Source organism: Pseudomonas sp. GW821-FHT01E05, from assembly GCF_059422425.1.
The window spans coordinates 461,374-574,792 of the sequence record NZ_JBWKWW010000003.1; the positions used below are offsets into that span (position 1 = coordinate 461,374).

General features: G+C 58.8%; 106 protein-coding genes, 1 tRNA gene and 6 pseudogenes (1 of these 113 cut by a window edge). 30 read left to right on the plus strand and 83 right to left on the minus strand.

Annotated elements, in window-relative coordinates; genetic code table 11:
- Positions 1-233 carry the 3' portion of a hypothetical protein gene (locus AC07W5_RS08680; protein ID WP_494993940.1) on the plus strand. 124 nt of this gene lie to the left of the window's left edge, so only the last 233 of its 357 coding nucleotides appear in the window; its start codon lies beyond the left edge, outside the window; the stop codon is at positions 231-233.
- Between the two features lie 84 nt (positions 234-317).
- Here the strand turns inward: AC07W5_RS08680 and AC07W5_RS08685 are convergent, their stop codons facing one another.
- Positions 318-1,292 (minus strand): hypothetical protein, encoded by a 975-nt coding sequence (locus AC07W5_RS08685; protein ID WP_495023179.1) that lies wholly within the window; start codon positions 1,290-1,292, stop codon positions 318-320.
- 19 nt (positions 1,293-1,311) lie between these two features.
- Here AC07W5_RS08685 and AC07W5_RS08690 point away from each other — a divergent pair, with 19 nt between their 5' ends.
- Together AC07W5_RS08690 and AC07W5_RS08695 are read left to right on the plus strand one after the other, a co-directional pair.
- On the plus strand, positions 1,312-1,809 hold the full coding sequence (locus tag AC07W5_RS08690) for a hypothetical protein (protein ID WP_495023180.1): 498 nt from the start codon (positions 1,312-1,314) through the stop codon (positions 1,807-1,809).
- A 214-nt stretch (positions 1,810-2,023) separates the two neighbouring features.
- A complete protein-coding gene (locus tag AC07W5_RS08695; protein WP_494993943.1) occupies positions 2,024-2,410 on the plus strand; it encodes an Arm DNA-binding domain-containing protein in 387 nt (128 codons plus the stop codon).
- Here the strand turns inward: AC07W5_RS08695 and AC07W5_RS08700 are convergent.
- From AC07W5_RS08700 to AC07W5_RS08730, 7 genes and pseudogenes are all read right to left on the minus strand, one after another.
- Positions 2,344-2,598 (minus strand): annotated as a pseudogene (locus tag AC07W5_RS08700) (OprD family outer membrane porin); the annotation flags it as partial. The gene AC07W5_RS08695 and the pseudogene AC07W5_RS08700 sit on opposite strands and share 67 nt — an antisense overlap.
- 322 nt (positions 2,599-2,920) lie before the next feature.
- On the minus strand, positions 2,921-4,234 hold the full coding sequence (locus tag AC07W5_RS08705; protein ID WP_495010692.1) for an MFS transporter: 1,314 nt from the start codon (positions 4,232-4,234) through the stop codon (positions 2,921-2,923).
- Positions 4,235-4,281: 47 nt separating this feature from the next.
- Positions 4,282-5,439 (minus strand): tricarballylate utilization 4Fe-4S protein TcuB, encoded by a 1,158-nt coding sequence (gene tcuB, locus AC07W5_RS08710; RefSeq protein WP_494993945.1) that lies wholly within the window; start codon positions 5,437-5,439, stop codon positions 4,282-4,284.
- Positions 5,426-6,880, minus strand: a complete 1,455-nt coding sequence (gene tcuA, locus AC07W5_RS08715) for an FAD-dependent tricarballylate dehydrogenase TcuA (protein ID WP_495010693.1) — start codon at positions 6,878-6,880, stop codon at positions 5,426-5,428. The genes tcuB and tcuA overlap by 14 nt, the downstream gene beginning before the upstream one ends.
- A gap of 244 nt (positions 6,881-7,124) precedes the next feature.
- Entirely contained in the window at positions 7,125-8,054 is a 930-nt protein-coding gene (locus AC07W5_RS08720) for a LysR family transcriptional regulator (RefSeq protein WP_494993947.1), read from the minus strand.
- Between the two features lie 172 nt (positions 8,055-8,226).
- A pseudogene (locus AC07W5_RS08725) lies at positions 8,227-8,488 on the minus strand (DUF4113 domain-containing protein); the annotation flags it as partial.
- Between the two features lie 388 nt (positions 8,489-8,876).
- A tRNA-Ser gene (locus AC07W5_RS08730) sits at positions 8,877-8,966 on the minus strand.
- A 318-nt stretch (positions 8,967-9,284) separates the two neighbouring features.
- Here AC07W5_RS08730 and AC07W5_RS08735 point away from each other — a divergent pair.
- The 3 genes from AC07W5_RS08735 to AC07W5_RS08745 all read left to right on the plus strand — a co-directional run bounded on the left by AC07W5_RS08735 (position 9,285) and on the right by AC07W5_RS08745 (position 12,018).
- On the plus strand, positions 9,285-9,974 hold the full coding sequence (locus tag AC07W5_RS08735) for a crotonase/enoyl-CoA hydratase family protein (RefSeq protein WP_494993948.1): 690 nt from the start codon (positions 9,285-9,287) through the stop codon (positions 9,972-9,974).
- Between the two features lie 215 nt (positions 9,975-10,189).
- On the plus strand, positions 10,190-10,912 hold the full coding sequence (locus tag AC07W5_RS08740; RefSeq protein ID WP_495023181.1) for a lysophospholipid acyltransferase family protein: 723 nt from the start codon (positions 10,190-10,192) through the stop codon (positions 10,910-10,912).
- A gap of 134 nt (positions 10,913-11,046) precedes the next feature.
- Entirely contained in the window at positions 11,047-12,018 is a 972-nt protein-coding gene (locus tag AC07W5_RS08745; protein ID WP_494993950.1) for a magnesium and cobalt transport protein CorA, read from the plus strand.
- Positions 12,019-12,133: 115 nt separating this feature from the next.
- Here AC07W5_RS08745 and AC07W5_RS08750 read toward each other — a convergent pair whose 3' ends face one another.
- The 3 genes from AC07W5_RS08750 to AC07W5_RS08760 form a co-directional block, all read right to left on the minus strand.
- Positions 12,134-12,862 carry an amidotransferase gene (locus AC07W5_RS08750; protein ID WP_494993951.1) on the minus strand — a complete coding sequence of 243 codons (729 nt, stop codon included), beginning with the start codon at positions 12,860-12,862 and terminating at the stop codon, positions 12,134-12,136.
- 108 nt (positions 12,863-12,970) lie between these two features.
- Positions 12,971-15,115 carry a 3-hydroxyacyl-CoA dehydrogenase NAD-binding domain-containing protein gene (locus AC07W5_RS08755; protein WP_495023182.1) on the minus strand — a complete coding sequence of 715 codons (2,145 nt, stop codon included), beginning with the start codon at positions 15,113-15,115 and terminating at the stop codon, positions 12,971-12,973.
- A 25-nt stretch (positions 15,116-15,140) separates the two neighbouring features.
- Positions 15,141-16,346 carry an acetyl-CoA C-acetyltransferase gene (locus AC07W5_RS08760; protein ID WP_494993953.1) on the minus strand — a complete coding sequence of 402 codons (1,206 nt, stop codon included), beginning with the start codon at positions 16,344-16,346 and terminating at the stop codon, positions 15,141-15,143.
- A 728-nt stretch (positions 16,347-17,074) separates the two neighbouring features.
- Between AC07W5_RS08760 and AC07W5_RS08765 the strand changes: the two genes are divergently transcribed.
- Positions 17,075-17,881, plus strand: coding sequence for a c-type cytochrome (locus AC07W5_RS08765; protein WP_494993954.1), 807 nt, complete (start codon positions 17,075-17,077; stop codon positions 17,879-17,881).
- 105 nt (positions 17,882-17,986) lie between these two features.
- On the opposite strand, the gene AC07W5_RS08770 is transcribed toward AC07W5_RS08765, so the two are convergent.
- The 14 genes from AC07W5_RS08770 to AC07W5_RS08835 form a co-directional block, all read right to left on the minus strand.
- Positions 17,987-18,790, minus strand: coding sequence for a transglutaminase family protein (locus tag AC07W5_RS08770; protein WP_495023183.1), 804 nt, complete (start codon positions 18,788-18,790; stop codon positions 17,987-17,989).
- A complete protein-coding gene (locus AC07W5_RS08775) occupies positions 18,787-19,737 on the minus strand; it encodes an alpha-E domain-containing protein (protein WP_494993956.1) in 951 nt (316 codons plus the stop codon). Before AC07W5_RS08775 ends, AC07W5_RS08770 begins: the two co-directional genes overlap by 4 nt.
- Before the next feature lie 12 nt (positions 19,738-19,749).
- Positions 19,750-21,159 (minus strand): circularly permuted type 2 ATP-grasp protein, encoded by a 1,410-nt coding sequence (locus AC07W5_RS08780; protein WP_494993957.1) that lies wholly within the window; start codon positions 21,157-21,159, stop codon positions 19,750-19,752.
- Positions 21,160-21,472: 313 nt separating this feature from the next.
- Complete coding sequence (locus AC07W5_RS08785; protein ID WP_493061445.1) at positions 21,473-21,814, minus strand: ribonuclease E inhibitor RraB; 342 nt, start codon at positions 21,812-21,814, stop codon at positions 21,473-21,475.
- A gap of 191 nt (positions 21,815-22,005) precedes the next feature.
- On the minus strand, positions 22,006-22,266 hold the full coding sequence (locus AC07W5_RS08790) for a hypothetical protein (RefSeq protein ID WP_494994080.1): 261 nt from the start codon (positions 22,264-22,266) through the stop codon (positions 22,006-22,008).
- 305 nt (positions 22,267-22,571) lie between these two features.
- Complete coding sequence (locus AC07W5_RS08795) at positions 22,572-23,180, minus strand: START domain-containing protein (protein ID WP_494993959.1); 609 nt, start codon at positions 23,178-23,180, stop codon at positions 22,572-22,574.
- A gap of 41 nt (positions 23,181-23,221) precedes the next feature.
- Entirely contained in the window at positions 23,222-23,476 is a 255-nt protein-coding gene (locus tag AC07W5_RS08800; RefSeq protein WP_495010697.1) for a YkgJ family cysteine cluster protein, read from the minus strand.
- A 169-nt stretch (positions 23,477-23,645) separates the two neighbouring features.
- Entirely contained in the window at positions 23,646-24,113 is a 468-nt protein-coding gene (locus AC07W5_RS08805) for a translation initiation factor 2 (protein ID WP_495023231.1), read from the minus strand.
- 101 nt (positions 24,114-24,214) lie between these two features.
- Positions 24,215-25,654 (minus strand): aminotransferase-like domain-containing protein, encoded by a 1,440-nt coding sequence (locus AC07W5_RS08810; protein ID WP_494993962.1) that lies wholly within the window; start codon positions 25,652-25,654, stop codon positions 24,215-24,217.
- Positions 25,655-25,852: 198 nt separating this feature from the next.
- Positions 25,853-26,665, minus strand: coding sequence for an OmpA family protein (locus tag AC07W5_RS08815; RefSeq protein ID WP_494993963.1), 813 nt, complete (start codon positions 26,663-26,665; stop codon positions 25,853-25,855).
- Positions 26,662-27,018 (minus strand): DUF4398 domain-containing protein, encoded by a 357-nt coding sequence (locus AC07W5_RS08820; RefSeq protein ID WP_494993964.1) that lies wholly within the window; start codon positions 27,016-27,018, stop codon positions 26,662-26,664. The genes AC07W5_RS08815 and AC07W5_RS08820 overlap by 4 nt, the downstream gene beginning before the upstream one ends.
- 230 nt (positions 27,019-27,248) lie before the next feature.
- Positions 27,249-28,070 carry a substrate-binding periplasmic protein gene (locus tag AC07W5_RS08825; RefSeq protein ID WP_495023184.1) on the minus strand — a complete coding sequence of 274 codons (822 nt, stop codon included), beginning with the start codon at positions 28,068-28,070 and terminating at the stop codon, positions 27,249-27,251.
- A gap of 80 nt (positions 28,071-28,150) precedes the next feature.
- Positions 28,151-29,080, minus strand: a complete 930-nt coding sequence (locus tag AC07W5_RS08830) for an electron transfer flavoprotein subunit alpha/FixB family protein (protein ID WP_477768316.1) — start codon at positions 29,078-29,080, stop codon at positions 28,151-28,153.
- 2 nt (positions 29,081-29,082) lie between these two features.
- On the minus strand, positions 29,083-29,832 hold the full coding sequence (locus tag AC07W5_RS08835; protein WP_477768317.1) for an electron transfer flavoprotein subunit beta/FixA family protein: 750 nt from the start codon (positions 29,830-29,832) through the stop codon (positions 29,083-29,085).
- Positions 29,833-30,378: 546 nt separating this feature from the next.
- On the opposite strand from AC07W5_RS08835, the gene AC07W5_RS08840 reads away from it, so the two are divergent.
- The gene (locus tag AC07W5_RS08840) at positions 30,379-32,043 is read left to right on the plus strand and encodes an electron transfer flavoprotein-ubiquinone oxidoreductase (RefSeq protein ID WP_495023185.1); all 1,665 of its coding nucleotides are present in this window, start codon (positions 30,379-30,381) and stop codon (positions 32,041-32,043) included.
- Between the two features lie 240 nt (positions 32,044-32,283).
- On the opposite strand, the gene AC07W5_RS08845 is transcribed toward AC07W5_RS08840, so the two are convergent.
- Positions 32,284-33,174 (minus strand): AraC family transcriptional regulator, encoded by an 891-nt coding sequence (locus AC07W5_RS08845; RefSeq protein ID WP_495023186.1) that lies wholly within the window; start codon positions 33,172-33,174, stop codon positions 32,284-32,286.
- Between the two features lie 180 nt (positions 33,175-33,354).
- On the opposite strand from AC07W5_RS08845, the gene AC07W5_RS08850 reads away from it, so the two are divergent.
- Positions 33,355-34,407, plus strand: coding sequence for an NAD(P)-dependent alcohol dehydrogenase (locus AC07W5_RS08850; RefSeq protein WP_495023187.1), 1,053 nt, complete (start codon positions 33,355-33,357; stop codon positions 34,405-34,407).
- Between the two features lie 15 nt (positions 34,408-34,422).
- Here AC07W5_RS08850 and AC07W5_RS08855 read toward each other — a convergent pair.
- Positions 34,423-34,536, minus strand: a pseudogene (locus AC07W5_RS08855) (IclR family transcriptional regulator); the annotation flags it as partial.
- Positions 34,537-34,682: 146 nt separating this feature from the next.
- Positions 34,683-35,465, minus strand: coding sequence for an SDR family NAD(P)-dependent oxidoreductase (locus tag AC07W5_RS08860; protein ID WP_494993969.1), 783 nt, complete (start codon positions 35,463-35,465; stop codon positions 34,683-34,685).
- 210 nt (positions 35,466-35,675) lie between these two features.
- Between AC07W5_RS08860 and AC07W5_RS08865 the strand changes: the two genes are divergently transcribed.
- Positions 35,676-36,824: an aldose epimerase family protein gene (locus AC07W5_RS08865; protein WP_495023188.1), complete on the plus strand. Its 1,149-nt coding sequence runs from the start codon at positions 35,676-35,678 to the stop codon at positions 36,822-36,824.
- Between the two features lie 198 nt (positions 36,825-37,022).
- Here the strand turns inward: AC07W5_RS08865 and araH are convergent, their stop codons facing one another.
- From araH to araD1, 6 genes are all read right to left on the minus strand, one after another.
- Positions 37,023-37,991 carry an L-arabinose ABC transporter permease AraH gene (araH, locus tag AC07W5_RS08870; RefSeq protein ID WP_123583067.1) on the minus strand — a complete coding sequence of 323 codons (969 nt, stop codon included), beginning with the start codon at positions 37,989-37,991 and terminating at the stop codon, positions 37,023-37,025.
- Positions 37,992-38,000: 9 nt separating this feature from the next.
- Complete coding sequence (araG, locus tag AC07W5_RS08875) at positions 38,001-39,545, minus strand: L-arabinose ABC transporter ATP-binding protein AraG (RefSeq protein ID WP_495023189.1); 1,545 nt, start codon at positions 39,543-39,545, stop codon at positions 38,001-38,003.
- A 63-nt stretch (positions 39,546-39,608) separates the two neighbouring features.
- Complete coding sequence (locus AC07W5_RS08880) at positions 39,609-40,616, minus strand: substrate-binding domain-containing protein (RefSeq protein ID WP_495023190.1); 1,008 nt, start codon at positions 40,614-40,616, stop codon at positions 39,609-39,611.
- 64 nt (positions 40,617-40,680) lie between these two features.
- Complete coding sequence (locus tag AC07W5_RS08885; protein WP_494993973.1) at positions 40,681-41,556, minus strand: SMP-30/gluconolactonase/LRE family protein; 876 nt, start codon at positions 41,554-41,556, stop codon at positions 40,681-40,683.
- Positions 41,557-41,607: 51 nt separating this feature from the next.
- Complete coding sequence (locus tag AC07W5_RS08890) at positions 41,608-43,188, minus strand: aldehyde dehydrogenase (NADP(+)) (RefSeq protein ID WP_495023191.1); 1,581 nt, start codon at positions 43,186-43,188, stop codon at positions 41,608-41,610.
- A 10-nt stretch (positions 43,189-43,198) separates the two neighbouring features.
- On the minus strand, positions 43,199-44,191 hold the full coding sequence (gene araD1, locus AC07W5_RS08895) for an AraD1 family protein (RefSeq protein WP_494993975.1): 993 nt from the start codon (positions 44,189-44,191) through the stop codon (positions 43,199-43,201).
- A gap of 269 nt (positions 44,192-44,460) precedes the next feature.
- On the opposite strand from araD1, the gene AC07W5_RS08900 reads away from it, so the two are divergent.
- Together AC07W5_RS08900 and AC07W5_RS08905 are read left to right on the plus strand one after the other, a co-directional pair.
- The gene (locus AC07W5_RS08900; RefSeq protein ID WP_495010706.1) at positions 44,461-46,197 is read left to right on the plus strand and encodes an IlvD/Edd family dehydratase; all 1,737 of its coding nucleotides are present in this window, start codon (positions 44,461-44,463) and stop codon (positions 46,195-46,197) included.
- Positions 46,198-46,287: 90 nt separating this feature from the next.
- Positions 46,288-47,010: a FadR/GntR family transcriptional regulator gene (locus AC07W5_RS08905; RefSeq protein WP_494993977.1), complete on the plus strand. Its 723-nt coding sequence runs from the start codon at positions 46,288-46,290 to the stop codon at positions 47,008-47,010.
- 12 nt (positions 47,011-47,022) lie between these two features.
- Here AC07W5_RS08905 and AC07W5_RS08910 read toward each other — a convergent pair whose 3' ends face one another.
- The 5 genes from AC07W5_RS08910 to AC07W5_RS08930 all read right to left on the minus strand — a co-directional run bounded on the left by AC07W5_RS08910 (position 47,023) and on the right by AC07W5_RS08930 (position 52,475).
- Complete coding sequence (locus AC07W5_RS08910) at positions 47,023-47,826, minus strand: IclR family transcriptional regulator (RefSeq protein ID WP_495023192.1); 804 nt, start codon at positions 47,824-47,826, stop codon at positions 47,023-47,025.
- A gap of 259 nt (positions 47,827-48,085) precedes the next feature.
- Positions 48,086-49,396 (minus strand): MFS transporter, encoded by a 1,311-nt coding sequence (locus AC07W5_RS08915; protein ID WP_495023193.1) that lies wholly within the window; start codon positions 49,394-49,396, stop codon positions 48,086-48,088.
- 164 nt (positions 49,397-49,560) lie between these two features.
- Entirely contained in the window at positions 49,561-50,709 is a 1,149-nt protein-coding gene (dgoD, locus tag AC07W5_RS08920; protein ID WP_494993980.1) for a galactonate dehydratase, read from the minus strand.
- A 135-nt stretch (positions 50,710-50,844) separates the two neighbouring features.
- The gene (locus AC07W5_RS08925; RefSeq protein WP_495023194.1) at positions 50,845-51,465 is read right to left on the minus strand and encodes a 2-dehydro-3-deoxy-6-phosphogalactonate aldolase; all 621 of its coding nucleotides are present in this window, start codon (positions 51,463-51,465) and stop codon (positions 50,845-50,847) included.
- 32 nt (positions 51,466-51,497) lie between these two features.
- Positions 51,498-52,475, minus strand: a complete 978-nt coding sequence (locus AC07W5_RS08930; protein WP_495023195.1) for a 2-dehydro-3-deoxygalactonokinase — start codon at positions 52,473-52,475, stop codon at positions 51,498-51,500.
- A gap of 279 nt (positions 52,476-52,754) precedes the next feature.
- Here AC07W5_RS08930 and AC07W5_RS08935 point away from each other — a divergent pair, with 279 nt between their 5' ends.
- A complete protein-coding gene (locus tag AC07W5_RS08935; protein WP_495023196.1) occupies positions 52,755-53,462 on the plus strand; it encodes a TetR family transcriptional regulator in 708 nt (235 codons plus the stop codon).
- 89 nt (positions 53,463-53,551) lie between these two features.
- Here the strand turns inward: AC07W5_RS08935 and AC07W5_RS08940 are convergent, their stop codons facing one another.
- From AC07W5_RS08940 to AC07W5_RS08955, 4 genes are all read right to left on the minus strand, one after another.
- The gene (locus tag AC07W5_RS08940; protein ID WP_495023232.1) at positions 53,552-57,106 is read right to left on the minus strand and encodes a molybdopterin cofactor-binding domain-containing protein; all 3,555 of its coding nucleotides are present in this window, start codon (positions 57,104-57,106) and stop codon (positions 53,552-53,554) included.
- 16 nt (positions 57,107-57,122) lie between these two features.
- Complete coding sequence (locus AC07W5_RS08945) at positions 57,123-57,599, minus strand: (2Fe-2S)-binding protein (protein ID WP_495023197.1); 477 nt, start codon at positions 57,597-57,599, stop codon at positions 57,123-57,125.
- A 239-nt stretch (positions 57,600-57,838) separates the two neighbouring features.
- A complete protein-coding gene (locus tag AC07W5_RS08950; protein ID WP_495023233.1) occupies positions 57,839-58,327 on the minus strand; it encodes a MarR family winged helix-turn-helix transcriptional regulator in 489 nt (162 codons plus the stop codon).
- A gap of 276 nt (positions 58,328-58,603) precedes the next feature.
- Positions 58,604-59,656 (minus strand): 2,5-dihydroxypyridine 5,6-dioxygenase, encoded by a 1,053-nt coding sequence (locus tag AC07W5_RS08955; RefSeq protein WP_495023198.1) that lies wholly within the window; start codon positions 59,654-59,656, stop codon positions 58,604-58,606.
- A gap of 312 nt (positions 59,657-59,968) precedes the next feature.
- Here AC07W5_RS08955 and AC07W5_RS08960 point away from each other — a divergent pair, with 312 nt between their 5' ends.
- The 6 genes from AC07W5_RS08960 (at position 59,969) to AC07W5_RS08985 (ending at position 66,087) form a co-directional block, all read left to right on the plus strand.
- Positions 59,969-61,117, plus strand: a complete 1,149-nt coding sequence (locus AC07W5_RS08960) for an FAD-dependent monooxygenase (RefSeq protein ID WP_495023199.1) — start codon at positions 59,969-59,971, stop codon at positions 61,115-61,117.
- A complete protein-coding gene (locus AC07W5_RS08965) occupies positions 61,114-61,932 on the plus strand; it encodes an alpha/beta fold hydrolase (protein ID WP_495023200.1) in 819 nt (272 codons plus the stop codon). The genes AC07W5_RS08960 and AC07W5_RS08965 overlap by 4 nt, the downstream gene beginning before the upstream one ends.
- An 18-nt stretch (positions 61,933-61,950) precedes the next feature.
- Positions 61,951-62,703, plus strand: coding sequence for a maleate cis-trans isomerase family protein (locus tag AC07W5_RS08970; RefSeq protein WP_495023201.1), 753 nt, complete (start codon positions 61,951-61,953; stop codon positions 62,701-62,703).
- 12 nt (positions 62,704-62,715) lie between these two features.
- Positions 62,716-63,348, plus strand: coding sequence for an N-carbamoylsarcosine amidohydrolase (locus AC07W5_RS08975; protein ID WP_495023202.1), 633 nt, complete (start codon positions 62,716-62,718; stop codon positions 63,346-63,348).
- Between the two features lie 226 nt (positions 63,349-63,574).
- Positions 63,575-64,903 carry an MFS transporter gene (locus AC07W5_RS08980; RefSeq protein WP_495023203.1) on the plus strand — a complete coding sequence of 443 codons (1,329 nt, stop codon included), beginning with the start codon at positions 63,575-63,577 and terminating at the stop codon, positions 64,901-64,903.
- Between the two features lie 104 nt (positions 64,904-65,007).
- Entirely contained in the window at positions 65,008-66,087 is a 1,080-nt protein-coding gene (locus AC07W5_RS08985; protein WP_495023204.1) for a nucleoside hydrolase, read from the plus strand.
- 55 nt (positions 66,088-66,142) lie between these two features.
- Here AC07W5_RS08985 and AC07W5_RS08990 read toward each other — a convergent pair whose 3' ends face one another.
- The gene (locus tag AC07W5_RS08990) at positions 66,143-66,622 is read right to left on the minus strand and encodes a GNAT family N-acetyltransferase (RefSeq protein ID WP_494993983.1); all 480 of its coding nucleotides are present in this window, start codon (positions 66,620-66,622) and stop codon (positions 66,143-66,145) included.
- Between the two features lie 179 nt (positions 66,623-66,801).
- Between AC07W5_RS08990 and AC07W5_RS08995 the strand changes: the two genes are divergently transcribed.
- The 3 genes from AC07W5_RS08995 to AC07W5_RS09005 all read left to right on the plus strand — a co-directional run bounded on the left by AC07W5_RS08995 (position 66,802) and on the right by AC07W5_RS09005 (position 69,138).
- Positions 66,802-67,452: an HD domain-containing protein gene (locus AC07W5_RS08995; protein ID WP_495023205.1), complete on the plus strand. Its 651-nt coding sequence runs from the start codon at positions 66,802-66,804 to the stop codon at positions 67,450-67,452.
- Between the two features lie 123 nt (positions 67,453-67,575).
- Complete coding sequence (locus AC07W5_RS09000) at positions 67,576-68,796, plus strand: MFS transporter (RefSeq protein WP_495023206.1); 1,221 nt, start codon at positions 67,576-67,578, stop codon at positions 68,794-68,796.
- 81 nt (positions 68,797-68,877) lie between these two features.
- The gene (locus AC07W5_RS09005; RefSeq protein WP_495023207.1) at positions 68,878-69,138 is read left to right on the plus strand and encodes a hypothetical protein; all 261 of its coding nucleotides are present in this window, start codon (positions 68,878-68,880) and stop codon (positions 69,136-69,138) included.
- A gap of 93 nt (positions 69,139-69,231) precedes the next feature.
- On the opposite strand, the pseudogene AC07W5_RS09010 reads toward AC07W5_RS09005, so the two are convergent.
- From AC07W5_RS09010 to AC07W5_RS09035, 6 genes and pseudogenes are all read right to left on the minus strand, one after another.
- Positions 69,232-69,426: pseudogene (locus AC07W5_RS09010) on the minus strand (PfkB family carbohydrate kinase); the annotation flags it as partial.
- Between the two features lie 171 nt (positions 69,427-69,597).
- Positions 69,598-69,769, minus strand: a pseudogene (locus tag AC07W5_RS09015) (GntR family transcriptional regulator); the annotation flags it as partial.
- A gap of 100 nt (positions 69,770-69,869) precedes the next feature.
- Positions 69,870-70,430, minus strand: a complete 561-nt coding sequence (locus tag AC07W5_RS09020; RefSeq protein ID WP_494993987.1) for a DUF1285 domain-containing protein — start codon at positions 70,428-70,430, stop codon at positions 69,870-69,872.
- Between the two features lie 21 nt (positions 70,431-70,451).
- Positions 70,452-71,054, minus strand: a complete 603-nt coding sequence (locus AC07W5_RS09025) for a DUF4823 domain-containing protein (protein ID WP_494993988.1) — start codon at positions 71,052-71,054, stop codon at positions 70,452-70,454.
- A gap of 285 nt (positions 71,055-71,339) precedes the next feature.
- Positions 71,340-72,308, minus strand: a complete 969-nt coding sequence (locus AC07W5_RS09030) for a GTP 3',8-cyclase MoaA (protein ID WP_495010712.1) — start codon at positions 72,306-72,308, stop codon at positions 71,340-71,342.
- Between the two features lie 139 nt (positions 72,309-72,447).
- A complete protein-coding gene (locus tag AC07W5_RS09035) occupies positions 72,448-73,086 on the minus strand; it encodes a TetR/AcrR family transcriptional regulator (RefSeq protein WP_494993990.1) in 639 nt (212 codons plus the stop codon).
- 78 nt (positions 73,087-73,164) lie between these two features.
- Here AC07W5_RS09035 and AC07W5_RS09040 point away from each other — a divergent pair, with 78 nt between their 5' ends.
- On the plus strand, positions 73,165-74,295 hold the full coding sequence (locus tag AC07W5_RS09040; protein WP_494993991.1) for an aminotransferase class V-fold PLP-dependent enzyme: 1,131 nt from the start codon (positions 73,165-73,167) through the stop codon (positions 74,293-74,295).
- 343 nt (positions 74,296-74,638) lie between these two features.
- Here AC07W5_RS09040 and AC07W5_RS09045 read toward each other — a convergent pair whose 3' ends face one another.
- The 13 genes and pseudogenes from AC07W5_RS09045 to AC07W5_RS09105 form a co-directional block, all read right to left on the minus strand.
- On the minus strand, positions 74,639-75,430 hold the full coding sequence (locus tag AC07W5_RS09045; protein ID WP_494993992.1) for a TatD family hydrolase: 792 nt from the start codon (positions 75,428-75,430) through the stop codon (positions 74,639-74,641).
- Between the two features lie 10 nt (positions 75,431-75,440).
- Positions 75,441-75,551 (minus strand): annotated as a pseudogene (locus tag AC07W5_RS09050) (PilZ domain-containing protein); the annotation flags it as partial.
- 27 nt (positions 75,552-75,578) lie between these two features.
- A complete protein-coding gene (locus AC07W5_RS09055) occupies positions 75,579-76,565 on the minus strand; it encodes a DNA polymerase III subunit delta' (RefSeq protein WP_495010713.1) in 987 nt (328 codons plus the stop codon).
- On the minus strand, positions 76,558-77,190 hold the full coding sequence (gene tmk / locus AC07W5_RS09060; protein WP_495023208.1) for a dTMP kinase: 633 nt from the start codon (positions 77,188-77,190) through the stop codon (positions 76,558-76,560). Before tmk ends, AC07W5_RS09055 begins: the two co-directional genes overlap by 8 nt.
- 19 nt (positions 77,191-77,209) lie before the next feature.
- Positions 77,210-78,391: an endolytic transglycosylase MltG gene (gene mltG, locus AC07W5_RS09065; RefSeq protein WP_494993995.1), complete on the minus strand. Its 1,182-nt coding sequence runs from the start codon at positions 78,389-78,391 to the stop codon at positions 77,210-77,212.
- A 3-nt stretch (positions 78,392-78,394) separates the two neighbouring features.
- Positions 78,395-79,210, minus strand: a complete 816-nt coding sequence (pabC, locus tag AC07W5_RS09070; protein WP_495023209.1) for an aminodeoxychorismate lyase — start codon at positions 79,208-79,210, stop codon at positions 78,395-78,397.
- A complete protein-coding gene (gene fabF / locus AC07W5_RS09075) occupies positions 79,210-80,454 on the minus strand; it encodes a beta-ketoacyl-ACP synthase II (RefSeq protein ID WP_494993997.1) in 1,245 nt (414 codons plus the stop codon). The genes pabC and fabF overlap by 1 nt, the downstream gene beginning before the upstream one ends.
- 110 nt (positions 80,455-80,564) lie before the next feature.
- Positions 80,565-80,801 (minus strand): acyl carrier protein, encoded by a 237-nt coding sequence (acpP, locus tag AC07W5_RS09080; RefSeq protein WP_003175607.1) that lies wholly within the window; start codon positions 80,799-80,801, stop codon positions 80,565-80,567.
- 192 nt (positions 80,802-80,993) lie between these two features.
- On the minus strand, positions 80,994-81,737 hold the full coding sequence (gene fabG / locus AC07W5_RS09085; RefSeq protein WP_494993998.1) for a 3-oxoacyl-ACP reductase FabG: 744 nt from the start codon (positions 81,735-81,737) through the stop codon (positions 80,994-80,996).
- Positions 81,738-81,753: 16 nt separating this feature from the next.
- Positions 81,754-82,692, minus strand: coding sequence for an ACP S-malonyltransferase (gene fabD / locus AC07W5_RS09090; RefSeq protein WP_495010715.1), 939 nt, complete (start codon positions 82,690-82,692; stop codon positions 81,754-81,756).
- 125 nt (positions 82,693-82,817) lie between these two features.
- A complete protein-coding gene (gene plsX, locus AC07W5_RS09095) occupies positions 82,818-83,828 on the minus strand; it encodes a phosphate acyltransferase PlsX (RefSeq protein WP_494994000.1) in 1,011 nt (336 codons plus the stop codon).
- A 3-nt stretch (positions 83,829-83,831) separates the two neighbouring features.
- Positions 83,832-84,014, minus strand: a complete 183-nt coding sequence (rpmF, locus tag AC07W5_RS09100; RefSeq protein ID WP_003179396.1) for a 50S ribosomal protein L32 — start codon at positions 84,012-84,014, stop codon at positions 83,832-83,834.
- Between the two features lie 13 nt (positions 84,015-84,027).
- Positions 84,028-84,555, minus strand: a complete 528-nt coding sequence (locus tag AC07W5_RS09105; protein ID WP_494994001.1) for a YceD family protein — start codon at positions 84,553-84,555, stop codon at positions 84,028-84,030.
- A 105-nt stretch (positions 84,556-84,660) separates the two neighbouring features.
- Here AC07W5_RS09105 and AC07W5_RS09110 point away from each other — a divergent pair, with 105 nt between their 5' ends.
- Positions 84,661-85,239, plus strand: coding sequence for a Maf family protein (locus tag AC07W5_RS09110; RefSeq protein WP_495023210.1), 579 nt, complete (start codon positions 84,661-84,663; stop codon positions 85,237-85,239).
- Positions 85,240-85,381: 142 nt separating this feature from the next.
- Here AC07W5_RS09110 and sppA read toward each other — a convergent pair whose 3' ends face one another.
- From sppA to rluC, 3 genes are read right to left on the minus strand one after another with little or no spacing between them, the layout of a single operon-like run.
- Positions 85,382-86,371 (minus strand): signal peptide peptidase SppA, encoded by a 990-nt coding sequence (gene sppA / locus AC07W5_RS09115; RefSeq protein ID WP_494994003.1) that lies wholly within the window; start codon positions 86,369-86,371, stop codon positions 85,382-85,384.
- Between the two features lie 21 nt (positions 86,372-86,392).
- Positions 86,393-87,055 carry an HAD-IA family hydrolase gene (locus tag AC07W5_RS09120; RefSeq protein ID WP_494994004.1) on the minus strand — a complete coding sequence of 221 codons (663 nt, stop codon included), beginning with the start codon at positions 87,053-87,055 and terminating at the stop codon, positions 86,393-86,395.
- Positions 87,045-88,001, minus strand: a complete 957-nt coding sequence (gene rluC / locus AC07W5_RS09125) for a 23S rRNA pseudouridine(955/2504/2580) synthase RluC (RefSeq protein ID WP_495023211.1) — start codon at positions 87,999-88,001, stop codon at positions 87,045-87,047. The genes AC07W5_RS09120 and rluC overlap by 11 nt, the downstream gene beginning before the upstream one ends.
- A gap of 701 nt (positions 88,002-88,702) precedes the next feature.
- Here rluC and rne point away from each other — a divergent pair.
- A complete protein-coding gene (gene rne, locus AC07W5_RS09130; RefSeq protein WP_495023212.1) occupies positions 88,703-91,882 on the plus strand; it encodes a ribonuclease E in 3,180 nt (1,059 codons plus the stop codon).
- A gap of 192 nt (positions 91,883-92,074) precedes the next feature.
- Here rne and AC07W5_RS09135 read toward each other — a convergent pair whose 3' ends face one another.
- The 12 genes from AC07W5_RS09135 to AC07W5_RS09190 all read right to left on the minus strand — a co-directional run bounded on the left by AC07W5_RS09135 (position 92,075) and on the right by AC07W5_RS09190 (position 103,513).
- Positions 92,075-92,665 (minus strand): nucleotidyltransferase family protein, encoded by a 591-nt coding sequence (locus tag AC07W5_RS09135; RefSeq protein WP_495010720.1) that lies wholly within the window; start codon positions 92,663-92,665, stop codon positions 92,075-92,077.
- On the minus strand, positions 92,662-93,648 hold the full coding sequence (locus AC07W5_RS09140) for an XdhC family protein (RefSeq protein ID WP_495023213.1): 987 nt from the start codon (positions 93,646-93,648) through the stop codon (positions 92,662-92,664). Before AC07W5_RS09140 ends, AC07W5_RS09135 begins: the two co-directional genes overlap by 4 nt.
- Entirely contained in the window at positions 93,648-95,963 is a 2,316-nt protein-coding gene (locus AC07W5_RS09145; RefSeq protein WP_495023214.1) for a xanthine dehydrogenase family protein molybdopterin-binding subunit, read from the minus strand. The genes AC07W5_RS09140 and AC07W5_RS09145 overlap by 1 nt, the downstream gene beginning before the upstream one ends.
- Positions 95,960-96,430: a (2Fe-2S)-binding protein gene (locus AC07W5_RS09150; RefSeq protein ID WP_495023215.1), complete on the minus strand. Its 471-nt coding sequence runs from the start codon at positions 96,428-96,430 to the stop codon at positions 95,960-95,962. The genes AC07W5_RS09145 and AC07W5_RS09150 overlap by 4 nt, the downstream gene beginning before the upstream one ends.
- A 256-nt stretch (positions 96,431-96,686) precedes the next feature.
- Positions 96,687-97,706, minus strand: coding sequence for a UDP-N-acetylmuramate dehydrogenase (murB, locus tag AC07W5_RS09155; RefSeq protein WP_495010723.1), 1,020 nt, complete (start codon positions 97,704-97,706; stop codon positions 96,687-96,689).
- A complete protein-coding gene (locus AC07W5_RS09160; protein WP_495023216.1) occupies positions 97,703-98,167 on the minus strand; it encodes a low molecular weight protein-tyrosine-phosphatase in 465 nt (154 codons plus the stop codon). The genes murB and AC07W5_RS09160 overlap by 4 nt, the downstream gene beginning before the upstream one ends.
- On the minus strand, positions 98,167-98,931 hold the full coding sequence (gene kdsB / locus AC07W5_RS09165; protein ID WP_495010725.1) for a 3-deoxy-manno-octulosonate cytidylyltransferase: 765 nt from the start codon (positions 98,929-98,931) through the stop codon (positions 98,167-98,169). The genes AC07W5_RS09160 and kdsB overlap by 1 nt, the downstream gene beginning before the upstream one ends.
- Positions 98,928-99,113, minus strand: a complete 186-nt coding sequence (locus tag AC07W5_RS09170) for a Trm112 family protein (protein WP_494994014.1) — start codon at positions 99,111-99,113, stop codon at positions 98,928-98,930. The genes kdsB and AC07W5_RS09170 overlap by 4 nt, the downstream gene beginning before the upstream one ends.
- A 23-nt stretch (positions 99,114-99,136) precedes the next feature.
- Entirely contained in the window at positions 99,137-100,147 is a 1,011-nt protein-coding gene (lpxK, locus tag AC07W5_RS09175) for a tetraacyldisaccharide 4'-kinase (RefSeq protein ID WP_495010726.1), read from the minus strand.
- A complete protein-coding gene (locus AC07W5_RS09180) occupies positions 100,147-100,575 on the minus strand; it encodes an ExbD/TolR family protein (RefSeq protein ID WP_494994016.1) in 429 nt (142 codons plus the stop codon). Before AC07W5_RS09180 ends, lpxK begins: the two co-directional genes overlap by 1 nt.
- Positions 100,572-101,207, minus strand: coding sequence for a MotA/TolQ/ExbB proton channel family protein (locus tag AC07W5_RS09185; protein WP_495010727.1), 636 nt, complete (start codon positions 101,205-101,207; stop codon positions 100,572-100,574). The genes AC07W5_RS09180 and AC07W5_RS09185 overlap by 4 nt, the downstream gene beginning before the upstream one ends.
- Before the next feature lie 98 nt (positions 101,208-101,305).
- Entirely contained in the window at positions 101,306-103,513 is a 2,208-nt protein-coding gene (locus AC07W5_RS09190; RefSeq protein ID WP_495023234.1) for a DNA internalization-related competence protein ComEC/Rec2, read from the minus strand.
- 135 nt (positions 103,514-103,648) lie between these two features.
- On the opposite strand from AC07W5_RS09190, the gene AC07W5_RS09195 reads away from it, so the two are divergent.
- Complete coding sequence (locus AC07W5_RS09195; protein WP_494994018.1) at positions 103,649-104,164, plus strand: DUF2062 domain-containing protein; 516 nt, start codon at positions 103,649-103,651, stop codon at positions 104,162-104,164.
- 94 nt (positions 104,165-104,258) lie between these two features.
- Here the strand turns inward: AC07W5_RS09195 and AC07W5_RS09200 are convergent, their stop codons facing one another.
- The 4 genes from AC07W5_RS09200 to AC07W5_RS09215 all read right to left on the minus strand — a co-directional run bounded on the left by AC07W5_RS09200 (position 104,259) and on the right by AC07W5_RS09215 (position 107,427).
- Positions 104,259-105,038: an ABC transporter permease gene (locus AC07W5_RS09200; RefSeq protein ID WP_494994019.1), complete on the minus strand. Its 780-nt coding sequence runs from the start codon at positions 105,036-105,038 to the stop codon at positions 104,259-104,261.
- Positions 105,035-105,967: an ABC transporter ATP-binding protein gene (locus tag AC07W5_RS09205; protein ID WP_495023217.1), complete on the minus strand. Its 933-nt coding sequence runs from the start codon at positions 105,965-105,967 to the stop codon at positions 105,035-105,037. Before AC07W5_RS09205 ends, AC07W5_RS09200 begins: the two co-directional genes overlap by 4 nt.
- Before the next feature lie 133 nt (positions 105,968-106,100).
- On the minus strand, positions 106,101-106,724 hold the full coding sequence (locus AC07W5_RS09210; RefSeq protein WP_495023218.1) for a glutathione S-transferase family protein: 624 nt from the start codon (positions 106,722-106,724) through the stop codon (positions 106,101-106,103).
- 43 nt (positions 106,725-106,767) lie between these two features.
- Complete coding sequence (locus tag AC07W5_RS09215) at positions 106,768-107,427, minus strand: transglutaminase-like domain-containing protein (protein ID WP_495023219.1); 660 nt, start codon at positions 107,425-107,427, stop codon at positions 106,768-106,770.
- A 247-nt stretch (positions 107,428-107,674) separates the two neighbouring features.
- On the opposite strand from AC07W5_RS09215, the gene AC07W5_RS09220 reads away from it, so the two are divergent.
- Both AC07W5_RS09220 and AC07W5_RS09225 read left to right on the plus strand, forming a co-directional pair.
- A complete protein-coding gene (locus AC07W5_RS09220; RefSeq protein ID WP_495023220.1) occupies positions 107,675-110,122 on the plus strand; it encodes an acyl-CoA dehydrogenase in 2,448 nt (815 codons plus the stop codon).
- A gap of 92 nt (positions 110,123-110,214) precedes the next feature.
- Positions 110,215-110,613 carry a PA2817 family protein gene (locus AC07W5_RS09225; RefSeq protein WP_494994024.1) on the plus strand — a complete coding sequence of 133 codons (399 nt, stop codon included), beginning with the start codon at positions 110,215-110,217 and terminating at the stop codon, positions 110,611-110,613.
- 81 nt (positions 110,614-110,694) lie between these two features.
- Here the strand turns inward: AC07W5_RS09225 and AC07W5_RS09230 are convergent, their stop codons facing one another.
- Entirely contained in the window at positions 110,695-111,693 is a 999-nt protein-coding gene (locus AC07W5_RS09230; RefSeq protein ID WP_494994025.1) for a LysR family transcriptional regulator, read from the minus strand.
- Positions 111,694-111,783: 90 nt separating this feature from the next.
- Here AC07W5_RS09230 and AC07W5_RS09235 point away from each other — a divergent pair, with 90 nt between their 5' ends.
- Entirely contained in the window at positions 111,784-112,410 is a 627-nt protein-coding gene (locus tag AC07W5_RS09235) for an alanyl-tRNA editing protein (RefSeq protein WP_495023221.1), read from the plus strand.
- 168 nt (positions 112,411-112,578) lie between these two features.
- On the plus strand, positions 112,579-113,217 hold the full coding sequence (locus tag AC07W5_RS09240) for a LysE family translocator (protein ID WP_495023222.1): 639 nt from the start codon (positions 112,579-112,581) through the stop codon (positions 113,215-113,217).
- Positions 113,218-113,419 lie beyond the last annotated feature (202 nt).

Consider the following 113,419-nt stretch of genomic DNA (forward strand, 5'->3'; position numbering starts at 1 on the left):
TGAAAACGCTGGAGGTTGCCAATGAGGAATCTATAAAGAAAGTCAAAGACGCCATAGGTCTCGGTATAGCAGGCGCAATGTTGCTCGGTCCCATAGGGGCTATCGCCGGTTTTATGTTGGCGGGCAAAGAGACCGAGGTGACTTTTATAGCGACACTCAAGGACGGTCGAAAGCTGCTGGCTGCTGTTGACAGTACGACCTATCAAGAGATTTCACGGCGAGTTCATGCATAGCGTCTTCCTTTGAAAGCACACCGCACCACTGAGGTGGTGCGGCGTACCTCGCGCCCATTTGAACTTCTGCATTGCGCCAAGGGGTTACTGGCTTGGCAGGGGAACTTCTCGCGGCGCTGGTACCAGTTCGGGTATGGCTGGCAGCGTCACGGGTTTGGCGAGACTTCCTTCAATTTGTCCAGACAGGTAAAAGACCCCCGCCATCACCCCGGAGGTAGGGTTCTCAACAAGCTTAAGCCACGCCTGGTCAAAGGCGACGCTCAGGCTTTTGCGAACCTGCGCTTCAAGGTCCGGCCGTTCGCTCTCCTGGGTGATGGCGTGGACACCTGCCACTCCCATGGAAATCAGCGAGCCTACTACCCGGCCGGCTACCACAGCAATAGCGCCTGCAGCACCCCTGCCGGCGAGCTCAGCCTCCAGTTTTGCGCTGGTCTGTTTCGCCACTGACGTAATACCTGCGTCCGATGCCCCCGCTCCCACCCCTCCGGGGGCATTATGGATCCGATTGATCAGGGCTGCATAAGCCGGCTGCCTGGCGAGCGGATTGGCGTGGACAATCTGATAGAGCGAAGCGCTGTGGTCGGGTGGGGGCGCCAGCACGATCGCTGGAATGCCTTTGAGCCGCTGGTCGAATTGATCCGCAGAAACACCATAGCGCTGCGCTATTTCCTGAAGTTCTTTGCCCAGGACCTGGACGTAGAGTTGCGTTGCCTGCATCAGAATCGTATCGGGATCGATCTCCACGGCGGCAGGGGCCAGCACGCGATCGTGGTACTGCTCCTGCAAATAGGCAGTCAATCGTTTTGCCGAAGGATCTGTCTCGCCCTTTGCGTTCAGCGTGTACCAGGTCACCTTCATGGACAGCCATTCCTGGGTCCAGTAGTTGGTATACCACGGAATGAAGTCCGACTCGGTGCGCTGGTAGACGAGGTCCCTCCAGTGCTCCATGGAGCCGCGAGCATAAGTTTTGGCTTGCTCTGTCGCGGCTTGCGATGCGGCGACGATGTCCCGATCGACTTGCTGCCAGATACTCTCCGTGATCGGAACCGGCGCAGTCACTTCAGGGACGCGATAGGGTGTGGCGCAACTCACCAACGCAACCATCAAGACGACGATCAGGGATCGCAAATTCAAGATCGCAGCCCCCCAAAACAGACTCGACAACGGTAGCCCATCCGCCATCGCAGATGTTTCAACCAAGCCCTTCACGCTGCTCATACCGGTTTATTTGCTCTGCAATCCTCAACGGGCGCTCTCTTCCTCCCAACAAGCTGCAGATGGTGCCTTTGCAGCCTTTCCAGCCCCCCATCCGAACGGAACATTCAGCGCGTCCGTCTACGGTGCATTAAGTATAGGTGGCGAAAAAGGGATCAAAAAAATCCGGCGAGAAGGTACGGTTTCGGCTCACACCCAGGCCAGTCATCCGCTGACGAATGAGGACGGTCCGGACGTCATTGGCATCCTTGAACATGCCCTGAATCCCTGCCGCTGGTCCCAAACCGCCTTTTTTCAGACGACAGAAACCACGAAGCCCCTGACTTTCTCCAGGAAAGTCAGGGGCTTCGCGTGTTTCTAATATGGCGGCGAAGGAGTCCGCCACTTTAGTGTTTCTAGAAGTCCATAGGCGGTTAATTACCTCAATAAAAATTCTATAAAAACATACAGTTGACGAAGATACTTTCTTTTGTGATCCAAGCGTAACTACGGGAAGCCAGGGTCCAAGGTATGGGCTGGAGTATGGGCTGGCATTCATTTAGATTGAGTCGTCAGCCTTTCATAGGAGGTGATCGATGGCATCTCTTACGACCAAAGCGGTAGAAAAAATAGTCAGATCGGGTTTACCCGGAATGACCAACGATGGTGACGGCCTCTACTTAAAACTCGGCCGTACCGGTGGCGCCAGTTGGATCTTCCGCTACAAGCTCGCTGGCAAGAGCCGAGACATGGGACTGGGTAGGCACCCCGAAGTAAGTCTTGCGGTAGCCCGCGAAAAAGCAGCAGAAGCCAGAAAGCTGAGTAAGTCCGGCGTTGATCCGCTTACCTGTCGGGATGAGGAGTTGGAGCGGCAATGGCTGGAAAAAGAAGCTGAACGTTTAGCTCAGGATGCAGCCAGGGCCAGCAAACCCAGAGCATCAACGCCAAAACCGATCGTGCCATCGGTGTATCCCGACTTATAATCCAACATGAAACCTTGCGCCCACTCTTCGGTTTTTGAAGGGGCAGCGGTGCCATCACGGTTGTCGTTATTGAAGTAGTAGTTTTTCACTCCCAAGGTAGCTTTACTATCACGTAGGAAGTCAGCATACGCTTGGGTACTCAGAGCAATACTGCTCAGCGCAAAAATTATAGAAACTTTTTTTCTTATTCACCTATAGCGCTCCGGTTTTTTATTTTAATCAACACAATCAATACAAAAGACAGCCAATCCGCAACAATACAAACAGAGAACTGTCAGACAGCTTTTATCTATATAAAAACATGCAGCACGAAAATTCAAATACTTAAATCTCTACTACCACTTTTCCAGCCATTATTTAACCAGCTCCAAAGCATCGCCTATCAACGCTGATAACGCCAATCACATTAAACATACAGCCCCTGACTAAACGGATCACTCAGCAATAATCATTACTACTTCTACGAGCATGCTTTAGACAGGGGAAATGTTGTTCGGTCAATATGTTTTGCTAGTCGGCGGTTTGAGCCAAATCAGCCACTGACCTATTACGTTGTCGATACAAGACCATCGTTGCCGAGAACCCGCACAACGCTGCGAACATCAACCAATATGCCGGAGACGCCTTGTCACCGGTTGCCTGCACCAGAAAGGTCGACATCGCCGGGGTAAACCCACCAAAAATTGCGGTCGCCAGGCTGAAGGCCAAAGAAAAACCCACCACCCGCACATTCTGTGGCATGACTTCAGTCAACGCCGCGACCATTGCACCGTTGTACACGCCGAAGAAGAATGAGAAGTACAGCAAGACCACCAACAACCGCTCAAAACTGGCGGCCTCAGCAAGCCAATGCATGGCCGGATAAGCTGTAAAAATACACAGCAGCGAGATCGCCAACAGCAGTGGACGACGGCCGATTCGATCTGAAATCGCACCGCCGATGGGCAACCAAATGAAATTGCTGAGGCCCACAAACAACGTCACCACCAGGCTATCAGTGGTGCTCAAGTGCAGCACCGTTCTTCCGAACGTCGGGGTGTATACGGTGATCAGGTAGAAGGTAGTCGTGGTCATCGATGCCAACAGTCCACCCGCCAGCACTGTGCGCCAGTTTTCCCTCATGGAGCGGAACACTTCAGCAGTACTTGGATGATGCGCACGAGCCTTGAACGCTTCGGTTTCCTGCAACGAACGACGAATGATGAAAATGAACGGGATGATCACGCAGCCGATGAAGAACGGAATGCGCCAGCCCCACGCAGCTATCTCGGTTGCATTCAGATAGGCGTTGATCCCATAGCCCAACGCCGCCGCAAGGATGATCGCGATCTGTTGGCTGGCCGACTGCCAACTGGTGTAGAAACCAGTACGGCCCGGCGTTGCGATCTCGGCCAGATAAACCGACACACCGCCCAGTTCTGCGCCAGCCGAGAAGCCCTGAAGCAATCGACCCAACAGCACCAGAATCGGTGCCGCGACTCCAATGCTGGCATACCCCGGTACCAATGCGATCAGAACCGTGCCGCATGCCATGATCGACAGAGTCACAATCAAACCCTTGCGACGACCCACCTTGTCGATGTAAGCGCCAAGCACGATGGCGCCCAATGGACGCATCAGAAAACCCGAACCGAATACGGCGAAGGTCATCATCAGCGAGGCGAACTCACTGCTTGCAGGGAAGAACGTCTGGGATATGTAGGTTGCGTAGAACCCGAACAGAAAGAAGTCGAACTGTTCGAGAAAGTTGCCGCTGGTAACCCTTATGATGGCGCCGAATTTTGACGTCCGGGATCGGGTGTTTTCCGTTTTTATTTTGGTCATGGTTACAGTGATACTCGATATTGTTATTGGAATAGAGGTTGTGACGGTCAGTCACTGCCGGCGTTGATCGGGCTGGGTAGACGTTTTTCGATGGAGTACTTGAGTAGCGCGGCGCTACGGAAGATACCGTGGGCGAATTTGCTGTAGGGCATGGTTAGAAAGAACGCCATAACCAGTCCCAGGTGGATTGCCAGCAGCAGGCCCAAGGCGCTGGTCTCGCGCAAAGCGAGCAATGCCAGGCCGCTGGAACTGACCAGCAACAGCAGCGCGATGAATCCGCGATCCATGGGTTTCTGGTTCTCATCTCCCTGTTCCGGGTTGCGACGCAGATTCATCCATAGCAATCCGGCCGGGCCCACCAACAGGCCGGTACCGCCGAGGATTCCGAGCATCACCGGCAGACTGAAGATTGGGTATGGGGCAGACCAGTCAAGCAGGAGGTGATAGAGCGTGGCCACAGCCGTGGCGGCGAAGCACAGCATGAAGCCGTAGAAGGTGAAGTGGTGGAAGCGACGGCGCCATAAAGTGAATTTGTCATCGTCGTTGTTGCAGCCTTCTGCGTGGCCGCCGTCCAGATACTTGAGCTGTGCGACGTTGGCTGTGGCTTCCAGGGCGGCAGAGGTTTTCAGTGGTAGCGGCGCGTCGGCAGGTGAGACGTTACGCCAGAAGCTTCGTACTCCGATTGTCAGGGCCAGTGCCGCAAAGCCGAACACTGCGCCAAACATTAGGGCCAGTGTGTTGTGCGGGAAAATACCGTAGAAATTGCCACCCGGTATGGCCGTGAACAGATTACCCATCACCACCAGGGTCAAGCACAGAAACAACGCCAACCCGCCACCTGAAGCCAGAGCCAGGGTTAGGCCGTTACGTTGGTAAAGCTTGCCCAACGGCTGCGGCCAAACGTACTCGGCATAAGTGTTCAGACGCACCTTGGCCATTGCTTTAGGCACATTGACTGCAAACTCATGGGGCGCTGCGTACTGGCACGCCGAAAGGCAAGCTCCGCAGTTGTGGCATAGGTTCGCCAGGTAATGGATGTCCGCCTGCGTGAACTCCAGACGCCGGGTCATGGCCGGAAACACCGCACAGAAACCTTCGCAATAGCGACAGGCATTGCAGATGGTCATCTGCCGCTCAACTTCACTTTCCTCCAGATTAAGGACTGGGATCAGTTGGCTGGACGCTTGGGGATCAAACAGTTGCATGACGAGATTCCGATATCACAGTAGAAGGGCCGAAACCCACCGAGGCCGCCGCCTGAACGCCAGCGATACGCCCGAAAGCGGTGCCTATGGCCATGCCGATGCCGGCGGTGTATCCCTTGCCCAGCACGTTGCCCGCCATCATTTCTCCGGCGACAAACAGATTCGGACTGGCTTTACCTTTGAAGTACACAGCAGCAGTTTCGTCGGTGGCCAAGCCCAGGTAGGTGAAGGTCACACCAGGTTTAAGCGGATAGCCATAAAACGGCGGTTTGACCAAAGGCCGTGCCCAGTGTGTCTTGGCAGGTGTCAGGTCATTCGTGTGGCAGTCGTCCAGGGCGGTGTGGTCGAAAGTTCCGACCTGACAGGCACGGTTGTAGTTTTCGATGGTTTGCATGAACTGCGCTTCTGGCAATTCCAGAAGACGCGCGAGCTCTTGCAGTGAGTTGGCCTTGGTACCGGGAAAAACCGGCGGCATGAAGCGGCCGATCGCCTGCTGGTCGATGATCGAATACGCCTGCTGGTTGGGTTGACCAGCCACCAGCCGACCCCAGATTGCATAGCGCTTGGGCCAGAAATCTTCGCCTTCGTCGTAGAAGCGCTCGCCGTCGCGGTTGACCACCACGCCCAACGACACGCAGTCGATGCGGGTGCAGATCCCACCGTCGTAAAGCGGCGCCCGGGCGTCGATGGCGACCATGTGCGCCTGTGTCGGATCGCCTATGATGTCAGCGCCGAGATCCTGCATGCGGCGCAGCAACACCCCGGTATTGAAACGCGTGCCACGGATCAGAAAGTTATCCGACGGCCATTCGCCACGTTCGTTTTGGCCCCAGGCCTCGCGCAGCCATTCGCGGTTGGATTCGAAGCCACCTGCTGCCAGCACGCAGGAGCGGGCTTCAACACGTTCGGCAGGCAAATGCTGTCCATCGACCTCGCGCTCGCCTATGTGTGCGGCGACGAATTTTCCATCTTTCAGCTCGATATCGGTTACTTGAGCGTTGTAGCGAATCTTGACGCCCAGGCGTTCAGCGCTACGAAAGTACGCATTGACCAGTGCCTTGCCTCCGCCCATAAAGAACGCATTGGTGCGCGCTACATGCAACGCGCCGGACAGCGGCGGTTGGAAATGCACCCCGTGGGATCGCATCCAGTCGCGACACGAGGAAGAGGCGCGAATGGCAATGCGTGCCAATTTTTCATTGGTGATGCCGCCGGTAACTTTGAGCAAGTCCTGCCAATATTCTTCTTCCGGATACGCGTCGACCAGCACATCCTGCGGCGCATCATGCATACAGCGCAGGTTGCGCGTGTGTTGTGAATTACCACCGCGCCAGACCTTTGGCGAGCCTTCCAGCAACATCACGCTGGCACCGGCTTCCCGCGCCATCAGCGCCGCGCACAAGGCCGCGTTACCGCCACCTATAACCAAAACATCGACCATCGTTTCTCCTCAATTCGCAAGCAGACGGGAACGAGTTGCTGCTGGCAAGTGGGCGAACAGTAGTGCGACGTCCAAGGGGGCGAAAGGCGGGTTTTTACATGGGGGCTTTAGTTTTGCTAAAGGGGGGAGAAGTGAATTCTCTTCGGGCAGCGGCCCCTTTGATCGCAACAGTATGCGAGGCGAACAACTATTGAGTGGGCGGCATTGCCTGTAAGGCATACGTTCGGTGATATTGTTCTAAGTCTCAAATTTCCTCAATCAAACGCGCTCCGGGCCACTGCCGATCATTGACCAAGTGCCGCACTACATCGGTTATCACGACCCGCGTCGCCAGAGCAGCAGGGGATAGTTCGTCGTCAGCAAGAGTCGCCAGCAAATTCCTACGCCCAACGTGCGCATCAGCGATCTGTACCAGCGACAGTCCCGATGCCCCTTCTAATGCTGCGGCGGCACCTGGTTGAATCGTAGCGGCGTGTCCGGCCCGTACCGCGTTCATCAGCACGACTAGTCCGTCTACCTCCATGATGATGTTAGGCGTCACGCCCGAGCGTTCAAATGCGGTCATCAGAGTCGCACGCAGCCCATGTTGGGAGCTGGGCATCACCAGAGGCAGTTGACCAATATCTGCCAGTTGCACGCTGTCGCCGCGCGGTGCGCCTGGCAGTTCTCGGGAGGTAATCACGAATAGTTTTTCGTCCAGCAACGGCGTCACGCTCCAGCGCTTGCCTCCTTCGAGTTGAAACAGGATTGCCAGATCGATCTGCCGCGCATTGAGCTGCGCCGCGAGGTGCCCGGACAGCATCTCCACCAGGTGCAGCTGGATGTCCGGGTAACGCTCGCGCATTGCATTGATCAACGGCAGCGCTAGAACCGTGGCAGTGGTGGGTGGCAGACCGACACTGACGTATCCACTCATGCGCCCGCGATGTGCTGCCAGGATCGCGTTCTCCGCCTGGCGTAAGGTCAACTGGGCGTGGTGCAGGAAGGCGAACCCGGCGCTGGTCGGAGTCACGCCAGTGCTGGTACGGTTTAGCAGGCGAGTCGACAGTTCACTCTCAAGCTTGCCGATCTGCTGGCTTAGCGCTGAGACGCCGACGTCCAGCTCCAATGCAGCACGGCCAAGGCTGCCATGCTCGACGATCTTCACGAAATAGCGCAGTTGCTTGAGTTCCAAGGGGAAGCGACTCCGGACGAAGGATAAACAAGTAGTCTACCTTTTGCCTGAACTTCGTGTCGGCCATCGGCTGGGTGATTACCAATAGGTCGGCTTTTTCCTTTGTCTTTTATTCGTTTAAGGCTGGGAGGTGTTTAGTATCCTGAGCCGTCTGTGCTGGGTATCTACCTATTTATGTTAGGGCAGTTTTGCCCCAGCAGATGGGCGATTCCGCATCAGCGCCTACACTCTGACTCATTATCTCCCTTCGCATCCCCCCAATCCGGGTGACTCAGCACACTGGCCGCCCGCAATGTCCCCCTGCCCCACCGCCCGTTGATCTTGTCCAGCACCGCCCTAATCCTGCTCGCTTCGTTCGGCTGGGACATTGCGAACAGATCATCGGTGTATTCACCCGGTTGGCAAAGATTGAGTAGCAGAACCTTGGTGTTGGCACCGACTCCGAATTGACCTACGTGCCGACGCAAGACTGACCCAACTCCAATCGGCAGAAATCCAGCACAGGAAATGGTTCACGAGGAATCAGACTGGGTCAGTGGCATCTCGGTAACTGGGTCAATTCGGCGTCGGCGCCAACAGACAATCGCTGGCAAGCGTTCGTGCGTTGATGTCGGTCAAATGATAATCCCGATTACAACGAGGCGAGTCAGATCGATCGATGGACCGCTGCTGGGCTGCACCGCTTAGAAACTGTCGAAAAATCAGCCTTTGGTCGTAAAGCACTGAGCCGTCCAGGGTATGGGCCAAAGTATGGGCTGGATTTTTTTTCAGAAACGCAGAAACGAAAAAGCCCCGAATAATCAGGGCTTTAACGTTTAAATGTGGCGGTGAAGGAGAGATTCGAACTCTCGATACAATTTCTTGTATACACACTTTCCAGGCGTGCTCCTTAAGCCACTCGGACACTTCACCGTATCTCTTCAAACATGTTCTGTCTGTCGAGGCGCGCTAATGTAGTCGAAAGCTTTTCCGATGGCAAATATTTTTTTCAGAATTTTCATGCGCTTAGGCATTTATGTCGCTCGGCGCGATTGGACCTTGTGTTCGGCCATGGCAAACCGGCCAATCTCTGGCCTGGCCTTCACCTCTATATAGAGAGCAATACGCCGCCGGCGTGGCCGGCTACGCTTGCCGGGCGGACAAAGGCTGACTCATCAGTCAGTCACGGCGCTTTACCTGACCTACCGCGGTGGGTAACGTCTGCCCCACTTCATTACAAGGAATAGCGTCATGAGTGAGTTGATTTCTTACCACCTCGAAGACGGTATCGCGACCCTGACCTTGAGCAATGGCAAGGTCAATGCCATTTCCCCGGACGTGATAGCTGCTTTCAATGCTGCGCTGGACCAGGCAGAGAAGGATCGTGCGGTAGTGATCATTACCGGTCAGCCAGGGATTCTGTCGGGCGGTTATGACTTGAAGGTGATGACAGCCGGCCCTAAGGAAGCGGTCAGCCTGGTGACGTCGGGGTCGACCCTGGCTCGTCGCCTGTTGTCTCACCCCTTCCCGGTCATTGTCGCCTGCCCCGGGCACGCGGTGGCCAAGGGTGCCTTTATCCTGTTGTCGGCCGATTACCGGATCGGTGTCGAGGGTCCGTTCAGCATTGGCCTGAACGAAGTTCAGATCGGCATGACCATGCACCACGCCGGTATCGAGCTGGCCCGTGATCGCTTGCGCAAGTCGGCATTCCATCGTTCGGTGATCAACGGCGAGATGTTTGACCCGCAAGGCGCGGTGGATGCGGGCTTCCTCGACAAGGTCGTGGCACCGCAAGAGTTGCAAGCCGCTGCGCTGGCAGCCGCGCGTCAATTGAAGAAGATCAACATGACCGCCCACAAGAACACCAAGCTGAAAGTGCGCAAGGCACTGCTGGAGACGCTGGACAACGCGATCATCCAGGACCAGGAACATTTGGGCTAACGCTCGAGCGCATCAATGAGAAAGCCCGGCCTCTATAGCCGGGCTTTTTCTTGTACCCGCCGTTTAAAGTCCCTCGGCCGCTCTAAACCGCATCTGACGCTATAAGTCGGAAACATGCGCTTAAACATCGGCCATCTCCCACGTCTATACAGGCAATTGCCGAAAACAGTGCACATCCGTACACTGCGCCACCTTTTGTCCCGGCGGGCCTGTAAATGCTGTATTTGTTTCGTATGTTATTGATGAGCCTGCACTTTATCAGCGCTGGCGTGCTCGGGGTATTGCTCGGGCTGTGCCGACCGTTCAATCCGGATAACAGTCGTTTGTGCGCCCGTCTCTACGCCTGGCCGGCCATGTGTATTTTGCGCCTGCGGGTAAAGGCCGAGGTCGGTCCGCTGATGGACAACCCCCCAGGTTGCGTGATCATCGCCAATCACCAGTCCAACTATGATTTGTTCGTGCTCGGCAACATAGTGCCGCGGCGCACAGTGTGCATCGGCAAGAAGAGCCTGAAATGGGTACCGTTATTCGGGCAGTTGTTCTGGCTCGCGGGGAATGTGCTGATCGACCGTGGCAACGCCCACAAGGCCCGTCAATCAATGCTGACCACCACCCACACGTTGCGGCACAAGGACACCTCGATCTGGGTGTTTCCGGAAGGCACGCGCAACCTCGGCGAAGACTTGCTGCCATTCAAGAAAGGCGCATTTCAAATGGCCATTGCCGCCGGAGTGCCGATCGTCCCGGTGTGTGTCAGCAGCTATATCAAGCAAATGCGCCTGAACCGTTGGCGCAGCGGCAAAATCCTGATCCGCTCGTTGCCGGCAATTCCCACCGCCGGGTTGAGCCTGGACGATATGCCGATGTTGATCGCCCAGTGCCGCGAGCAGATGCGCGCGTGCATCGAGTCGATGGATCAGCAGCTACAACCGGCCTGATGCCAAGCCTGCCTCGTGCGGGCTTTTTTTTTGCTTGCGAACTACCGCATTGTTGCTGACTCTGATCAGGTAGAGCACGCTAAGTTGCACCATGCCTGCCACTGCCATTTGATAATAAAAAGCGGACAACCATTATGGGTAGAGTCGTTGCTGCTGCCGTTTACAGCGCTGGTAAGAGAATCACCAACATCACCCTCGATGAAGGCAGTGTCTGGGCCGCAAAACCTGACCATTTCGTCTGGATCGGCCTGGAAGAGCCCACCCCTCAAGAGCTGGCCAGCCTGCAAAAACAGTTCAACCTGCACGAACTGGCCATTGAAGACGCCCTGGAAAAACACAGCCGACCGAAACTGGAAACCTTCGGTGACGCGCTGTTTATCGTGATTTACTCGCCAATTCGCCACGAGGGCAAACTGGAGTTTATCGAGACTCTCATTTTCGCCGGCAAGGGTTACATCATCACCGCCCGCTACGGTCATTCCGCGTCCTACGCCCATGTGCGTCAACGTTGCGAGGCGCGACCGCTGTTGCTCGGTCATGGCGAAGACTTTGTGCTCTACGCCCTGCTCGATTTCGTCATCGAAAACTATCAGCCGGTCAGCGAGGCGATTCATGCCGAAATCAATGAGCTGGAACGCAACGTGCTGAGCAGTTCACTGAATGAACGCGATATCCAGAATCTGCATGGCTTGCGCCAGGATTTGCTGCGCTTGCGCCGGTACGCGGCGCCGATGGTTGAGATCAGCGAAGAACTGCAGAAGCTGACGTTTCCGTTTATCGACAAGAGTATGCGCCCGTACTTCCGCGACGTGCAGATTCATGTGACACGGCAGATGGAAGACCTGGCAACGTTGCGCGATATCGCCAGCCAGACCATCGAGATCGGCGTGTTGCTGGAGGCGTCGCGGCAAAGCGTGGTGCAACGCAAGTTCGCAGCCTGGGCGGCGATTCTGGCGCTCCCGACGGCTATAGCCGGGATTTATGGGATGAACTTCCAGAACATGCCTGAGCTGAGCTGGCACTACGGTTATTTTTCGGTGATGGGGTTTATTGCGGTGGGTTGTGTCGCGTTGTGGGCGAGCTTCAAGCGGTCGGGGTGGCTGTAAGCGCTCTTTTGTAGCCGCTGCCGCAGGCTGCGATCGACCGAGGATCGGGCGTGCTTTTCGAACCGCAAAAGCCCCTACGGGACTTATCGCAGCCTGCGGCAGCGGCTACAGGGGCTTAAGCGGATTCAGCCTTCGGCTTATGGGCAACGAATCGCATCATCCACTCCGCCACAGTGGCGCCGTGGTGTTCATGGGCCAGGCTGGCTACGCCTTTCTGGTAGACCTGCTCGCCAAGGTGCTGCTGACGGATCTCCAGCAACGCGCGCGAATAGTCGTGGATGAACTCAGGGTGGCCCTGGAAACACAGAACCTGATCGTTGATGTGATAGGCGGCGAACGGGCAAAAATCGCTGGAGGCGATCACCGTGGCGTTTTCCGGCAGCGCGGTGACCTGATCCTGATGACTGATCAACAAGGTCAGCTCTTCGACCACCGGACTCATCCACGGCGCTTTGGCAGCCAATGTGTAGCTGTGGGTGCCGACACCCCAGCCCTGGGTCGCGCGCTCGCTCTTGCCGCCCAGCAGCAACGCCAGCAACTGATGGCCGAAGCAGATGCCCAGCAGCTTGTCGCCACGCTCGTAGCGCGCCAACAGGTAAGTCTTGAGGGTTTGAATCCACGGATCAGTGCCAAAGGAATCGGCCTTGCTGCCAGTGACCAGATAGGCATCGAAACTCAAATCATCGCTGGGGTAGTCGCCTTGCATCACGTTGTAGACGGTGAACTCGGCAGCGATCGGTTGCTGTGAGAACAGGCGCTGGAACATCTGCCCATAACCCTGATATTGATCGACCAGTTCTGGACGCAAGATGTCGGTTTCCAGAATGCAGATGCGTAACGACATAAAAAGTACCTGACACGATTAGGCGATAGTGCGCACGTTTGAGCCTGCCTTGAAATGCCGTTGCAAGGCAAGCCCGGAACGTACCGCCGGGCAGTCGGGAACCTTCGGTCAGAACAGCTTCCCTTGAGCCGCTTTCTCCAACAGCAATGCCGGCGGTGCGAAACGTTTGCCATATTGCTCGGCCAGGTACCGGGCGCGGGCAATGAAGTCCTTCAGGCCGTATTGGTTGATGAACTGCAACGCGCCACCGGTCCAGGCCGCGAAGCCTATGCCGAAGATCGAACCGATGTTGGCGTCGGCCGTCGAGTGCAGCACGCCCTCCTCCACACAGCGCACGGTTTCGATTGCCTGCACGAACAGCAAGCGATCTCGTACGTCTTGTGCTGATATCTGAGCGTCGGCTTTTTCGAAGCGCTTTTTCAACTCCGGCCACAGGTGCTTTGGCCCCCCGGCTGGATAGTCGTAGAACCCCCCACCCGCCGCTTTGCCCGGGCGTTTGTAGTCATCGAGCAGTAGATCGATCACGGCAAAGGCCGGATGCTGCGTCAGCGGTTTCCCTTCGGCTTGCAGATCCTTGGCGGTTTGCTGACGGATATGGCTCATCAGGCTCAGGGATACTTCGTCGGAAATCGCCAACGGACCAATAGGCATCCCGGCCTTGCGCGCTTCGGTTTCGATCATCGGTGCCGAAATGCCTTCGCCAAGCATGGCGATGCCTTCGTTGGTGAAGGTGCCGAACACCCGCGAAGTAAAGAACCCACGGCTGTCGTTCACCACAATCGGGGTTTTCTTGATTTGCAGTACGAAATCAAAACCGCGAGCCAGGGTTTCATCACTGGTGTTGACCCCTTTGATGATTTCCACCAGCGGCATTTTTTCTACCGGGCTGAAGAAGTGCAGACCAATAAACTTTTCCTGCTGCGGCACGGCAGCGGCGAGGCCGCTGATGGGTAAGGTAGACGTGTTGGACGCAATGACCGCATCGGCACCGACCACGCGCTGCGCAGCGGACGTAACCCTGGCTTTCAACTCACGATCTTCGAACACCGCTTCGATGATCAGGTCGCAACCGGCCAGGTCAACATCCTGCTCGGTGGTTTTGATTCGCGCCAGGGTGATTTCCCGCTGCTCGGCAGTCAGTTGCCCGCGAGCGAGTTTTTTGTCGAGCAACGCCGCCGAGTGCGCTTTGCCCTTTTCGGCAGCAGCGAGGTTGATGTCCTTGAGTACCACCTCGATACCGGCCACGGCGCTGACGTAGGCAATCCCGGCGCCCATCATGCCCGCGCCGAGGACACCGACTTTGTGTGTCACATAGGGTGCGAAACCTTGTGGCCGGGAGCTACCGGCATTGATCTGGTTGAGTTGGAACCAGAAAGTGCCAATCATGTTTTTCGCCACCTGGCCGGTGGTCAGCTCGGTGAAGTAGCGGGTTTCGATCAATTGCGCAGTGTCGAAATCGACCTGGGCGCCCTCCACCGCCGCACAGAGGATTTTCTCTGGAGCCGGCAGGCAGCCATAGGTTTTGCTGCGCAGGATCGACGGCGCAATGGCCAGCATCTGCGCCACTTCTGGATGGGACGGTGTACCACCGGGAATCTGGTAACCACTCATGTCCCAGCGCTGCTTGACCGCCGGGTTGGCGACGATCCACGCCCGGGCCTTGGCCAACAGTTCATTGCGGTCAGCTGCCAGCTGATCAATCAATCCGGCCTGCAGTGCTTGTTGCGGTGTGACTTTTTTGCCTTCAAGCAGGTACGGCAAGGCTTTTTCCAGCCCCAGCATGCGCACCATGCGCACCACACCGCCGCCGCCCGGTAGCAGGCCGAGAGTCACTTCCGGCAAACCGATCTGCAGCGACTTGCTGTCCAGCGCCACCCGATGATGGCACGCCAGGCAAATCTCCCAACCACCGCCCAGCGCCGCGCCGTTGATCGCGGCAACCACCGGTTTACCCAGGGTCTCCAGCGTGCGCAGTTGACCTTTGAGCGACAGCACCATGTCGTAGAAGGCTTTGGCTTCGGGCTTGCCCACCTTGATCAGTTCATTGAGGTCGCCACCGGCAAAGAAGGTTTTCTTCGCGGAGGTGATGATCACCCCGGCGATCGACTCTCCGTCGGCTACCAGCTGTGCAACGCTGGCGGCCATGGCATCTCGGTAGACTGCGTTCATGGTGTTGGCTGTCTGGCCCGGCAGGTCGATAGTCAGGACGACGATCTGGTCCTGACCTTTTTCGTAACGGATAGCATCAGTCATGAAAGTGCTTCCTTGATGTCAGGGCTCAGAGGCGTTCGATGATGGTGGCAATACCCATGCCGCCGCCGACACAGAGGGTCGCCAGGCCGTAGCGCAGGCGCCGCACTTCCAGTTCATCGAGCAAGGTGCCGAGGATCGCGCAACCGGTCGCGCCAAGCGGGTGGCCCATGGCGATGGAGCCGCCATTGACATTGACCTTGTCCGGGTCGATGGCCATGTCCTTGATGAATTTCAGCACGACCGAAGCAAAGGCCTCGTTGACCTCGAACAGGTCGATGTCTTCGACCCGCAACCCGGCCCTGGCCAGCGCTTTGCGGGTGGCCGGGGCGGGACCGGTAAGCATGATGGTCGGATCGGTACTGATGACCGCCGTGGCGACCACACGCGCGCGCGGCTGCAAACCCAGCTCGCGACCTTTGGATTCAGAGCCAATCAGCATCAGTGCGGCACCGTCGACAATCCCCGAGCTGTTGCCTGGGGTGTGGACATGGTTGATGCGCTCCACATGGCTGTAGACCCGCAACGCCGTAGCGTCGAAGCCCATTTGCCCGATCATTTCAAAACTGGGTTTGAGATTGCCCAGGCCTTCCAGCGTGGAGCCGGCGCGGATGAACTCATCGTGATCGAGCAGGATAATGCCGTTTTGATCCTGCACCGGTATCAACGACTTCTTGAAGGAACCGTCCGCCCTCGCCCGTGCGGCTTTTTGCTGGGAGTGCAGCGCGAAGGTGTCGACATCCTGGCGGCTGAAGCCTTCAAGCGTGGCGATCAGGTCCGCGCCGATGCCCTGGGGCGCGAAATGGCTGTGCATGTTGGTTTGCGGGTCAAGTGCCCAGGCACCGCCGTCGCTGCCCATCGGTACACGCGACATGGACTCGACGCCACCCACCACCACGAGATCCTCGAACCCGGAGCGCACTTTCATGGCGCCGAGATTGACCGCTTCCAGCCCCGAAGCGCAGAAACGGTTGATTTGCAGGCCGGCCACGCTCACCTCCCAATCGGCAACGAAGGCGGCAGTCTTGGCAATATCGGCGCCCTGATCACCGACCGGCGTCACGCAGCCGAGCACAATGTCATCCACCTGGCTGGTATCGAGTTCCGTGCGCTGTTGCAGAGCACTCAGCAACCCGGCCAGCAGGTTCACTGGCTTGACGCTGTGCAAGGCGCCATCGGCCTTGCCTTTGCCACGGGGCGTGCGTAACGCATCGAAAATCAAAGCTTCAGTCATGACGTCCTCGAACCGCAGTACAGGTGAGTAATTGCTGAGTTCTCACATTAGGGTCTGTTGATGTTTGGTGGCGAATCGTCACCAAACATCAACAGACCCTACGCGCAGCAGCGATGGATTCAATGACCGAAGCGCTCACTGACCTTGACGGTCACGCTCAGACGAACGGTAGCGAGCTAATTGAAAACGAGGATTGAGCAACGGAACTGTCTAGCCAAAGGGCGGCCAAGCAACTGGCAATAAACCTCATGCCTTTTTTAAAGCGTTTAGCCAATGGTTGATACGAAATGGATCTAAACCAAGTGCAACGCGGCCCCTAAGGTAAACCGTAGGAGGTGGTCGTCGGGCTTTGCCGAGACCCTCCTCAGAAAGGAAGTACAACGCTTTGCCGTCATGGAGATATGCAGGCAAGCATTTGACGCTCAGGACATAACAAAAAAGGCAGTCAGCCATGTTCAAACAATCGAAAGTACGTCAGGCCGGGCTCATTCTATTCGCCACCACACTGATCCTCATCTTGCCGAACCTCACCAGAGTGATCGGCTAAAGGTGTGGCCGTTTTACAGCGCCGCATTACAATTGTGCCCCGGTTCACTACCGGGGCAGGCGCTTGTGTGCCAACCTTTGGGCAAGATCCGGAAGCTCAAGTGCGCCGTGGTCGATCACGTCTCCCCACCCCAGGACATCCTGCCGGGCGACGAAATTTCTGACGACATTACGGCGATCAATTGAAACCTTTCATTTTGCTTTGGGCCTTGCTGCTCAGCACGCCCCTGTACGCCGCACAACTGGTCCTGGACCTGGGTGCGGGTAGTCGAACCTGGCAAACCGAGGAATTGCTCAAGCACCCTCAAACCCGGACGATCAGAGTTTCTGACGATGTTTCCTACAAGCGAGAGATGAGCTATCGCGCCGTGCCTCTGTCGGCATTGCTGACTGGCATTAACGCTGACGACCATCTGCAAGCAGTAGCGCTTGACGGTTTTGCCGCCGAGCTGGCCGCCGCGCCGTTGCTCAATCGCGACGGTGCTCAGGCCTGGCTCGCGGTGGAAGACCCACAGAAACCCTGGCCGCCATTGGCCGAGGGCAAGCCAAGTGCCGGGCCGTTCTATCTGGTCTGGCTCAACCCGCAAGCCGGCCAGATCAGCCCTGAACAATGGCCCTTCCAGGTTGCCAGTATCAAAAAACTGGCCGCCGTTTCCGAGCGTTTCCCGGCCCTGCGCCCTGATCCGAAGCTGGTGCCCGGTGATCCGGTGAATCAGGGTTTTGCGTTGTTCCAGAAGAACTGTCTGGCCTGCCATCGTCTGAACGGCGCGGGTGACGCGCAGTTTGGTCCTGACCTGAATATCCCGTTCAACCCTACCGAATACTTCGGTGCCGACTTTCTCAAACGCTATATCCGCGATCCGCAAAGCCTGCGCCATTGGCCACAGGCGAAAATGCCCGGCTTCTCCGCAACCGTGCTACCGGATACGGAGCTGGACTTGTTGGTGGGGTATTTGAAGCATATGGCCGGACGTAAGCAGCAGCCATAATGGTTTGAGTCTTGTGTTGCCTGTTCCGGCCTCATCGCGAGCAAGCTCGCTCCTACAAGATAACGCGATGTAGGAGCGAGCTTGCTCGCGATGCGGTATCCCCTTTTATTGCTGCTGAACCGAAATAGTCGGCGTCGGTGAGACGAAGACTTTGGCGTGCATCTGCTCGCAACCACCGCCGCGGCGCATGCCACGTACCGGGCAGGCGTCCAGGTAGTCGAGGCCGACCGCCAGTTTCAAATGACGCTCGGGCCTGGCCAGTTGATTGGTCACATCAAAACTGTACCAGGCATCGTCGAGCCAGGCTTCGGCCCAGGCGTGGCTGGCCAGGTGTTCACTGTTCTCGCTGTACAGATAGCCCGACACATAGCGCGCAGGAATGCCCAGGCTACGCGTGCAGGCGAGAAACGCATGGGTATGGTCCTGACAGACCCCGGCACGTCCGGCGAAGGCCTCCGCGGCGCTGGTTTCGATTTCAGTGGAGCCTGGTGTATAGGTCATGTGCTGGTTAAGGCCGTGCATCAAGCCGATCAACCCGCTGCGATCACGGCGTGTGCGGCATTGCTTTTGGGCAAAGGCACGCAAGGCCTCATCCGCCTCGGTCAAGCGCGTGAAACGCAGGAATGGCAGCGCCGACTGGCTCTCATGTTCGGCTTCACGCTTTTCATCGATGTCCACTTGCCCACGGGCGCCGATGATGATCGCTTCATGCGGCTCGTCCATGGTCAACACATGCAGGATATTGCCGAACGGGTCCAATTGGGCACGCACCGGCCGCGGCAGCTCGAGCTGCCAACTGAGGACGTGCTGACGCTCGCTGTCGTGGGGGGTCAGACGTAAATACTGGATGCTCGCCCGCACCTGATCTTCGTAGTGATAGGTGGTCTCGTGGCTAATGGAAAGTCTCATGCAGCCTCCAGGTAGGAACTGTGAATAGCGTTGCCCAACTGGCGCACCAGCGGGATGAATTCGGTAAGCCAGGTGTGCAGGCCTTCGTCGAGGATTTCGTTGATGCCGGTGTAACGCAGACTCGCGTCTATCTCCGCCGCCAGGCGTTGCGCCGGTCGACCGTTGGTGCCCGGCAGACTGGCGAGGATCTGGTCGATCTCCTCGGTACAGGCACGCAGGGAACGCGGTACATCGGCCCGCAACAGCAACAGCTCGGCAACGTGACGCGCACCGGGCGCGTCGCGGTAGATCTCGGTATAGGCCTCGAACGAGGACAGCGCGCGCAGCAAAGCGCTCCACTGGTAGTAAGCGTGGGCGGTGCCGTCGCTGACCGCTTCGGCCTGATCGCCGGCCATTTCGTAACGAGCATCCAGCAAGCGCAGGGTGTTATCGGCCCGTTCGATAAACGTACCGAGGCGGATAAAACGAAATGCATCGTTACGCATGATGGTGCCGTAGGAAGCACCGCGAAACAGATGGGAACGCTCCTTGATCCACTCGCAAAAACGGCTCATGCCGTAGCGGCTAAGGCCTTGTTCGGCGATACCGCGAATCTCAAGCCAAGTGGCATTGATGTTTTCCCACATGTCGGCGGTGATTCGCCCACGTACCGCATGAGCACTGGCCCGTGCGGCACCCAGGCAGCTGTAGATGCTCGCAGGGTTGGCCGCGTCCAGCGCGAAAAAGTGCAGCAGCCGTTCAGCATGCAACGCACCGTGACGCTCCAGATAGTCATCCAGCGTACCGGTGATCATCAGCGGCATCGCCAGCTCATGCAAACCGTCACCACGGCCGTCCTGCGGCATCAACGACAGCGAATAACTGACATCGAGCATCCGTGCAAGGTTTTCCGCCCGCTCCAGGTAACGCGACATCCAATACAAATCCGAGGCAGTTCTACTTAACATGGCAGGCTTCCTTCAATCCTCGACCACCCAGGTGTCCTTGGTACCGCCACCCTGGGACGAATTCACCACCAGGGATCCTTCGCGCAGTGCGACGCGGGTCAGGCCGCCGGGCACTACCCGGGTTTCCCGGCCAGACAGGACAAACGGGCGCAGGTCGATATGGCGCGGGGCGATGCCGTTTTCGACAAACGTCGGGCAGGTCGACAGGCACAGGGTCGGTTGGGCGATGTAGGCGTGAGGCTTGGCTTTGATCCGCGCGCGGAACGACTCGATTTCCGCCGCCGTCGCCGCGGGCCCCACCAGCATTCCATAACCGCCGGAACCTTGAGTTTCCTTGACTACCAGTTCGGGAAGGTTCGCCAGCACGTGGGACAGCTCCTCGGGTTTGCGGCATTGCCAGGTGGGCACGTTCTTGAGGATCGGCTCCTCGTCCAGATAGAAACGGATCATGTCGGTGACAAACGGATAGACCGACTTGTCGTCTGCCACACCGGTGCCGATGGCATTCGCCAGCACTACATTGCCAGAGCGATAAGAGGACAACAGACCGGGCACGCCGAGCATCGAGTCGGGATTGAACGCCAAGGGGTCGAGGAATGCGTCATCGAGACGACGATAGATCACATCAACGGCCTTCGGCCCGTCGGTAGTGCGCATGAACACACGGTCATCACGCACGAACAGATCAGCCCCCTCGACCAGTTCGACGCCCATCTCCCGAGCCAGAAACGCGTGTTCGAAGAACGCGCTGTTAAAGCGTCCGGGAGTCAATACCACGACGCTGGGGTTCTCCAGCGGGCTGGAGCTTTTCAGGGTGTCGAGCAACAGGTTGGGGTAATGATCGATCGGCGCAATGCGCTGGGCAGCGAACAACTCGGGGAACAACCGCATCATCATCTTGCGGTCTTCGAGCATGTAGCTGACACCGCTGGGCGTGCGCAGGTTGTCTTCGAGCACGTAATAGGTGCCGTCGCCGTCACGCACCAGGTCGACGCCAGAAATATGCGAATAGATATCGCGGTGCAGATACAGCCCTTGCATGGCCAACTGATACTGCTCGTTGGCCAGCACTTGCTCGGCCGGGATGATGCCGGCCTTGATGATGCGCTGCTCGTGATAGAGGTCGGCGAGGAACATGTTCAACGCCTTGACCCGCTGGATGCAGCCACGTTCGACGATCCGCCATTCACTGGCGGGAATACTTCGGGGAATAGTGTCAAAGGGAATCAGGCGCTCTGTCCCCTGCTCATCACCATAGAGTGTGAAAGTAATACCGGCGCGATGAAATAGCAGATCGGCCTCGCGTCGCCGTTGTGCCAAAAGCTCGTCAGGCGTTTCGGCTAACCAACGGGCGAACTCCCGATAATGCGGACGGACCTGGCCGCCGGCATCATACATCTCATCAAAATAGGTGCGGATCATGCCGTACTCCTTGTCACCCGGACACCAAGGCTTCGCAAGGCCCGTGCCAGCGGCATAAACGCTTTAATATCAATCAGTTGGATAATAGCCCGGCAGGTGTCGCACCATTCCCGTGCAGCAAACGCCCCAACTCGATCGCTCCCGCTTCATTGCGAAGCAATGCCTATAGCTATCACCAGCATAGTCAGACTTGATTTCGCTGCACGCGTGAACCTCTGGATAATCCGCGATCTTTTGATCTTCCAACAGCCACAAACGAAATCGGCCGACCCTGAGGTCAGCCGATGCTGAGTGTTGATGCTGTTCATAGGTGTTATGCGAGTAACCCTCGTACCTCCTGCTTCACGCCCCAACCTTCGATAATCCCGCCCAGAGGCTCGACCACCGCCTCGAAATCCTGCTCGAAGTCACCGATGCCGCCGTAGGTGGCATACATCACCTTGCTTAGCTCCAGATGCCAGGCCCCGTCATCACGCACGCTGATCTGAGCATTCAATGACTCACCGCGAAAATGTCCTGCCGCCCTGCGCGCCCGCTCCTCATCCGGGAAAATGGCGTAGAACTCGATGGGATGGAATCGTGAAAAATCAAAACCGCCCTCTTTCATGCGGCGCAGCACGCTGCTGCTGATGTCTTCTTGATAGGCTGTGCTCATGAAACGTCCTCCTCAAATTGATGGATAGACTTTCCGTACTCCCTGCGCTCGCAACCACAATGGTGAAAGCGATACGACAATAAGATTGCCGCCGGGAAACAAGCATGTAGCTGACAAGAGACCAGACCTTAGCGATTCATTCGCTGATCTCGATTGCAGAGTAGCGCGAAGCCAGCCCCTGTGCCAGAGCCTCAAGAAGCCGGGGTGATATCGAGGATTTGAATGCTGTACTGATCTTTCAGGCTTTTGACCGTGGGGTCATCGATACGGCCTTCCAGATCATTGAGATCGAGCTCGGCCGGGACTGGCAGCAACTTTGCAAGTATCAAGTGCGCAGCCTGCTCCATGGTGGGTTCTTGCTCGCAGTCAAACTGCTCGACGGTTTGAACACCATGATCATCAACGAAAGTGACTTCCCACTTTTGCATTGGTGCCTCCTCGATAAAACCCATGGATGGGCTTACATCATCTCGACCTTTAGCAGTGAGCATCGTTCCACCCACAGCACTCAGAGACTTTGCATAAAGAAGGCCGCCAACAGGCGTAATGCCGGTCAGTTAAGGCAGTTGTAGGAGCGAGCTTGCTCCGGGCGGCGTTCCGACGATGGACTTAAGTGCGCCGCGTTTAGCCAGTAAACACGCGTTATCGTTAACGACCATCGCGAGCAAGCTCGCTCCTACAGTGGACCACATTCGCTTAACTGAACTGCATTACGCCAACAGGAGACCTTCTTTCAAAGAGCAACCGGTTCAAGACCTTATGGTTTTTCAGCGCGCTGTTTCAGCGCCTTCAAAGTGTTGAACGGGGCGTCAACGACGAACTTGTTGGCCAGCCACGACGGCACACTGCCGCCCGGTTCGGTGTGAACCTGGTAGGTCACTTCGATCTGATCTGCGCCTTTGGGTACGAACTTCCAGAAGCCTTGGACCTGAGCGACCCGCACGAAACCCTTTTCTTCAGGAATATACGTTGGCACACCTTCCAGTTTGCGGGTCAGGCTGCCATCGGCGCCTTCGACTGTGGTGACGTGCAGTACCGAATCGCGCGGGGTAACCGGCCAGGGCGGACTGAACTGAGTGTAGGTCCAGCTCTGATCGCCTTCGTGCTTGAGCAGTTTCTGCGATTTGCACTCATGAATCCAGGCGCACGCCCCTGAGACATCCTCTTGCAAGGCACGCAGTTTGGCGATGGAGGTCTTCATGATCGTCACGCCGCGATAGGCCTTGTATTGGGAGCCGGCGACTTCACTCAGGGAAATCTTGATCCCGTTTTCATCCTTGGCAGTCTGCCAATCTTCGGCCTGAGCCGTTGCGGCCAGCAGAACAGTCAAACCACACAGCACAGCCATTCGATGCAGCGAACCCATTGTCTTATTCCTTATTGTTGAAGTTCCGTACATTGAAAACACTAAGCCGCCGTCATTTGCTCCCACCAACCCAACAATTTGATAGCTTCTTCACGGCTGCTGCCGCACACCTCGACATCCGCCTGAAAAGCCGCGCAGACCGCCGGCCGCTCGGGCATCCCGAAGATGGCGCACAGGTGCTCGGCAGTAAGGTGCACGCAACGTTCTCCCGCGGCTTTGCCATTGGGCATGCCGGGGATCGGTGAACTGATGGAAGGGGCAATGCAACAGGCGCCACAGCCTTCACGGCAATTCATGACGAACAAACTCCTCGTGACGGCCAAAGTGTTTAATGACGAGCAATAGAGTACCCGCTAAAACAGCCGTTTGAAATTAGCCAGACCGTGGTTTTTTCACTCAAACAGCCGTGACTGACCAGTCTCCGACAAAGCGTCAAGACCGTGGGTCACAGCAAGGTGTTTGTACTTACTGTTTGAACTGGAAATCCAGCGCGGCACCTTCGACCTCGCGACGCTCTTCATTACGTAGCTGCAACCCCATTTCATTGTTGAGCAAGCGACCGTTGAGCTGAAACGGACTGTCCGACTTTGGTTTTGCGCCAAACAACTTTGGCAGTAACGGCTGACGCTTGGTCTGCAGCAGTGCACCCGGGGGCTGCAAATCCCTGACCATATCCTGCGGCAGGCTCAAGTCCAGATTGACCGCAGGCAACGGGGTTTGCACTACTTCACTTGCCGGCTTTGACTTGGAAGCGATGGGCGCACGCTTTTTGACAGGCGCGTGTTTTTTTACCGATGCAGGCTTCTGCGATTTCGCCGTGGAAGCAGCCACAACCGGCTGCTTGTCCTGGCTGGAAGCCGCCATCACCGTCACGTTATTGAAGACACTCAATAAGCAGACTAACAACCAACCAACAGGAAAAATCGCTTTCATAGGCACTACAGCACTAACGGCAGAGAGGGCATATGCTCGCTTGTTGAACGGTCCATGACAAGCTCCCGATAAGCCGACCACTCGACGGGACCTGGCCCCTGTCAGAAACCGCCCGCCGCCTCCTGACAAAGCTGACTTGCGAGCATGCCCAAGGTCATCAGCGTTCGCTCGGCCTCGCGGTTCCACGGAATGCCGCAGTTCAATCGAATGCAGTGATTGAACTGCTCGGTGTTACTGAAAATCAGCCCCGGCGCGATGCTGATGCCCTGTTGCAAGGCGCGCACATGCAGTTCTTGGGTATTGACCCGGCCAGGCAGGCTGACCCAGAGGATGAAGCCGCCGGTGGGTCGGGTCATCTGCGTGCCTTCCGGGAAATACTGCTGCACCGCCAGCTGGAAAGCACTGAGGTTCTTGCGGTACTCCTGACGGATATAGCGCAGATGGCGATCATAACCGCCGTTCTCCAGATAAGACGCGATCCCCATCTGCGTGACGCTGCACGCAGAATGGGTGCTGAAAGTCTGCAAACGCTGGATTTCCTGTTGGTACTTACCGGCGATCATCCAGCCGATCCGTACACCGGGTGACAAGGTCTTGGAAAAGCTCGAGCAGTAGATCACCCGATCCAGCCGGTCGTAGGCCTTCAGTGCCTTGGTACGGCCCTGCTCGAACATCAGTTCGCCGTAAATATCATCCTCGACAACCTGGATATCGAAATCCGATGCCAGACGCAGCAACTGCTTCTGCCGCTCCTCAGGCATGGTGCCGCCCAACGGGTTGCTCAGGCGCGTGGTCAGGACCAGGGCCTTGATCGACCACTGGTTCGCCGCCAATTGCAGCGCTTCAAGGCTCATGCCAATGGCAGGGTCGCTCGGGATCTCGATGACTTTCAGGCCCAGCAGATCGGCCAGTTGCAGCAGTCCGTAATAGGTCGGCGACTCAGCCGCGATCAGATCGCCTGGTCGGGTCAACACCCGCAACGACATCTGCAAGGCGTCGACGCAACCGTGGGTGATCACCACTTCCGATGGATCGACCACCACACCGGCATCACGCATACGAATCGCCACTTGTCGGCGTAACGGTTCAAAACCCGGACTAAACATGTAACTGAAGGCCCGCGGGCTATGAAAGCGCGTGACCTTGGCCAATTGCTGATGCAGAGCACGCACCGGCAGATAGTCGACACTCGGAACGGCGGCCCCCAGCGGAAACACGCCTTCGCGCCGCGACTCGACCAACACCTGCTGAATGATGCTGCTGCGAGTGACCAGACCTGGCCGCTCAACCCGGGCGATATCCGGGGTTGGCGCTGTCAGGGCCGGCGTCTGGTGCACGTAATAACCGGACTGCGGCCTGGCACGAATCAGCCCCTGGTCTTCGAGATTGGCGTAAGCCTGAAGCACCGTCGCATGGCTGACGTTGAGCTGCGAGCTCATCTTGCGTACCGAGGGCACGCGCTCGCCCGGCTGATAGACACCACGACGGATATCCTCAGCCAATTGCTGAGCGATACGTTGATAGAGCAAGAGATTGGTCATGACGCAGCACTCGATTTCACGGGCATTTTATTTTTGTGCAGAACAATACCGGAACAGTTTAGAAGTGTACGGGGACAGTTGCCACAATAGTTGACCGTACAGTGCAGTGTCAGCAAAAACTGTACTGTATTGCGAGCCAATTCGCAGGTACAAAAAAGCCCGGCACCTCAGGTTACCGGGCTTTCAGTGGCGAGGGTCTTAGCGGGAAGCGCCGAGCTGGCCTTTCTCGTCGGAGAACACAATTTCCACGCGGCGATTCTGCGCACGTCCGCGCTCGGAGGCGTTGGCCTCCACCGGATACTCATCGCCGTAGCCTTCGACCTGGATACGCTTGTCCTCGATACCCAGATCAATCAACACGTCGGCAACTGCTTGAGCACGATCGCGAGACAAACTGAGATTGTCCTGCTTGCCGCCGGTGCTGTCGGTATAGCCTTCAATCCGCACTACGCGCTTGGGATTGAGCTGGAGGAACTGAACGATTTTCAGCACCGTGCGATTGGCCGAGTTTTTCAAGTCCGCTTCGCCGGTATCGAACAACACATCCCCCAAGGTCATGACCAGACCGCGATCGGTCTGAGTCGTCGCCAGGCTGATGATCTGCTCTTCCAGCCATTTGCCCTGCTGCTGCACGCTGAGCAGCTTGGCCTCACGCAAGGCCAATTGCAGGCGCTGACGCTCCAGCTCAAGTTTCGCCGTGCGCTCCTGGTTCAGTATCTGTTCGCTGTGTTCTCGGGCAATTTCACTGTAGCGCTGGCTCAGGTAGGCGTAATGCGCTACATCCTTACCGCTGCCCCAGTAGCTCGACAGACGATCGGCGCGAGCCAGAGACTCACCGGCGCGAATCACGTCCTTGGGCGCGACGCGCAGCACATTCGAGTCTTCCTTGACCTTCTGGAAGTCGGCGCTGGCCTGGCGCAAAGCGGCGTCACTGTGCTGGCCGGCACAACCGTACAGGCTCGCGCAACCGGCCAATAGCAGACCACCGAATACTCTGGTCTTCAGGCTCATTGGGCATCTCCCAGTTGCTTGCGCAGGCGAGTGATACGGGTGTTGAGCACCTTCAGTTGTTCCTGGCTTTTCTGGGTCAGGACCCGTGCTTCAGCCAGACGGGCGTCCAGCTCAGCCTGTTCAGCTTGCATGCGCGCGTCCTTGAACGATTGGTGAACCATGTCAGCCTGAGCCTGGGTGAACTTGCCTTCAGCGAGTTTCAGCTCAGCGACGTCTTCAGTTGTCGCGCCCACGGCTTTGGCTTGTTCCAGGGCTTGCCCGGTCAAGCGCATCTGTTCATTCGGCGCCGGATCGGCTGCGCAACCGGCCAGAGCCAGAACGGCCAGGACAGCGAAAAGAGGTCGAATAGTCACTAGAAAATCCCAGGGTGCGTTCTTAATAAAGGGCGGATCGCGTTGATGCTGTGGTCGTGCCAGGCCAGGCGCGGGACGCAGGAAATGCTGTTCGCCTCTTCAAGTCCCGCAACGCAGCATGGCTCGACCACAGCTTCAACCCGAAGGGCCTGGCCCCTATGCTCATTGTTCCTGTCTCACCCCGATTTTGGCGGGGCGATGGCGCGACCGTCATTTATTGAGGACGCACCCTAAAGTTTTGGGCTGACGGGTTGCTGTAACTGTGCCTTCCAGCGCTCTAGATTGCGCTGCAGCACGGCTTCCGTCAGACCGGACGCGGGCAATTCTGTCATCTTTTTAGCCAACTGTCCGCGTAACCATGGGTCGTTGCAGGCAGAGTTATGGGAAACCGCGAGGAACAGGCCCGGTTTATCGATTGGTTGTGGATGGGCCGCCAGATCATTGGCCATCCCCAGAGTCTGGGCCGTCGCCATTCCTGCATAGCGTCCGGCAAGTACGTATTGCACCTCGCCTAAAAGCAGCTTCTGAAAGGCCTCGGTCAGGTTGGGCAGGCGCACAAGGCTCAACTGCGCCTTGGCGAACGCTTCAAACGGCTGGGTCAAACGGGCCTTTTCCGACACAGCGCCAGGATGACCGTGCAAGTCTTTCGCCTCGTTGTAGACCAGCACCGAATCCTTGCGAGTCCAGACCAGATAGTCGTTCTCCACCAACGGTGGATGAATGTAATCCAGCGTTTCCAGTTCATTCACCGTCAACGGTGCATCGGCGAGGATGTCCATACGTCCGCTGCGTACTTCATCCAGGGCTTGCGAGCGCAGGCCTGCGTACAGCAACTCGACCTTGAGCCCCAGCTCTCCCGCGATCTGTTGTAACAGATCGGCGCTGGCACCGATCAAGTGTGTCGGGTCTTGCGGGTCGCGCCACAGATACGGCGGTGCATCCGGGCTGCCGGTCACCACCAGGCGTTCGCATTTGCCTGCTGCGACCGACAGCACAGGCAAAACCGAAAGGCCCACCAGCAATGACAGGCCACTCCAGCGACGCAGATCCATGGCGAATTTCTCCCACTCAAATCAAAGACAATAAAAAGCCCGGCCAAAAGACCGGGCTCCTTATAAGTCAAGCCGCTGGATTAGACCAGCTTCTCAAACTCGGGGATGGCTTCGAACAAGTCCGCCACCAGGCCGTAATCGGCCACCTGGAAGATCGGCGCTTCTTCGTCCTTGTTGATCGCAACGATCACCTTGGAGTCTTTCATGCCGGCCAGGTGCTGGATCGCGCCGGAGATACCGACGGCGATGTACAGCTGTGGTGCAACGATCTTGCCGGTCTGACCGACCTGCATGTCGTTCGGTACGAAACCTGCGTCGACCGCAGCGCGGGAAGCGCCAACAGCAGCGCCCAGCTTGTCGGCCAGGGCGTACAGGTGCTTGAAGTTGTCGCCGTTCTGCATGCCGCGACCGCCGGAAACGACGATCTTGGCAGCGGTCAGTTCCGGACGATCGGACTTGGCCAGTTCTTCGCCAACGAAGCTGGAAGTGCCCGCGTCGTGAGCAGCCGCAACCGCTTCAACGGCAGCCGAACCACCTTCGGCGGCAACCGGGTCGAAACCGGTAGCACGCACGGTGATGACTTTTACCGACGCGTTGGACTGAACGGTAGCGATGGCGTTGCCGGCATAGATTGGGCGCTTGAAGGTGTCAGCGCTTTCAACCGAGATGATCTCGGAGATCTGGTCAACGTCCAGCTGCGCGGCAACGCGCGGCAGGATGTTTTTGCCGTTGGAGGTGGCGGCAGCCAGGATGTGGCTGTAGCCCTTGCCCAACTCCGCTACCAGCGGTGCAACGTTTTCTGGCAGTTGGTGTGCGTAGGCAGCGTTGTCGGCGACCAGCACTTTGGCCACGCCAGCGATTTTGGCGGCAGCTTCAGCTACAGCGCCAACGCCCTGACCGGCAACCAGAACGTGGATGTCACCACCGATTTTGGCGGCAGCCGCCACGGTGTTCAGCGTGGCCGGGGCCACTACTTTGTTGTCGTGTTCGGCGATTACCAAGATAGTCATGATCAGATTACCTTCGCTTCGTTTTTCAGTTTCTCGACCAGTTCAGCCACCGACTTGACCTTGATGCCTGCGCTGCGTGCAGCCGGCGCTTCGACTTTCAGGGTTTTGTTGGTGGAGGCGGTGGAAACGCCCAAAGCGTCAGGAGTCAGCACTTCAAGCGGCTTCTTCTTGGCTTTCATGATGTTTGGCAGGGACGCATAGCGCGGCTCGTTCAAACGCAGGTCGGTGGTGACAATGGCCGGCAGTTTCAGCGAAACGGTCTGTGCACCGCCGTCGATTTCACGGGTCACGGCAACGTTGTCGCCAGTGACTTCGACTTTCGAGGCGAAGGTGCCCTGACCGTAACCGCTCAGTGCAGCGAGCATCTGGCCAGTCTGGTTGTTGTCGCTGTCGATGGCTTGTTTGCCAAGGATCACCAGCTGAGGCTGTTCCTTGTCGACAACAGCCTTGAGCAGCTTGGCAACGGCCAGGGAAGTCAGGTCTTCGGCGGATTCGACGAGGATGGCGCGGTCGGCACCCAGAGCCAGCGCGGTGCGCAGTTGCTCTTGAGCGGTGGACGGGCCGATGGAGACGACGACGATTTCAGTCGCAACACCTTTCTCTTTCAGGCGTACGGCTTCTTCCACTGCGATTTCGCAGAAAGGGTTCATCGACATCTTGACGTTAGCGAGATCGACGCCGGAGTTGTCCGCTTTGACGCGAACCTTGACGTTATAGTCGACCACTCGTTTGACAGCTACAAGAACCTTCATGGATTCCTCGTTACTCTCCGGTGAAAAGAAAGTCGCCTAGGCGAACCTGGCGGTTGATGCTCATCGGGCACAAGGGCACCTCTAAAAACGCCGGCATTTGTAATGGTGACCCAGCTCACGAAGCGTGATGACCGTTCGTCAGTGGTGACTAACGAGTCATTCTGTGTCGCGACGTGTAAACTTCGCGCCAAACCTGCGCTGCGCGTCACCTTGTACTGCCTTCGCCCTGTCTTTAGAGGTGCTCTTGAAACCAACAGTCAGCCTACGGCGAGCGCAAAACCGCCCGTATCTTGACCGGAACACCTATTCCGGTCAATACGCCAAAATGGCCAGTCATAAGCCGCGCTTCTTTGATTTCTCTGGGCTGGAGCAAATTCAAACAAACGTTTGTATTGGACGCTAAGAGTGGTGTAGATATAATGCGCCGCCTAGAGAGAAAGGTGGCTCATCGATTGTCCTCTCCCAGCGTTGTGCAGGGATTCATGGATGCGACACCAAACCTCCAATTAGAAAAAAAACTGTTGAGCCTTGAGTAGGAGATAACCTGTGGAACGCGAATACATGGAATTCGACGTGGTCATCGTCGGTGCCGGCCCCGCTGGTCTTTCCGCCGCCTGCCGATTGAAGCAGAAGGCCACCGAAGCCGGTAAGGAAATTAGCGTCTGCGTGGTCGAAAAAGGCTCCGAAGTCGGCGCTCACATTCTGTCTGGCGCGGTGTTCGAACCTCGGGCGCTGAACGAACTGTTCCCGGACTGGAAAGAACTCGGCGCACCGCTGAACACTCCGGTCACTCGCGATGACATCTTCGTTCTGAAGAACGCCGATGGCGCGATCAAGATTCCAGACCTCTTTGTGCCCAAGACCATGCACAACGAAGGCAACTACATCATCTCCCTGGGCAACCTGTGCCGCTGGTTGGCCCAGCAGGCCGAGAACCTGGGCGTAGAGATCTACCCAGGCTTCGCCGCTCAGGAAGCACTGTTCGACGAAAACGGCGTGGTTCGCGGGATCATCACCGGTGACCTCGGCGTTGACCGTGAAGGCAATCCGAAAGAAGGCCTGTACACCCCCGGCATGGAACTGCGTGGCAAGTACACGCTGTTCGCCGAAGGCTGCCGTGGCCATATCGGCAAGCAACTGATCAAGCGCTTCAACCTCGACACCGATGCCGACGCCCAGCACTACGGCATCGGCCTGAAAGAAATCTGGGAAATCGATCCGGCCAAGCATCAGCCAGGCCTGGTGGTGCACACTGCCGGTTGGCCGCTGGACATCATGGGCACCGAAAACACCGGTGGCTCGTTCCTCTATCACCTGGAAAACAACCAGGTTGTAGTCGGCCTGATCGTCGACCTGTCCTACAGCAACACTTACCTGTCGCCGTTCGACGAGTTCCAGCGCCTCAAGCATCACCCGGTGCTCAAGCAGTACCTGGAAGGTGGCAAGCGCATCAGCTACGGCGCCCGCGCCATCTGCAAAGGCGGCCTGAACTCGCTGCCGAAGATGGTCTTCAAGGGCGGCGCACTGATCGGTTGCGACCTCGGCACCCTGAACTTCGCCAAGATCAAAGGCAGTCACACCGCGATGAAGTCCGGCATGCTCGCCGCTGACGCCGTGGCCGACGCCCTGTTCGCAGGTTCCGAAGGCGCTGATGAACTGAACAGCTACGTTGAATCGTTCAAAGCCAGCTGGCTCTACGAAGAACTGTTCGCCAGCCGCAACTTCGGCCCGGCGATCCACAAGTACGGCGCTATCGTCGGCGGTGGTTTCAACTGGCTCGACCAGAACATCTTCGGCGGCAAACTGCCGTTCACCTTGCACGACACCAAGCCGGACTACGCTTGCCTCAAGCTCGCGGCCGACAGCAAGAAGATCGACTACCCGAAACCGGACGGCAAACTCAGCTTCGACAAACTCAGCTCGGTGTTCATCTCTGGTACTAACCATGAAGAAGAGCAGCCGTGCCATCTGAAGCTGGCCGACCTGAGCATTCCGATCAACAAAAACCTGCCGCTGTACGACGAACCGGCGCAGCGCTACTGCCCGGCCGGCGTCTATGAAGTGATCACCAAGGAAGACGGTGAGAAGCGCTTCCAGATCAACGCCCAGAACTGCGTGCACTGCAAGACCTGTGACATCAAGGACCCTTCGCAGAACATCACCTGGGTTGCGCCGGAAGGCGCGGGTGGGCCGACTTACCCGAATATGTAAGTCAAATGGCCAAACATCAAGGCTCCCGAAATGGGGGCCTTTTTGTTGCCTGGAGAAAACACACCGCCCCTTGTAGCAGCTGGCGAAGCCTGCGTTCGGCGGCGCAGCCGTCGTAAACCCGCCGTACGCGGATTATCTGGAAGACCGAAGTGGCTGATTTCACGACGGCTGCGTCCGAACGCAGCCCGCACCGAACGCAGGCTTCGCCAGCTGCTACGGAGACCTCGCGGCGCCTGAAATCTAAGCCACCCGCTCATCCCCCGGATTACGCTCAAAGTAGCGCTTGTACTCGCGACTGAATTGCGACGTGCTCTGATAACCCACCCGATGCGCAACCTGCGCCACTCCCAGCCCTTCCGACAGCAACAACTGCTGCGCCTTGAGCAAACGCAAGCGCTTCAAATACTGCACCGGCGACAACAAGGTGCTGCGCTTGAAATGCTCATGAAAGGTCGACGTACTCATGTTCGCGCAACTGGCCAGCGTCTCGACGTTCAGCGTCTCGGTGAAGTGCGCATGCAAATGACTCAAGGACGCCGCAATCCGGGCAAATTGTCCCTGTTGCTCGACCAACGCCCGCAGCACATCAGCCTGCGGACCGCGTAACGCCACGAACAACAACTCACGCAACCGCGCCTGCCCCATGACCTGACACTCCAGCGGATCGTGCAGGCAGTGCAACAAGCGCTCGACACAGCCACGCATGCCGTCATCGAGTACCGCCGAGGTCATGGATTCGGGGGTTTGCGCAGGCGTATTGCGCCCATGCACCAACCCCATAGCCAACACCAGTTCGCCCAAAAGCGCGCGGTCGATGGCAATCGAAACCCCGAGCAATGGCGCATCAGCCATGGCAAACGTTTCGCATTCGAAAGGCACCGGCAGTGCCTGAATCAGGTAATGCCCGGCACCGTATTCCAGCGTACGCGCGCCCAGATAGGCGACTTTGCTGCCTTGGGCAATGATCATCAGGCTCGGCTCATAGATCTGCGGGCCACGCGCCACATCGCAACTGGCTCTGAGTACATGCACGCCGGGCAAGCGTGTCGGCACGAAACCATCACGGGTCGCCAACGGCTGAATCAGCGCAACCAACGCGGCATTGGCATCGAGATGACGGGTCAACAACATGGCAAAAACTTCACGAAAAAAGGGATGAAAGCATCATCGCAGGTCTGAGCGCCAATGCGACCTATCCACCGAGGATGCCGGAGGAATAGGCATAAGACGCGGAGGAATCGTCATGGCCGGTGAGGCGGACGGCGCGGAAAATCCCCCACCTCCCCCGTCACTGCTTTTGCGAGGTTCACCATGTATACCGCCATCGGTTACGCCGCCCAGTCAGCCACCACTCCCCTAGCCCCGATGACCTTCGAACGTCGCAGCCCGCGTGCCGACGACGTAGCGATCGAGATTCTCTACTGCGGCGTCTGCCACTCCGACATCCACCAGGCCCGCAACGAATGGGGCATCGCCGTTTACCCACTGATGCCCGGCCACGAAATTGTCGGCAAAGTCACCGCCATCGGCGCCAATGTCACCGCCCACAAGGTGGGTGATCTGGTCGGTGTCGGCTGCATGGTCGACTCGTGCCGTCACTGCGAAGCCTGCCATGCCGACCTCGAGCAATATTGCCTCGAAGGTCCGACCCTGACCTACGCGACCCCGGACCGGGTCGACGGCAGCAACACCATGGGCGGTTACTCCGACAGCATCGTAGTCAGCGAGCACTTCGTCGTACGTATCCCCGAGACACTCGACCCGGCCAGCGCTGCGCCGATTCTCTGCGCGGGCATCACCACCTACTCACCGCTCAAACACTACGGCGTGAAAGCCGGCGACAAAGTGGGGATTCTCGGCATGGGCGGCCTCGGTCACATGGGCATCAAGTTTGCCAAAGCCATGGGCGCTGAAGTGACGTTGTTCACCCGCTCAGCGAGCAAGGCCGAAGAAGGTCGTCGCCAGGGTGCGGACCACGTAATCGTCTCCACCGACGCCGAACAGATGAAGGCCGCAGCCGGACAGTTCAACTTTTTGCTCGACACCATTCCGGTGCAGCACGATCTCAACCCCTACCTCGATACGCTGCGCTTCGACGGCGTGCACATCCTCGTCGGCCTGATCGAGCCGATCGATCCGCCCATCCACGCCGCCAAACTGGTACTGGGTCGTCGAGTGCTGGCCGGCTCGTTGATTGGTGGTATCGCAGAAACCCAGGAAGTGCTGGATTTCTGCGCCGAGCACAACATCACCTGCAACATCGAAATGCTCGACATACGCCAGATCAACGAGGCTTACAGCCGCATGATCGCCGGTGACGTGAAGTACCGCTTCGTCATCGACATGGCGACCTTGAAGGTCTGATCAGACGTTAGCGGCTTATACCTTACCCCCTAACTCTACCGATAGCCGAGCCGTGCCCCCTTTGATCAGGGGAATCAGCTCGGCCATTTTTTCCAGCGGCATGTATGGCACCGTGCTGGCGGTGCTTTGGCTGGGCACGAAGACCTCATCGGCGAAACGGCCCGCTCAAACAACCCACAGGGACGCTGGTCGAGCCGGCCTTCTACGCCGAGCGCAGAGGGGACTATCGTTCACTGCCTTTGATACAGCCGTTTTTTTGAGGGTGCACCAAACGCCTAGACCCAACCACCATCGACGATGAAGTTTTGCGCCGAACACATGGAAGACGCCTCGGAGGCCAGGAAAAGCGCCATGTTTGCTATATGGAAAGGTTCCACGTTACCCGGCAGGCATTGGCTGCGGCTAATCAACTCCCTGGCGGCATCGTCAACCCAGAACGCGAGCTGCTTTTCTGTCATCACCCATCCTGGAACCAGGGTGTTGACCCTGATACGCCATGGCCCCAACTCCCGTGCCAACGCCCTGGTCATGCCGTGGGTTGCCGCTTTACTGGCCGCGTAGACCGGGTATCCACTGGAGGCCATCATCCAGCCAATGGAGCCCAGATTGATGATCGCGCCCTCCCCGGCGGCCTTCATCATGGGGACCACCGCCCGGGCGGCAAAAAAAGCATGCTTCAAATTGACGGAAATCAGTTTGTCGAAAGTCTCCGAGTCAACTTCATCCAAGGTGTGCCTGACATCATTGGCGGCATTGTTCACCAGGACATTCACAGGCCCCAGGGTCTGCGCAAAGCGTCCAATCGCCTCCTTATAAGCGCTCTCGTCAGTGATATCACAGTGAGCGAACTCGACCCTATGGCCCTCAGCCAACAATTGGGCCGCCAACTGCTCACCTTGGCTTTTGGCCATGTCCACGAACGCAACCTTTGCTCCCTGCCGGGCAAAAGCGCAAACCATGGCCTCACCGATCCCCGAGGCACCGCCGGAAATCAATACGGTTTTATCTTTGAGGTCGGTGTACACGGCCGGCACGCCGGCGCCCGTTTCATTAGTCATATGACGGTTACTCCACAGTAGGCACTTCGATTCAAGCAGCGGGACTCATGGTGCGCTCGGGCACTCATGGATCATTTTCGCCAGCCACCAAATTAGTCTTACTTTATATTGCAAAATCAGTCTTTCAGACTATAAATTTACTGCTGTTTCGACAAAATATCGCTAATTAGTAGAACTATTAAACTCAAAACAACAAAAGGACGTTCAACCATGCCGCAATCCCGACACCTGCTTTCCGGCCTCGGCCTTTCCCTGATGATGGCCAGCCTCGGCGTCCAGGCCGGTGGCCTGTCCAGCGAACACAAGGCTTTTGGCAAGACCCATGATGGAACCGCCATCGAGCAATATGTGTTGCGCAACAGCCATGGCATGCAAGCCACGGTCATTACCTACGGCGGCGTCTTGCAATCGTTGAAAGTGCCGGACAAGAACGGCAAGTTCGAAGACGTGGTACTGGGCTTTGACGATGTCCAGGGTTATCAGAGCGGCAAGGCATTCTTCGGCGCGACCATCGGACGCTACGGCAATCGCCTGGCCCAGGGTGCCTTCGAACTGGACGGCAAGCGTTACCAGATGCCGCTCAACGATGGCCCCAACTCGCTGCACGGTGGTGCGCTGGGTTTCGACAAGCGCGTCTGGAAAGCACAACCGGTCAACAGCAACGATTCGGTCGGTGTGACCTTGAGCTACCTGTCGCCAGACGGTGAGATGGGCTTTCCCGGCAACCTGAAGGTCGAGATCACCTACAGCCTCAACGACCATAACGAGCTGCGCATCGAGTACAAGGCCTCCACCGACAAACCCACGGTGCTGAACCTCACCAACCACAGTTACTTCAATCTCGCCGGGGCCGGTAACGGTGACGTGCTCAAACAGCTCGCCACCTTGCACGCCAGCCATTACACACCGGTCAACGGCACCTTGATTCCAACCGGTGAACTGGCCCCGGTAGCCGGCACACCGATGGACTTTCGGCAACCGACCGCCATCGGCCAGCGCATCAAGGATGATCATCCGCAACTCAAATTCGCCGAGCCGAAACAAGGTGGTTTTGACTTCAACTGGGTCCTGGATGCCAAGGGTGATGTCAGCCAACTCGCCGCCGATGTGCGCGACCCGCAATCCGGCCGTCGCTTGCAGCTCTACACCAGCGAACCCGGGGTGCAGTTCTACACCAGCAACTTCCTCGACGGTTCGGTCAAGGGCAAGGCTGGCAAGGCCTACGGACACTGGAGCGCATTCACCCTGGAAACCCAGCACTACCCCGACTCGCCGAACCAGCCGGGCTTCCCTAGCACACGGCTGGATCCAGGCCAGACGTATGCCCAGAACACCGTCCTGAAGTTCTCGGCCGACTGAACCTGACCCTGAACGCCCCTGAACCTGTAGGAGATGTCGAGCCTTGGCGAGGCTGCGATAGCGGCAGTACAGTCAACGTTGATGTTGCCTGACCCACCGCTATCGCAGCCTCGCCAAGGCTCGACAGCTCCTACATACCCCCCTAGTCCCCAGTGAACACATGGAACGCATTGAACATCCCACATTGAACAACCGCGATCAGCGTTGTTTCATGCGGTCGATCACCACGGCCAACAGCAGAATGGAACCCCGAATCACGTACTGGTAAAACGTGTCGATGTTTTTCAGGTTCATCGCATTCTCGATGATCGCCAGAATCAACACCCCGGCAATCACGTGCCGAATCATGCCGATCCCGCCGCTCAACGACACCCCACCCAGCACACAGGCGGAAATCACCGTCAATTCGAAACCCTGGCCGATCATCGGCTGGCCGGAGGTCATGCGCGAAGCCAGGATCACCCCGGCCAAGGCACCGATGACCCCGTGCACGGCGAAGATGATGATCTTGGTCCGGTCGACGTTGACCCCGGCCAGCAGCGCCGCTTCCTGGTTGCCGCCAATGGCCATGGTGTTGCGCCCATAGGTGGTGTAATTGAGCAGCCAACCAAAAAACAGGAAACAGCCGATGGTGATCAGGATCGGCACTGGCACGCCGAACAACTGGCCATTGCCATAGATGAAGAACTGATCCTGGGACACGCCGACTGCCTTGCCGTTGGCAAAGATATAGGCCAGGCCACGCACGATTTGCATGGTCGCCAACGTTGTGATCAGCGCGTTGATCCGCAGCTTGGCAATCACGATCCCGTTGATCAGCCCGACAAGCAGCCCCAGCAGCAGCGCCGCGCCGATACCGAGCAACACGCTGTCGGTGTCGCGCATCACCACCGCGGCAACGACCCCGGCACAGGCAATCACCGAGCCCACCGACAAGTCGAAATGTCCGGACGCCAGGCAATACAACATGGTGCACGCGGCGATGCCCGTGGTGGAAATCGCCAACCCCAGGCCGCGCATGTTCAGGGGCGAGAGGAAGTTGTCGATGAGCAGGGTGCAGAGCACAAAGATCCCCAGTGCCGCCAACAGCATCGCCCAATTATCGAGCAGGGCGCGCACATCCAGGGGTTTGTGCGTCGTCGGCAACGCGTTGTTTTGGGTTGTCATAGTCACCTCTCAGTTCACCTGGCCGTCAGCGCATTGGCGCGGCAAGGCCAGTTGCAGCAAGTTGGATTCATTGGCCTGTTCGCGGTTTTTCTCGCCGCGCATCACGCCTTCGCAAAGCACCAGGACGCGGTCGGAGACGCCCATCACTTCCATCAGGTCGCTGGATACGACGATCACCGCAATCCCGCTGGCGGCCAGGTTATGGATAATCTGGTAAATCTCGGCTTTCGCGCCGATATCGATACCGCGCGTCGGCTCGTCGAGCAGCAGCACCTTCATCGGCATCGACAGCCAGCGACCCAGAATGGCCTTCTGCTGATTGCCCCCCGACAGGTACATGATTTTCTGCGCCGCATGGGGCGTTTTCACTTTCAACGCCTTGATCTGCTTGTCGGCGTTGCTCTTCTCCCAACTGTCGCGCAACAGCCAGCCAAACCGGGAATGAGCGCCGCGTGCGCTGATGTTGATGTTCTCGGCAACGCTCGCAAGCGGCACGATGCCCTCTTTCTTGCGGTCCTCGGGACACAGCAGGACACCGGCGGCAATGGCATCGCGCGGCGAGCGCAGCTTCAGTTCCTCACCGCACAGCCGCAGGCTTCCAGCCGTACTGCGCTCAAGACCGCCAAGCAGGCGCAGCAGCTCGGTGCGCCCGGCACCGACCAGCCCGAACAGGCCGAGAATCTCGCCTTGATACGCCTCGAAACTCACCGCGGAGCGCAAGCCAGGCCCCATCAGACCATCGACCTTGAGCGCCACCTCGCCCCGTTGACGAGGGCGGTAGTCGTAGATGTCCTGAATGTCGCGACCGACCATGCAGGTGACCAACTGATCGTGGGTCAGCTCGCTCATGTCCTCGAACGTGCGCACGTAACGACCGTCCTTGAACACGGTCACCGCATTGCAGATACGGAACACTTCCTCCATGCGATGGGAAACGTACAGCACCACTTTGCCCTCATCCCGCAGTCGCCCGATGATCGCCATCAAGCGCTCGATTTCCCGGGCCGACAGGCTGCTGGTGGGTTCGTCGAAGGCAATCACATGGGCGCCACGGGACAACGCCTTGGCGATCTCCACCAACTGCCGTTGCCCCAGGGACAGACGGCCGAGCTTTTCCAGCGGATCGATTTCATCGGCCAGGCCCTTGAGACAGGCCAGTGCCTGCTCGCGCAACGCACGGCGGTTGATCACACCGAAACGGGTTGGCAAATGCCCGAGAAACAGATTTTCCGCCACGGTCATTTCCGGCACCAGGTGCAACTCCTGGTGGATGACAGCCACTCCGCAGGCAATGCTGTCGGCGGCGCACTTGAAGACCATCGTCTGCTCGCCGATCTGCAGGCTTCCGCTGCTGGGGCTGTAGGCACCGCCGAGGACTTTGAGCAAGGTCGACTTGCCTGCACCGTTTTCGCCCATCAGGGCATGCACCCGCCCCGGGTGGGCAGTAAAGCTGATAGCGTCCAGCGCCTTGACCCCGGGAAAGGTTTTGCCAATGCCGTTGAAGCACAGACTGCCGCTGGCACTGTGCTGTTGTTTGTTCAATTGCGCATGCATAACCACCTCATCACACCGATCAGGCAGCCTTGTCACCAAGGCCGCCGAGGAAAACAACCGACCTCAGTTCCACAGACCGATCTTTTCCAGTTCCTGCTTGAAGTTGTCGCGCGTGATCAGTGTCACCTTGTCCATCGCGGTGTATTTCGCGGGTTCCTTGCCGGTGGTGACCCACTCGAACATCATGCTCGCGGTGTTGTAACCCTCAAGGTGCGGACTGGGCAGCATCGAGCCGAAGAAGCCACTGTTGGGCTTCTTCAATTCGCCGATGGCGTCGGTGCCATTGATACCGATACCAATGACATTGGCTGCGGCAAAACCGGCGCTTTCGGTGGCGCGCACGGCGCCCAGTACGCTGTTGTCGTTCATGCCGCCGACGATCAGTTTTTTCGCCGTACCCGGCAGCTTCACCAGTGCCGAGTTGGTGGCATCCATGCTGCCCGGCACGTCGAGGGTCTTGAGCGGTGCAAACAGGATGTGGTCTTTCGGCAGGCCGGCGTCTTCAAGGGATTTGACTGACCCATCGATACGTTTCTTGCCGGTATCGAGTTCGTTGTAGGTAGTGATCACCGCGTAGGTGTCTTTCCAGTCCCAACCGCGCTTCTTCGCTTCGCCAGCCATGGCGGCGCCCTGCTGCTGGCCCACTTCGAAGGCGGCCATGCCGAGGTAGGGCACATCCTCCATGAACTTGCCGCCGGCATCGACGAAGCGGTCATCCACCGCAATCACTTTCAAATCATTGGCCTTGGCCCTGGCCACGATCGCAGGGCCCAGGGACACATCCGGCGCGCAAATCACGAAGCCCTTGGCGCCGTTGGCGGCGAGGCTGTCGATGGCCGAGAGGGTTTTCTCGCCATCCGGCACGGCGATCTTGATCACGGTAAAGCCCTTGTCCTTACCGGCCTTTTCAGCGAAAGCCCATTCGGTCTGGAACCAGGGCTCCTCCGCTTGCTTGACCAGAAACCCGATCTTCGCGGGCTCGGCGGCCAGCAACAGGCTGCTCATGCTGACGGCCGATGCCGCCAGGGCGATACAGCACAGGGAACGGATTACACGATGACGACGATTCATAAAGTGACTCCTTGTTTTTGTTGTGAGTGCGAGCTGTGAACCAGTGCTGCCTGATGCTTGAAATTTATCCTGCAAATCGGTGACAGATTTTCCCGGCGATATCGACCTCAATGGCCAGCACCGCCCCGTCCAGCGGATGATTGAGCGGGCTTGCGGCGCTGGTGATGTACAAGGTTCGCAGATCCTTGCCACCGAACACGCAACTGGTGGGTCGGCTGACGGGGAGCTCGATCACGCGGTCGACCTCGCCGTCGGGCGCCAACCTGAGCAGGCAACCGCCGTCCCAGCGGGCATTCCAGAGATAGCCTTCGGCGTCCATGGCCGAACCGTCCGGGACACCGCGCGGGTGCGGCCCGAACCACTTCCGGGGCGGATCGAGTTGGCCGTCGATACCGATCGAATACCGATACAGCGTGCCGTCCAGGCTGTCGCCAAAATACACCTGCGTGGCGTCCTCGCTCCAAAGCAAGGTATTGGGAATACCTAGGCCACGCAGTAGCGGCGTGACTCGCGCATCGGCGTCGATACGGAACAAGCCACCGGAACGCCGCAGGACCGGCAGGTCTTCGCCCTGCTCCCCGATGTTGTTCTGCATGGTGCCCAGCCAGAGCCTGCCCCCGGCATCGCAACGGGCCTCGTTGGGACGATTGCCCGGTTGCGAATCGGCGACGCAGAGCAAGGACAGGCGCGGCGCCGCTTGTGTGGAGCTCAGGTCAAGGCGATACACGCCGCTGCTCAGGGTCACCAACGCATCGCCGCTTTCGCAGGGAATGAACGCCGACACAGGCTCCGGCAGTTGCCAGACCTGCAGATTTTCGCCACTCAGGCGTAATGCCTGTTGGCCGGCAATATCGACCCAATACAGGGCCCGGCCGGGCGCGTCCCAGAACGGACCCTCGCCCAGTTGCGCACGGTGTTCGGTCACTGCGGTCCACACCATGAAGCCTCCTGGATAGTTACTGTTTTTCGGGCGCTGACGAGCTTGCGCGCGTTACAGCCGGTCACGCGATGGCTGTCCATCCACCAGACGTTGAATGCGCAACGGGTTGGCATTTTTCAATGCGTCCGGGAGCAAACTGTCGGGGTAGTTTTGAAAGCACACCGGGCGCAGGAAACGGTCGATGGCCAGGGTCCCCACTGACGTGCCACGGGCATCCGAGGTCGCCGGAAAAGGCCCGCCGTGCACCATCGAGTCACAGACCTCGACACCGGTCGGATAACCGTTGAGCAAGATGCGACCGACCTTCTGCTCCAGTAACGGCGTCAGCTCGCTGAACTGCGCGAAGTCCGCGGTTTCGCCAATGATCGTCGCCGTCAGTTGGCCGTGCAGCCCGTGCAATGCGGCGCTGAGTTGCGCCTGATCGGCCACTTCAACGAACACGGTGGTCGGACCGAACACTTCTTCCTGCAGCACTTCATCACCATTGACCAGCAAACTCGCATCAGCCTTGAACAACTGTGGCTGCGCCTGATTACCCGCTTGTGGACGGCCGGCCAGGTGCTCGATGCCAGGGTGCGCAAGGAGCCTTTGCAAGCCTTTGCCATAACTGCTCAACGTGCCGGTGTTGAGCATGGTCTGGGCGGGCTGGTCGCCGATAAGTTGCGCGACCTGCCGAGTGAACGCAGTGAACTGCAGTGAACCGATGCCGATCACCAGGCCCGGGTTGGTACAGAACTGACCGCAGCCTTGCACCACCGAGGCGGTCAGGTCACGGGCGATGGTATCTGCCCGCGCTTGCAGCGCCTGGGGTAACACGATCACCGGGTTGATGCTCGACATCTCGGCGAACACCGGGATCGGTTGCGGGCGTGCCGCCGCCATGTCGCACAGCGCTCGACCGCCCTTGAGCGAGCCGGTGAAACCGACCGCCTGGATTGCCGGATGCTTGACCAACGCCTCACCGACCCCGGCGCCATAGATCATGTTGAATACGCCGGCGGGCATTCCGTTTGCCTCGGCCGCCCGGATGATCGCATCGGCGACCCGTTCGGCGGTCGCCATGTGCCCGCTGTGCGCCTTGACGACCACGGGACAACCGGCCGCCAGCGCCGCAGCCGTGTCGCCGCCGGCAGTGGAAAACGCCAGCGGAAAATTGCTCGCGCCAAACACCGCCACCGGCCCCAGGCCAATGCGGTACTGACGCAGATCCGGGCGCGGTAACGGTTGGCGATCAGGCAACGCCCGATCGATGCGCGCCCCGTAGAAATCGCCACGATGCAGCACGTCGGCGAACAGCCGCATCTGGCCACTGGTACGCTTGCGCTCGCCCTGGATGCGTGCAACGGGCAACGCGGTTTCACGGCAAACCAGGGCGATGAACTCATCGTCCAGCGCATCCAGTTCATCGGCCACTGACGCCAGGAAATACGCGCGACGCTGCGCACTCAAGGCTCGATAGGCCGGGTAGGCCGTCGCGGCAGCATTGGCGGCGGCATCGACCTCCTGCGCCGTCGCCTGGTGGAAAGCATGGGGCAATGCTTCGCCAGTCTGCGCGTCGAAGCTCTGCAGGGTCACGGTGCCGGTCGCACTGCGCCGGCCGCCGATGTAGTTGTGACCAAGAATCTGAGTCATGCCTGTCTCCTTAAAGTGTGCCTACTTGACCGGGGGCCAGCTCCGCGTCGCCGCTGGCGATACCGTTGATCAAGGGCGCGCCGAACTCCGCCTGACTGATTTCGAACACATCGCCCGGCTGCGTACGGATACCGTCTGCGAAAGACAGGGTCGCGGTGCCGAAGAAGTGAATGTGTACATCCCCCGGCCGCAGGAACTGACGGTATTTAAAGTGGTGGTATTCAAGGTTTTCCAGGCTGTGGCACATATTGGCTTCGCCACTGAGGAACTCGTTCTGCCATACGACCTTGCCATTACGCAAAATGCGACTGCTGCCAGCCAGGTGCTGGGGCAGTTCACCGACCCGCAGTTCAGGACCATAACTGCAATTGCGTAATTTGGAGTGGGCCAGGTACAGGTAATTCCTGCGCTCCATCACGTGATCGGAGAACTCGTTGCCCACGGCAAACCCCAGGCGATAAGGCTTGCCGTCGTGGCCGATGACATACAGGCCGCCGATTTCCGGCTCTTCGCCGGCGTCTTCGGCGAATGGCGGCAGCGCGAATGCCTGACCCGGACGCACGACAGTGCTGCCGTCGCCCTTGTAGAACCATTCCGGTTGCACACCGACCTGACCGGCAGCGGGTTTACCGCCTTCCACGCCCCACTTGAAGATCCGCATGGTGTCGGTCATCGCGCTGTCGTCACCGGCCTGCTGATGCATCTTGTCCCGTGCCGCCGCGCTGCCCAGATGGGTCAGGCCGGTGCCGCTGACCAGCATATGCGCCGGGTCCGGGTGATCCAGTGGCACCAGTATCCTGAGCTCGGCCAGCAATTGCGCATAATCGTGACTCCCCCCCAGGCCGAGGCGCTGGACCTGCTGCCGCAGATCGACGCCCGTCTCGATGGCGGCCAGCGCCAGCTCGCGCACCGTGCGCGCGGATTGCACTTCACGGACCAGACCGTCCTCGACCACGCCGACCCGGCGCTCGCCGTTACTCAATTCGAACTGAACTAAACGCATGAACCTTCTCCTGATCGCGGGCTCAGGAATTTTGGTTTCAGCGTGATGCGACGAATCGGTCGCAGCTCCTGACCCATGGGATCGATCTCCAATTGTTGTTTTTATGGAAGCTCGGGGACGCCTCTCGCGGAAAACCGCCAGGGTCATACCTCAGTTGCAAACGACTATATAGTATTACTATTTACTCAGCAAGACTTCCAAACCTGGGAATTTACGCTTATGTTAGCGCCAGAAAAGAACAATATAGTCTTACTATAAGAGATCTAGCCATGTCTGATAAAAAACCCGACCTGCGCTCCGCCCAGTGGTTTGGTACCGCCGACAAGAACGGCTTCATGTACCGCAGCTGGATGAAGAACCAGGGCATTGCCGACCATCAGTTCCATGGCAAGCCCATCATCGGGATCTGCAACACCTGGTCGGAGCTGACCCCGTGCAACGCGCACTTCCGCCAGATTGCCGAGCATGTCAAACGCGGGGTGATCGAGGCCGGCGGCTTTCCCGTGGAGTTCCCGGTGTTCTCCAACGGAGAGTCGAACCTGCGCCCCACCGCCATGCTCACCCGCAACCTGGCGAGCATGGACGTCGAGGAAGCCATTCGCGGCAACCCGATCGACGGCGTGGTGCTGCTGACCGGCTGCGACAAGACCACGCCGGCGCTGTTGATGGGCGCCGCCAGTTGCGACGTCCCCGCCATCGTCGTCACCGGCGGGCCGATGCTCAACGGCAAGCACAAGGGCCAGGACATCGGCTCGGGTACCGTGGTGTGGCAACTCAGCGAACAGGTCAAGGCCGGCACCATCAGCATCGACGACTTCCTGGCGGCCGAGGGCGGCATGTCTCGCTCGGCGGGGACCTGCAACACCATGGGCACCGCCTCCACGATGGCCTGCATGGCCGAGGCACTGGGCACCTCCCTGCCCCACAACGCGGCGATTCCGGCGGTGGATGCGCGCCGTTATGTCCTGGCGCACATGTCCGGGATGCGCGCGGTGGAGATGGTTCGCGAAGACCTGAAACTGTCGAAGATCCTCACCAAGGAAGCCTTCGAAAATGCCATTCGCGTCAACGCTGCCATCGGCGGCTCGACCAACGCGGTGATTCACTTGAAAGCCATCGCCGGACGCATCGGCGTCGAGCTTGAACTGGATGACTGGACCCGCATCGGTCGCGGCATGCCGACCATTGTCGACCTGCAACCGTCCGGGCGTTTCCTGATGGAAGAGTTCTACTATGCCGGCGGCCTGCCGGCCGTGCTGCGCCGCCTTGGCGAAGCCAACCTGATTCCTCATCCCGACGCCTTGACCGTCAATGGCAAGTCGATCGGCGACAACACCAGAGAGGCACCGATCTACGGCCAGGACGAAGTGATCCGCCCTCTCTCCAACCCAATCCGTGCGGACGGCGGCATCTGCGTGCTGCGTGGCAACCTGGCCCCTCTCGGCGCCGTGCTCAAGCCTTCCGCCGCCAGCGCCGAACTGATGCAGCATCGCGGCCGTGCGGTGGTGTTCGAGAACTTCGACATGTACAAGGCGCGGATCAACGACCCGGAGCTGGACGTCGATGCCGACTCGATCCTGGTGATGAAAAACTGCGGTCCCAAGGGTTATCCCGGCATGGCGGAAGTAGGCAACATGGGCTTGCCGGCCAAATTGCTGGCCCAAGGCGTCACCGACATGGTGCGGATTTCCGACGCACGCATGAGCGGCACGGCGTACGGCACCGTAGTCTTGCACGTCGCCCCGGAAGCAGCTGCCGGCGGACCTTTGGCCGCCGTGAAAGAAGGCGACTGGATCGAACTCGATTGTGCCAATGGGCGTCTGCACCTGGACATCCCGGACGCCGAGCTGGCGGCGCGCATGGCCGACCTGCAAGCTCCACAGAAACTGATCGTGGGCGGCTATCGCCAGCTGTACATCGACCACGTGCTACAGGCGGACCAGGGCTGCGACTTCGACTTTCTGGTGGGTTGCCGCGGCGCCGAGGTGCCGCGTCATTCACACTGATAGTGAATCGGTTCAGGCGTACAGGAGCGCCTGATAGAGATGGCAGCGATGTTATGATGCCGTGTATTTCGTCAGAGCAGCGCCCCTGTCATGGATCAGCAGTCCCCCAAGCCACGCAAGAGCATGCATGCCCAGATCGTCCAGGAACTGGGCATGCACATTGTCTCCGGACGCCTCAAGCCGGAAGAACGATTGCCCCAGGAGGCAACGCTGTGCGAGACCTATCAGGTCAGTCGGTCGGTGCTGCGCGAAGCCACCCGGGTGCTGAGCGCCAAGGGGCTGGTGTACTCCAAGCCACGGGTCGGCGCGCTAGTGCGCCCTCGCTCGAAATGGCACTTGCTGGATCCCGACGTGCTGTCCTGGCTGATGCAGTCCACACCTCACAGCGAGTTCTTCAACACCTTGTCGGGCGTGCGCCGAATCCTTGAACCGGAAATCGCCGCCATGGCCGCCACCACGGCGACCGACGCCGACATCGCGATCATCGAAAAAGCCTACCAGGCCATGGAAACGGCAAAGACCCACGAGAACCTCTTGCAGGCGGACCTGGATTTTCACCATGCGATCGCCGACGCGACCCGCAACGACTTGCTCGCCTACATGTGCAACATGCTTTCGCTGCCGCTGCGCGAGTCAATCAGTATCACCAACCGGCGCCCCGACATTCAAAGGCTCAGCCTGCCCCGGCACAAGGCGATACTGACCGCCATCAAGAATCGTGACGCCCTCGGTGCCCGGCATGCCTCGCTGGTGCAACTTGACGATACCCGTGTCGCCCTGGATACCGTGATGAATGTCCTCACCCCGCTGTAACGCAGGCCCGGCTCAGGCCTTGGCCCCCAACTCGGCGGAAATCCGGGCCGCGACCTGCTTGATCAGCGGAATCAGCTCGGCCATTTTCTCCAGTGGCATATAGGGTACGGTGCTGGCAATGCTGATCCCGGCGACGATTCGCCGGCTGGCATCGCGTACCGGCGCCGCGACACAGCGGATCGACGGTTCATTGTCTTCCAGGTCAAAGGCGTAGCCGCCCGCCACGTACTCCAGCATGCGCTGCTGGAATTGCTCCCAGGATGGCTCCGGGCGCTGCGGCCATAACTGGTTTTGCCCGCCCGCCGGCAAGCTGGTCCGATACAGGCGCTGCCACTCCTGCGGCGAGTCATCGAGCATGAGCGCCTTGCCGATCCCGGTGCGCGCCAAGGGCATGCGATGACCGACCCGCGAACGCATTTCCGGACCATTGCGCCCGGGATTCTTGTGCAGGTACAGCACGTCGTCGTCTTCACGAATCGCCAGGTGAATGGTATCGCCGGTCAACGCCGACAACTCGTCCAGATACGGCCCGGCCAGGGTCACCAGCGGCAGCGCTTCGCGCGCCTGGAAACCCAGCTCGATCAGCTTGGGCCCCAGCAGGTAACCGATTTGCGGCACGACCCGCAGATAGCGCTCCTCCACCAGGCAACTGGCCAGACGATGGGTGGTGCTGCGGGTGGTCCCGATCAGCCGGGCAATTTCCTTGAGGTCGCGAGCACCACTGGCCACGGCCTGAACCACCCCCAGGCCGCGTAGCAGCGTCTGGGTACCTGTCGGCGCGGCGTCCTTGGCGTTTTTTGCGACGTCTTCCTGCATATCTGGCCTTCAACAATCAGCGAGGGAACCGGCGGCATTATGGTCGCCCGGTCTTGCGCTTGCCAGGGTCTGTACGAGAACTCGCCGAGCGGCGATCAGGCAAGGCAAAAACAGGCGAGGAAGCGGAGTTTACGGGTTGTAAATGAGCATTACTCGCTTCGCTCGCCCTTCGGGCCGTCCTTTGGACGTTCTCACTTCGTTCGTCCGAGCCTGTTTTTAACGCAGCATGATCGTCGCGCAGGCAGTTATCGTACAGAGCCTAGAGCTCGATCCGCGCAACCTTGCCTACCAGCAACACATAGGACAGGGCGCCGATCAACGCCAGCGCGGCGATGTAGGTGATCGCCGGGGCGAAGGAGTCGCCGCTGGCGAGAAAGCCGATCACGATCGGCGTGGCGATCGCCGCCAGATTGCCGATGCAGTTGAACACCCCGCCCGTCAGCCCCAACAAGCGTGCCGGTGCCAAGGTCGAGACCAGCGACCAGCTGATCGAAGCCAGCCCGTTGCCGAAAAACGCCAGCGCCAGGAAGGCGATCACCCACGGCGTCGATTCGACAAAGTTGGCACCGATGATCGAGGTGGAAATCAGCAACCCGCCAATGATCGGCAACTTGCGGGCGAAACCGATCGTCGCGCCGCGGCGGATCAGCCAGTCGGAGAAGAACCCCGAGCAGAGCACGCCAATGAACGCCGCGAGAAACGGCAGCGACGCCAGCAGGCCGGACTTGATGAAGTCCATGCCGCGATATTTCACCAGATAGGTCGGAAACCAGGTCAGGAAAAACCACAACGTCGAATTGAGACAGAACTGTCCGAGGTAGATGCCCCACAACTTGCGTTGGCTCAACACAGTGCCCAGGTCCGTCCAGTTGAACGGAGCCTTGCGCCGGGCCGTCTCGGCCTGGATATCGACCAGCCCGCCGCCCTCACGGATGAGCTCGACTTCCGCCAGATTGGCCCCCTTGAAATCCCGTGGCTCGCGATACACCGCGTACCACACGGCCGCCCAGAGAATCCCCACCGCACCAGTGCTGACGAATACCATGTGCCAGCCGTATTGATGTTGCAGCCAGGCCAATACGGGCGTCAGAAAGGCCAGCCCGACGAACTGCCCGGAGGTGTAGAAGCCGATAGCGGTCGCGCGCTCACGCTCGGGAAACCAGGTGGTCACCACCCGGCTGTTGATCGGATAGGCAGGTGCTTCCAGCGCGCCCACGGCCATGCGCAAAACGAACAGCGCGATGAAGCTGGCGGCGAAACCGAGCATCACCGTGGCCACCGACCACAGTAGCAGCGCAACGCTGTAGAGGATGCGCGGCGGCACCCGGTCCACCAGCCAGCCACCGGGGATCTGCATGGCGGCGTAGGTCCAGCCGAATGCCGAGAAGATCAGCCCGACATGGATCGGATCGATGCCCAGTTCACTGGTCAGCGCCGGGGCGGCTATCGACAGGTTGCTGCGGTCCAGGTAGTTGATCACCACGGTGATGAACAGCAGGACCATGATGAAAAAACGCTTGCGGCTCGGCGTCACCAACGACGCCTGCCCGGTGAAAGTCTCAGGATGCATGGGGTGCCTCTTCTTATGATTATTGAGGGCGATACAAAGACTTGTGCTGATACCTTGCTCGCGATTGGGCCGACGCGGTATGCCTGAACATCCTCGCTGCACATGCCGCCGTCTTCGCGAGCAAGCTCGCTCCCACAGGGGAACTGTGTTGGGTCAGACCACTATTACCACTCGGCAAAACTGCCATCGGCATGGCGCCAGATCGGGTTGCGCCAGCGGTGGCCAATGGCGGCGCGTTCGATGACGTACTCCTCGTTGATCTCGATGCCCAGGCCTGGACCGTTCGGGATTTTCACGAAGCCTTTGTCGTAGTCGAACACCCGCGCATCCTTGACGTAATCCAGCAGGTCGTTGCTTTCGTTGTAATGAATACCCAGGCTCTGCTCCTGGATAAACGCGTTGTAGCAAACCGCGTCCAGTTGCAGGCACGCCGCCAGCGCAATCGGACCCAGCGGGCAATGCAGCGCCAACGCCACGTCATAGGCTTCGGCCATGTTGGCGATTTTGCGGGTTTCGGTGATGCCGCCGGCATGGGAAGCATCCGGCTGGATGATGTCGACATAGCCCTCGCTGAGCACCCGTTTGAAATCCCAACGGGAAAACAAACGCTCGCCCAGCGCAATTGGCGTGCTGGTCAGCGGCGCCAACTCTTTCAATGCTTCATAGTTTTCACTGAGTACTGGCTCTTCGATGAACATCAGCTTGTAGGCGTCGAGTTCCTTCATCAGCACCTTGGCCATCGGTTTGTGGACCCGGCCATGGAAGTCCACGCCAATCCCCACATTCGGTCCCACCGCATCACGCACGGCGGCGACGTTGGCCAGCGCCAGGTCGACTTTCTCGAAGGTATCGACGAATTGCAGCTCTTCGGTGCCGTTCATTTTCACCGCGGTGAAACCACGCTCGACGGCGTCCCTGGCAGCCCTCGCAGTGTCGGCCGGACGGTCGCCGCCGATCCACGAATAGACGCGAATCTTGTCACGAACCTGTCCCCCCAGCAGATCACTGACCGACACGCCAAGTGCCTTGCCCTTGATGTCCCACAGCGCCTGATCGATCCCGGCCAGGGCGCTCATGTGCACCGCGCCGCCACGGTAGAAACCGCCGCGATAGAGCACGGTCCAGATGTCTTCGATGTTGCGCGGGTCCTTGCCGATCAGATAGTCCGACAGCTCATCAACGGCCGCCGCGACGGTATGGGCCCGGCCTTCGACCACGGGTTCGCCCCAGCCGGTCACGCCTTCGTCGGTTTCGATTTTGAGGAACAACCAGCGCGGTGGAACGATAAAGGTCGTCAGTTTGGTGATTTTCATCGTCAGCTCTCTTGTTATCAGCTCTTGTAGGAGCAGCCGGTCGACGCTCGATTGCTCGCGATGCAGACGGCGCGGTCTGCCTGTTTCACCGCAGTGATGCCATCGCGAGCAAGCTCGGCTCCTACAGGGATTGTCTTAACGCAACGCGTTCCATGCCTGCACATAAGCCTTGGCGCGGACCGCTACTTCGTCAGGTGTCAGCCCCGGTTTGAACAGCCCGGAGCCCAGACCGAAACCGCTGACGCCCGCCTCGAGAAATACCTGCATGTTGTCCGGCGTGATCCCGCCCACCGGAATCAGCAACGTTCCTGCCGGCAGCACCGCCAGCCAGGCCTTGACCACCGCCGGGCCCATTTGCTCTGCCGGAAACATCTTCAAGACATCGGCGCCTTCGGCCAGTGCGGCAAAGGCTTCGGTCGGCGTGGCAACACCAGGCGACAAGTACAAACCCGCTGCCTTGGCCGCGCGCAACACCTTGGGATCACTGTGGGGCATGACGATCACCTGCCCGCCGGCCGCCTTCACTTGCAGGACCTGTTCAGGGGTCAACACCGTACCAGCGCCGATCAGGCAATCGGCGGGCAAGATGCTGCGCAGAATGCGGATACTTTCGTACGGTTCAGGGGAGTTGAGTGGCACTTCAATGACGCGAAAACCTGCCTGATACAACACCTCGCCGATGGCCGCCGCCTCTTGCGGGCGCAGGCCGCGAAGGATCGCGATCAGACCGTTTTTCGCCAGTGCTTGCTTGAGCATGTCAGACCTCTTGGTAGTTGAACGCAGACGGTTCAGCCGAGCAGCCCGGCCGCTTCGGCCAAGTGCCATAAACCGCGTTCGGTGGCGTGTTCGGCCAGGCTCACCTGAGCAAAACCGCAGGTATCGAGCGCCCGGCTGTAACGGGCACAGAGCTGGGAGTTGCCGATAAGGATGATCGAGGGCAATTGGGCGCTGTTGCGTCGGCGGCGCTGTACGCTGGAGAGGGCCGCAAGTTCATGCCCAATCAACAAGCCCGACAGATAGTCGGCTTGCTCGGTGGAACTGAGCTCGCCCGTCAGGCCAAGACAACGCGCACTGAACAAGGTCGAAAGAGGTCCGATCTCGCCGTCAGCGGACAGCGCCACCTGCACACCACGATCAAATGCCTCGCCATCAAAGGGCGCACCGCGCTGTTGGGTACGCCCCAGAATGCTGTGTTCACTGAGCACAGCGAACAGCTCGCCGGTCATAAAGGTGTCGAAGTGCACGATGCAGCTGCCGGCCACTTCCACCCATTTCGAATGGCTACCCGGCAAGCCGATCAACAGATTGTCTCCCGCGCCGACAGGCAGACTCTGCAGCACGCCGAGGACCTGGGTCTCTTCGCCGCGCATCACATTCGGCAACCGCGAACGCTCGATCACCCCGGGCACGATATGCACATCGACGCCGCGCAAGCTGCGTACGGTTTTTAAGGAGGTGCCCAGATTGGCGACATTCGCCGGAGTGTCGCAGTAAGCGGCCTCACCCCAACCCTGGGCACTGCCGACCATGCCACAGGCGATCACTGGAAGATCGGGCTGTGCATCGAGCCAGTCACCGCAGGCGTCATCGAAGGCCAGTTCGAAACCATCGGCGCACATCTGGCCAGCAATCATCCGCGGCGCACCGGGCAACTGCATGATCCCCGACGACAGCGAACGCTGTTCGAGCACCTGGTCGCCGGCAGCGAGTTTGTAAGCCCGAAGTGAGGTTGTCCCCCAATCGAGCGCGATCAATTGCGCCTGCATCGCTTCACCTGAAATTTGTTTTTGGCAGTGAGTGCGTAGAGCTGATGCAGGCGACTATAAACCTGAGGGAAGACAAATCTCAATATATAAATCAACATCCCACATACAGGGATTATTATTTCCCTGTAAGAGCGAGCGGTGCGGCGATCCGACTTGCCCTCGATGAATACGCCGCGGTCGACCCAAGAAATCCCGGTGATTGTGCCAACGCCTCGCGGGCAAGGACTGGGCGCCCCCCCCTGCTCCGACACCGGGACGGCGTAATTGCTCGACTGCCACATGCTATATTCCCCGCCGTTTCCGTTTCGCAGAAGGAAGTCCACGGTGAACAAGAAGACTGGCATTCGGGCCGAGCAAGCCGATAAGACCCGCGCGCGAATTCTTCAGGCTGCGGTCAAGGTCTTCACCCGCGACGGCTATTCCGGCGGGCGGGTCGAGAGCATTTCCCGCGAAGCCGAGTCCAATGACCGGATGCTTTATTACTACTTCACCAGCAAGGAACGGCTGTTCATCTGTGTGCTGGAACACATCTACGAACAGTTCAACAAGGCTGAAAGCAAACTCAAGCTGGACCTGAGCGCCCCCCTGCAAGCGCTGCAGGAACTGGTGGCGTTCGTCTGGAACTACTACGTCAAACACCCGGAATTCGTCGCCATTCTCAGCATCGAGAACCTGCACAAAGGCAAACATGCACAGCAATCCAGTGAGCTGCGCCGACTCTCAGGGGAAGCGGTCGGAGTGCTGCGGCCGATCATCGAGGCCGGTCAGGCGCAAGGGCTGTTTCGCGAGGATGTGGACCTCAAGCATGTGTATCTGATGATCGCCTCGCTCTGCTATTTCTATAACTCCAATCAGCACACGCTTAGCTCGTTTCTCGGCGAAAACCTGGCGGATAAACGCCAACAACAGAATTGGCTGGGGTTTATCAGTGACCTGGTGGTGCGTGGGGTGATGCGGTTGCCGGATAGTCGATCTGGTCAGGATTAGCGTTGACTGCACCGGCCTCATCGCGGGCAAGCCGGGCTCCTACAAGGACTGTGTAATACCTGTAGGAGCGTGGCTTGCCCGCGAAGCTTTTAATGGCTTCCGGGATTGGCCCGCAGATGCGCGACTTTCTGTTCCAGCCCTTCCCAACCCGGTGCACTGGAAGCAAACCGGCTGCGCAAATACGCCGCCAATTCCGCCACCTGGGTATTCGACAAACTGTCCTTGAAACCCGGCATGTAGCCCAGATCCTTGGTCGCCGGCACCGCGATGCCTTGCAAAATGACCTTGATCAGATTGTCCGGCTGATCGCTGTGCACATTGGTATTGCTCGCCAAAGACGGGCTGACACCAAACAACTTCGGCCCAAGCCCGTCAGCGTGACAGGCCTTGCACGAGCCTTCGAACACCCGCTGGCCGTTGCTCAACGACAGGCTTGCAACGGGTGCCTGCCGAGTGGCTTTGTCCACCACGTGCGCTTCGGCCTGTGCGTCATTGAGTGAGGCCAGATACACCGCCATCGCCCGTACATCGGCCTTGGGCAGTTTCGCCAGTTCGCTGACCACCGGCCCCATGGGACCAGCCGCCACACCATGAGCCTCGGAATAGCCGCTGCTCAGGTAAGTGAAGATTTGTTCCTCGGTCCACGGTGTCGGCGCTCTGGACAAGCCGTTCAGCGCCGGAGCCTCCCAACCGTCGACCGTACCGCCGGCGAGGAACGCCGCCCCACCCTTCTCCGCACCCATCAGGTTGCGCGGCGAGTGACAGGCCGTGCAGTGGCCCAGACCATTGACCAGATATGCACCGCGATTCCATTGCTCGCTACGTTCGGGTTGCACGGTGATCTCGCCGCGCCGTAGATACAGAGCATTCCAGCCGGCCATCAACGGTCGTAGATTGAACGGAAAGCGCATCGCGTTGGCCTTTGCCGGTTGGCTGACCGGGGTTTGCGACATCAAATACGCGTACAGCGCCTGCATGTCGGCATCGTTGATATTGCGAAACGCGGTGTAGGGAAACGCCGGGTACAAGTTGCGTCCGTCACGGCCGATGCCGTCACGCATGGCCCGCTCGAACGCCGGATAAGACCAACTGCCGATTCCGCTCTTCACGTCGGGGGTGATGTTGCTGCTATAGAGCGTGCCAAAGGGTGTTTCCATCGCCAGCCCACCGGCATTGGTCACGCCACCGGGCGCGGTATGGCAAACCGCGCAATCACCCACCGCCGCCAACAAACGCCCGCGCTCAAGGGTCGCCGCCGACCAGGTGCCGGTGCTTGGCGGAACAATCGGGGCGATTTCAGCGTGAAACGGCCAAGCCGTGGCGGCCATCCCGAGCATCGCGCCGAACGCCGCGAACAGTGAACCAAACAACCATTTCGAACGCTTGACCGGCGACTTTGCCGGCTCATCACAGGTCCCGGCGTTGAGCGCCGCCAACACCCGCTCCGGGGTAATCGGCAGTTCGCGAAAACGAATCCCGGTGGCGTCAAAAATCGCGTTGGCAATCGCTGCCGCGCTCGGCACCGAGGCGGACTCTCCGGCGCCCATGGGCGGTTCGTTCTGACGCGGCATCATCAGCACGTCGATCTGCGGCACCTCGGGAAAGGTCAGGATTGGATAACCGCCCCACTCCTTGCTCGCCACCGTCGACTCTTCGAAGGTCACGCGCTCCTTGAGTACGCGACTGGTGGACTGAATGACGTTGCCGTGAATCTGATGCTGCACCCCCGCAGGGTTGATCATCATTCCCGAGTCATGACCGATCACCACCCGTGTGACCGAGACGTCGCCGGTCTGCCGGTCGACGGCCACATCGGCGACCCAGGCCGCCCACGCGGCGCCGAAGCCAGGAAATTTGCTGTGGATATAACGCGCATACGCAAAGCCGCGCCCGCGCAACAGATGGTCTTCATTCGGGGTTTGCATCGGCGCGGTGCGTGGTACCCAGGCCGCGCGTTCAGCGGTGGACTTCACCAGGTCGATAGCCCGCTCGTCGCGCAAATAGCGCAGTCGATACTCCACCGGATCGACACCGGCGGCGAACGCCAGTTCATCGATATAGGACTCGTGGGCGAAGGTGTTGGGCAACGCAGAAACACCACGCATCCACGAGGCGCGGACAATCGGCGCCATGTCGTTGATGGTCACCCGCATGTGCTCGAAGTCATAGGGCGGGATCGACGTGCGATCGCCCATCTCGAACATCGCCGCCACTGGCTCGACCCGTCCGGTCAGTAGCAAGGCCAGGGTGGGCGCACCGTTGGACGGATAGCTGGTCTGAAAGTCATAAGCGGCGACACTGCCATCGGCATTCAAACCGCCGTCAACGTCCATCAACTGCGCAGTACCCTTGGGCTCCCACAGATGTTCCTGCTCGCGGGTCAATTGCACCCGCACCGGTTTGCCGACGGCCCGCGACAGTAGCAAGGCATCGGCGCAGACATCGTCGGCACAGTTGCGCCCGTAACAGCCAGCGGCCTCCATGCGAATAATCTCGATCGACTCTTCCGGGCATTCCAGCAGCCAGGCCAGATCGGCCCGCAGCAAATGCGGATTCTGACTACCGGACCACACGCGAATACCTGACACCTGATAGTCCGCCAGCCCACAGGACGGACCGATGGAGCCGTGCATCTGATACGGCCACAAATACCTGCGTGGCATCCGCTGACTGGCCCCGGCCAACGCTTCGTCGACATTCCCCTGATCGAGCACGGTGCGCTGCACCCGCGGATTGTCACGGATCGCTTGCTCAATATCGCTCAGGTCCGGCAGCTTGTGATTCCAGGGTTTCCAACTGATCTTGAGTTCCTGGGCGGCCTTGATCGCCTGCTCTTCACGTAACGCCACGACACCGACAAAATCGCGAATCACCACGACCCGCACGATCCCCGGGATATGGGCGATGGACGACTCGTCGACTTCCAGCAGGCTATTGCCGACAAAATCACCGCAATCGAGCCCGGCATAAGGCGGGCGAATCACCCGGCCGTGGAGCATGTCCGGCACGCGCATATCGTGCACGTAGGTCAGCTCACCAGTGGCCTTGGCCGGGATGTCGACCCTCGCGGCGCCCTTGCCCACCAACCGATAGTCTTCTACCGGCTTGAGCGGCGCGTTACCGGAGATGCGCAACTCATCGTGCTCGCCGCGCACCAGCTCGGTGTAACTCGCGGTACGACCGCCTGGCGTCTTGATCACGCCGCTTTCCACACTCAGGCTTGTAACCGCCATGGCCCAACGTTCGGCGGCCCGATCCAGCAGAAAACGCCGAGCTTCAGCCGCGGCATTGCGCAACGGGATCGCTGAAATCTGCAGGGTCGCGCTGGCGATGGTCGCGCCCTGATTCGGCGCACGCTCGGTATCACCGAGCACCATGCACACCTGATCGAGCTCAAGGTCCAGCTCTTCGGCGACGATCTGCGCCAGCGAGGTGCGAATGCCGGTGCCCAGATCCACATGACCGTTGAAGGCATACACCCGCCCGTCATCGCTGACGGCGATAAACAACCCCAGTTCCTTGGGTTTGATCAGTGGGGCGCAGCCTTTGGCCACTGGCCCGGAGGGCGGCAGGATGTCATCGACGATCAGCAGTACGCCGGTCTTGGCCAGCAATTGATCTCGGGTGGGTGTTGCGTCAATCATGGTCATCGATCCACCTTCAAGGCGTTTGACGGGCGGCACGCAGCACCGCGCGGAGGATTTCGATATGAGTACCGCAACGACAAAGGTTGGCCGAAAGCTCGTTGCGGATCTGTGTTTCGCTGGGGTGAGGATTGCGGTCGAGCAAGGCTTTGGCAGTCATGATCATGCCGTTCATGCAGTAACCGCATTGCGCCGCTTGTTCATCGATAAAGGCTTGCTGCACCCGGTGCGGCGCGGCGCGGGTGCCGAGCCCTTCCAGGGTGACGATCTCGCGACCGACCGTGCCGGACAGTGGAAATACGCAGGAACGCGCCGCCACCCCATCGATGATCACCGTGCAGGCGCCGCACTCGCCGAGACCGCAGCCATATTTCGGGCCGTTGAGGTGAAGATCGTTGCGCAGGATCAACAGCAACGGCGTATCCGCCATCGCTGTGACTGATGAGGTGTGGCCGTTGACCTCAAGCGCTACCGTGATTTCCTGCGTCGTCATCCGCTTCGCCCGCTTCAGTTAATGAAGTAGTCACTACACGAAACAGTCGTAAGAAAAGTCGCGAACAGGACCAACCTGTGGCTTCGCGACACACTTAACTGGTGAAGTGGTTACTACATGAAACGAGAGCAAAATCGATGCCAGATTCGAACGTCTGGCGTTTGGAGCACCGTTGAAGGTCGAATGATGCCTCGTAGCTCGTAACCCCTGTAGCAGCTGCCGAGCTTGCGAGGCAGCTGCTACGGGGCTACGGGGTCGTCGATCATCTTGCGCAGGAGAAACAACACCGCGACCTGCTCAGCCGGGTTGAGGTTACTCATGGTCAGCTCGGTAATGCGCCCGGCGCAGGGCACGGTTTGCTGCACCAGACGGTCGCCGGTTTCGGACAGACCGACGATGACTTTGCGTCGATCCTGCGGGTCCGGTTCGAGGGTAATCAACTCGCGAGTCTTGAGCCGCTCGACGATACCGCGAATGGTCGCCTGATCGACGGCAGTCGCTTTGACCAATTCGGTCAGAGAGCTCGGCCCGTTATCCCGCACGGCGCAGAGGGTGACGAACTGCACGGCGGTGAGCTGCGAGTCGCCGACGTTCTGCTGGAAGATCGCCAAGTGCCGTTGATAGGCTTTGCGCAGCAAATGGCCGACTTGTTCGGAAAAAACGTAGGAAGAAGGGTCTGAAGTATCCGGCACGGCAAGCTCGAAAGGCGATGAACAGTGGGGAAGCATGATGGACAGGTTGGGGGTGGGACTCAAGGGGGGACAACTGGCTACTTGAGTCGAGCAACTCCTGTGGCGAGGGAGCTTGCTCCAATGCCGTTCAGTTAAGGACATATAGGTCCCTATTGTAGGAGCCGAGCTTGCTCGCGATGGACTCAAGGGTGGCGCGTTCATTCAGAAAATACGCGTTATCGTTAACGTCCATCGCGAGCAAGCTCGGCTCCTACAAAAAGCTGCGTTCGCTTAACTGAATGGCATTGGAGCAAGCCCCCTCGCCACAGGGTCTTAGCGAACCCTGGAAGCCTCGGGGGCGACGACATCGCCGCCGATGACCACCGCCAGATCATCCAGATACACATTGCAATTGCGCAACGGAATATCCATATGGCACGGCGTTTTGCGGGTACCGCCGACCTCCGTGTTCGGCCCAGTGGAGAAAAGGAAGTTACCGTAGAACGCCCGGGCGTCCATGCACATGCCATCGTTCTTATCGTGCAGCCCCATGGCGGTCCACTGCGCTCGCGGCTGCAGGCCCCAGCCGATATGGGAGATGCCGTAGACCTCAGGATCGTTGAAATACTTCATGTAGTCGCGCAGGTATTCGGCCTCGAAACCACCGTGGATCGAGGTGATAAAACCCTTCTCGATTTCCAGGGTGATCTTCTCCCGGGTATAGGTCTTGAACGGTAGCAGAATGTCGCCGATGTCCAGCACCAGCACGCCCTCAGCGGTTTCTTCGTTGGGCCAGGAGAACAGAAAGCCACTGGGCCAATGGTCCCAGCGTCCCGGTTCATCGGCGAAACCGTACTCGGTGACTGAAGGATATTGCCCTAGAGCAGCGCGGAAATCGCTGCCAGCGCGGGAGGTGACGTGTATCGATCTGGCCTGTTTGAGCAGTTGTTCCGCCGCCAGCACCCGAACCTTGTCGGCCTCGGTCGGCAACATGCGCGCCAGTACTTCTGGTGGCTCGACGGCCAATAGAATCCGTGTACCGGTCTTGAGGATCTGCTCCTGCTCCGGGGAGTGCAGCAACATCATCGTGTCGACGATCAGATCCGCCGCTTCCAGCGCCCGCTGCGCCGCGATATTGCCGGTCAACGCGGTGTCGCCGCAGTAGGCGGTCATGTCGTTGCCCATCGCCGTCGGATGATTGAACGAGGGCAATTCCACCGCATAGACCTTGGCCCCCAGGCGCTGCGCAGCGTCCATCGCGGCACGCACGGTGCGCGGATTGGAATAGTGGCTCTTGAGCACGGCGACGCTCTGCGTCGAGTCAACTTTCGACAGCTTTAACACGTGCTCGAACATCTGGGTCAGTTCGCAATCGCTTACCGGCATTTCCTGTCTCCTTGAATCGTCTGCTGTCGCACCAAGTAGAGGCGCCTCGCTTCACCTTAGTGCATTTTTATAGCGTATACGCCATTTAAAAACGATAAGACCTGAATTGACGACAGACTGCAAGCGCCAGGCCATAACGTTACAAACCCACACAAACCCAATAAACAATGGTTACTTAGCGTTACGAAGGACAAATATCGTTCGAATTTATTTTTTTAGTCGCACTCTTTTAATTTCAAAAAAAGAGCGTATACACTTTAAAACCTTGCGGACAGATCCCGCCAGTCAGCCAGAAAAAGAGGAGCAAGCCCCATGGGAAGCACACAAAAAATCGCTATCGTCGGTGCAGGCCTCGGCGGTGCTGCCGCCGCCACGCTGTTGCAACAAGCCGGGTTCCAGGTGGATATCTACGAACAGGCCCCCGAGTTTTCCCGTCTCGGCGCCGGGATTCATATGGGCCCCAACATCATGAAAATTTTCCGGCGCATGGGCATCGAGCAGCAGCTCGACCAAATGGGTTCGCACCCGGATCACTGGTTCAGCCGTGATGGCATCAGCGGCGATTACCTGTCCCGCATCCCACTGGGAGACTTCGCTCGCAAGGAATACGGCGCGTCCTACGTCACCGTGCACCGGGGCGACCTGCATGCGTTGCAGATGTCGACAATCAAACCGGGCACCGTGCACTTCAACAAGCGTCTGGAAACCCTCGAAGAAACCGACAGCCAGGTGCGCCTGACGTTCAGCGACGGCGAAGTGACCTACGCGGATATCGTCATCGGTGCCGACGGCATCAACTCGAAGATCCGCGAAGAGCTGCTCGGCCCGGAAAAACCGCTGTACAGCGGTTGGGTCGCACACCGGGCATTGATCCGCGGCGATCAATTGGCCAAGTACGATTTGAAGTTCGAAGACTGCATCAAGTGGTGGACTGAGGACCGGCACATGATGGTCTATTACACCACCGGCAAGCGTGACGAGTACTACTACGTCACCGGAGTGCCACACCCGGAATGGGATTTCCAGGGCGCGTTCGTCGACAGCAGCCGTGAAGAAATGTACGACGCATTCCAGGGTTATCACCCTACCGTCCAGGCGCTGATCGAATCCACCGAGAGTGTGACCAAGTGGCCACTGCGTAACCGCAATCCGCTGCCGCTGTGGAGTCGCGGTCGACTGGTGCTGCTGGGCGACGCCTGCCATCCGATGAAGCCACACATGGCCCAAGGCGCCGGTATGGCCATCGAAGATGCAGCGATGCTGACCCGCTGCCTGCAAGAAACCGGGCTGAGCGACTACCGCACCGCATTCGAACTCTACGAAGCTAACCGAAAAGAGCGCGCCTCGCGGGTGCAGTCCGTGTCCAATGCCAACACCTGGCTGCGGACTCAAGAAGATCCGGCCTGGGTTTACGGTTATGACCTCTACGGCCAGGTGTTGAAATCGGGGGTGGCCGCGTGAGCACCTTCCTGCAGGGCGGCAACGTCCAGGCCAACGGCATTCGTCAGCATTATCTGCGCTACGGTGGCCAAGGCCCGGCATTGATCCTGATTCCGGGCATTACCAGCCCGGCGATCACCTGGGGTTTCGTCGCTGAACGCCTCGGCGAACATTTTGACACCTACGTCCTGGATGTACGCGGTCGCGGCCTGTCGTCCACCGGGCCGGAACTGGACTACAGCGCTGACGCCTGCGCTGACGACATCGGCGCGTTCGCTCAAGCGCTGCAACTGGACAGTTATCACTTGGTCGGCCATTCCATGGGCGCGCGTTTTGCCGTACGCAGCGCGGTCCGTCATCCCGCAGGCGTGAACCGCCTGGTGCTGATCGATCCGCCAGTGTCCGGCCCGGGTCGTCGCGCGTACCCGAGCAAATTGCCATGGTACGTCGACTCGATCCGCCAGTCGCTGATCGGGATGGACGCCGAGGCGATGCGCGCCTTTTGCGCCACCTGGACGGACGAGCAACTGCAATTACGTGCCGAATGGCTGCACACCTGCTACGAGCCGGCGATCGTCAGGGCCTTCAACGATTTCCACGATGTCGATTTCCATCAGGACTTACCGAAACTTCAGGCCCCCGCCCTGCTGATGATCGCCGGTCGCGGCGGAGTCATTCAGGCCGAAGACGAAGCCGAAATCCTGCAACTGCAACCGAACATTCGCATCGCCCACGTCGCCAACGCCGGGCACATGATTCCTTGGGATGACCTCGAAGGCTTCTTCGCCGCCTTCGGTGATTTCCTCGGCGCACGTTTGAACCCGCCCTTGAATTAAACGCATCGGGAGTTTTTTATGCTTAAGCCTTATCGCATCGGTCAGATTGTGCCGAGCTCCAACACCACCATGGAAACCGAGATCCCGGCGATGCTCACAGCGCGCCAGTTGATCCGCCCGGAACGCTTCACCTTCCACTCCAGCCGCATGCGCATGAAGCAAGTGCGCAAGGAAGAGCTGGCGGCAATGGACGGCGAATCCGACCGCTGCGCCATCGAACTGTCCGATGCCAAAGTCGACGTGCTCGGTTATGCGTGTCTCGTCGCGATCATGGCCATGGGCCTTGGCTATCACCGCCAATCCGAACAGCGTTTGCGCAAGGCCACTGCCGATAACGATGCCAACGCACCGGTGATCACCAGTGCCGGCGCGTTGATCGAAGGCCTGAAAGTCATGGGCGCCAAACGCATCGCGATTGTTGCGCCGTACATGAAGCCGCTGACCGAGCTGGTGGTGAATTACATCCGCGAAGAAGGCTTTGAAGTGGTCGACTGGCGCGCGCTGGAAATCCCCGACAACCTCGAAGTGGCCCGCCACGACCCGGCAAAACTGCCGGCCATCGTCGCGGGGATGAATCTGGAAGGCGTTGATGTAATCGTGCTCTCGGCCTGCGTACAGATGCAGTCGCTGCCGGTGGTGGCGCAAGTCGAAGCGCAGACCGGCAAACCAGTGCTGACGGCGGCCATCGCCACCACCTACGCCATGCTCAAGGCACTGGACCTGGAACCCATTGTTCCCGGTGCCGGCGCGTTGCTCTCTGGCGCTTATTAAAAGGTGAGCGCGATGAGCGAGCAAACCGCTAACGACAACTATCAAGGCGTGTGGGGCCAGCGCATTGGTTTCGGTCAAAAAGCCGCGCTGCTGATGATCGATTTCATGCGTGGCTACACCACCGAAGGTGCGCCGCTGTTCGCCCCCGGCGTGGTCAGCGCCGTCGCCGAAAGCGTCGAGCTGCTGGAAAGCGCCCGGCGTCAGGGCATCCCGGTGGTGCACACCAATATCCGCTACCATCCCGGCCATTTCGCCGACGGCGGCATCTGGGTGAAAAAAGCGCCGGTGATGAAAGACATGGTCGAAGGCAACCCGTTGGCCGCGTTCTGCGAAGCGGTGTTGCCGCGCGCCGATGAAGTGGTGATCAGCAAACAATACGCCAGTGCCTTTTTTGGCAGCAGCCTGGCCTCGATGCTGCACGCCCAAGGCATCGACACCGTGGTGCTGGCCGGTTGCTCCACCAGCGGCTGCATTCGTGCGACAGCAGTGGACGCGGTACAACACGGGTTTCGCACCATCGTCGTGCGCGAATGCGTCGGCGACCGGCATCCGGCGCCCCATGAAGCGAATCTGTTCGACATCGACAGCAAGTACGGCGATGTCGTCAGCAAGCAGGAGGTGATTGCCCACTTCGAAAGGATGTAATGCGTACAACGAGAACCGCGCCATAGAGCGTTGGTCTTGCCGGGTTTGAGTCAGGTGTTATGAATACTTTGACCAGGACCCAGCGTAAAAAAACTGAGCACAGCTCGTTATAAAACGAGCGTGCCCAGTCTTCTGACACTGCCTTTGGAAGCCGCCCCGGCGCTCCCAGAGCGCTGGAAAAAGCGGCTGTATAAAAACCATAAGTCACCGCCAGGAGACACAAGCCATGCCCATTGCGAATGCATCAACCGAGACAAACAAGACAACCGCGACCACCGTCGCCGAGCCGATTCAAGCGCTCTACCACAAGATCACCTGGAAGCTGATTCCCTTCCTGTGTTTCTGCTACCTGGCCGCCTACCTCGACCGGATCAATATCGGCTTCGCCAAACTGCAGATGCTCGATCAACTGCACTTCAGCGAAACCGCGTTCGGTCTTGGCGCCGGGCTGTTCTTTGTCGGTTACATCCTGTTTGAAGTACCCAGCAATCTGGTGCTGGAAAAAGTCGGCGCCAAAATCTGGATCGCACGGATAATGATCACCTGGGGCCTGCTTTCGGCCTGCACCATGCTCGTGACCTCCACTACCCAGTTCTACATCCTGCGCTTTCTGCTGGGCGCCGCCGAAGCGGGTTTTCTACCTGGGGTTTTGTACTACCTGACCACCTGGTTTCCGACCTATCGGCGCGGGCGCATTATCGCCTTGTTCATGATTGGTCTACCGCTATCCAGCGTGATCGGCGGCCCGCTGTCGGGCTGGGTCATGGGTCATTTCGATAACCTGGGTGGCCTGCGCGGCTGGCAATGGTTGTTCCTGATCGAAGCGGTGCCCAGTGTCTTGCTCGGTATCCTGACCTTCTGGGCCTTACCCAACAGTTTTCAGCAGGCCAAATGGCTGAACGACGAAGAAAAGGCTTTGCTGGAAAATGAATTGCGCGCCGATGAGGCCGGCAGCACAGGCAGCAAACACAGCTTTCGCGACGGCTTCTTCAACCTGAAAGTCTGGATGCTCGGTGGTATCGACTTCTCGATCCTGCTCAGCGCTTATGCTATGGGCTTCTGGATGCCAACCTTCATCCGCAATGCGGGGATCATCGACACCTTCCGTATCGGTGTTTTGACCGCCTTGCCAAGCATCGCCGCACTGCTGGGCATGCTGCTGATCGGCGCCAGCTCCGACAAACACCGGGAACGTCGCTGGCACATCATCGTGCCGTTTCTAATTGGCGCCGCGGCCATGGCTAGCAGCACCTTCTTCACCCATAACGTGGTCGCGACCGTTGCGCTGTTCGCCATTGCCTCGGCAGCGATCATTGGCGCCGTACCGGTGTTCTTCAGCCTGCCAGCAACCTTCCTCAAAGGCACCGCCGCTGCAACTGGCTTCGCCCTCGCCTGCTCACTGGCAAACATTGCCGGCCTGGTCAGCAACTCGCTGATGGGGGTGGCCATCGACGTCACCGGCAGCAGCGCCGGAGCGCTGTGGTTCTTCGCCGGGTGCTTGATTCTCAGCAGCTTTCTGGTGATCGCATTGCCGGCAAAACTGGTGAACCGCTAAAACGCCCTCCGGCGTAGCAGCTGCCGAGCCGCACAGCTCGGCAGCAAGTACGCAGGGTGTCTGTTGCGCAATGATCCAAACAACAACTATCAGGTGAATACCCCATGCAACGTTTCATCAAACGCTGTGCGCTGTTTGTCGCCGTCGGCCTTTGCACCGGGTCGCTGCACGCGGCGGAAAAAGTCATCTTCGACACCGACTTCAACGTGCTCAACGATGACGGTCAGGCCTTCATCATGCTCGCCCAACTGCATGCGCAGAAGCGTATTGACCTGCTGGGTCTGACCCTGGTCAGCGGCAACGCCTGGGTCGACCAAGAGCAAGTCGATGCGCTCAAAGCCGTTGAGCGCATGGGCCTGGAAAAGGAAATCGGTGTCTATTCCGGCGCGGCCTATCCGCTGCTGCATGACTTCGCCACTTATCCACAGGAGCAAGCGTTCTTCGGTGCCGGCTGGCCGGGGGCGTTCAAGAATCCGCGTCCAACCTCCACCGCGCAATTGGTCGCTCCGCCCGATGGTCTGGCGACTCACACCCAGTTACGCAAGGAAACCGCCCCACAATTCATCATCGACAGCGTGCGCGCCAATCCCCATGAAGTGACCCTGCTGGCGGTCGGCCCGCTGACCAACCTGGCACTGGCCATCCGCCAGGCGCCGGACATCGTGCCGCTGATCAAACGCATCGTGTATATGGGCGGCGCTATCGAGATTCCGGGAAACACCACCCCCGCCGCTGAATTCAACTGGTGGTTCGACCCCGAGGCAGCGAAAATCGTCCTGCGCTCGCCCATCGAACACGTGATATTCCCGAACGATGTCTGCGAAAAAGTCACCTTCGACGCCTCGGTCTACAAGCGTATCGTCGCGAACAAAGGGGTGATCCCGGACCTGTACAAACACGAGTTCGGCCCCCTGTTCAGCAAGGACCCGGGCTATCACAGCTTCACCTGGGACAGCCTGCCCGCGCTGTTTTTGGTCACACCACACATGGTTACCGAGTCCCGCAATATGTGGGTCGACGTCGACGCTCGGTTCGGCCCGGATTATGGCCGCGCGTTGGGCTACAAGAAAAACCCGCCGGTGGGCACGCAAAAAGCCAAAGTGGTGTTCGCCATCGATCAGAAGGCGTTCTGGGATGACTATGTATCATTGGTGACCTTGCCGGTGCCGGTCAAACAACCTTGAGGATCTGGCGTCAATCAACCCCTCCTCCCCAAAAGACGAGGGGACTGATTGACCATCAACCCTGGGCAAACTCTCTCAACGCTTCCCCTTCCATGCGATAACGCACCCACTCATCCTGCGGCTGGGCACCGATCGATTTGTAAAATTGAATCGCCGGCTCGTTCCAGTCCAGTACGCTCCATTCGAACCGTCCGCAGTCGTTGGCGCAGGCGATTTGTGCGAGGTGACGCAGGAGTTTTTTTCCCGCTCCGCCGCCACGCTGTTCAGGGTTGATGTAAAGGTCTTCGAGGTAGAGGCAATTGCTCCCCAGCCAGGTCGAGTAGCTGAAGAAGAACACCGCGAAGCCAATCGGCAGCCCGTCCCGCAGACAGATCAGGCCATGGGCGGTGGCGCCTTCGTTGAACAGGCTGCGTTCGATGTCGGCGACGCTGGCGATGACTTCGTGCCTGGCGCGCTCGTAATCCGCCAGTTCGGTGATGAACGCGAGGATTTGCGGGGCATCGCTCGGCACGGCTGGGCGGATTTCGATGGTCATGGACTTTCCTTGTACGGATGTGAAAAAGCCATACTAAGTCGGCGCTGAGCGCTCGTCACATTTCAAATGAAAACCTGGTTTATGGTCATCGGATCAACTGTGGCGAGGGAGCAAGCCACTCCCTCGCCACAGGTCCTGCGCCCGACGTTTAATCGTCTTAGTCCTAACGAGATTTTCGAATGATCGCTGCTTTCGCTCCGCTGCAAAGTCTTGCCGCAACACTCCTGCCCCACGCGCTTGAGCCGTCCGAGGATGGCGCCCACGATCTGTCGCACCTGCATCGGGTCTGGAACAACGCTCGTGTCATCCATAAAGAGGAAAGTGGCGATCTCGAAGTGCTGCTGGCAGCGGTGCTTTTGCATGATTGTGTCGCAGTGGAGAAGGATTCGCCGTTGAGATCACAGGCCTCGCGTCTGGCGGCACAGAAAGCCTCGCAGGTGTTGGCTGACTTGAGTTGGCCGGAAGATAAAGTCGCCGCGGTCGCCCACGCCATCGAGACCCACAGTTTCTCGGCGGGCATTACGCCAACGACGCTGGAAGCAAGAATCCTGCAGGACGCCGACCGTCTCGATTCCCTTGGAATGCTCGGCGTGGCGCGGACGTTTTATGTCTCCGGGCGAATGGGCAGCGCGCTTTACCACCCGTTGGACCCCAAAGCAGAGTCCCGCGATTACGACGACAAGCGCTTCACGCTCGATCACTTCCAGACCAAGCTGCTGCACCTGGCTGCGGGCTTCCAGACCCGGACTGGCAGCCGGCTGGCGCAGATTCGTCATGAACGATTGAAGCGATTCATGGAGGAGTTTATGGAGGAGATCGGTTTGTGCTGACGGCATCAATCAGTCCTTTACTCCGTTATTGACTAACCCTGAAGTCTGCAATAACACAACTAACGTCTGCGCCTCGCATGTTAGAAATGCGATTCATGATTCCAGCTGGCAAGAGACGCCTTCATGCAGACCGGTACTCATCAGGACACCATCGTTTCAGGGAAGCTATTCGGCCTGTTTTGCGTTGCCAGTTATCTGCTTTCACTGTCCTATGGTTCGACCTTCCTACTGTCACTGCTGATCAGTTCACGCGGCGGCAACGAGCATGACGCTGGCAGCGTGATCTCGATCGCGATGCTCAGCACCTTTGTGGCAGTGATCCTCTCCGGGCATTTGTCAGACCTGTTGGGCGCTGCACGCTCAATTGCGCTGTTCGGCTGCTTGCTGGTAGTGGCCAGCCTGGGTTTCGCGCTGACGCCTGGGTTCGGGAATGCCTTATTGTTTTTTGGGCTGATGCTTGGCCTCGGCTGGGGCGTGTTTTACACCCTGGGGCCAATCATCGTGGCGATGCTGGTCGAGCCCACTCAGCGCGCCAGGTACTTCGCGCTGCTGTCAGGCAGCATGATGACCGGCATTGGTTCCGGTCCGTTGTTGGGCCGTGCGGCCAGCGTGCTGGGCTATCCCGTCACCACCGCTTTTTACATCGCCGCGCTGGCAAGCCTGATGGGGGTGGTGATGTTCTGGCGATTGGGAGTAGCGCTTAAGCACCGCCCCAATCTGCTGGGAACCGCTGCCGTGTCGAAGATTTCCTGGTCGGCGGCAGCCCAAGTGCTTTCTTCCAAAGCGGTATTTTCGATCATCATGGTCGGCCTGGGCGGATGCGTGTTTGGTGGCCTGTCGAGCTTCCAGACCAGCTATGCCGCCTCCCGTTCACTGGATTATTCACTGTTCTTTTTAGGCTTCATGAGTGCGGCGATCAGCAGCCGCCTGCTGATCGCCAGCATCGTGGTCAAACGCGACGCCTATGAGGCGTCCTGCCTGCTCTGCGGGCTGACAGTGGTGTCGATCGTGATGTTCCGGTTCCTGGTCGACGACGGCTTCAGCTATGTACTGGCGGCGGTCATTCTCGGTGTCGGTTACGGGCTAACCTATTCGGTGATCAACGGCCTCGCCGCCAATGAAGCCCCCGCCGGTACGACCTCGCAATCCCTGTTGCTGTTCAGCCTTGCCTACTTCATAGGTGTGTTCGGCTTTCCACTGTTGGCCGGCAAGATCATCGTCGAACAAGGCATGTCCGCCCTGTTGCTCATGATATTGGCAGTTGCGGTGATGAGTTGGCTGATTACCGTGGGGCGGCTGATCTGGCGCTGGATGAACATCGAAAAGGCACTGCAGAACGCCTAGACCACTCGTCTAAATTCAGCCACCCATCGAAATCGGGAGCAGACTGGTACGGGTAACGACTCTAGAAGTGGAGGCGACGCCATGAACATGTCAAAACTGCCTGCCCTTGTCCTTGCCGGGTTGCTGTCTTCAGCAGCCTTCGCCGGTTCAACCGCCCCGACCAACCCAGTCTACCGGGCGACATCCCCCGCCACCGCGACCGACCCACGAATTGATCGCAACGATACCCATAGCCCGGACATCATGAACTCCAGCGTCCCGGACAACGCCAGATTGGGTACCAGCTCTAAAACCACCACCGGTGGCTCGGGCTCTGACCGTGACGGCAGCGCCCGCAAGTAAATCGAAGGCTGCGAAACCTTTCCAGACTGACCCTGTGCACCAGGGTCAGAAGGAGCTGCCGGAGGTTCGGGCCGCGCTCGGACGATCCTGCCCCTACGATCTGGCGATAAACGCATCGACCTCGGCAGTGCCCGGCGAGGTGGCTGGCCCCCAACGCGTGACCGCCAGCGCTGCAGCGGCATTGGCGCGACAGGCCGCTTGAGCCGGTGGCAAACCGACGGCCAGCGCAGCGACAAACACGCCGGCATGAGCATCACCGGCACCGTTGCTGTCCACGGCCACGACCCTCCCGACTACCGATATCAATACCCGCACAATGGGGGTGAATCACTTCAAATCGTTTCTTCGGGTTCTGCGCGCCATGACAATTCCTCGCAGGATTGAGGGGCGCGCGGGGAGCACGGTGGCGAACGGATTCACTCTCTCATACGTGGTCACAGCTTGCCGTGCCTACAACGACTCCAACTCGGCCAATGCTTCACGCAACGCCCCCCCGGCTCACGCCAAACTCTTCAGCCAACTGATGCTCCCCCGGCAGCAGCAAGCCGTCCTCCATGAGGCCGCTTTCGATACGCCGAATCAGCTCGTCAACCACTCGTTTTTTCTTGTCAAATCGAACATGTCTAATCATGTACAAATCAATAAACGAAACGAGTCGGCAGTGGCAGCGGATTATTTCAGAGGGATATCCACGGCCGTGCAATCCTGTAGGAGCCGACCTTACAGTCGATTCAAGGCTCAAGTCCGATAGTAAAGAACTCACCGCCACTCCAGACCCCCAACCAGCGCTGCCCGTCGATTTCCCGTGTCACCGCCAGTTCCACCAGTTGGTAAAACACATTGCGATGGATCAAGGCTTCGAAATTGCTCCGCACATGCACATAGGGTGCAGGCTCTTGAGTGTCGGGATCGATCACCACTCGCAACGCATGCTCAGGACCGGCTTCGGCCTGCTCTTCGACATTCGTGGTGAAACGCAGCAGCTGAGCTTCGCCCTCGCCTTCAACCTCAAGGCTGACGGCGACAAAAGGCGCATCGTCGACCTTGATGCCAACCTTTTCCACCGGGGTAATCAGGAAGTAATCGTCACCATCGCGACGCATGATGGTGGAGAACAGTTTAACCATCGGTTTACGCCCGATGGGCGTGCCAAGGTAATACCAGGTTCCGTCGCGGGCGATCCGCATGTCGATATCGCCGCAAAAGTCGGGGTTCCACAAGTGGACCGGTGGCAAGCCTTTGGATTTGGGAATTTGTCCCAACAGATCATTAGCTTTTTGCGGACCACTCATGTTGTTTTCCTCGTGTATTGCTTAGTCGCTCAAGCCCAACAGGCTACGAGCGTATTGCTCGAGCGGCGGACCCAGCAAATCTTCTGGCTTGTTGTCGTGGAACGTCAGTAAACCACCACGACTGTGAATACGTGCAGTATCGATCAAATACCGGGTGTTGGTCTCGATCAACATGAGCTGAATCACGCCACTGTCGATCCCCATTCGATCCACGGCTTGCTGATCGATCCATTCATCCGAGTTGCCGATCCGGTCGTCAGCCTTGGCGAAACGGGTGTAGAGCAGATAATGCGCACCGGCCGCGCGGGCTTCGGTCATCGCTTCCTCCAGCCCCTCAGGGGATTGCGCGCGACGGACCATGGGGAAGTATTCGACAAACCCGTTGAACGCTTCTTCGGCGACCACATTTGGCCGCGGATAGGGACTGCCGGGCGGTGCAAAGGCGCCTTGGGCGATATAAATAAAGGAGTCTGGCTGTATGCGGAACGAGTTCGAGCGATGGGTATCACTGTGATCGAGCAAGCCCGCATCGCTCATGTGATAGCGAGCGCCCTCACCCAGATCGCTGACATTCATGCAGCCACCAAGCGCCAAAAAGGCCAGCAGCAAAACCAGGCTACGCATCCTACCCTCCAGATGCCGGTGACGGAAAACCGGCGAATCCTGGCAGGATGCAGCTTCCGCGCCAGCTCAAAGGGGATTGGGAATGGTAGAGGGATTTGAGAGTGTCAGAAATTTCTTCATCGCTTGCCACTCCGTCATCGCGAGCAAGCCCGCTCCCACATTAGATCTCCATCGGTCACACTTTTGTAGTCTGACGCAGATCAAGTGTGGGAGCGGGCTTGCTCGCGATGAGGCCATGGCAAACACCGAAGATTCCACAGCAAACCCAAATTTCGGCGAACTCTTTTATCCGCCGATGATTTTCATGATGGTCGCGCCACCGGAAAAGGCCACTTCCTGCTTGTCGCCCAAGGCTTTCACCAATAGGCGTTGCAAGGCTGGCAAAGCCTCGTGGCGAGGCTTGTCCAGCAGGTCGCCGACATAATGGCGATTGCTCGACGAGAGGCAGCCATGCAGCCAGCCGGTGGACGACAAGCGCAGACGTGAACAGGTCCGACAGAACGGCACACTTTCATTGGCAATCACGCCAAAGAAACCCTGGCCCGGAATTTCATAGCGCACCGCCGTGGCATCCACTGGCGCATCAGCCTGGAGGTATTCGTAGCGCTCGCCGATCAGGCTCAACAGCTGTTGCAGGCTGACGAATTGCTGCAAAAAGGCATTCGAATCACTGGCCAAATGACCCATGCGCATCAGTTCGATAAAACGCAGTTCATAACCGCGTTCAAGGCAATAATCGAGCAGCGGCATCACCTGATCCAGGTTCTGCCCGCGCAACGGTACCATGTTGACCTTGATCTTGATGCCTGCGGCTTTCGCCTGATCCATACCGTTAAGCACGGTCGCCAGATCGCCGCCGCGTGCAATGCTGCGAAAGGCACCAGGGTCAAGGGTATCCAGGGAAACGTTGATTCGGCGAATTCCGGCATCCACCAGCGACTGCAGTTTGCGCGCCAAGAGCTGGCCGTTGGTAGTCAGGCTGATATCCGCCAGCCCCATCTGCCCCACCGCGCCCATGAAGGTTTCCAGCTTGGGGCTGACCAAGGGTTCGCCGCCGGTAATACGCAGGCGCTCGATGCCGGCCGCTTCAATAAGATAAGCAACGCCACGGGCCATGGCTTCGGCCGACAATTCATCCTGCGCTGCGACCAGTCGCTTGCCGTTCGGCACGCAGTAGGTACACGCATAGTTGCAGGCTGAAGTCAGGCTGATCCGCAAATTGCGAAAATGCCTGCCTTGACGGTCAACGATCATGGATCACTCCGGCGGTAGAAGATTCGGACTTGCTAAAACTTGACTCACAAATCAAGTTTTAGCAAGTCCCTAGCCTGAGTATATTCCTGAGGTACTGCACCCTGTAGCGAAACATGGTGCAATAAAGCAACTGAATGGCTCAGCTGCCGGGAGTGTCGGTATCGCGCTTGCGCTTGTTGCCCATACGCACGCCGATATCCATCAGGAACTGGAAGAAACCTTCCTGATCTTCCAGCACATTGCTCCAGAACGGCGAGTGATACAGCGCCACAGCGCCGTGCACCAGCGCCCAGGATGCGCAATAGTGGAAGTAAGGCGGTACGTCTTCGAGCTTGCCTTCACTGATCCGGCCCTTGATCAACAAGGTCAGTCGTTCGAAGTTGGACGCGCGAATCTTGTGCAGCTCCTCGACCATCTCCGGCACCTGATTGCCCTTGACCACCTTTTCTTCCAGGCGGTCGAACAGCCGGTAACGCTGCGGATCGCGCATGCGGAATTCGAAGTAGGCCCGGGACAGGGCTTCCTTATCCTTGTCGACATCGGCAGAGTGCAGCAGCTCGTTCAGGTCACGCTCGTAGTCGAGCATCAGGCGCAGATAGATCTCTGCCTTGGACTTGAAGTGCTTGTAGATGGTCCCTTTGCCGATACCCACGGCATCAGCGATCATCTCGACGGTGACGCTGTCTTCACCTTGTTCGAGGAACAGCTTTAGCGCGGTATCGAGAATTTCTTGCTCGCGGCGACGAAACTCACGGACCTTACGAGGTTCTTTCTGCATAAGAAAAGGTCTGTAGGGGTCAAAATCGAAGCCGCGTATTATGCCTAACTTGCGCCAAATTGCACGGATCATCCGACCATGTCTACGTTTCTTGATGAATTTGTACAGGCTCCGGGCCTGCGTTATTTGAATCATGCTGCCGTCGCCCCCTGGCCAAATCGAGCTGCCGTGGCAGTCGCGCGTTTCGCTCAGGAGAACGTTTTACTGGGCGCACGGGACTATTCGGACTGGATGACCCTCGAACAACGCTTGCGCGAACGCTTGATGCGCCTGCTTAACGCACCGTCAACGGATGACGTAGCGCTGGTCAAAAATACTTCAGAAGCACTGTCTTTTGTCGCCTTCGGCCTGCAATGGCAAAGTGGCGATCAGATTGTCATTAGTGACGAAGAATTCCCTTCCAACCGTATCGTCTGGGAAGCCCTGGCACCGCAAGGTGTGGAAGTGCTGCAGGTCAGCCTCAAGGGCGCTGACCCCGAAGGTGCCCTGTTGGCCGCCTGCGGCCCGCGCACCCGCCTGATGTCAGTGAGTGCCGTGCAGTTCGCCAGTGGCCTGCGCCTGGACCTGCAGCGCCTTGGCACCGGCTGCAAGCAACAGAACGTGCTGTTCTGCATCGATGCCATCCAGCAACTGGGCGCCCTGCCCTTTGATGTCCAGGCTTACCAATGCGACTTCGCCATGGCAGACGGTCATAAATGGCTCCTGGGGCCTGAAGGCCTGGGCGTGTTCTATTGCCGCAGCGAGCTGCGCGAGCAGCTTGAACTCCATGAGTTCGGCTGGCACATGCTCGAACACATGGGCGACTACAACCGTAGCGACTGGGAGCCCGCGAAAAGCGCGCGTCGCTTCGAGTGCGGCAGCCCGAACATGCTCGGTGCCATGGCGCTGGAAGCCAGTTTGTCGCTGCTCGAAGAAGTCGGCATGGAAGAGGTCGCTGCGCTCATTGCCGAACGCATGCAATGGCTACAGGACGGCTTGAGCACAATGGCTGGCGTGCAACTGCATAGCCCGCCGAATCCCGTCCGGCGTGGAGGGATTTTCTCGTTCAGTATCGATGGCATCGATAATCAGCGGGTCTACGAGCAACTCAAGCAGCAACAGGTTGTGTGCATCCCTCGCGGCCCTGGCATTCGCTTTTCCCCACATTTCTACACAGAAAAACGCGTGATCGACGAAACTTTGGCGATTTTGGCAACAATTGCCAAGTAATGAGAACTCAACTGAAGCGCGCGTATTCCAAATCTGTTTAAAAAATAGAGGGGTCAGACTGGACTCAACGCAATAGTGATCAATACTTCAACTGTCGGCGCGACATCTCCCCCAAGTGGCACGCCGATGAAGGTACCAACGGACTGCGTACCTTTGTTTTACTCCTAATGGTCTTAACCCGGATTCCCCCCCCAGAACCCGGGTTTTTTTTGCCTGCGATTTGTGTAGGAGCAGCCGGTCGACGCTCGATTGCTCGCGATGGACGTTAACAATAACGCGTGTTTTCTGAATAAACGCGTCGCTCTTGAGTCCATCGCGAGCAAGCTCGCTCCTACAGGGGGGCTCACGCAGGACCGATGACATGCGCCAACGGAAATAACCGCTTGAAGTTCTCGGTGGTCTGCTCGGCAAAACGCTCGTACGGCTCACCACGCAACATCGCCAGATACTGCGCAACATCTCGTACGTATTGCGGCAGATTCGGCTTGCCCCGATGCGGAATCGGCGCCAGATACGGTGAGTCGGTTTCCACCAGCAAACGGTCGGCCGGCACCTGCCTGGCGACATCACGCAACGCATCGGCATTGCGGAAAGTGACGATGCCGGACAGGGAAATATAGAACCCCAGATCCAGTGCCGCCTTGGCCATTTCCCAATCTTCGGTAAAGCAGTGCAGCACGCCAGCCTGGGGCAGCGCCGCCTCACGCAATAGCTCCAGGGTGTCGGCTCGTGCGCCACGGGTGTGGACGATCACGGGCTTGCCGGTCTGCTGAGCGGCTTGCAGATGCAAGCGAAAGGACGCTTGCTGCAACTCGGCCGCTTCCGGCTCGTAGTGATAATCCAGACCGGTTTCACCAATGGCCACAACCCGCGGGTGGTTGAGCTCGCGTAACAGCCAATCCAATGCAGGTGCCGCGCCCGGCTGCACGTCGAGCGGATGGACGCCGACCGAGCAGTCGACATCGGCATAGCGCTCGGCGAGCGCTTTGACGTCAGCTGCGTTTTCGACGCTCACGCCAATACAGAGAAAGTGACCGACGCCGCATTGACGAGCCGCTTCGAGGGCCGCGTCAAGAGAGCCGGCATGTTCGGCAAGGTCGAGGCGATCAAGGTGGCAATGGGAATCTACGAGCATAAGGCTGCAACTACATCGTATGAGTGGGACGGTCGGACTTCAGGGCTCCGGCCGGACGGGTTTCGATTCTGTTTCGAGCGGTGTTGTCACTATCACTGAACTGCATGCCGACACCCGCCGCCGACTACTTGACTCCAGGCCCGTGCGATCAATTCCGGGCAGGCAAATCTGCCCACTGCACCAGTAACGCCTCAAGCAGCAATACGCGATTGAGGTTGGCCTTGCTCAGCACCTTCTGGCGCTGGGCCAGAATCCAGTCCTGAATATTCAGGACCTTTTCCTGAGAAGACTTTTGCGCCAGATATTGCACGACTTTGCGCATATCGGGCAAACCCAGTCCCTCCTCGTCCTGAGTGAGCTGGTAACGCAGGATCAGGCTAGACCAGTCGCAGAACCAGTCGAACAGCAACAGTAGCGAAATGGCGTTCCAGCCCTCAGCCAACTGAGTTGGCGATTGCTGTTGCTTGAGCAGTTTTTTCACGCCCTCTACCACCAGAGCGCGCTGCTCACGTACACCCTGCGCCTGCAAGGTGACGGCGGCCAATGGCGAACCAGCGGCCAGTGTCAGCAGCTCAATGCGTTCCTCTTCAGTGCTGTCAGGCAAAGCCTTGGCCAGCCACTCCAGACTCATCGCCTGGCTCGGCAACGGACAGGCCTGCTGCACGCAGCGACTCTTGACGGTCGGCAACAAACGGCTTGGCTGGTGACTGACCAACAACAACACGGTATCGCCGGAAGGCTCTTCGAGGCTTTTCAGCAAGGCGTTGGCGGCGTTGTTGTTCATCGACTCGACCGGCTCGATCAGTACCACTTTGCGCCCGCCCAACTGCGCGGTCTGCACCACGAAGCTGACCAGTTCACGAACCTGGTCGACCTTGATCGCCTTGTCCGCCTCTTCTGGCTCCAGCACGTAGTTATCCGGATGGCTGCCAGCCTTGAGCAGCATGCAGGATTTGCATTCCCCGCAAGCGTCCAGCCCTTGCGGCTTCTGACAGAGCAAACGAGCCATCAAGCGTTCAGCCAGCGCTCGCTTGCCGATACCCGCCGGGCCGTGCAGCAAGTAGGCATGGGCATGCTGTGCACGGCCCGCCAGTTGCTGCCAGAGGCTGTCCTGCCACGCGAAGGCCTCAGCCACGGTAAAGCCCCAGCAATTGCGGCAACAGGGCGTCCAGTGACCGCTGAACCTGCGCCAGCGGCTGGGCGGCATCCACCAGGTGATAACGCGCCGGATCAGCCTCGGCACGTTTCAGATAAGCACCGCGGACCGCGTCGAAGAACACCCGACCTTCAAGCTCGAAACGGTCCAGCCGCCCCCGAGCACTGGCGCGAGCCAGACCGACCTCGACCGGCAAATCGAACACCAGCGTCAGGTCCGGACGCAGATCACCCTGAACGAAAGTTTCCAGGGTTGCGATGCGCTCCACAGACAAACCGCGACCACCGCCCTGGTAGGCGTAAGTAGAGTCGGTAAAGCGATCACACAACACCACCACACCCCTGTCCAGCGCCGGGCGAATCACCTCGGCCAGATGCTGGGCACGCGCGGCGAAAACCAGCAGCAGCTCGGTGTCGGCGTTCATCACTTCATCGCCGGGTGTGAGCAATACTTCACGAATCCGCTCGGCCAATGGTGTACCGCCCGGTTCGCGGGTCAGCAACACCTCGATACCTTCGGCGCGCAGACGCTCAGCCAGGTACTCGCGATTAGTGCTTTTGCCGGCGCCTTCCGGGCCTTCCAGGGTAATAAACAGGCCAGTCACAGGCAGTCCTTAATCAGAGTCATTGCGGGCTTTGCGGCTCGGTCACGCCGGGTGCGGGGACCGGGGTCGGTTGTTCGGGAGTCAACACGGGAGCAGCCTGCGGAGTGCTGCTATCAGCAGGCACCACAGGCGCCGGGCTCGAAGCCTCTGGCACCTCCTGATTCGTTATCGGCGCAGGACTGGATCGATAATCAGCGCGCCGCTTGAGCTGGAACTCGCGCACTGCATTATTGTGCGCATCCAGGTCGTCGGAGAACACATGACTGCCATCACCACGAGCCACAAAATACAAACTGTTACCCGGCACCGGATTCAACGCTGCATGGATCGCTTCGCGCCCAACCATCGCAATCGGAGTCGGTGGCAACCCCGGGATCATGTAAGTGTTGTAAGGCGTCGCCTCACGCAAATGCGCACGGGTCAATTTACCGTTGTAGCGCTCGCCCAAACCGTAGATCACCGTAGGATCGGTTTGCAGCAACATGCCAATCTGCATGCGCCGCACGAAGACACCGGCAATCTGCCCACGCTCCTGCGGTACACCGGTTTCCTTCTCCACCAGCGAAGCCATGATCAGCGCTTGATAGGGCTCAGTGTACGGTGCGTCAGCCGCGCGCTTGCTCCATTCTTTGGCGAGAACATCATCCAGACGCTCGTAGGCTTTTTCCATCAGTTCCGCATCGGTCATGCCACGGACAAAACGGTAGGTATCCGGAAAGAACCGTCCTTCGGGAAACACGCCTGCATGACCGAGCTTGTTCATCACTTCGCTATCGCTCAAGCCGGTGAAGGTCTGTTCAAGTTTTTCCTGCTTGGCCAAGGCTGCGCGTACCTGACGAAAATTCCAGCCTTCGACCAGGGTCAGGCTGTACTGCACCACTTCGCCACGCTGCCACAGGCCGATCAGACCCTGGGCGCTCATGCCCGGCGTCATGCGGTACTCGCCACCATGCAGCGGTTGTCCGTCGAGATTCAGCCGCCAGTACAGCCGCAGCCAAAAGGAGTCCTGCAGGACGCCGTCGGCCTGCAGGCGATTGAAGGTTCCGCTCGGTGTCGAACCGGGCGGTACATCAAGCAATTGTTCGTGTGCCAGGTTGAGCGGCTGCTCCAGCGCCGAGTTCAGCTTCCAGGCCGAAGCACCCAGCACCAGTCCCGCCAGAACCAGTCCGGCTTCCAGCAGCAGCAAGAATTTACGTCTCACAAATCAAGCATCCAGTAGCGCGCGGGCAATGCCTTGCAGTTTACGGGTGAGTGGCCCAACCGGCCAGCTCAACGCTGCATAAGCGCGTACCGGCCAAACGCCGTACACGCTATTGCAGACGAAGACTTCGTCGGCCTGTTGCAGCTGGTCGAGACTGATCTCGGTAATCTCTGTGGGAATACCCAGCGACCTGGCTTGAAACAATAATTCAGCTCGCATCACGCCAGCGACGCCGCAGCGACTCAAGTCAGCCGTCAGCAGTCTGTTATCGCGCACCAGAAACAGGTTGCTGAACACCCCTTCGATCACGCGTCCGGAAACGTCCAGCATCAAACCTTCGGCATGCTCGGCATCATCCCACTCGGAGCGGGCGATGACCTGCTCCAGACGATTCAGGTGCTTGAGCCCGGCGAGCAAGGGCTGCTCGCCAAGTCGCGTAGCGCAGGGAAAAAGGCGAATACCCTGCTGACCATAGGCAGGCGGGTATGCCGCAGGCGGATTGCCTTGCAGAATCCGTCGAGCTTGAGCAGCCGGATCGGCAGCGTAGCCGCGCAGACTGTCGCCACGGGTGAGGATCAACTTGAGCACACCCTCGCCCAAGGCTGCGGCATAAGCCAACAGCTCGCTGCGGATCAATGAGTGATCCGCAGCGATGGCCAGACGCGAACAGCCCTCGGCCAGACGCTGCAAATGCCGATCCAGCAGCAATGGCTGGCCGGCCTTGACGGCGATCGTCTCGAACAGACCATCACCGTAGGCCAGGCCACGATCTTTGAGCGACAGAGCGTCAGCCGGCTGACCGTCGACCCAGCCCTGCATCAACCGGCGAACCGGCGGAACACCAGGGAACCGTTGGTACCGCCAAACCCGAACGAGTTGGACAGCACGACATCGATATCCATGTCACGTGCGGTATGCGGCACGAAATCAAGGTCGCAGCCTTCATCCGGCTCATCCAGGTTGATGGTCGGCGGCGCGACCTGCCCGTTGATCGCCAGCACACTGAAGATCGCCTCGACAGCACCAGCAGCACCCAGCAGGTGCCCGGTCATGGACTTGGTCGAACTGACGGCCAGCTTGTAGGCGTGCTCACCGAAGACAGTCTTGATCGCCTGGACTTCCGCCAGGTCACCGGCTGAAGTCGATGTGCCATGGGCATTGATGTACTGCACTTGATCAATGTTCAGCCTGGCATCACGCATAGCGTTTGTAATGCAGCGCGCCGCGCCCGCGCCATCGGCTGGCGGCGACGTCATGTGATAAGCGTCGCCGCTCATGCCAAAGCCGATCAACTCGGCATAAATGGTCGCACCACGAGCCTTGGCGTGTTCCAGCTCCTCGAGCACCAGGGCACCGGCACCGTCGGAAAGCACGAAGCCGTCACGGCCCTTGTCCCATGGACGGCTGGCGCGGGTCGGCTCGTCGTTGCGAGTCGACAACGCACGGGCAGCACCGAAGCCGCCCATACCGAGACCGCAGGCGGCCATCTCGGCACCGCCGGCAATCATCACATCGGCTTCGCCGTAAGCAATGTTGCGCGCCGCCATGCCGATGCAGTGCGTACCGGTGGTACAGGCTGTCGAAATGGCGTAATTAGGCCCCTGGGTACCCAGATGGATAGACAGGAAACCGGAAATCATATTGATGATCGAGCCAGGCACGAAGAACGGAGAAATCCGTCGCGGGCCTTGCTCATGCAACGTGCGGCTGGTTTCTTCGATATTGGTCAGACCGCCAATACCCGAACCGATGGCCACACCGATACGCTCACGGTTGGCGTCGGTCACTTCCAGACCGGAGTTACGTACCGCCTGAAACCCGGCAGCCAGACCGTACTGAATGAACAGGTCAAGTTTGCGAGCTTCTTTTACCGACAGGTATTCCTCGACATTGAAGCCCTTTACCGAGCCGCCAAAACGGGTGGAATAGGCAGAAAGGTCGGTGTGTTCGATCAGACCAATGCCACTACGGCCAGCCAGAATGCCCTGCCAGCTGCTCGGTACATCCGTGCCCAGTGGCGACAACATACCCATACCGGTGACTACGACGCGTCTACGCGACACAGCACTCTCCTTCTTCTAATGACGACACTTTGTATCAGGTCTAAAGAAAAAACCGCACGCCATGATGGCAGTGCGGTTTTTCCATGACAGCAAGCGACGACTACAAACTATTAAGCCTGATGGCTGGTAACGTAGTCGATAGCAGCTTGAACGGTAGTGATCTTCTCGGCTTCTTCGTCAGGAATTTCGGTCTCGAATTCCTCTTCCAGAGCCATCACCAGCTCAACGGTGTCAAGGGAGTCGGCACCTAGGTCTTCTACGAAGGAAGCAGTGTTCACAACTTCTTCTTCTTTAACGCCCAGTTGCTCAGCAACGATTTTCTTGACGCGCTCTTCGATGGTGCTCATACCTTGTTTTCACTCCTAATGGACAAATTCAGGCAGCTGGCCAGTGGGTAAGTGTATAGAAAGGCTTTTCAGCTTTTCAACTGAAAGCTTCACTCCTCAAACCCAGCCAGCCATCTGCCTATAAATAGATTGCAGCTTTATAACGGATTTTAGACAGCTCGTATGACATTTTTTTGAAGCAAACCGTCACATTTAACTCATGTACATCCCGCCGTTCACCGGGATTGTAGCCCCAGTAACGTAAGCCGCACCGTCCGAAGCCAGAAAAGCGACCACTTGCGCAATCTCTTGAGCTTGCCCCAGACGGCCCAGCGGAATTTGCGTCAGCAAAGCTTCACGCTGTGCCTCAGGCAATTCGCGGGTCATATCGGTATCGATGAACCCGGGAGCCACCGAGTTTACCGTAATCGACCGCGAGCCGACTTCACGCGCCAGAGCACGACTGAAGCCTTCCAGTCCTGCCTTGGCCGCTGCGTAGTTTACTTGGCCTGCGTTGCCCATGGCACCCACAACCGAGCCGATACTGATAATTCGCCCCCAACGCGCCTTGGTCATGCCGCGCAGAACACCCTTGGACAGGCGGAACAGACTGTTCAGGTTGGTATCGACGACATCATGCCATTCGTCATCTTTCATGCGCATCATCAGATTATCGCGGGTAATACCGGCGTTATTGACCAGAATCGCCGGCGCACCGAACTGCTCCTGAATGCTCGCCAGTACTGCAGCCACGGACTCGTCGCTGGTGACATTGAGTTCCAGGCCTGTGCCTTGAATACCGTTTTCTTTCAGGGTCGCAGCAATACGCTCGGCGCCCGAAGCGGAAGTTGCAGTGCCGATGACTACGGCACCCAGACGACCCAATTCAAGAGCAATAGCTTGACCAATACCGCGGCTGGCACCGGTAACCAGTGCAACTTTACCTTGCAGACTCATGCAGGCTTCTCCTAATTCAAGCCAGCGCTGCACGAGCGGCAGCGAAAGCATCTGGGGTATTCAGATTAGAGGTCGATACGCCTTCGGCGCAGCGCTTGTTCAGGCCGGCCAACACTTTGCCAGGACCGCATTCGACCAGCTGGGTGGCGCCATTGGCAGCCAGGCACTGGACAGACTCGACCCAACGTACCGGCTTGTAGAGCTGCTCAAGCAGATCACGCTTGAGTGTCTCAAGATCCGCCGCAACACTGGCGCTGACGTTCTGCACCAACGGGATTTGCGGAGCCTGCCAGTTGATCGCAGCGATCGACTCAGCGAAACGCTCGGCAGCCGGACGCATCAATTCGCAGTGGGATGGCACGCTGACCGGCAACGGCATCGCTCGCTTGGCACCACGCGCCTTGCAACCCTCGATGGCGCGCTCGACAGCTGCCCTGGCACCTGCGATCACAACCTGACCCGGCGAGTTGAAGTTGACCGCGCTGACCACTTCACCCTGCGCCGCTTGCGCACAGGCCGCCAGCACATCGGCATCGTCCAGACCGAGAATCGCGGCCATGCCACCCTGCCCGGCCGGTACGGCCTCTTGCATCAACTGACCGCGACGCTCCACCAGCTTCACAGCATCGCCCAGGCTCAGGCTGCCAGCCGCGACCAGCGCGCTGTATTCGCCCAGGCTATGACCTGCGACATAGGCCGGGCGCGCACCACCTTCAGCCAGCCACAGGCGCCACAACGCGACGGACGCAGTGAGAATGGCCGGTTGGGTTTTATCGGTTTGATTGAGCTGTTCTTCCGGCCCTTGCTGGGTCAGTGCCCACAGGTCATAGCCCAGAGCATCGGAAGCTTCTTTGAATGTTTCAAGGACCAACGGGTATTGCGCGCCCAACTCGGCCAGCATGCCGAGGGACTGCGAACCCTGTCCTGGAAAGACGAATGCGAGGGATGCAGACATGTAACAAGCCCCTAATGATCTTGTCGTCGGAGAATTGACGTCCCATATAAAGGACACAAAAAACTGACAGTTGGATGACTGATTGAACTAAGCGGTCACATTTAAGCATTCTCGAGCGAAAACGCCTAAAGCAACAGATCCTCGAGACGACCGTGCAAGCGCTCCGGCAGGTTTTCCTGGATCTCGATCACGGCCCGCTGAATCGCACTTTGGAACCCCTGCACCCCCGCCGAGCCATGGCTTTTCACAACGATGCCCTGCAAACCGAGAAAGCTCGCACCATTGTGCCGCGCAGGCGCCAGATCAGCCTGCAAGCGTCGCATCAACGGTAGCGCCAACGCACCGACCATTCGCGATACCACGCTCTGCCTGAACAACGCTTCAATTCGCGCCGCAATCATGGTCGCCAGGCCTTCGCTGGACTTGAGCAGGATATTGCCGACGAAACCGTCGCAGACCACGACATCCGCCTCACCACGGTACAACCCATCCCCCTCTACGAAGCCGATGTAGTTCATGCCGCGGGCATTTTGAAGCAGACTCGCCGCCAGCTTGACCTGCTGATTACCCTTGATGTCTTCGGTACCGATATTCAGCAATGCCACCCGCGGACGGACAATACCCAGCGTTTCAGCCGCAACCGACCCCATCACCGCAAATTGCAGAAGATGCTCGGCACTGCAATCGACGTTAGCCCCCAGATCGAGCAACTGGCAATAACCGCGCTGGGTCGGAATGGCTGCAACCATCGCCGGACGATCAATACCCGGCAGGGTTTTCAGCACATAGCGCGATAACGCCATCAGCGCACCCGTATTGCCAGCACTGACGCACGCCTGAACCTTGCCATCTCGCAACAACTCAAGCGCCACACGCATCGAGGAGTCCGGCTTGCCGCGCAGGGCTTGCGATGGCTTTTCATCCATGGCGATCACTTGCGTGGCCGACACGATATTCAAGCGCGCGCGATCCACAGCCGACTGGCTGGCAATCAGTTCTTCTAAAAGGGGGAGTTGACCGACAAGGGTCAGGTGCAGCGAGGGCGTAGCAGACAGACAAGCAAGGCTGGCCTGAACAATGCTGCGGGGACCGAAGTCCCCGCCCATTGCGTCAATCGCGATGACTTGAGCGGACAAGGATTACTCGTCAGCGCCCTTGTCGATCACTTTACGACCACGGTATACGCCTTCTGGCGATACGTGGTGACGCAGGTGAACTTCACCGGTGGTTTTTTCTACAGACAGGGTGCTAGCCTCGAGAGCATCGTGGGAACGACGCATGTCACGGGCAGAGCGGGATTTTTTGTTCTGCTGAACAGCCATAATTGATTAACTCCTAAACGTTTGGGTCACGCTTTAACTGCGCCAATACACTGAACGGGTTGGACCGCGTTACCTCGTCCTCGCTCGGTTCGGGCTCATCGAGACCCGCCGGCTGCTGGCATTCTTCCGGATGATGAGCAGGCACAATGGGCAAGGCGAGCAAAAGCTCCTCCTCGATCAGTGACTGCAGATCCAAAGGATCTTCGCCCAGTTCCAGCACGTCATAACCTTTCGGCAACGACTGGGTATTCGCACCCTCTTTCACCACAGCATAACTGCATTCGCTGTGGATCGGCAGGGTGACCAGCTCAAGACAACGCTGGCAAACCATTTTGACTTCGACATCGATAAAACTGTGGATAACCACAGATTTACGCTCATCTCGCTCAAAAACGAATTTAGCCTGCACCGTACCGACAGTATCGGAAAGCGGGTCGCAGAGTCTCTCCAAATCGGCCAGCAGCAGTTCACCTTGAAGGGTGGTGCCACGATCAGCCAATTTGCGCGGGTCAACGTGAGGTGGAATCGGGTCATTCAACATAGGCGCAGCATTATAGGGATGCCCCCGGCCATGTCAAAGGAAATTCAACCCTGTCCGCCACTTGGAAGCCTCGCTAGAATCCACGGCTATCATCAGGAGAACCGCATGCTGCCTTTATTACTTGCTTCAAGCTCGGCCTATCGTCGTGAATTGCTGGCTCGCTTGCAACTGGCATTTACCTGCAGCTCACCGAATATCGACGAAAGCCACCGCCCGGGCGAGCCCGCCATCGACCTGGTCAAACGCCTGGCCAAAGAGAAAGCCCAGGCCCTGAGCAGCAGCCATCCCGCCCACCTGATCATCGGCTCCGACCAGGTCGCCGTGCTGGACGGCCAGATCATCGGCAAGCCACACACCTTCGAAAAAGCCCGGGAACAACTATTGGCCGCCAGCGGTGCCAGCGTGACCTTTCTGACCGGCCTGGCACTGCTCAACAGCCAGACTGGCCACTGCCAGGTCGACTGCATACCCCTCACCGTTCACATGCGCACACTCGATCAAGCACGTATCGAGCGCTACCTGCTCGCCGAACGGCCCTACGACTGCGCAGGCAGCTTCAAAGCCGAAGGATTGGGCGTGAGCCTGTTTCGGAGCACCGAAGGCAGTGACGCCACCAGCCTGATCGGCCTGCCGCTGATCCGCCTGGTCGATATGCTGCTGGCCGAGGACGTGCAAATCCCTTGAATTGGCGCCCTACCCCACAGCCACTGGCGAAGCCTGCGTTCGACCGCGAAGCACTCACCAATCCAGATCGCACGAAGCTAACCACCTGCGCTCAACTATAAAAAAACCGGCCACGTGAGCCGGTTTTTATGCTGCGCGTTAATCAGCGCAATGTCGGCCCTTGAAAACCCATCCACATTGCCAAGTGCTCGGCAACGCTGGCTCCGAGCTTTTTCGAGAAGCGATCGAATGTCGACTCCTGAATCGTGAAGTCAACCAGCTCTTTCTCACCAATCACATCCCGCGCCACTGAGCTCGCACTCCCCAGCCCATCGATCAAGCCCAACTCCAGCGCCTGCTCACCCGACCACACCAGGCCAGAGAACAGCTCAGGATGTTCCTTGTCCTTGAGCCGGTCGCCACGCCCCTGCTTGACGCTGGCGATGAACTGGCGATGGGTCGTGTCCAGCACACCCTGCCAGAATTGGGTTTCCTCAGGCTTTTGCGGCTGGAACGGATCGAGGAACGACTTGTGCTCGCCAGAGGTATACGTCCGACGCTCGACACCAAGCTTCTCCATCGCCCCTACAAAACCATAACCCGCCGCCGTCACACCGATGGAGCCAACCAGACTGGCCTTGTCGGCGTAGATCTGATCCGCAGCACTGGCGATGTAATACGCGCCAGAAGCCCCCAGGTCCGAGATCACCGCATAGACCTTGATCTCAGGATGCAGGCCGCGCAAACGACGAATCTCGTCATAGACATAACCCGACTGCACTGGACTGCCACCCGGACTATTGATCCGCAGCACCACGCCCTTGACCTTCGAATCGTCAAAAGCAGCCCGCAAGCCACCGACAATATTGTCAGCACTGGCGGGCTCCTTGTCGGCAATCATGCCGCTCACATCAATCAGAGCCGTGTAGCCAGAGCCACGCGTTGCGCTTTTTTCCACGTCCATCAGCGGTGTAAACAACGCCATCGCCGCAAACAGATAAACGAAGGTCAGCAGCTTGAAGAAAATCCCCCAGCGCCGCGAGCGCCGCTGCTCTTGCACGCCGGCCAAAAGGGTCTTTTCAAGCAGCTTCCAGCTTTTCTCGTCACTGCCTTCGGCACTCGCCTCGCTTGGCGCCTTCCACTCATCCTTCATACCATTTACCCCAGCAAAAACTTAATTGGCCCGCCGGCTCAGCCAGGCGTGCAGCTCAGAAAAATGATCAATGGCCAGACGTGGCTCGAACACACGCAGGGCATCCATCGATTGAGCACCATAGCTGACCGCAACCGAATCCATACCGGCATTGCGCGCCATCAACAGATCGAACGAAGAGTCGCCCACCATCAACGCCTGCTCGGGACCGACTTCGCAATGGGCGAGAATCTGCTCCAGCATCAACGGATGTGGCTTGCTCGCAGTTTCGTCGGCAGCACGAGTGATATCGAAATAATCCTCCCACCCATGAGACTTCAGCACTCGATCCAAACCTCGACGGGCTTTGCCAGTGGCCACAGCCAGGCGATATCCCTCGCAACGAAAAGCTTCGAGAGACTCGACCACACCGGCAAAGAGTGGCGAAGGCTCGGCCTCGAGCGCAATGTAGTGATCCGCGTAGCGCTGACGGAACGCAACCAGGTCAGCGTCGCCGATTTCCGGGTACAAGGTGCGGATCGCCTCCGGCAAACCCAGACCGATGATGCCTTTGACGGCAAAATCGTCTCGCGGCGGCAAATCCGCTCGCGCAGCCGCTACCTGCATTGCCTCGACAATTCGACCAATGGAGTCGGCCAAGGTGCCATCCCAATCAAAGATCAGTAGCTTGTAATCAGCTAGCACTCAGACGCTCCACGGTCCTGGCCCACATTTCGTCCACCGGCGCCTGCAGTTTGAGTTCGCCGCCATCAGGCAACGGCACGGTCAGCATGTAGGCGTGGAGGAAAAGGCGCTTGCCGCCCATCTCGCGAATCTCTTTACTGAAGTCCTCATCGCCGTATTTGCTGTCACCGGCAATGCAGTGCCCGGCATGCAAGGTGTGCACGCGAATCTGGTGGGTCCTGCCAGTGACAGGCTTGGCTTCGATCATCGTGGCGAATTCACCGAAACGGCGCAGCACCTTGAAGACCGTGAGAGCCTCCTTGCCCTCCTCATTGACTTCAACCATGCGCTCGCCGGAGCGCAGGTTGCTCTTGAGCAGCGGCGCACGAACCTGCTTGATCGATGTCGCCCAGTTACCGCGGACCAGCGCCATGTAGCGCTTATCGACGCCATCACCACGCAAAGCGGTGTGCAGGTGGCGCAACATGCTGCGTTTTTTCGCAATCATCAGCAGGCCGGAAGTGTCCCGATCCAGGCGATGGACCAACTCCAGCTCTTTAGCATCGGGCCGCAACTGACGGAAGGCTTCGATAACCCCGAAGTTCAGACCGCTACCGCCGTGGACCGCAATGCCGGCCGGCTTGTTGATCACAATCAGCGCCTTGTCTTCAAAGACAATCGACGCTTCAAGGCGCTGCAACAAACCCTGAGCCAAAGGCACCGGCTCGTCGCGCTCAGGCACGCGCACAGGTGGCACACGGACAATATCGCCCGCCTGCAGCTTGTATTCGGGTTTGATCCGTCCCTTGTTCACGCGCACTTCGCCTTTACGCAAAATGCGGTAAATCAAGGTCTTAGGCACGCCTTTAAGCCGAGCGAGCAGGAAATTATCGATTCGTTGGCCGGCATATTCCGGCGAGACCTCAAGCAGCTGGACGCTGGGGGTCAGGGGGGCAGTAGTCGTCATGCCGGGAATGATAACAATTTTTATGGATTTGAAGCACTTAATGATTGCTGCTATAGTCGCGGACGCCGCCAAAAGCGGCCTGGGCAGCGGACCAACGGTCGAAGACCGACCCTGACCAACGCAATTCATCAGGACGCAAGGCCGTCCTACGGGGCTTTCGCTACAATTATGGAAGGTTCGCGATTGTAACAAGCGCAGGTGACATGAGGCCTGAAGCGAGCGCAAGAAGCAGAGTGATTACTCGTCTTTTGCGCCGATATTCACGGCCAGTTCACAAAGTGCAGTCGATCTCGAATGAGCCTGAGCGAAGGCTTCGGAAACACCGCCTAAATTAGCCATGATGCGTGACCTCCCCTTTCGGAGCTCACGGTAAATGCCAACCCGCTGCGGATTCTGCGCGCGGCAGCACCCGAATTATCAGGGATACGTGTAGGGTGGAGATGCACAACCGTCGGACTGTGTAGCACTAGGCTTATATTTAGACGCTTCATCTCGTCCACCGTCGCCGGTTGATTCCTCCTCCTGACTGAGTGCTTAAGTAGCCACAGCAAGCAGGACGCGTACGTCGCGACTCCGGCCCAATTGGTCGAACCTCGCTAGACACTGGAGTGTCCAACCACTCCTGACGCACCTGACACCGACCGTGAGAAGTCGTGTGTGCCGAACGCCGTTTCCGGCAGCCCGGAAACCGACGGTACTACATGAAAAGAATGCTGATTAACGCAACTCAACCCGAAGAGTTGCGTGTTGCACTGGTAGATGGCCAGCGCCTCTACGACCTGGATATCGAATCCGGTGCACGCGAGCAGAAAAAGGCCAACATCTATAAAGGCCGGATTACTCGCATCGAACCAAGCCTTGAGGCTGCCTTTGTCGATTTCGGCTCTGAGCGCCACGGCTTCCTGCCACTCAAAGAAATCTCCCGCGAATACTTCAAGAAAGCCCCCGAAGGCCGCGTCAACATCAAGGACGTCCTGAGCGAAGGCCAGGAAGTCATCGTCCAGGTCGAAAAAGAAGAACGTGGCAACAAGGGCGCAGCCCTGACCACCTTCATCAGCCTGGCCGGTCGTTATCTGGTTCTGATGCCGAACAACCCGCGTGCCGGCGGTATCTCCCGTCGTATCGAAGGTGAAGAGCGCAACGAACTGCGTGAAGCCCTGAACGGTCTGGTTGCTCCAGCCGATATGGGTCTGATCGTGCGCACTGCCGGCCTTGGCCGCAGCAGCGAAGAAATGCAGTGGGACCTCGATTACCTGCTGCAACTCTGGACCGCCATCAAAGAAGCCTCGCTGGATCGCTCCGCGCCATTCCTGATCTATCAGGAAAGCAACGTGATCATCCGCGCCATCCGCGACTACCTGCGCCAGGACATCGGCGAAGTGCTGATCGACAGCATCGAAGCCCAGGACGAAGCCCTGACCTTCATCCGTCAGGTGATGCCGCAGTACGCCAGCAAGATCAAGCTGTACGAAGACAGCGTACCGCTGTTTAACCGTTTCCAGATCGAAAGCCAGATCGAGACCGCCTTCCAGCGCGTCGTTGAACTGCCTTCCGGCGGCTCCATCGTTATCGATCCGACCGAAGCCCTGGTGTCCATCGACATCAACTCGGCGCGCGCCACCAAAGGCAGCGACATCGAAGAAACCGCTCTGCAGACCAACCTTGAAGCTGCCGAAGAAATCGCCCGTCAGTTGCGCCTGCGTGACATCGGCGGCCTGATCGTCATCGACTTCATCGACATGACCCCAGCCAAGAACCAGCGCGCCGTGGAAGAAAAAGTCCGCGAATGCCTGGAAGCCGACCGCGCTCGCGTACAGGTCGGTCGTATCTCGCGCTTCGGCCTGCTGGAAATGTCCCGTCAGCGCCTGCGTCCATCCCTGGGTGAAAGCAGCGGTATCGTCTGCCCACGCTGCAGCGGCACCGGCATCATCCGTGATGTTGAATCGCTGTCGCTGGCGATCCTGCGCCTGATCGAAGAAGAAGCCCTGAAAGACCGCACCGCCGAAGTTCGTGCCCAAGTGCCGATCCCGGTCGCTGCGTTCCTGCTCAACGAAAAACGCAACTCGATCACCAAGATCGAACTGCGCACCCGTGCACGCATCGTCATTCTGCCGAACGATCACCTCGAAACGCCTCACTTCGAAGTTCAGCGTCTGCGCGATGACAGCCCGGAAGCTCACGTCGGTCAGTCCAGCTACGAAATCGCCGCTGCCGCTGCCGAAGTAGAAGAAGTTCAGCCGGTCGCCGCTACCCGCACCCTGGTTCGCCAGGAAGCCGCGGTGAAAACCGCTCCGGCACGCGCCAATGCTCCGGTTCCGGTTGAAGCCCCCGCCGCACCTGTTGCTGCGCCAGTCCACGTCGCCGAACCAAGCCTGTTCAAAGGTCTGGTGAAGTCGCTGGTCAGTCTCTTCGCTACCAAAGAAGAACCTGCCGCTCCGGTCGTGGTTGAAAAGCCAGTCACCGAACGCCAGCCGCGCAACGAAGAGCGCCGCACCGGTCGTCAGCAGAGCCGCAGCCGTAACGGTCGTCGCGACGAAGAGCGCAAGCCGCGCGAAGAACGTGCACCTCGTGAAGAACGTGCACCTCGTGAAGAGCGCGCGCCTCGTGAAGAACGTGCACCCCGCGAAGTCCGTGAAGAAGTAGCGGCCGTAGCAGCTCGTGAAGAACGTGCACCACGCGCTCCGCGTGAAGAACGTGCCCCACGTGCTCCGCGTGAAGATCGCAAACCGCGCGAAGCTCGTGAAGATCGCCCGGTTCGTGAGCTGCGCGAGCCGCTGGATGCAGCTCCAGCCGCAGTTGCCGAAGAGCGCCCTGCCCGCGCCCCACGCGAAGAGCGTCAACCGCGCCCACCGCGTGAAGAACGTCAACCACGTGTCGAGCAGGCTGCTGTCGCCATTAGCGAAGAAGAACTGCTGCCGAACGAAGAACAACTGCAGGATGACGGTCAGGAGAACGCCGAAGGCGATCGTCCACGCCGCCGCTCCCGTGGCCAGCGTCGTCGCAGCAACCGTCGTGAGCGTCAACGTGATGCCAACGGCAATGTGATCGAAGGCTCGGAAGAGACCGAAGAAAGCAGCGAAGAACCAAGCGGCGCCGCTCTGGCTGCCGGTCTGGCCGTTACCGCGGCTGTTGCCAGCACTGTGATCAGCGCCCCAGCTGAAGCTCAGGCTCATCAGCAAGCAGAACGCGCTACTGCCGTCACGCTGGAAACTGCTTCGGTTGAAGCGCCAGTGGTTGAAGCGACCACCGCGATTGAAGCGCCTGCCGCTCCTGCCGTTGAAGTTGCTCCGGTTCGTGAAGCACTCGTTGCCGAGCAAGCCGTTGTAGCTGAACAGCCAGTCGTCGCCGCAGAACCTGCGTTCGAAGCTCCGGTTGCTGAAAAAGCCTTTGAGCCGACTTATGACGCTCCAACCCCGTTCGACCGCGTCGCTGAATCGGTTGTCGTTGAAGCTCCAACTCCAACTCCAGCTCCAGCTCCAGCTCCAACTCCAGCTCCAGTCGCTGAAGTGGTAAGCGCCGAGCCAGTGGTTGCGGCTCCGGTTGAAGCGCCAGTGGTTGCCGCAGTGACAGAGCCGGTGGTCGAAGCCGCACCGGCAAGCGCCCTGACCGCAAGTGGTCGTGCGCCGAACGATCCACGTGAAGTGCGTCGTCGCAAGCGTGAAGCCGAGAGTCTGCAGAAAGAAGCCGAACTGGCTGCAGCTGCTGCACCTGTAGAAGCTGTGATTGCTGCCGAGCCTGCTCCGGTTGTCGCTGAAGTGGCCAAGCAAGCAGCTGTTGAACCTGCCCCGACCATCGACGAAAACCTGCATTCCGTCGAAGAAGTGGTAGAGCAAAAACCCAAAGCCCTGGAAGAAGAGCACGAGCCTAAACCCCTCGCCTGATTCCAACGGCTGTTAAAAAGCCCCGCCTGCTAACGCAGGCGGGGCTTTTTTATGTTTCAGTGATGCGGTGTTTCAGGCATTCCGTGTATTCGTTCATCGCGGGCAAGCCCGGCTCCTGCAGGAGACCGCGCGCCCCTGTAGGAGCCGGGCTTGCCCGCGAAGGCAGTTTAATCACCAACGGAGATTCGGAGTTTAAGTAAAAACCAACGCCGCCGGCACATCCACATCCCACAACACACCAGGATCGTCCACCGGCACTTCCAGCACCCTGGCCGAGGCAAACAAGGGTTTCGCCCCACGATCACCGGACAGACTCATCAAGGCGGCGCCAAACGAGCGCCCAAACCCCACCGGATGACCATATTCAGCGCCATGCACCGGAACACTGATGGCTTCGTCCTGAACCCCCTCCACCACTCGCTGGATACTCGACGACAAGATAAATGGCATATCCCCCAACACCACCAGCCAGCCACCCGAATCGGGACTGGCCGCAACGCCTGCCGCGATGCTGTCACCCATGCCAGCAGCGTCCAGCAGCAACACCTGGCAGCCATAAGCCTGCGCCAGCCGATTCACTTCAGGTCGATTAGCTGTCGTCACCAGCAGCCGCTCACCCAGGCCAGGAGGCAGGCTCAACAACACCTGCTCAATGACCGGTCGAACGACACCATCACGACCTTCGCACAATGCCAGCAACTTATCCTGTTCAGCACCGGCAACTTGCCGGTAGCGATTGCCCTGCCCTGCGGCAAGCACGATGGCGCATACCGGGGCCTTCAAACCACAGCCTCGCCCAAGGACTTCTTCTGCGGCAGATCAACGCCGTTTTTGATCGCAACAATCTCCGACATCAGCGACAACGCAATCTCCGCAGGTGTGTGACTGCCAATATGCAAACCAATCGGACCATGCAAGCGGTCTATAGCGTGTTCGGTCAGCCCAAGCACAGCGAGGTTTTCCCGACGCTTCTGGCTATTGACCCGCGACCCCAGCGCACCGACATAAAACGCTTGAGAATTGAGTGCCGTGAGCAGTGCCATATCGTCCAGACGCGGATCATGGGTCAAGGCGACAATCGCCGTGCGCTCGTCGGTTTCGATGCTCAGCACAGCGTCATCCGGCATGCCCGGCACGAAGCGGCCGTGCTGCTCTTCCCAGCCATAGACAAACTCTTTGCGTGGATCACAGATCAGCACCTCGAAATCCAGCAGCCGCGCCATCTCCGCGACATAACGGGACAGCTGACCAGCACCGATCAACAGCAGCCGCCAACGCGGACCGTAGATTGCGCGCAACGTCTTGCCGTCAAAGCTCAACACATCGCTCTTGCCTGCCGCGTGGAGAACGACCTCGCCGGTGAGCAGATTCAACTCCCGCGCGACAATCTCATGAGCCTCGCAACGCGCCAACAACTCAGCCACCCAGGCCGGATCACCGACTCGCTCTTCGGTCAGCCGCAAAGTGCCACCGCACGGCAAACCAAAACGCGCGGCCTCCTCGCGGCTGACACCGTAGGTCACCAACTGGACTGACGGCCCATCTACTGGCAAACGGCCATCGTGCAAGCGGGCAATCAGGTCGTCCTCGATACAGCCACCGGAGACAGAACCGATTACCACGCCGTCTTCACGCAAGGCCAGCATCGCGCCTGGGGGCCGGGGCGCACTGCCCCAGGTCTGGACCACACTGTAGAGCACCACTCTCTGCCCGGCGCGACGCCATAGCAGCACGCTGCGTAAAACATTCAGGTCGACACTGTCCATCAGGCTTTGGCCTGCTGCCAGCCTTGCAACTGGTAGCGAACCGGCAGACTGCGAATACGCTTTCCTGTCGCGGCAAAGATCGCATTGCACAGTGCCGGAGCGATCGGCGGCACGCCCGGCTCACCGACGCCGCCCAATGGCACGTTACCCGCAGGCGTAACCAGATGCACGGCGACTTCCTTCGGCGCCAGGTTCATGCGCGCCACCTCGTACATGTGGAAATTGTCCTGCTGGACCTTGCCGTCCTTGAAACTGATCTCCCCCAGCACGGCGTTGCCCAGGCCCATCACACAAGCGCCTTCAAACTGTGAGCGAATCCGCTCAGGGTTGATCTGCGGACCACAATCCACCGCGATATCAGCCTTGTGCACGATCAGCGAGCCGTCGTTTTTGACTTCGACCTCAATCACCGCCGCCACGTAGGTAACAAAACTGTAATGCACCGCCAGACCCAAACCACGTCCTTTGGGCAATTGACGGCCCCAACCGGCAGCCTTGGCCGCGGTTTCCAGGACGCCGCGCAAACGCGCGGTATCGATCGGATAATGCTCGGGGGATTCGCCATAATTCCACTCTTCGCTCAAGGTGCGCGGATCAATCTGGCGATCCGGGCCAAGCAGCTTGAGTTGGTATTTCAGCGGATCCTGCCCGGCCAGATGCGCCAGTTCGTCGACAAAGCTCTGAATGGCAAAGCCATGGGGAATGTTCGACACCGAACGATACCAGCCAACCCGGGTATGGGCGGCCGCTTCAGGGTTTTCCAGGCGCACATTGGGAATGGCATAGGCCATGTTGGTAAAGCCCATGCCCAGTTCGAAAGCGCCTTCGTGGTTCATGCCCGGAGCGAACAGCGCGGTGATGCTCGGTGCCACAGTGCGGTGTAGCCAGCCGGACGGCATGCCATCCTTGTTCAGGCCGGCCTTGAGATACTCGGCCGATGCGGTGTGGAAGTAGGAACAGTGAATGTCGTCCTCCCGGGTCCATTGCACCCGCACCGCTTTGCCCGGAAAAGCCTTGGCCAGGATCGCCGCTTCGAGGATGAAGTCGGGTTTGGATTTGCGACCGAAGCCGCCGCCAAGCAGCGTGACGTTGACCGTGACTTTTTCGAAGGGAATGCCCAGGCGCTCAGCGATGCGCTCGCGCGTCACTTGCGGTGCCTGACTCGGCGCCCAGGCCTCGCAGCGGCCGGCGTTGAAGCGAGCGATGGCGACCATCGGTTCCATCGGTGATTGCGCCAGATGCGGCAAGTAGTAAGCCGCTTCCAGGCTGCTGTCAGCGCTATCCATAGCCTCGTCGATGTTGCCGATGTTCCTCACCACTTTGCCCGGTTTCAAGGCTGCGGCTTCCAACTCCTTACGATAGGCAATCGAGTCGTAACCGGCATTGACGCCATCATCCCACTCGATCTTCAGCGCCTCGCGGCCCTTTATTGCAGCCCACGTGTTGCTGGCTATCACCGCAACACCGCCCAACGGCTGAAACTCCGATGGCAGCGGACGGCTTTCGATTTGCATGACCTTGATCACGCCCGGGACTTTCATCGCCGCACTGCCATCGAAGGATTTGACCTTGCCGCCATAGACAGCTGGCCGTGCCACGGTGGCAAACAACATGCCTTCGAAATGCACGTCGGCGCCATAAACGGCACGACCGTTGACAATGTCCACACCGTCTATGGCGCGCGTGGCCTCTTTGCCGATGTAGCGAAATTCCGAAGGCTGCTTGAGGCGCAGACTGTCACGCGTCGGCACCGCCAGCGCACTGGCAGCAGCCGCCAGTGCGCCGTAACCCAGTTCACGACCACTGGGTTGGTGAATCACTTTGTGCAATTGCGCATGGCACTCGGCCACCGGTACTTTCCATTGATCGGCCGCGGCTTGTTCAAGCATGGTCCGGGCGGCGGCACCGCAGCGGCGCATCGGCTCGTACCAATGACGCATGCTGCGTGAACCGTCGGTGTCCTGGTTGCCGAAGCGCACTTCATCGCCCGGCGCCTGCTGGACCTTCACCAACGCCCAATCAGCGTCCAGTTCGTCAGCGACCACCATACTGAGGCTGGTGCGCACGCCCTGGCCCATTTCCGAGCGGTTGCAAACCACCGTCACACTGCCATCGGCGGCAATGCTGACGTAGACCTTGGGATCATCGATCCAGCCATTGGGCATGCCGTCGGCGCCGAACTTCTTCTCTTCGGCAAACGCGTCCTGCCAACCCCAACTGGCTGCCAGCACCAGCGCGCTCGCGGCACCGACACCTTTGAGAAAGCCACGACGGCTGAGGTTGCTCAGGGCAAAGTCATTCGGCAACTGGCTCATACCTTGGCCTCCCGCAAATGAGTGGCTGCCTGACGGATGGCGGTTTTGATCCGGTTATACGTGCCACAGCGGCAAATATTACCGACCATCGCCTCCTCGATCTGTTCGTCGCTGGGATTGGGATTGACCTTGAGCAAGGCCGTGGCAGACATGATTTGCCCACCCTGGCAGAACCCGCATTGCGCGACCGCCGTCTCCAGCCAGGCTTGCTGAACCACTTGCCCGACCGGGTCGCTGTGGAGATTGTCGATGGTGCTGATGTGCTGGCCGGTCACCGAGCCGATTGGCGTAATGCAACTGCGCGCCGGTGAGCCATCTATATGGATGGTGCAGGCACCGCACAGGCCCATGCCGCAGCCGAACTTGGTGCCGCTGTAACCCACCACGTCGCGAATAGCCCAGAGCAGCGGCATATCCTCAGTGACATCCAACTGGTGATCCTTACCATTGAGTTTCAGGGTAATCATGGGCGCGCCCGCATATATTCTTGGTTATGGGGTCGAGCAATCTGCCGCGTGATGCCGCGTACTGGTGCATGCAGATCAACTCAGGCTAATCGGCTCTCTGATGAAAACAGCCGGTTTTTCATCGGGTCTTACCTGGAAACAAAGAGATGGAACAAAGAGATACATCGTTAGGAGGCCAAGTTAAACCAGCATTAACAAAAAAGCCCTGCGCACACGAAAGGTTTGCAGGGCTCTGGATTCAGACTTCAAGCGTAGCTCAATACTGATTGGGTTCCATTTCCAGCTGGACCCTGAAACGTTCGGCAATGTCTTTCTGGATTCGTTGCGCGAGGTGCAAAAGCTCCAGCCCGGTCGCCGCTCCGTAATTGACCAGCACCAAGGCCTGCAACCGATGCACACCGGCATCAGCCTCTCGAAAACCCTTCCAGCCAGCTCGCTCGATCAACCAGCCAGCCGCCAGTTTCATTTGCCCGTCAGCTTGTGGATAAGCCACCAGATCGGGGTATTCGCTTTTAAGCTCAGCGACCAAAGCCGCTGCCACCAACGGGTTCTTGAAAAAGCTGCCGGCATTACCGAGCACCGCCGGATCAGGAAGCTTCTCGCCGCGAATACTGCAAATGGCCTGACTGACATCGCTGGCGGTCGGATGGCTGATGCCCTGTTCAGTCAAGCGCTGGCGAACCGGGCCGTATTCGAGGTGCAGATGCTCGACGCGACTCAAGGCCAAGCGCACCCGCAGAATCAACCAACGCCCGGCCTCCTGCTTGAACAGGCTGTCGCGGTAGGCGAATTTGCACTCCTGCCGGCTGAAATCCCGCAGCTCGCCAGTCTGACGGTCCAGCGCGGTCAACCCGGCAAACACGTCCTTGATCTCGACACCGTAGGCACCGATGTTCTGCATCGGCGCGGCACCGACCGTACCGGGGATGAGACTGAGGTTCTCCAGACCGGAGAAACCCTGCTCCAGGGTCCATTGCACGAACGGGTGCCAGGTTTCACCCGCCTCAGCCTCAACGACAACCGTGCTGCCGTCGTCGCTCAACAGGCGAATACCTCGCGTGGCCATGCGCAGCACCAGCGCCTGAATATCTGCGGTGAGCAACAGATTGCTGCCGCCGCCGATCACCAGCAGAGGCAATGCGTGTTCAGCCGCATAAGCCAACCCTTGGCGGACATCGGCGTCGCTATGAGCCTCGGCGAACACCTGCGCACGGACATCGACACCAAAGGTGTTGAACGGTTTGAGAGAAACCTGCGTTTGCAGTTGCAAGGTCATAACCGCCCCTTCAATTCGATCACCAGCAAATCACTGGCACGCTCGATCAAGTCCAGCACCTGCTCGAAACCCTGATCACTGTCGTAATAGGGATCCGGCACTTCATCCACGGGGGATTCATAGCGACGCAGGAACAGGTCCAGCTCAGCCCTGCTGCTGGCCGGCTGCATGGCTTTGAGGTTGCGCAGATTGCTCTGGTCCATCGCCAGAATCAGGTCATAGGTGGCGAAGTCGGCACGGCTCACTTGTTGGGCACGCTGGGCGGACAAATCGTAGCCACGCAACTTCGCGGCCGCTTGGCTGCGTTTGTCCGGCGCCTTGCCGATATGCCAGTCGGCGGTGCCGGCGGAGGCAACTTCCACCTGATCCGCCAGCCCGGCCTCACGCAACTTGTGGCGCAGCACGCCTTCGGCCGTGGGCGAGCGACAAATATTGCCCAGGCAGACAAACAGAACCCGCATCAAGCCTCCAGCAGGCGCCGAACGCGCTCAAGGTCTTGCGCGGTATCGACACCCGCCGGCGGTGCTTCCAGAGCATCGTCAACGTGAATCCGCACGCCATGCCAGAGTGCGCGCAACTGCTCCAGGCACTCAGTGTTTTCCAGCCAGCACGGGCCCCAACTGACGAAGTCATGGAGGAAACCGGCACGGTAGGCGTAGATCCCGATATGTCGACGGTAAGGCACGCCGGCCGGCAATTGCTCCTGGCTCCTGGCGAAGTCATCCCGTGCCCAAGGCAAAGTGGCGCGGCTGAACGTCAGCGCCAGGCCATTGAGGTCGCTGACGACTTTGACCACATTGGTATTGAACAGGGTTTCAACGTCTTCTATCGGTTCGGCCAGCGTCGACATACGCGCTTCGGGATGGGCTGCCAGATTGGCTGCAACCTGATCGATCACCGCCGGCGGAATCATGGGTTCATCACCCTGCACGTTGACCACGATGGCGTCCGCGGCCAGACCCAGCTTCGTGGCCACCTCAGCCAGACGATCGGTACCGGAGTTATGATCCTCGCGGGTCAACACCACTTCGGCACCGAATGCCTTGCAGGCTTCGACGATGCGCGCATCATCGGTGGCCACCACCACCCGCTGGGCGCTGCTCTTGCAGGCCTGTTCCCAGACGTGCTGGATCATCGGCTTGCCGGCGATCATTTGCAGCGGCTTACCGGGCAGACGTGTGGAGGCGTAACGGGCCGGAATGACGACGGTGAAGACTGTGGTCATTTATCCAGTCGCTCGTCAGCGCTGAGGGTGCGGGCTTCACTTTCGAGCATTACTGGAATGCCATCACGAATCGGATAGGCCAGACCGGCGCCTTTGCTGATCAGCTCGGTTTTATCGGCACTGAGCTTCAGCGGACCTTTGCAGACCGGGCAGGCAAGGATGTCGAGCAATTTGGTGTCCATGAGAATTCCCTGGATAAAAGCGTTTAAGGCAAAAGACGAGCAGGCAACAAGCGCATCAACTGCGTATCGAACCAGGCCACGAAGGCCGGTGACGGCACCGCATCGACCGCCAGGTACCACCAGTCGTGTGCCGCGAAAGCGCGGCACTTCACCGCATCCTTCTCGGTCATGACCAGCGGCAATGACGGCATAAAATTCAAAGCCTGCGCGCTGTACTCTGCGTGGTCAGCAAAAGCATGCGGGACTGGCCGCCAGTGTAGCGTTTCAAGAGTGCTGAAGAAACGTTGTGGATTGCCGATACCGGCTACTGCGTGCACGGCCTGCCCTGCCGGGAAGTGGTCGAGCGGGCGTCGCTCGCCGCTCGACAGATTGACCAGTGTAGTGGGTTCAAGTCTGAATCCGAAGCCATCGTCGCGATCCGCCGTAGCACCGTTGTAGAGCAGCGCATCGACGCTCTGCAGGCGCTCGATCGGCTCGCGCAACGGCCCGGCGGGCAGGCAACGACCGTTACCCAAACCGCGGGCGGCATCAATCAGCACCAGTTCAAGGTCGCGGGCCATGCGGTAGTGCTGCATGCCGTCGTCAGAGAGAATCAGATCCAGAGGCTCAGCGGCCAGTAACGCCTGCACCGCGCGGCTGCGATCGGGGTCGATCATCAGCGGCACACCGCTGCGCTGAACGATCAATAGCGGCTCGTCGCCGGCGACATCAGCACTTTGCCCGGCCTCGACTCGCCACGGCAGCTGCGGTGGTTTGGCGCCATAACCGCGGCTGACCACGCCCACCCGCAGACCGCTGCGCTGGCAATGCTTGATCAACCAAAGAATCAGCGGCGTCTTGCCGGTGCCGCCCACCGTGATATTGCCGACCACGACCAACGGCACCGGGGGTTGGTAGATCTCACCCACTCCGGCCAGAAAGCGTTCACGCTTGCGCAGCACCACACGTCGATACAGCCACTCCAACGGCTGCAGCACCTTCAGCGCGGGATGGCCGTTATACCAGGCGGCAAGCAAACGATCGGAAAGTGCCATCAGTGAGCCGGTGCCGCCTCGACGGTGGTCATGCGCAGATGGCTGAAACCGAGCTTGCCGGCAGCATCCATGGCGGTGATCACGGCTTGGTGTTGGGTTTTGCCATCAGCGCTGATCGACAAAGGCAGGTGGGTATCGCCTGCGGACTCTTTCTGCAGCGCCTCCATCAGGCTGGCCAGATCGTTCTTGGGCAGCAATTGATTATTCACCGTGAACACACCGTCGGCACTGATGGCGATATCCAGCTGCTTGGCTTGCTGGTCCTCGGCCGGCGAACCGCTGACAGCTTCCGGCAGCTCAACGCGCAATTGGGTTTCACGGGTAAAAGTGGTGGTCACAACGAAAAACAGCAACAGGATAAACACCACGTCGATCAGCGACGCGAGGTTGATATCGATTGTTTCCCGCTGTTTGCGGCGGAATTTCACGCTCTGCCCTCGACCAGATCAACATCACGGTCGCCCTGCACGACCTCGACCAGTTTGATCGCTTCCTGCTCCATGCCCACCACCAGTTCATCGACCCGGCGTTGCAGGAATCGGTGGAAGAACACCGATGGAATACCGACCATCAGGCCTGCTGCCGTGGTGATCAATGCTTTGGAGATACCACCGGCCAATACCGCGGCGTTGGTGGTCATGCCCGAGCCCATGAATGCGCTGAAAATATCGATCATGCCCAATACCGTACCCAGCAGCCCCAACAATGGCGCCATAGCGGCGATGGTGCCCAGTGCGTTGAGGTAGCGTTCAAGTTCATGAATCACCCGCGCGGCGGCTTCTTCGATGCACTCTTTCATGATCTCGCGGCCATGTTTTGAATTGGCCAGGCCCGCAGCCATGATCTCGCCCAATGGGGAGTTGGCGCGCAGTTCCTTGAGCTTTTCTTTATTGAGTTGCTTGTCCTTGATCCAGACCCAGACCTGCCCGAGCAAATTATCCGGGGTGACGCGGCTGGCTCGCAGGGTCCACAAACGCTCGGCAATGATGGCCAGCGCAGCGATGGAACTCAGAATGATCGGCAACATCATCCAGCCGCCGGATTTGACCAATTCCCACACAGTGACAGTCCCCTCGAAAAAGTGCGCCACTCTAACATAGGGCCTCGACGCACCGAAGACCGTGATGTTGCCTGTCGTCCGGCTTTAATAACTCGCGGTTATTTACTCCCGTCCGGATCACGCCAGAAGCGTCGTTGCTGGCCTATTGCCTCAGGCGGCTTGAAGCTTCCCAACTGAACGCGCAAGGCTCCTTGTTCGGCACTGTCATAAGCAATCATGCCCAGTTTGCGGTAACGCGCCATTACTTGCGGGTGAGGATGACCGAACGAGTTTCCGCGCCCGCGCGAGATCAGCACCGCCGAGGGCGAAAGAGCATTGAGAAATGCCACGGAGGACGAACTGCGACTGCCATGGTGCGGCGCCTGTAGCCAGTCAGTAACAACGGCCAAAGGACTGTCCAGCAGTGCGCGCTCGGCCTGGGCGTCGATATCGCCGGTCAGTAGCAGGCGTTCGCCGTTGGCTTCGACCTGCACTACGCAGGATTTCTGATTACTGTCGGTCGCGGATGACCATTGCCAGAGTTCGAAACTCACCCCGTCCCATTCCCACCTCTTGCCACTCTCGCACGACTGCGCTTGCAGCTCGGCAGGCAACGCATCAGGGTCGCCACTCACCACGCGCGCCACCGGCAGCCCTCGCAGAACCGAACGAGCGCCACCGGCATGATCGGCATCGGCGTGACTGAGCAGCATCAGGTCCAGTCCTCGCACGCCCAGCTTGCGCAATGAAGGCAGCACCACCCATTCTCCGAGATCGAAATCACCGAAACGAGGCCCGGCGTCATACAACAGAGTGTGATGACGAGTGCGCACGATAATGGCCAACCCCTGCCCGACATCCAGTTGCCAGATTTCGGCCTCGCCTTGGGGCACCGTTCTGAGCGGCGCAAAAACCACCAACAACAGCATCGGCCAACCCAACAGCCGCAACGGCAGTCCTTTGGGCAATAACAGTAGAAAAGCACCGATAACGCTTATCCCCCAGACCCAGAGAGGAATCGCTGCGGGCACCCATGCAGGCGCATACCCCGCCACCAGCGCCAGCCCCTGAAACAGCCAGTCGATCAAGCCGCCCGCCAGCCACAGCAACCCTTCACCGAGATACGGCAGCGGCAAGAGCAAGGTACCCAACAAGGCCGCAGGCAAAACCACCAGGCTGACCCAAGGCACGGCGAACAAATTGGCCAGTGGCCCACTGATGCTGATGGGCAAACCAAGAATCAGCAACACCGGACACAAACCAATAGCAATCAGCCACTGGGCACGGGTCCAGGTTTGCCACCCACTCCAGGCGCCCAAGCGCCCGCTGAACGTAAAAATCAACACCGCCACTGCCGCAAACGACAGCCAGAATCCCGGCTGCAAACTCGCCAGCGGCTCAAGCAACAGGACCACATTCAGCGCCAGCAACAACGGCCACCAGGCCCCCAGATGTCGAAAGCGCAGCCGCCAGAGCAGGACCAGCCCGATCATCACGCACGCTCTGCGTACCGGCACTTCGAACCCCGCCAGCAAGCCGTAACCCAGCGCCGCGCCGAAGGCCATCGCGCAGGCCCACGGTAGCCAAGGCAAACGTGTTGGCCACAATCCATACCGCGCCAGCCCGGCGATCAGCATATAAATCGACCCGGCCAGCAGACCAATGTGCTGCCCGGAAATCACCAGCAAATGCACCGTGCCGGTGTCTTGCAGGATCCGCCAATCGGTGGATGTCAGCCCGGCGCCATCACCCAGCACCAAGGCTGCCAACGCACCGGCCCGGCCTTGGGCGTCGACGCTCAAGAGTCGCTGCCGGATGTCGTCGCGCCACGCCCACTGGGCACTTGCGAGCAACTGCCCGTCCTTGACCGTGCCTGTGGCGCCGATTCGTTGCGCCAGCAACCAGGCGTCGTAATCGAAAGCATGGGGATTGAGCAAACCGCCCGGGCGTTTGAGCTTGACCGCCAGTCGCCAGCGTTCGCCGCTGTGGACCGGCGGCCCGCCGTACCAGGCCAGCCGCATCAACTTCGGCAATGGGGTCCGCCGCGATTGCCCACCCTCAAGCTCGAAACGCACCACACCATCGGCGTTCTGCGGCAAGCCCACCACGCGCCCTTCGAGCCAGCGAGTTTGCCCATCGAGACTGAGCGCCAGGCGATCATTCAAAGCCCAGTGCGCGCCCGCACACGCCCAACTGAAGCCGAACAGAAAAAATGCCAGTGGATAAGTCCGAAACGGCAAAAGCATCAATAGCCAGATCGGCGGCAGCGCCGGCAAGAAACGCAGGGTCAACAGACCCAACGCGAGCGCAAACATCCCTGTGCGCATAAGTCCGTCCATGGGAATCCTTTCTCTCGGAATAGCCGAGCCGCACGGGCGCAGCTTTATTAATTGTCACAAAGTCTGAATTTTCCATCCGTAGAATCCGGGCATACTTGCCGCTTGAACCGACCGAGATGCCCTATGCCCCGGCGCCTATTCAAACGTTACATGCCAGACCCGACCAGCATCCGGGAACACAAATCCTTACGCTTTCTTGGCACGTTGCTGCACGACCCGAATCTTTGGCACCTCAATCGCCACTCGGTAGCACGCGCGATGGCGGTGGGATTTTTCGCCGCGTTTCTGCCCATTCCATTGCAGATGCTGGTGGCGGCGATTCTGGCGATAACCGTGCGCGGCAATATGCCGATTGCCGTCAGCCTGGTCTGGTTGACCAACCCGATTACCATGCCCGCGGTATTTTTCTGCACCTACCAGACCGGCGCCTGGCTAATGAACGTGCCGGCCCGAAGCCTGCCGGACGAGCTGTCCTGGGAGTGGATCAGCGGCGAGTTGTCGACGCTATGGCAGCCTTTCCTGCTGGGCTCAGTGGTCACTGGGCTGGTCTTCGGCGCCCTCGCCTATTGCCTGACCATGCTCTACTGGCGCTGGTGGGTCAGCCGGCAATGGACGCGGCGCAAGAAAAGCCGACTGTAAAAATGCAAAAACGGCACCCTTGGGTGCCGTTTCTGTTTTGGAAGGTTGATCAGGGTATGCTGCCTGGCAACAACCGTGGCGAGGCTTTCGCAGGTTACTGGCGCATACCGCGACCGCTGACCAGCAGCCGTGCGCAACCGATATACAACACCACCGTCGCGACCAGCATAAAGGCGATGGCCACGCTGATCTTGATATCCGACACTCCAAGGATGCCATAGCGGAAGGCGTTGACCATATGCAGCACCGGGTTGACCAGCGACACGGTCTGCCAGAACGGCGGCAACAATGTGATCGAGTAGAACACCCCGCCCAGATAGGTCAGCGGCGTCAACACGAACGTCGGGATAATCGAGATATCATCGAAGTTGCGTGCAAACACAGCGTTTATGAAGCCCAATAGCGAGAAAATCGTCGCCGTCAGCACCACCACCAGAATGGTCACGCCCAAGTGATGCACCTGCAGATCGGTGAAGAACAACGACAGCAGCGTCACGATCACCCCGACCATCAGCCCGCGCAACACACCACCCAAGGTGTAGCCAATCAGAATGGTGTGCGGCGAAACCGGCGAAACCATCAGTTCTTCGATGGAGCGCTGGAACTTGCTGCCAAAGAAACTCGATACCACGTTACCGTAGGAGTTGGTAATCACCGACATCATGATCAGCCCGGGCACGATGTATTCCATATAGGTGAAACCACCCATATCACCAATCTGCCGACCAATCAGGTTGCCAAAGATCACGAAGTACAAAACCATAGTGATCGCCGGCGGCAGCAGGGTTTGCGGCCAGATCCGGGTAAAGCGCCGGACTTCACGATAGACGATGGTATTGAGCGCAACGAGGTTGGGCTGCAGCTCTGAACTCATACCGCCACCTTCGCCAGATTTTTCTCCACCAGGGACACGAACAACTCCTCAAGGCGATTGGTTTTATTGCGCAGGCTCAGCACTTCGATGTTTTGCGCGGCTAGTTGACCGAACAGCGCAGTGATGCCAACTGATTTATCAACCTGGACTTCCAGGGTGTGACTGTCGACCAGGCGGTTCGGATAGCCGATCAGCTGCGGCGCGACCTTCATGTCGGTTTTCAGATCGAGCAGGAAGGTCTCGACATGCAATTGGCTGAGCAACTGCCGCATGCTGGTGTTCTCGACAATGGTGCCATGGTCGATGATGCCGATATTGCGGCACAGCTGCTCAGCCTCTTCCAGGTAATGAGTGGTGAGGATGATGGTGATGCCTTTCTGATTCAGCTCGGTGAGGAAGGTCCACATCGAGCGACGCAGCTCGATATCCACCCCGGCAGTTGGTTCGTCGAGGATCAGCAGGCGAGGTTCATGCACCAGCGCGCGGGCGATCATCAATCGACGCTTCATGCCGCCGGACAAGGAGCGCGACGGTACATCACGCTTGTCCCACAGGCCTAGCTGGGTCAGGTATTGCTCGGCCCGCTCCTTGGCAATTTTCGGCGGGATGCCGTAGTAGCCAGCCTGAGTCACCACAATGTCGAAGGTCTTTTCGAACTGGTTGAAGTTGAACTCTTGCGGCACCACGCCAATGCAACGCTTGAGCGTGGCGGGCTCACGATCGAGATCATGCCCAAAGATATTCACCGTGCCGCTAGTCTTGTTCACCAGGGTGGAGAGAATGCCGATGGTGGTGGATTTGCCAGCGCCGTTGGGGCCGAGCAAGGCGAAAAAATCACCTTCGGCGACATCCAGATCGATACCACTCAGGGCCTGGAAACCGTTGCCGTAGGTTTTGGTTAGCTGCCGGATGGACAGAGCGGAACTCATATCGGATTTACGCACCAAGAAGGGAGGAAAGTTACAAATAAGGGCGGACCGCACAGAATGCAACGGCGGCGAACCAGGGCAATGGTGCTTGTCGACGCCGCACAAGTACAGTCATGTGTATTGATAGTCGGTATTAAGTCAACGCAGTCATGACGGCTTTCTGATAAGCCGGGCGCTGCTTCAGGCGCTCATACCAGGCCTCCAGGTGGCGCATCTGCGGGCGCTGGATGGGCATTTCAAACCAGGCGTAAATAAAGCTGCCCAGCGGAATATCGCCCATGCCGATTTCATCACCGGACAAATATGGATGCTCGGCCAGCGCCTGATCGACCATCGAAAGCAACTCGGCACAGGTCTTCTGTGCCGCGTTGATCTTGACCCAATCCTGTTGATCCGCCGGGGTGCGCAATACGCCCCAGAACAGATGACGGAACGGTTCGGCCAAGGTCGAGGTGGTCCAGTCCATCCATTTTTCAGCAGCGGCCCGCGCCCGCACATCCACCGGATACCAGGCCGAATCGGCGGCATGCCTGGCGCACAGATAACGCACGATGGTGTTGGACTCCCAGAGCACGAAGCCGTCGTCTTCGATTACCGGAATTCGGCCATTGGGGTTCATGGCCCGGTATCCAGGTGTATCGACCACACCAAAGGCACCGCCCGCGTCCAGCGCTTCGTAGGTCAGACCGAGCTCTTCGGCGCACCAGAGTGCCTTTCTGACATTCGACGAATTTTTCCGACCCCAGATCTTCAGCATGACTGCCCCTTGATGGATGAATGCCGGGGCAGTCTACGCCGGATCAGGCGCGACTCAAATCGGTCTGCATATCACCCGGCCGGGCTGGCAACTGATCGCTGAACAAATGCGGATAACATTTTTCCAGATGCTCGAAGAAGAAAACTTCAGGCACATCCGTGAACTGCCCATGGTCCACCAGGTACTCCATCGACTGTTGCCCCTGACGATTGAACGGGTGGAACACGCTGTCATTGACTCCGTCGAACTCAAGCGGTGCCACATCGAACAACTCACAGAGTTGCTGATTGAACGCCGGGGTGGCCTTGACCCAACGGCCCTGCAAATACAGCTCGGTGTAACCGTGCATGGCAAACACATCGCTTCTGAGCAGCGCAAGCAAGCGTGGCGTCGACAGATGATTACGCACATCGGCCAGACCGATCCGTGCAGCAATTGCGCAATGCCGGGCGCATCCGGCGAGCAAGGTCGCCTTGGGCACGCAGTAGCTTTCACCGGTCGCCAGCGCATAACTGCCGCGCAAGGTCTGCGGGTCACGGCTGAAGGTATAAGGGTTGTAGCGCACGGCATCGCGCACGGCGTAATAGAGATTGATCGCCTGTTCGAGCGGGTCACGACTCTTGCCGCGATGCGTTTCGGCGAACTCCACCACCGATGGATGGTCACTATCGATGAAGCGGCCGGGACTCAGATACTCGTGCATGAGAACAATCTCCTGGAGAAGCCACGAGTCTAGCGATAGCCCTGGTACAGAGATAACGACGTTTCGGCCAAATATCAGAGCTTGCCGCTCTGTTAACGCAGGAATTCAACAGTCCGCTATCGAGACAACTTACGAAGTTCACCCGATGTTTCCTACAGATTCAAACACATCGCTCTTAGCACCCTGTTTCGTGGATGCCGTCTAAGCTCTCAGGATGGTTTTGCCCCTGTTTCACGGAGGATTGAATATGCTGCTGTTGTGGATACTGGTTCTGGTGGTCGGGATCGCCTATCTGGCACATCTCCGCACCACGCCCTTGCCCGCCTTGGGCATGATCGCTGTCTACCTGCTGGCGATGGGCGCCTTCAGCCGTGCACCAGGCTGGCTGTTACTGATTTTCTGGGTGATATTTGCGGCTGTGGCCGCGCCCTTGTTGTTGCCGGACCTGCGACGTAAATACTTCACGGCGCCGCTATTGAGCTGGTTTCAAAAAACCTTGCCGCCAATGTCGCAAACCGAACGCGACGCCATTGATGCCGGCACAGTCTGGTGGGACGGCGAGCTGTTCAGTGGTCGCCCGGACTGGAACAAACTGCTGGCCTACCCAAAGGCGCAACTGAGTGAAGAGGAACAGGCATTCATCGATGGCCCGACCGAAGAGCTCTGCGCCATGGTCAGCGACTGGCAGATCAGCCAGTCCATGGACCTGCCGCCAGAAGCCTGGGATCACATCAAGCAACACGGTTTTTTTGCCCTGATCATTCCCAAGGAGTTCGGCGGTAAAGGCTTCTCGGCCTATGCCCACTCCCAGGTTGCGATGAAACTGGCAACCCGCAGCGGCGACCTGGCTTCCACCGTGATGGTGCCTAACTCCCTCGGCCCGGCCGAACTGCTGCTGCATTACGGCACCGACGAACAGCGCAACCATTATCTGCCCCGCCTCGCCCGTGGCGACGATATCCCCTGCTTTGCCCTGACTGGCCCGCTGGCAGGTTCCGACGCAGGAGCAATGCCCGACACCGGGGTCATTTGCAAAGGTGAATGGGAGGGTAAAGAAACCCTCGGCCTGCGCCTGAACTGGGAAAAGCGTTACATCACCCTCGGCCCGGTTGCCACCTTGCTCGGCCTGGCCTTCAAGGCTTATGACCCGGACCACCTGCTGAGCGAAAATGAAGACCTGGGGATCAGCCTCGCGTTGATTCCGACCGACACTGCTGGCGTAGAAATCGGCCGTCGCCACCTGCCGCTGGGTGCCTCGTTCATGAACGGCCCGAACTCCGGCAAGGACGTCTTCGTGCCGCTGGAGTTCCTCATTGGCGGCCAGGAAATGCTCGGCAAAGGCTGGATGATGCTGATGAACTGCCTGTCGGTCGGGCGCTCGATTTCGCTACCGGCCGTCGGCACCGGCGCGGCCAAGTTCACCAGCCTGGTGACCGGCCAGTATGCGCAGGTTCGCGAGCAGTTCAACGTACCACTGGCGGCCTTCGAAGGGATTCAGGAAGCAATGGCCCGGATCGGCGGCAATGCCTGGCTGATGGACGCCGCACGGATGCTCACCGCCAACGCGGTAGACCTCGGCGAGAAACCCTCGGTACTCTCGGCCATTCTCAAATACCACCTCACCGAACGCGGTCGCGAATGCATTAGCCACGCCATGGACGTCCACGGCGGCAAGGCCATCATCATGGGCCCGAACAACTACCTCGGCCGTAGCTGGCAAGGCGCACCGATCTTCATCACCGTGGAAGGCGCGAACATCCTCTCCCGGAATCTGATGATCTTTGGCCAGGGTGCGATTCGCTGCCATCCATTCGTGCTCAAAGAAATGGCCCTCGCCGGCCGCGAAGACAAACAACAGGCCCTGATCGAATTCGACGGCCTGCTGCTCAAGCACATCGGTTTTGCCGTGAGCAACGCCGCCAGTACCTTGGTGTTGAACCTTGGCCTTGGGCGTTTCGAACACATGCCAGGGGACAAGCTCAGCCAGCGCTACTTCCGCGCCCTCAACCGACAGGCCGCAGCTTTCGCCATGCTCGCCGACTTCAGCATGATGCTGCTGGGCGGCGAACTGAAACGCCGCGAGCGCCTGTCCGCGCGCCTCGGTGATGTGCTCAGCAACCTGTATCTGGCCTCTGCCGCACTCAAGCGTTATCACGACCTCGACTCACCGGAACATCTGCATCCGCTGTTCGTCTGGGCCATGGAAGAAAGCCTCGGCCAGTCCGAACGCGCATTGGACGAACTGCTCACCAACTTCCCGAGCAAGGTACTCGGCTGCCTGCTGCGGGTGCTGGTATTCCCGCTCGGTCGTTGGCACAAAGGGCCGTCAGACAAGATGGGAGCTGAAGTCGCGGCGGTCATCTGTCGCGCCAAAGGCGATCCAACCCTTGAAGAGTTACTGGGGGGCTGCTATCGCCCGCAATCGACAGAGGATCCGGTCGGCGCCCTGCAGCATGCCTGCGACTTGCTGAGCGCTGCCCAGCCGCTGCAGAAAAAACTCCAGACGGCGCTCAAAAGCGGTCAGCTCAAACCTGCCGCCGGGGAGCATGCCATCGACGCCGCGCTGGAGGCAGGCGTCTTGCAACCGGTTGAAGTCCAGACCTTGCATGAAGCAGAGGCGGCACGGCGCAAGGTTATCGATGTCGATGACTTTGCCAAAGATGAACTGACGCTCAGCGCGGGGAAAACCCGTTAGACCAGTCCGTATAGCTGTTCAATTATGAAAAGCGGGTGTCGGAGTTATATACTTGCGCGCCCGTTTTGCTTTAGCTCTAGAGGACTCCCGTTATGCTCGACCACACTCTCGCCCTGCTCGCACACTTGCGCAGCATCCTGGTCGCCTTGGGTGAAGCCGAACAGGTTCCGGAAGAAAGCCACGAACTTTTCCTCGAGCGCTTCGACGAACTGATGCTGCAACTGCCGGTCGACCCGATCGAAAGCCAATACCTGGGGCAAGACATTCTCTGCCAGGTCATCGCGCGTTATCCGCAGATTGCCCATCTGGTGCCACGCGATCTGCTGTGGTACTTCGCCGGCGACTGCCTGCACTTCATGCCCGACGACGAGATCGACCTGTACCAGGCCCTCGAAGATCGTCGTTATGAAGCCGAACAGAACGACGAGCCGTTCGACTGGAACCAGGAAAAACAGCTGCTTTCGATGTCGAACCAGGACGTCAAGCACTGATTCAACGCACAAACGCAAAAGGCCCGCTCGGTTAAGCCGGCGGGCCTTTTTATTTGCTGATGAACTGCAGCGTAAGCAAGATCAAAGCAACCCATCGCTTTGCGCAAGCTCATCCGCCAGTGCAGTTTTGCTGGGAACACTCGACTTCCCCGGCTTGCTCAGCGTCGGCTCCTTCTCCAGGCACTCCACCAGATAGTCGATGAACACCCGCAGCTTCGGCGGCAAATAGCGCGTCGGCGAATGAAGAAGCCATGCTCCGCCGTGATACGAGGCGAGAAAGGTCCAGTCCGGCAGCACCTGCACGATCAGCCCCTGCTCCAGCGCATAACGCGCGGTGAAGTACGGCAAGCTGCCAATCCCGATATGCTGGAGCACCGCCTCCAGCCGCACACCGGTATGGTTAGCCGCATAGCGTCCACGCACCCCCACGGTTACCGCTTTGGTTCCCTGCCTGAACTTCCAGCGCGCATCACTCGGCGTCTCACCCAGATAAATACAACTGTGGCTGAGCAGGTCATGGGGATGGGTAGGTGTCCCGTGCTCGGCCAGATACTGCGGCGTCGCACACAACAAGTGCTCGATACTCAGCAACTGACGCCCCACCAGACCGGCCGGCGGTCGATCCGTGATGCGAATAGCGAGGTCTACGTTATCGTCGATCAGGTCCACGTTGCGGTCTTCGAGTAACAACTCCACATCGACCTTCGGATAGCGACGCAAAAATTCCGGCATGTGCGGATGAATAACAAATCGCCCTACCGCCTTGGGCACACTCACTCGCACCAGCCCCTCGGCCTCATGGGTGTACTGGCCGCTGATTTCCATCACCGACCTGGCCGCACTGACCATCTCCTGGCAGCGCTTGAAGACCTCTTCGCCACCGTCGCTAAGCCGCAATTTTCGCGTGGTGCGCTGCAGCAGCCGGATGGCCAGCACCTTCTCCAGTCGCGAGATGCTGCGACTTACCGCTGAAGGCGACGAACCCAGTTGCCGGGCGGCTTCCGAGAAACTACCGGTCTCGACAACTTTGACGAAAATCGCCATTTCACCCAGCAAAGGCAGTGGAAGATTTATGCTCACAACGCAAAAGTCCATTGATGTTTGAATGGATTATCACGCAATTCCAGCATCCATATAATAAAAATAGAAATTTCAACAAGAGCATGAGATATGACACTTCGCCTGTTTTTCCATAGCGATGACCTCGAAGCCAATGTGGAAGTCCTGGATTGCACGCCCCACGAGAACGAATTTTCCGTCACCTTGCGCGCAACGCCCTTCCACCCCCAAGGCGGTGGCCAGCCCTTCGATACCGGCTGGATCGGCGAAAGCCAGGTACTGCGCGTCACCCAGGAATCGCACCGGATCGTGCATTACGTCACCCATCCGGTAACGCCGGGAATAACGCAAGTACGGGTGGATGAGCAGCGTCGTCAGATCAACACTCGGATGCATTCGGCCGGCCATTTGATCGGCCACTTTGCCGAATCACTCGGCTGGATTCCGATCAAAGCCCACCACTGGCCCGGCGAGGGACGAATTACCTTCAAGCCGGGAGAAAGGCCACAGGACTTTGATGTCGACCCCCTGCAGACTGCATTGAATCAATGGATCGCAGATGACCTGCCGCGGCTGATTTCCCAGCGCGAGGGCACCCGCGAAATCGGTTTCGGCGAGCTGCCGGCATATGGCTGCGGCGGCACCCATGTACGTCGCCTACAGGAATTAGGCTCAGTCAAGATCGCTACCCTTTCGCAAAAGAAGGGAACGCTTTCAGTTCACTACAGCGTGGACTGATCCATTGGCGATATCGCTCCAGACGTAATGCTTGACGTCAAGCGTCTCGATACGACGCGCATAAAAAACTCGCCAATGAAGAAACACTCGCCATTCGCGTAAAGAGTCGAGCCTGTTTTTTTGTCGGCTATCGGGGCAATGCCTCACCCATTACTGACTGGAGTTGAAATGCTTTCGAACTACCTGGGCGAGTTTCTCGCACTGGCTACGATCCACCTTCTGGCAGTGGTCGCCCCTGGGCCGGACTTCGCAGTCACCATCCGTCAGAGCGTGCGCTACGGTCGGGTGGTCGGGTTGTACACAGCCATCGGGATCGGCGCAGGCATTTCGGTGCATGTGCTTTACACCTTGCTCGGGGTTGGCGCGCTGATGCACACCACACCGTGGTTGCTGAGCGTCGCCAGGGTCGTCGGCGGCGCCTACATCCTGTATCTGGGGGTGAGCCTGATGCGCAGTAAACCGAAAACCGCTGTTGACGGCAGCAATGCTGCGCCGGAGCAAATGGAACGTCAGACTTTACCCAAAGCCTTCATCACCGGATTCCTGACCAATGCCACCAACCCCAAGGCTACGCTGTTCTTCCTGGCGATTTTCACGACGGTCATCAGCGCTTCGACACCACTGACGATTCAGGCGCTTTACGGAGTCTGGATGTGTTTTGTAAATGCGCTGTGGTTCATCATTGTTGCGCTGTTCTTTTCCAGCGCCCGCGTGCGGTTGCTGTTCATGCGCATGGGTCACTGGTTTGAACGGACCATGGGTGTGATCCTGATTTTGTTCGCTGGGCGACTGATCCTGTCGATGTGATTGGACACGCAATGCAAAAAGGCCCGCTCAGCATGACTGGCGGGCCTTTTTGACATTGTCGCGTTCAGGCTGGATACAAAATACGCACAAACAAAAACGCCGCTCAGAGAGCGGCGTTTTTGTATAAATGGAGCGGGAAACGAGACTCGAACTCGCGACCCCGACCTTGGCAAGGTCGTGCTCTACCAACTGAGCTATTCCC

Excerpts from the sequence above, each read along its gene's own strand:
- AC07W5_RS09240 (WP_495023222.1), top strand. The coding sequence starts at position 112,579 with ATGCTTTCGAACTACCTGGGCGAGTTTCTCGCACTGGCTACGATCCAC.
- AC07W5_RS09045 (WP_494993992.1), bottom strand. The coding sequence starts at position 75,430 with ATGCTCGTAGATTCCCATTGCCACCTTGATCGCCTCGACCTTGCCGAA.
- AC07W5_RS08955 (WP_495023198.1), bottom strand. The coding sequence starts at position 59,656 with ATGCCGGTAAGCGATTGCGAACTGACCCAGATGTTCGAGCACGTGTTA.
- AC07W5_RS08905 (WP_494993977.1), top strand. The coding sequence starts at position 46,288 with ATGGATCAGCAGTCCCCCAAGCCACGCAAGAGCATGCATGCCCAGATC.
- AC07W5_RS09145 (WP_495023214.1), bottom strand. The coding sequence starts at position 95,963 with ATGAGCCAGTTGCCGAATGACTTTGCCCTGAGCAACCTCAGCCGTCGT.
- fabD (WP_495010715.1), bottom strand. The coding sequence starts at position 82,692 with ATGTCTGCATCCCTCGCATTCGTCTTTCCAGGACAGGGTTCGCAGTCC.
- AC07W5_RS09195 (WP_494994018.1), top strand. The coding sequence starts at position 103,649 with ATGCCCCGGCGCCTATTCAAACGTTACATGCCAGACCCGACCAGCATC.
- AC07W5_RS08865 (WP_495023188.1), top strand. The coding sequence starts at position 35,676 with ATGCCGCAATCCCGACACCTGCTTTCCGGCCTCGGCCTTTCCCTGATG.
- AC07W5_RS08915 (WP_495023193.1), bottom strand. The coding sequence starts at position 49,396 with ATGCATCCTGAGACTTTCACCGGGCAGGCGTCGTTGGTGACGCCGAGC.
- AC07W5_RS08770 (WP_495023183.1), bottom strand. The coding sequence starts at position 18,790 with ATGAGACTTTCCATTAGCCACGAGACCACCTATCACTACGAAGATCAG.
- AC07W5_RS08800 (WP_495010697.1), bottom strand. The coding sequence starts at position 23,476 with ATGAATTGCCGTGAAGGCTGTGGCGCCTGTTGCATTGCCCCTTCCATC.
- AC07W5_RS09200 (WP_494994019.1), bottom strand. The coding sequence starts at position 105,038 with ATGAGTTCAGAGCTGCAGCCCAACCTCGTTGCGCTCAATACCATCGTC.
- AC07W5_RS09000 (WP_495023206.1), top strand. The coding sequence starts at position 67,576 with ATGCAGACCGGTACTCATCAGGACACCATCGTTTCAGGGAAGCTATTC.
- AC07W5_RS08785 (WP_493061445.1), bottom strand. The coding sequence starts at position 21,814 with ATGAGCACAGCCTATCAAGAAGACATCAGCAGCAGCGTGCTGCGCCGC.
- AC07W5_RS08945 (WP_495023197.1), bottom strand. The coding sequence starts at position 57,599 with ATGACGACGCAGGAAATCACGGTAGCGCTTGAGGTCAACGGCCACACC.
- AC07W5_RS09020 (WP_494993987.1), bottom strand. The coding sequence starts at position 70,430 with ATGAGTGGTCCGCAAAAAGCTAATGATCTGTTGGGACAAATTCCCAAA.
- AC07W5_RS08880 (WP_495023190.1), bottom strand. The coding sequence starts at position 40,616 with ATGAATCGTCGTCATCGTGTAATCCGTTCCCTGTGCTGTATCGCCCTG.
- AC07W5_RS08960 (WP_495023199.1), top strand. The coding sequence starts at position 59,969 with ATGGGAAGCACACAAAAAATCGCTATCGTCGGTGCAGGCCTCGGCGGT.
- araG (WP_495023189.1), bottom strand. The coding sequence starts at position 39,545 with ATGCATGCGCAATTGAACAAACAACAGCACAGTGCCAGCGGCAGTCTG.
- murB (WP_495010723.1), bottom strand. The coding sequence starts at position 97,706 with ATGACCTTGCAACTGCAAACGCAGGTTTCTCTCAAACCGTTCAACACC.
- AC07W5_RS09160 (WP_495023216.1), bottom strand. The coding sequence starts at position 98,167 with ATGCGGGTTCTGTTTGTCTGCCTGGGCAATATTTGTCGCTCGCCCACG.
- AC07W5_RS09205 (WP_495023217.1), bottom strand. The coding sequence starts at position 105,967 with ATGAGTTCCGCTCTGTCCATCCGGCAGCTAACCAAAACCTACGGCAAC.
- AC07W5_RS08695 (WP_494993943.1), top strand. The coding sequence starts at position 2,024 with ATGGCATCTCTTACGACCAAAGCGGTAGAAAAAATAGTCAGATCGGGT.
- AC07W5_RS08740 (WP_495023181.1), top strand. The coding sequence starts at position 10,190 with ATGCTGTATTTGTTTCGTATGTTATTGATGAGCCTGCACTTTATCAGC.
- AC07W5_RS09005 (WP_495023207.1), top strand. The coding sequence starts at position 68,878 with ATGAACATGTCAAAACTGCCTGCCCTTGTCCTTGCCGGGTTGCTGTCT.
- tcuA (WP_495010693.1), bottom strand. The coding sequence starts at position 6,880 with ATGGTCGATGTTTTGGTTATAGGTGGCGGTAACGCGGCCTTGTGCGCG.
- AC07W5_RS08805 (WP_495023231.1), bottom strand. The coding sequence starts at position 24,113 with ATGAAAGCGATTTTTCCTGTTGGTTGGTTGTTAGTCTGCTTATTGAGT.
- AC07W5_RS08990 (WP_494993983.1), bottom strand. The coding sequence starts at position 66,622 with ATGACCATCGAAATCCGCCCAGCCGTGCCGAGCGATGCCCCGCAAATC.
- AC07W5_RS08950 (WP_495023233.1), bottom strand. The coding sequence starts at position 58,327 with ATGCTTCCCCACTGTTCATCGCCTTTCGAGCTTGCCGTGCCGGATACT.
- AC07W5_RS08745 (WP_494993950.1), top strand. The coding sequence starts at position 11,047 with ATGGGTAGAGTCGTTGCTGCTGCCGTTTACAGCGCTGGTAAGAGAATC.
- AC07W5_RS08935 (WP_495023196.1), top strand. The coding sequence starts at position 52,755 with ATGCTATATTCCCCGCCGTTTCCGTTTCGCAGAAGGAAGTCCACGGTG.
- AC07W5_RS08900 (WP_495010706.1), top strand. The coding sequence starts at position 44,461 with ATGTCTGATAAAAAACCCGACCTGCGCTCCGCCCAGTGGTTTGGTACC.
- acpP (WP_003175607.1), bottom strand. The coding sequence starts at position 80,801 with ATGAGCACCATCGAAGAGCGCGTCAAGAAAATCGTTGCTGAGCAACTG.
- tcuB (WP_494993945.1), bottom strand. The coding sequence starts at position 5,439 with ATGCAACTGTTTGATCCCCAAGCGTCCAGCCAACTGATCCCAGTCCTT.
- AC07W5_RS09220 (WP_495023220.1), top strand. The coding sequence starts at position 107,675 with ATGCTGCTGTTGTGGATACTGGTTCTGGTGGTCGGGATCGCCTATCTG.
- fabG (WP_494993998.1), bottom strand. The coding sequence starts at position 81,737 with ATGAGTCTGCAAGGTAAAGTTGCACTGGTTACCGGTGCCAGCCGCGGT.
- AC07W5_RS08795 (WP_494993959.1), bottom strand. The coding sequence starts at position 23,180 with ATGGGTTCGCTGCATCGAATGGCTGTGCTGTGTGGTTTGACTGTTCTG.
- AC07W5_RS08890 (WP_495023191.1), bottom strand. The coding sequence starts at position 43,188 with ATGACTCAGATTCTTGGTCACAACTACATCGGCGGCCGGCGCAGTGCG.
- AC07W5_RS09030 (WP_495010712.1), bottom strand. The coding sequence starts at position 72,308 with ATGATCGTTGACCGTCAAGGCAGGCATTTTCGCAATTTGCGGATCAGC.
- AC07W5_RS08750 (WP_494993951.1), bottom strand. The coding sequence starts at position 12,862 with ATGTCGTTACGCATCTGCATTCTGGAAACCGACATCTTGCGTCCAGAA.
- AC07W5_RS09035 (WP_494993990.1), bottom strand. The coding sequence starts at position 73,086 with ATGCAGAAAGAACCTCGTAAGGTCCGTGAGTTTCGTCGCCGCGAGCAA.
- AC07W5_RS09190 (WP_495023234.1), bottom strand. The coding sequence starts at position 103,513 with ATGCGCACAGGGATGTTTGCGCTCGCGTTGGGTCTGTTGACCCTGCGT.
- AC07W5_RS08775 (WP_494993956.1), bottom strand. The coding sequence starts at position 19,737 with ATGTTAAGTAGAACTGCCTCGGATTTGTATTGGATGTCGCGTTACCTG.
- AC07W5_RS08910 (WP_495023192.1), bottom strand. The coding sequence starts at position 47,826 with ATGCAGGAAGACGTCGCAAAAAACGCCAAGGACGCCGCGCCGACAGGT.
- AC07W5_RS08735 (WP_494993948.1), top strand. The coding sequence starts at position 9,285 with ATGAGTGAGTTGATTTCTTACCACCTCGAAGACGGTATCGCGACCCTG.
- AC07W5_RS08790 (WP_494994080.1), bottom strand. The coding sequence starts at position 22,266 with ATGGGTTTTATCGAGGAGGCACCAATGCAAAAGTGGGAAGTCACTTTC.
- AC07W5_RS08810 (WP_494993962.1), bottom strand. The coding sequence starts at position 25,654 with ATGACCAATCTCTTGCTCTATCAACGTATCGCTCAGCAATTGGCTGAG.
- AC07W5_RS08760 (WP_494993953.1), bottom strand. The coding sequence starts at position 16,346 with ATGACTGAAGCTTTGATTTTCGATGCGTTACGCACGCCCCGTGGCAAA.
- AC07W5_RS08985 (WP_495023204.1), top strand. The coding sequence starts at position 65,008 with ATGCAACGTTTCATCAAACGCTGTGCGCTGTTTGTCGCCGTCGGCCTT.
- AC07W5_RS08755 (WP_495023182.1), bottom strand. The coding sequence starts at position 15,115 with ATGACTGATGCTATCCGTTACGAAAAAGGTCAGGACCAGATCGTCGTC.
- AC07W5_RS08835 (WP_477768317.1), bottom strand. The coding sequence starts at position 29,832 with ATGAAGGTTCTTGTAGCTGTCAAACGAGTGGTCGACTATAACGTCAAG.
- AC07W5_RS09150 (WP_495023215.1), bottom strand. The coding sequence starts at position 96,430 with ATGATTACCCTGAAACTCAATGGTAAGGATCACCAGTTGGATGTCACT.
- AC07W5_RS09225 (WP_494994024.1), top strand. The coding sequence starts at position 110,215 with ATGCTCGACCACACTCTCGCCCTGCTCGCACACTTGCGCAGCATCCTG.
- AC07W5_RS08975 (WP_495023202.1), top strand. The coding sequence starts at position 62,716 with ATGAGCGAGCAAACCGCTAACGACAACTATCAAGGCGTGTGGGGCCAG.
- AC07W5_RS08850 (WP_495023187.1), top strand. The coding sequence starts at position 33,355 with ATGTATACCGCCATCGGTTACGCCGCCCAGTCAGCCACCACTCCCCTA.
- AC07W5_RS09040 (WP_494993991.1), top strand. The coding sequence starts at position 73,165 with ATGTCTACGTTTCTTGATGAATTTGTACAGGCTCCGGGCCTGCGTTAT.
- araH (WP_123583067.1), bottom strand. The coding sequence starts at position 37,991 with ATGACAACCCAAAACAACGCGTTGCCGACGACGCACAAACCCCTGGAT.
- AC07W5_RS09025 (WP_494993988.1), bottom strand. The coding sequence starts at position 71,054 with ATGCGTAGCCTGGTTTTGCTGCTGGCCTTTTTGGCGCTTGGTGGCTGC.
- AC07W5_RS08705 (WP_495010692.1), bottom strand. The coding sequence starts at position 4,234 with ATGACCAAAATAAAAACGGAAAACACCCGATCCCGGACGTCAAAATTC.
- AC07W5_RS08925 (WP_495023194.1), bottom strand. The coding sequence starts at position 51,465 with ATGCTCAAGCAAGCACTGGCGAAAAACGGTCTGATCGCGATCCTTCGC.
- AC07W5_RS08885 (WP_494993973.1), bottom strand. The coding sequence starts at position 41,556 with ATGGTGTGGACCGCAGTGACCGAACACCGTGCGCAACTGGGCGAGGGT.
- araD1 (WP_494993975.1), bottom strand. The coding sequence starts at position 44,191 with ATGCGTTTAGTTCAGTTCGAATTGAGTAACGGCGAGCGCCGGGTCGGC.
- AC07W5_RS08780 (WP_494993957.1), bottom strand. The coding sequence starts at position 21,159 with ATGATCCGCACCTATTTTGATGAGATGTATGATGCCGGCGGCCAGGTC.
- AC07W5_RS08825 (WP_495023184.1), bottom strand. The coding sequence starts at position 28,070 with ATGGATCTGCGTCGCTGGAGTGGCCTGTCATTGCTGGTGGGCCTTTCG.
- AC07W5_RS08860 (WP_494993969.1), bottom strand. The coding sequence starts at position 35,465 with ATGACTAATGAAACGGGCGCCGGCGTGCCGGCCGTGTACACCGACCTC.
- lpxK (WP_495010726.1), bottom strand. The coding sequence starts at position 100,147 with ATGGCACTTTCCGATCGTTTGCTTGCCGCCTGGTATAACGGCCATCCC.
- AC07W5_RS09215 (WP_495023219.1), bottom strand. The coding sequence starts at position 107,427 with ATGCACGAGTATCTGAGTCCCGGCCGCTTCATCGATAGTGACCATCCA.
- AC07W5_RS08995 (WP_495023205.1), top strand. The coding sequence starts at position 66,802 with ATGATCGCTGCTTTCGCTCCGCTGCAAAGTCTTGCCGCAACACTCCTG.
- rluC (WP_495023211.1), bottom strand. The coding sequence starts at position 88,001 with ATGACGACTACTGCCCCCCTGACCCCCAGCGTCCAGCTGCTTGAGGTC.
- AC07W5_RS08930 (WP_495023195.1), bottom strand. The coding sequence starts at position 52,475 with ATGCAGGCGCAATTGATCGCGCTCGATTGGGGGACAACCTCACTTCGG.
- AC07W5_RS08980 (WP_495023203.1), top strand. The coding sequence starts at position 63,575 with ATGCCCATTGCGAATGCATCAACCGAGACAAACAAGACAACCGCGACC.
- AC07W5_RS08815 (WP_494993963.1), bottom strand. The coding sequence starts at position 26,665 with ATGAGCCTGAAGACCAGAGTATTCGGTGGTCTGCTATTGGCCGGTTGC.
- AC07W5_RS08845 (WP_495023186.1), bottom strand. The coding sequence starts at position 33,174 with ATGTTGTTGACCCGTCATCTCGATGCCAATGCCGCGTTGGTTGCGCTG.
- AC07W5_RS09235 (WP_495023221.1), top strand. The coding sequence starts at position 111,784 with ATGACACTTCGCCTGTTTTTCCATAGCGATGACCTCGAAGCCAATGTG.
- AC07W5_RS08830 (WP_477768316.1), bottom strand. The coding sequence starts at position 29,080 with ATGACTATCTTGGTAATCGCCGAACACGACAACAAAGTAGTGGCCCCG.
- rpmF (WP_003179396.1), bottom strand. The coding sequence starts at position 84,014 with ATGGCTGTTCAGCAGAACAAAAAATCCCGCTCTGCCCGTGACATGCGT.
- AC07W5_RS09170 (WP_494994014.1), bottom strand. The coding sequence starts at position 99,113 with ATGGACACCAAATTGCTCGACATCCTTGCCTGCCCGGTCTGCAAAGGT.
- AC07W5_RS08940 (WP_495023232.1), bottom strand. The coding sequence starts at position 57,106 with ATGATTGACGCAACACCCACCCGAGATCAATTGCTGGCCAAGACCGGC.
- sppA (WP_494994003.1), bottom strand. The coding sequence starts at position 86,371 with ATGAAGGATGAGTGGAAGGCGCCAAGCGAGGCGAGTGCCGAAGGCAGT.
- AC07W5_RS09140 (WP_495023213.1), bottom strand. The coding sequence starts at position 93,648 with ATGGACAGTGTCGACCTGAATGTTTTACGCAGCGTGCTGCTATGGCGT.
- kdsB (WP_495010725.1), bottom strand. The coding sequence starts at position 98,931 with ATGACCACAGTCTTCACCGTCGTCATTCCGGCCCGTTACGCCTCCACA.
- pabC (WP_495023209.1), bottom strand. The coding sequence starts at position 79,210 with ATGCAGGGCTGGGTCGACGGTCAGCCGGCTGACGCTCTGTCGCTCAAA.
- AC07W5_RS09105 (WP_494994001.1), bottom strand. The coding sequence starts at position 84,555 with ATGTTGAATGACCCGATTCCACCTCACGTTGACCCGCGCAAATTGGCT.
- AC07W5_RS08970 (WP_495023201.1), top strand. The coding sequence starts at position 61,951 with ATGCTTAAGCCTTATCGCATCGGTCAGATTGTGCCGAGCTCCAACACC.
- rne (WP_495023212.1), top strand. The coding sequence starts at position 88,703 with ATGAAAAGAATGCTGATTAACGCAACTCAACCCGAAGAGTTGCGTGTT.
- dgoD (WP_494993980.1), bottom strand. The coding sequence starts at position 50,709 with ATGAAAATCACCAAACTGACGACCTTTATCGTTCCACCGCGCTGGTTG.
- AC07W5_RS09110 (WP_495023210.1), top strand. The coding sequence starts at position 84,661 with ATGCTGCCTTTATTACTTGCTTCAAGCTCGGCCTATCGTCGTGAATTG.
- AC07W5_RS09210 (WP_495023218.1), bottom strand. The coding sequence starts at position 106,724 with ATGCTGAAGATCTGGGGTCGGAAAAATTCGTCGAATGTCAGAAAGGCA.